At 39.2% G+C, this 115,343-nt stretch carries 107 protein-coding genes, 1 tRNA gene and 2 pseudogenes (1 of these 110 cut by a window edge); 38 read left to right on the top strand and 72 right to left on the bottom strand.

All coding sequences use genetic code 11. The annotated features are described in order from the left end of the window. The 3 genes from BMY50_RS02590 to BMY50_RS02600 form a co-directional block, all read left to right on the top strand. On the top strand, positions 1 to 911 hold the 3' portion of the coding sequence (locus tag BMY50_RS02590) for an outer membrane beta-barrel protein (RefSeq protein ID WP_139202169.1). Its footprint begins 1,768 nt before the window's first position; only the last 911 of its 2,679 coding nucleotides appear in the window; its start codon lies beyond the left edge, outside the window; its stop codon occupies positions 909 to 911. Between the two features lie 121 nt (positions 912 to 1,032). Then, positions 1,033 to 2,286, top strand: a complete 1,254-nt coding sequence (locus tag BMY50_RS02595; protein ID WP_093317922.1) for a serine hydrolase — start codon at positions 1,033 to 1,035, stop codon at positions 2,284 to 2,286. A gap of 36 nt (positions 2,287 to 2,322) precedes the next feature. Further along, on the top strand, positions 2,323 to 2,532 hold the full coding sequence (locus BMY50_RS02600) for a hypothetical protein (protein ID WP_093317924.1): 210 nt from the start codon (positions 2,323 to 2,325) through the stop codon (positions 2,530 to 2,532). A 56-nt stretch (positions 2,533 to 2,588) separates the two neighbouring features. On the opposite strand, the gene BMY50_RS02605 is transcribed toward BMY50_RS02600, so the two are convergent. Next, a complete protein-coding gene (locus tag BMY50_RS02605; protein WP_162276512.1) occupies positions 2,589 to 3,359 on the bottom strand; it encodes a glycoside hydrolase family 25 protein in 771 nt (256 codons plus the stop codon). 3 nt (positions 3,360 to 3,362) lie between these two features. Beyond that, complete coding sequence (prmC, locus tag BMY50_RS02610; protein WP_093317929.1) at positions 3,363 to 4,223, bottom strand: peptide chain release factor N(5)-glutamine methyltransferase; 861 nt, start codon at positions 4,221 to 4,223, stop codon at positions 3,363 to 3,365. Between the two features lie 418 nt (positions 4,224 to 4,641). Between prmC and ribD the strand changes: the two genes are divergently transcribed. The 4 genes from ribD to BMY50_RS02630 are packed head-to-tail and all read left to right on the top strand — an operon-like array spanning position 4,642 to position 8,080. Next, positions 4,642 to 5,688: a bifunctional diaminohydroxyphosphoribosylaminopyrimidine deaminase/5-amino-6-(5-phosphoribosylamino)uracil reductase RibD gene (ribD, locus tag BMY50_RS02615; RefSeq protein WP_093317932.1), complete on the top strand. Its 1,047-nt coding sequence runs from the start codon at positions 4,642 to 4,644 to the stop codon at positions 5,686 to 5,688. Further along, a complete protein-coding gene (locus BMY50_RS02620) occupies positions 5,688 to 6,560 on the top strand; it encodes a transporter (RefSeq protein ID WP_093317935.1) in 873 nt (290 codons plus the stop codon). Before ribD ends, BMY50_RS02620 begins: the two co-directional genes overlap by 1 nt. Positions 6,561 to 6,579: 19 nt before the next feature. Continuing rightward, positions 6,580 to 7,197 carry a YigZ family protein gene (locus BMY50_RS02625; RefSeq protein ID WP_093317938.1) on the top strand — a complete coding sequence of 206 codons (618 nt, stop codon included), beginning with the start codon at positions 6,580 to 6,582 and terminating at the stop codon, positions 7,195 to 7,197. A 4-nt stretch (positions 7,198 to 7,201) separates the two neighbouring features. Beyond that, positions 7,202 to 8,080 (top strand): nucleoside phosphorylase, encoded by an 879-nt coding sequence (locus BMY50_RS02630; RefSeq protein ID WP_093317939.1) that lies wholly within the window; start codon positions 7,202 to 7,204, stop codon positions 8,078 to 8,080. A gap of 119 nt (positions 8,081 to 8,199) precedes the next feature. Here the strand turns inward: BMY50_RS02630 and BMY50_RS02635 are convergent, their stop codons facing one another. Beyond that, positions 8,200 to 8,889, bottom strand: a complete 690-nt coding sequence (locus BMY50_RS02635; protein ID WP_093317940.1) for a helix-turn-helix transcriptional regulator — start codon at positions 8,887 to 8,889, stop codon at positions 8,200 to 8,202. A 167-nt stretch (positions 8,890 to 9,056) separates the two neighbouring features. Here BMY50_RS02635 and BMY50_RS02640 point away from each other — a divergent pair, with 167 nt between their 5' ends. Further along, complete coding sequence (locus BMY50_RS02640; protein ID WP_093317941.1) at positions 9,057 to 9,488, top strand: GNAT family N-acetyltransferase; 432 nt, start codon at positions 9,057 to 9,059, stop codon at positions 9,486 to 9,488. Positions 9,489 to 9,589: 101 nt separating this feature from the next. Here BMY50_RS02640 and BMY50_RS02645 read toward each other — a convergent pair whose 3' ends face one another. After that, positions 9,590 to 10,126 carry a YceI family protein gene (locus BMY50_RS02645; RefSeq protein WP_093317943.1) on the bottom strand — a complete coding sequence of 179 codons (537 nt, stop codon included), beginning with the start codon at positions 10,124 to 10,126 and terminating at the stop codon, positions 9,590 to 9,592. Between the two features lie 452 nt (positions 10,127 to 10,578). Here BMY50_RS02645 and BMY50_RS02650 point away from each other — a divergent pair, with 452 nt between their 5' ends. Both BMY50_RS02650 and BMY50_RS02655 read left to right on the top strand, forming a co-directional pair. Then, positions 10,579 to 12,984 (top strand): TonB-dependent receptor, encoded by a 2,406-nt coding sequence (locus BMY50_RS02650; RefSeq protein ID WP_093317944.1) that lies wholly within the window; start codon positions 10,579 to 10,581, stop codon positions 12,982 to 12,984. A gap of 5 nt (positions 12,985 to 12,989) precedes the next feature. Further along, on the top strand, positions 12,990 to 14,213 hold the full coding sequence (locus tag BMY50_RS02655; protein ID WP_093317945.1) for a PepSY-associated TM helix domain-containing protein: 1,224 nt from the start codon (positions 12,990 to 12,992) through the stop codon (positions 14,211 to 14,213). On the opposite strand, the gene BMY50_RS02660 is transcribed toward BMY50_RS02655, so the two are convergent. The 5 genes from BMY50_RS02660 to BMY50_RS02680 all read right to left on the bottom strand — a co-directional run bounded on the left by BMY50_RS02660 (position 14,185) and on the right by BMY50_RS02680 (position 19,679). Continuing rightward, entirely contained in the window at positions 14,185 to 15,270 is a 1,086-nt protein-coding gene (locus tag BMY50_RS02660; RefSeq protein WP_139202170.1) for a hypothetical protein, read from the bottom strand. The genes BMY50_RS02655 and BMY50_RS02660 overlap by 29 nt on opposite strands. A 68-nt stretch (positions 15,271 to 15,338) precedes the next feature. Further along, the gene (locus BMY50_RS02665) at positions 15,339 to 17,084 is read right to left on the bottom strand and encodes a carboxypeptidase-like regulatory domain-containing protein (protein WP_139202171.1); all 1,746 of its coding nucleotides are present in this window, start codon (positions 17,082 to 17,084) and stop codon (positions 15,339 to 15,341) included. Positions 17,085 to 17,091: 7 nt separating this feature from the next. After that, a complete protein-coding gene (locus BMY50_RS02670; RefSeq protein WP_093317949.1) occupies positions 17,092 to 18,111 on the bottom strand; it encodes a FecR family protein in 1,020 nt (339 codons plus the stop codon). Next, positions 18,108 to 18,689, bottom strand: a complete 582-nt coding sequence (locus BMY50_RS02675) for an RNA polymerase sigma-70 factor (protein WP_093323506.1) — start codon at positions 18,687 to 18,689, stop codon at positions 18,108 to 18,110. Before BMY50_RS02675 ends, BMY50_RS02670 begins: the two co-directional genes overlap by 4 nt. 153 nt (positions 18,690 to 18,842) lie before the next feature. Then, positions 18,843 to 19,679 carry a universal stress protein gene (locus BMY50_RS02680; RefSeq protein ID WP_093317952.1) on the bottom strand — a complete coding sequence of 279 codons (837 nt, stop codon included), beginning with the start codon at positions 19,677 to 19,679 and terminating at the stop codon, positions 18,843 to 18,845. Positions 19,680 to 19,787: 108 nt separating this feature from the next. Here BMY50_RS02680 and BMY50_RS02685 point away from each other — a divergent pair, with 108 nt between their 5' ends. The 3 genes from BMY50_RS02685 (at position 19,788) to BMY50_RS02695 (ending at position 23,503) form a co-directional block, all read left to right on the top strand. Next, positions 19,788 to 20,711 (top strand): UbiA prenyltransferase family protein, encoded by a 924-nt coding sequence (locus BMY50_RS02685; RefSeq protein WP_093317956.1) that lies wholly within the window; start codon positions 19,788 to 19,790, stop codon positions 20,709 to 20,711. Further along, on the top strand, positions 20,708 to 21,340 hold the full coding sequence (locus BMY50_RS02690; RefSeq protein WP_093317962.1) for a class I SAM-dependent methyltransferase: 633 nt from the start codon (positions 20,708 to 20,710) through the stop codon (positions 21,338 to 21,340). The genes BMY50_RS02685 and BMY50_RS02690 overlap by 4 nt, the downstream gene beginning before the upstream one ends. Before the next feature lie 192 nt (positions 21,341 to 21,532). Further along, the gene (locus BMY50_RS02695; protein ID WP_093317963.1) at positions 21,533 to 23,503 is read left to right on the top strand and encodes a BamA/TamA family outer membrane protein; all 1,971 of its coding nucleotides are present in this window, start codon (positions 21,533 to 21,535) and stop codon (positions 23,501 to 23,503) included. A gap of 251 nt (positions 23,504 to 23,754) precedes the next feature. Here BMY50_RS02695 and BMY50_RS02700 read toward each other — a convergent pair whose 3' ends face one another. Continuing rightward, positions 23,755 to 24,300, bottom strand: coding sequence for a 5' nucleotidase, NT5C type (locus BMY50_RS02700; RefSeq protein WP_093317964.1), 546 nt, complete (start codon positions 24,298 to 24,300; stop codon positions 23,755 to 23,757). A gap of 94 nt (positions 24,301 to 24,394) precedes the next feature. Here BMY50_RS02700 and BMY50_RS02705 point away from each other — a divergent pair, with 94 nt between their 5' ends. Both BMY50_RS02705 and BMY50_RS02710 read left to right on the top strand, forming a co-directional pair. Continuing rightward, positions 24,395 to 25,144, top strand: a complete 750-nt coding sequence (locus tag BMY50_RS02705; protein WP_093323509.1) for a DeoR/GlpR family DNA-binding transcription regulator — start codon at positions 24,395 to 24,397, stop codon at positions 25,142 to 25,144. A 295-nt stretch (positions 25,145 to 25,439) separates the two neighbouring features. Then, positions 25,440 to 25,613: a histone H1 gene (locus BMY50_RS02710; RefSeq protein WP_093317974.1), complete on the top strand. Its 174-nt coding sequence runs from the start codon at positions 25,440 to 25,442 to the stop codon at positions 25,611 to 25,613. 430 nt (positions 25,614 to 26,043) lie between these two features. On the opposite strand, the gene BMY50_RS02715 is transcribed toward BMY50_RS02710, so the two are convergent. From BMY50_RS02715 to BMY50_RS02735, 6 genes and pseudogenes are all read right to left on the bottom strand, one after another. Continuing rightward, complete coding sequence (locus tag BMY50_RS02715; protein WP_093317990.1) at positions 26,044 to 27,054, bottom strand: IS110 family RNA-guided transposase; 1,011 nt, start codon at positions 27,052 to 27,054, stop codon at positions 26,044 to 26,046. A gap of 310 nt (positions 27,055 to 27,364) precedes the next feature. Further along, entirely contained in the window at positions 27,365 to 27,868 is a 504-nt protein-coding gene (locus BMY50_RS28665; RefSeq protein WP_317040828.1) for an ABC transporter permease, read from the bottom strand. Further along, positions 27,863 to 28,591 (bottom strand): annotated as a pseudogene (locus BMY50_RS28400) (ABC transporter permease); the annotation flags it as partial. The pseudogene BMY50_RS28400 and the gene BMY50_RS28665, both read right to left, overlap by 6 nt. 64 nt (positions 28,592 to 28,655) lie before the next feature. After that, a complete protein-coding gene (locus BMY50_RS02725) occupies positions 28,656 to 29,402 on the bottom strand; it encodes an ABC transporter ATP-binding protein (protein ID WP_093317993.1) in 747 nt (248 codons plus the stop codon). Continuing rightward, on the bottom strand, positions 29,402 to 30,574 hold the full coding sequence (locus BMY50_RS02730; RefSeq protein ID WP_093317995.1) for an efflux RND transporter periplasmic adaptor subunit: 1,173 nt from the start codon (positions 30,572 to 30,574) through the stop codon (positions 29,402 to 29,404). Before BMY50_RS02730 ends, BMY50_RS02725 begins: the two co-directional genes overlap by 1 nt. 43 nt (positions 30,575 to 30,617) lie before the next feature. After that, positions 30,618 to 31,952: a TolC family protein gene (locus BMY50_RS02735; RefSeq protein ID WP_093317997.1), complete on the bottom strand. Its 1,335-nt coding sequence runs from the start codon at positions 31,950 to 31,952 to the stop codon at positions 30,618 to 30,620. Positions 31,953 to 32,203: 251 nt separating this feature from the next. On the opposite strand from BMY50_RS02735, the gene BMY50_RS02740 reads away from it, so the two are divergent. Together BMY50_RS02740 and BMY50_RS02745 are read left to right on the top strand one after the other, a co-directional pair. Next, positions 32,204 to 33,256, top strand: a complete 1,053-nt coding sequence (locus BMY50_RS02740; protein ID WP_093318000.1) for a sensor histidine kinase — start codon at positions 32,204 to 32,206, stop codon at positions 33,254 to 33,256. Then, positions 33,253 to 33,987, top strand: coding sequence for a LytR/AlgR family response regulator transcription factor (locus BMY50_RS02745; RefSeq protein ID WP_093318023.1), 735 nt, complete (start codon positions 33,253 to 33,255; stop codon positions 33,985 to 33,987). Before BMY50_RS02740 ends, BMY50_RS02745 begins: the two co-directional genes overlap by 4 nt. A gap of 10 nt (positions 33,988 to 33,997) precedes the next feature. Here BMY50_RS02745 and BMY50_RS02750 read toward each other — a convergent pair whose 3' ends face one another. Both BMY50_RS02750 and BMY50_RS02755 read right to left on the bottom strand, forming a co-directional pair. Beyond that, complete coding sequence (locus BMY50_RS02750) at positions 33,998 to 34,669, bottom strand: response regulator transcription factor (RefSeq protein WP_093318024.1); 672 nt, start codon at positions 34,667 to 34,669, stop codon at positions 33,998 to 34,000. Further along, a complete protein-coding gene (locus BMY50_RS02755; protein ID WP_093318025.1) occupies positions 34,666 to 36,204 on the bottom strand; it encodes a sensor histidine kinase in 1,539 nt (512 codons plus the stop codon). The genes BMY50_RS02750 and BMY50_RS02755 overlap by 4 nt, the downstream gene beginning before the upstream one ends. Positions 36,205 to 36,384: 180 nt before the next feature. On the opposite strand from BMY50_RS02755, the gene BMY50_RS02760 reads away from it, so the two are divergent. The 3 genes from BMY50_RS02760 (at position 36,385) to BMY50_RS02770 (ending at position 39,240) form a co-directional block, all read left to right on the top strand. After that, positions 36,385 to 37,773 (top strand): DUF4270 family protein, encoded by a 1,389-nt coding sequence (locus tag BMY50_RS02760; protein WP_093318026.1) that lies wholly within the window; start codon positions 36,385 to 36,387, stop codon positions 37,771 to 37,773. 10 nt (positions 37,774 to 37,783) lie between these two features. Further along, entirely contained in the window at positions 37,784 to 38,764 is a 981-nt protein-coding gene (locus BMY50_RS02765; RefSeq protein WP_093318027.1) for a Kelch repeat-containing protein, read from the top strand. 149 nt (positions 38,765 to 38,913) lie between these two features. Next, positions 38,914 to 39,240: a hypothetical protein gene (locus tag BMY50_RS02770; RefSeq protein ID WP_093318037.1), complete on the top strand. Its 327-nt coding sequence runs from the start codon at positions 38,914 to 38,916 to the stop codon at positions 39,238 to 39,240. A gap of 75 nt (positions 39,241 to 39,315) precedes the next feature. Here BMY50_RS02770 and mgrA read toward each other — a convergent pair whose 3' ends face one another. Further along, complete coding sequence (gene mgrA / locus BMY50_RS02775) at positions 39,316 to 40,347, bottom strand: L-glyceraldehyde 3-phosphate reductase (protein WP_093318040.1); 1,032 nt, start codon at positions 40,345 to 40,347, stop codon at positions 39,316 to 39,318. Between the two features lie 658 nt (positions 40,348 to 41,005). Further along, positions 41,006 to 41,911, bottom strand: a complete 906-nt coding sequence (locus BMY50_RS02780; protein WP_093323512.1) for a L,D-transpeptidase — start codon at positions 41,909 to 41,911, stop codon at positions 41,006 to 41,008. 32 nt (positions 41,912 to 41,943) lie between these two features. Between BMY50_RS02780 and BMY50_RS02785 the strand changes: the two genes are divergently transcribed. Beyond that, a complete protein-coding gene (locus tag BMY50_RS02785) occupies positions 41,944 to 43,158 on the top strand; it encodes a putative sensor domain DACNV-containing protein (RefSeq protein ID WP_238383650.1) in 1,215 nt (404 codons plus the stop codon). Between the two features lie 91 nt (positions 43,159 to 43,249). On the opposite strand, the gene ku is transcribed toward BMY50_RS02785, so the two are convergent. Further along, complete coding sequence (ku, locus tag BMY50_RS02790; RefSeq protein WP_093318043.1) at positions 43,250 to 44,005, bottom strand: non-homologous end joining protein Ku; 756 nt, start codon at positions 44,003 to 44,005, stop codon at positions 43,250 to 43,252. Positions 44,006 to 44,218: 213 nt separating this feature from the next. On the opposite strand from ku, the gene BMY50_RS02795 reads away from it, so the two are divergent. Further along, positions 44,219 to 44,440, top strand: a complete 222-nt coding sequence (locus BMY50_RS02795; protein ID WP_013666684.1) for a DUF2795 domain-containing protein — start codon at positions 44,219 to 44,221, stop codon at positions 44,438 to 44,440. A gap of 84 nt (positions 44,441 to 44,524) precedes the next feature. On the opposite strand, the gene gdhA is transcribed toward BMY50_RS02795, so the two are convergent. Further along, on the bottom strand, positions 44,525 to 45,865 hold the full coding sequence (gene gdhA / locus BMY50_RS02800) for an NADP-specific glutamate dehydrogenase (protein ID WP_093318046.1): 1,341 nt from the start codon (positions 45,863 to 45,865) through the stop codon (positions 44,525 to 44,527). 257 nt (positions 45,866 to 46,122) lie between these two features. Between gdhA and dinB the strand changes: the two genes are divergently transcribed. Further along, the gene (dinB, locus tag BMY50_RS02805; protein ID WP_093318047.1) at positions 46,123 to 47,265 is read left to right on the top strand and encodes a DNA polymerase IV; all 1,143 of its coding nucleotides are present in this window, start codon (positions 46,123 to 46,125) and stop codon (positions 47,263 to 47,265) included. 11 nt (positions 47,266 to 47,276) lie between these two features. Next, positions 47,277 to 50,228, top strand: a complete 2,952-nt coding sequence (dnaE, locus tag BMY50_RS02810) for a DNA polymerase III subunit alpha (protein ID WP_093318048.1) — start codon at positions 47,277 to 47,279, stop codon at positions 50,226 to 50,228. A 102-nt stretch (positions 50,229 to 50,330) separates the two neighbouring features. Here dnaE and BMY50_RS02815 read toward each other — a convergent pair whose 3' ends face one another. Further along, a complete protein-coding gene (locus BMY50_RS02815; RefSeq protein ID WP_093318057.1) occupies positions 50,331 to 51,725 on the bottom strand; it encodes an exonuclease domain-containing protein in 1,395 nt (464 codons plus the stop codon). A gap of 151 nt (positions 51,726 to 51,876) precedes the next feature. Then, a complete protein-coding gene (locus BMY50_RS02820; protein ID WP_093318059.1) occupies positions 51,877 to 52,098 on the bottom strand; it encodes a helix-turn-helix domain-containing protein in 222 nt (73 codons plus the stop codon). A 179-nt stretch (positions 52,099 to 52,277) separates the two neighbouring features. Here BMY50_RS02820 and BMY50_RS02825 point away from each other — a divergent pair, with 179 nt between their 5' ends. Continuing rightward, on the top strand, positions 52,278 to 52,628 hold the full coding sequence (locus tag BMY50_RS02825; RefSeq protein ID WP_093318064.1) for a helix-turn-helix transcriptional regulator: 351 nt from the start codon (positions 52,278 to 52,280) through the stop codon (positions 52,626 to 52,628). Positions 52,629 to 52,647: 19 nt separating this feature from the next. Here BMY50_RS02825 and BMY50_RS02830 read toward each other — a convergent pair whose 3' ends face one another. Continuing rightward, positions 52,648 to 53,913 carry an alkaline phosphatase family protein gene (locus BMY50_RS02830; RefSeq protein ID WP_093318068.1) on the bottom strand — a complete coding sequence of 422 codons (1,266 nt, stop codon included), beginning with the start codon at positions 53,911 to 53,913 and terminating at the stop codon, positions 52,648 to 52,650. A gap of 769 nt (positions 53,914 to 54,682) precedes the next feature. Between BMY50_RS02830 and BMY50_RS02835 the strand changes: the two genes are divergently transcribed. Continuing rightward, the gene (locus tag BMY50_RS02835) at positions 54,683 to 55,300 is read left to right on the top strand and encodes a hypothetical protein (protein WP_139202172.1); all 618 of its coding nucleotides are present in this window, start codon (positions 54,683 to 54,685) and stop codon (positions 55,298 to 55,300) included. Positions 55,301 to 55,417: 117 nt separating this feature from the next. On the opposite strand, the gene BMY50_RS02840 is transcribed toward BMY50_RS02835, so the two are convergent. Next, on the bottom strand, positions 55,418 to 58,033 hold the full coding sequence (locus BMY50_RS02840) for a TonB-dependent receptor (RefSeq protein ID WP_093323517.1): 2,616 nt from the start codon (positions 58,031 to 58,033) through the stop codon (positions 55,418 to 55,420). A gap of 966 nt (positions 58,034 to 58,999) precedes the next feature. On the opposite strand from BMY50_RS02840, the gene lpdA reads away from it, so the two are divergent. The 5 genes from lpdA (at position 59,000) to coaA (ending at position 64,664) form a co-directional block, all read left to right on the top strand. Beyond that, on the top strand, positions 59,000 to 60,388 hold the full coding sequence (gene lpdA, locus BMY50_RS02845; RefSeq protein ID WP_093318074.1) for a dihydrolipoyl dehydrogenase: 1,389 nt from the start codon (positions 59,000 to 59,002) through the stop codon (positions 60,386 to 60,388). 114 nt (positions 60,389 to 60,502) lie between these two features. Continuing rightward, entirely contained in the window at positions 60,503 to 61,564 is a 1,062-nt protein-coding gene (locus BMY50_RS02850; protein ID WP_093318076.1) for a patatin-like phospholipase family protein, read from the top strand. 128 nt (positions 61,565 to 61,692) lie between these two features. Next, positions 61,693 to 62,925, top strand: coding sequence for a nucleoside recognition domain-containing protein (locus BMY50_RS02855; RefSeq protein WP_093318087.1), 1,233 nt, complete (start codon positions 61,693 to 61,695; stop codon positions 62,923 to 62,925). Positions 62,926 to 63,154: 229 nt separating this feature from the next. Continuing rightward, positions 63,155 to 63,562 carry an OsmC family protein gene (locus tag BMY50_RS02860; RefSeq protein WP_093318088.1) on the top strand — a complete coding sequence of 136 codons (408 nt, stop codon included), beginning with the start codon at positions 63,155 to 63,157 and terminating at the stop codon, positions 63,560 to 63,562. A gap of 145 nt (positions 63,563 to 63,707) precedes the next feature. Further along, a complete protein-coding gene (coaA, locus tag BMY50_RS02865; protein WP_093318089.1) occupies positions 63,708 to 64,664 on the top strand; it encodes a type I pantothenate kinase in 957 nt (318 codons plus the stop codon). 26 nt (positions 64,665 to 64,690) lie between these two features. Here coaA and BMY50_RS02870 read toward each other — a convergent pair whose 3' ends face one another. Beyond that, positions 64,691 to 65,539 carry a mechanosensitive ion channel family protein gene (locus tag BMY50_RS02870; protein WP_162276513.1) on the bottom strand — a complete coding sequence of 283 codons (849 nt, stop codon included), beginning with the start codon at positions 65,537 to 65,539 and terminating at the stop codon, positions 64,691 to 64,693. Positions 65,540 to 65,574: 35 nt separating this feature from the next. Further along, positions 65,575 to 66,456 (bottom strand): helix-turn-helix domain-containing protein, encoded by an 882-nt coding sequence (locus BMY50_RS02875; RefSeq protein ID WP_093318098.1) that lies wholly within the window; start codon positions 66,454 to 66,456, stop codon positions 65,575 to 65,577. A gap of 174 nt (positions 66,457 to 66,630) precedes the next feature. Between BMY50_RS02875 and BMY50_RS02880 the strand changes: the two genes are divergently transcribed. Continuing rightward, complete coding sequence (locus tag BMY50_RS02880; RefSeq protein WP_093318100.1) at positions 66,631 to 68,733, top strand: heavy metal translocating P-type ATPase; 2,103 nt, start codon at positions 66,631 to 66,633, stop codon at positions 68,731 to 68,733. A 74-nt stretch (positions 68,734 to 68,807) separates the two neighbouring features. Here the strand turns inward: BMY50_RS02880 and BMY50_RS02885 are convergent, their stop codons facing one another. Together BMY50_RS02885 and BMY50_RS02890 are read right to left on the bottom strand one after the other, a co-directional pair. Continuing rightward, positions 68,808 to 69,035 (bottom strand): hypothetical protein, encoded by a 228-nt coding sequence (locus tag BMY50_RS02885; protein ID WP_093318102.1) that lies wholly within the window; start codon positions 69,033 to 69,035, stop codon positions 68,808 to 68,810. 65 nt (positions 69,036 to 69,100) lie between these two features. Further along, positions 69,101 to 69,991 carry a fructosamine kinase family protein gene (locus BMY50_RS02890; RefSeq protein ID WP_093318104.1) on the bottom strand — a complete coding sequence of 297 codons (891 nt, stop codon included), beginning with the start codon at positions 69,989 to 69,991 and terminating at the stop codon, positions 69,101 to 69,103. Positions 69,992 to 70,383: 392 nt separating this feature from the next. Here BMY50_RS02890 and lepA point away from each other — a divergent pair, with 392 nt between their 5' ends. The 3 genes from lepA to BMY50_RS02905 all read left to right on the top strand — a co-directional run bounded on the left by lepA (position 70,384) and on the right by BMY50_RS02905 (position 73,740). Then, positions 70,384 to 72,171, top strand: coding sequence for a translation elongation factor 4 (gene lepA / locus BMY50_RS02895; RefSeq protein ID WP_093318106.1), 1,788 nt, complete (start codon positions 70,384 to 70,386; stop codon positions 72,169 to 72,171). Between the two features lie 96 nt (positions 72,172 to 72,267). Continuing rightward, entirely contained in the window at positions 72,268 to 73,149 is an 882-nt protein-coding gene (locus BMY50_RS02900) for a bifunctional 5,10-methylenetetrahydrofolate dehydrogenase/5,10-methenyltetrahydrofolate cyclohydrolase (RefSeq protein ID WP_093318110.1), read from the top strand. 183 nt (positions 73,150 to 73,332) lie between these two features. After that, a complete protein-coding gene (locus tag BMY50_RS02905) occupies positions 73,333 to 73,740 on the top strand; it encodes a hypothetical protein (RefSeq protein ID WP_093318111.1) in 408 nt (135 codons plus the stop codon). Positions 73,741 to 73,798: 58 nt separating this feature from the next. Here the strand turns inward: BMY50_RS02905 and BMY50_RS02910 are convergent, their stop codons facing one another. The 4 genes from BMY50_RS02910 to BMY50_RS02925 all read right to left on the bottom strand — a co-directional run bounded on the left by BMY50_RS02910 (position 73,799) and on the right by BMY50_RS02925 (position 78,221). Continuing rightward, positions 73,799 to 74,728 carry a hydroxypyruvate isomerase family protein gene (locus tag BMY50_RS02910; protein WP_093318113.1) on the bottom strand — a complete coding sequence of 310 codons (930 nt, stop codon included), beginning with the start codon at positions 74,726 to 74,728 and terminating at the stop codon, positions 73,799 to 73,801. Positions 74,729 to 74,866: 138 nt separating this feature from the next. After that, entirely contained in the window at positions 74,867 to 75,904 is a 1,038-nt protein-coding gene (locus BMY50_RS02915; protein WP_093318114.1) for an FAD:protein FMN transferase, read from the bottom strand. 5 nt (positions 75,905 to 75,909) lie between these two features. Beyond that, positions 75,910 to 77,232 (bottom strand): Gfo/Idh/MocA family protein, encoded by a 1,323-nt coding sequence (locus tag BMY50_RS02920; protein WP_093318116.1) that lies wholly within the window; start codon positions 77,230 to 77,232, stop codon positions 75,910 to 75,912. Between the two features lie 32 nt (positions 77,233 to 77,264). Next, on the bottom strand, positions 77,265 to 78,221 hold the full coding sequence (locus BMY50_RS02925; protein WP_093318118.1) for a formylglycine-generating enzyme family protein: 957 nt from the start codon (positions 78,219 to 78,221) through the stop codon (positions 77,265 to 77,267). Positions 78,222 to 78,418: 197 nt separating this feature from the next. Between BMY50_RS02925 and BMY50_RS02930 the strand changes: the two genes are divergently transcribed. Both BMY50_RS02930 and BMY50_RS02935 read left to right on the top strand, forming a co-directional pair. Then, entirely contained in the window at positions 78,419 to 78,775 is a 357-nt protein-coding gene (locus BMY50_RS02930) for a DUF488 domain-containing protein (RefSeq protein WP_093318120.1), read from the top strand. A gap of 69 nt (positions 78,776 to 78,844) precedes the next feature. Beyond that, a tRNA-Arg gene (locus BMY50_RS02935) sits at positions 78,845 to 78,918 on the top strand. Positions 78,919 to 79,649: 731 nt separating this feature from the next. Here the strand turns inward: BMY50_RS02935 and BMY50_RS28700 are convergent. The 4 genes and pseudogenes from BMY50_RS28700 to BMY50_RS02950 all read right to left on the bottom strand — a co-directional run. Next, positions 79,650 to 80,438 (bottom strand): annotated as a pseudogene (locus BMY50_RS28700) (recombinase family protein); the annotation flags it as partial. Between the two features lie 49 nt (positions 80,439 to 80,487). After that, entirely contained in the window at positions 80,488 to 80,658 is a 171-nt protein-coding gene (locus BMY50_RS28075) for a hypothetical protein (RefSeq protein ID WP_162276514.1), read from the bottom strand. A gap of 68 nt (positions 80,659 to 80,726) precedes the next feature. Beyond that, on the bottom strand, positions 80,727 to 80,969 hold the full coding sequence (locus BMY50_RS28705) for a hypothetical protein (protein WP_093318121.1): 243 nt from the start codon (positions 80,967 to 80,969) through the stop codon (positions 80,727 to 80,729). Positions 80,970 to 81,171: 202 nt separating this feature from the next. Beyond that, positions 81,172 to 81,954, bottom strand: coding sequence for a metallophosphoesterase (locus tag BMY50_RS02950; protein ID WP_093318122.1), 783 nt, complete (start codon positions 81,952 to 81,954; stop codon positions 81,172 to 81,174). 96 nt (positions 81,955 to 82,050) lie between these two features. Here BMY50_RS02950 and BMY50_RS02955 point away from each other — a divergent pair, with 96 nt between their 5' ends. Next, entirely contained in the window at positions 82,051 to 82,281 is a 231-nt protein-coding gene (locus BMY50_RS02955) for a helix-turn-helix domain-containing protein (protein WP_093318124.1), read from the top strand. A gap of 191 nt (positions 82,282 to 82,472) precedes the next feature. On the opposite strand, the gene BMY50_RS02960 is transcribed toward BMY50_RS02955, so the two are convergent. From BMY50_RS02960 to BMY50_RS03125, 34 genes are all read right to left on the bottom strand, one after another. Continuing rightward, positions 82,473 to 82,676 carry a hypothetical protein gene (locus tag BMY50_RS02960; protein ID WP_139202174.1) on the bottom strand — a complete coding sequence of 68 codons (204 nt, stop codon included), beginning with the start codon at positions 82,674 to 82,676 and terminating at the stop codon, positions 82,473 to 82,475. 150 nt (positions 82,677 to 82,826) lie between these two features. After that, positions 82,827 to 83,303: a hypothetical protein gene (locus tag BMY50_RS02965; RefSeq protein WP_093318128.1), complete on the bottom strand. Its 477-nt coding sequence runs from the start codon at positions 83,301 to 83,303 to the stop codon at positions 82,827 to 82,829. Positions 83,304 to 84,079: 776 nt separating this feature from the next. Further along, positions 84,080 to 84,583 carry a hypothetical protein gene (locus tag BMY50_RS02970; RefSeq protein ID WP_093318131.1) on the bottom strand — a complete coding sequence of 168 codons (504 nt, stop codon included), beginning with the start codon at positions 84,581 to 84,583 and terminating at the stop codon, positions 84,080 to 84,082. A gap of 149 nt (positions 84,584 to 84,732) precedes the next feature. Continuing rightward, the gene (locus BMY50_RS02975) at positions 84,733 to 85,134 is read right to left on the bottom strand and encodes a recombinase family protein (protein WP_093318133.1); all 402 of its coding nucleotides are present in this window, start codon (positions 85,132 to 85,134) and stop codon (positions 84,733 to 84,735) included. 6 nt (positions 85,135 to 85,140) lie between these two features. Further along, a complete protein-coding gene (locus tag BMY50_RS02980; protein WP_093318135.1) occupies positions 85,141 to 85,377 on the bottom strand; it encodes a hypothetical protein in 237 nt (78 codons plus the stop codon). Between the two features lie 6 nt (positions 85,378 to 85,383). Next, positions 85,384 to 86,184, bottom strand: coding sequence for a DNA-methyltransferase (locus BMY50_RS02985; protein ID WP_093318142.1), 801 nt, complete (start codon positions 86,182 to 86,184; stop codon positions 85,384 to 85,386). A 77-nt stretch (positions 86,185 to 86,261) separates the two neighbouring features. After that, entirely contained in the window at positions 86,262 to 87,158 is an 897-nt protein-coding gene (locus tag BMY50_RS02990; RefSeq protein ID WP_093318143.1) for a zeta toxin family protein, read from the bottom strand. Positions 87,159 to 87,184: 26 nt separating this feature from the next. After that, positions 87,185 to 87,460 (bottom strand): hypothetical protein, encoded by a 276-nt coding sequence (locus BMY50_RS02995; RefSeq protein ID WP_139202176.1) that lies wholly within the window; start codon positions 87,458 to 87,460, stop codon positions 87,185 to 87,187. Between the two features lie 174 nt (positions 87,461 to 87,634). Next, on the bottom strand, positions 87,635 to 87,946 hold the full coding sequence (locus tag BMY50_RS03000) for a hypothetical protein (protein ID WP_093323521.1): 312 nt from the start codon (positions 87,944 to 87,946) through the stop codon (positions 87,635 to 87,637). A 22-nt stretch (positions 87,947 to 87,968) separates the two neighbouring features. Further along, a complete protein-coding gene (locus tag BMY50_RS03005) occupies positions 87,969 to 88,979 on the bottom strand; it encodes a hypothetical protein (RefSeq protein WP_093318145.1) in 1,011 nt (336 codons plus the stop codon). 112 nt (positions 88,980 to 89,091) lie between these two features. Beyond that, on the bottom strand, positions 89,092 to 89,862 hold the full coding sequence (locus BMY50_RS03010; RefSeq protein ID WP_093318146.1) for a hypothetical protein: 771 nt from the start codon (positions 89,860 to 89,862) through the stop codon (positions 89,092 to 89,094). Between the two features lie 17 nt (positions 89,863 to 89,879). Then, the gene (locus BMY50_RS03015) at positions 89,880 to 90,194 is read right to left on the bottom strand and encodes a hypothetical protein (RefSeq protein ID WP_093318147.1); all 315 of its coding nucleotides are present in this window, start codon (positions 90,192 to 90,194) and stop codon (positions 89,880 to 89,882) included. A gap of 8 nt (positions 90,195 to 90,202) precedes the next feature. Continuing rightward, on the bottom strand, positions 90,203 to 91,051 hold the full coding sequence (gene traN / locus BMY50_RS03020) for a conjugative transposon protein TraN (RefSeq protein ID WP_139202178.1): 849 nt from the start codon (positions 91,049 to 91,051) through the stop codon (positions 90,203 to 90,205). A 23-nt stretch (positions 91,052 to 91,074) separates the two neighbouring features. Next, positions 91,075 to 92,337, bottom strand: coding sequence for a conjugative transposon protein TraM (gene traM / locus BMY50_RS03025; protein WP_093318150.1), 1,263 nt, complete (start codon positions 92,335 to 92,337; stop codon positions 91,075 to 91,077). A 34-nt stretch (positions 92,338 to 92,371) separates the two neighbouring features. Next, complete coding sequence (locus tag BMY50_RS03030; protein ID WP_139202179.1) at positions 92,372 to 92,893, bottom strand: hypothetical protein; 522 nt, start codon at positions 92,891 to 92,893, stop codon at positions 92,372 to 92,374. A 2-nt stretch (positions 92,894 to 92,895) separates the two neighbouring features. After that, a complete protein-coding gene (gene traK, locus BMY50_RS03035) occupies positions 92,896 to 93,501 on the bottom strand; it encodes a conjugative transposon protein TraK (protein WP_317040805.1) in 606 nt (201 codons plus the stop codon). Positions 93,502 to 93,565: 64 nt separating this feature from the next. Further along, complete coding sequence (gene traJ, locus BMY50_RS03040) at positions 93,566 to 94,819, bottom strand: conjugative transposon protein TraJ (protein ID WP_093318156.1); 1,254 nt, start codon at positions 94,817 to 94,819, stop codon at positions 93,566 to 93,568. A 29-nt stretch (positions 94,820 to 94,848) separates the two neighbouring features. Then, positions 94,849 to 95,478, bottom strand: coding sequence for a hypothetical protein (locus BMY50_RS03045; protein ID WP_093318158.1), 630 nt, complete (start codon positions 95,476 to 95,478; stop codon positions 94,849 to 94,851). Positions 95,479 to 95,552: 74 nt separating this feature from the next. Then, positions 95,553 to 96,236, bottom strand: a complete 684-nt coding sequence (locus BMY50_RS03050) for a hypothetical protein (RefSeq protein WP_139202180.1) — start codon at positions 96,234 to 96,236, stop codon at positions 95,553 to 95,555. Further along, positions 96,236 to 96,916, bottom strand: a complete 681-nt coding sequence (locus BMY50_RS03055; protein WP_093318168.1) for a conjugal transfer protein TraI — start codon at positions 96,914 to 96,916, stop codon at positions 96,236 to 96,238. The genes BMY50_RS03050 and BMY50_RS03055 overlap by 1 nt, the downstream gene beginning before the upstream one ends. A 34-nt stretch (positions 96,917 to 96,950) precedes the next feature. Beyond that, positions 96,951 to 99,389, bottom strand: coding sequence for a TraG family conjugative transposon ATPase (locus BMY50_RS03060; RefSeq protein ID WP_093318169.1), 2,439 nt, complete (start codon positions 99,387 to 99,389; stop codon positions 96,951 to 96,953). Between the two features lie 73 nt (positions 99,390 to 99,462). Next, entirely contained in the window at positions 99,463 to 100,137 is a 675-nt protein-coding gene (locus BMY50_RS03065) for a hypothetical protein (RefSeq protein WP_093318170.1), read from the bottom strand. A 16-nt stretch (positions 100,138 to 100,153) separates the two neighbouring features. Continuing rightward, positions 100,154 to 100,891, bottom strand: coding sequence for a hypothetical protein (locus BMY50_RS03070; RefSeq protein ID WP_139202181.1), 738 nt, complete (start codon positions 100,889 to 100,891; stop codon positions 100,154 to 100,156). Positions 100,892 to 100,922: 31 nt separating this feature from the next. Further along, complete coding sequence (locus tag BMY50_RS03075; protein WP_093318179.1) at positions 100,923 to 101,699, bottom strand: hypothetical protein; 777 nt, start codon at positions 101,697 to 101,699, stop codon at positions 100,923 to 100,925. Between the two features lie 45 nt (positions 101,700 to 101,744). Continuing rightward, entirely contained in the window at positions 101,745 to 102,563 is an 819-nt protein-coding gene (locus BMY50_RS03080) for a hypothetical protein (protein ID WP_093318181.1), read from the bottom strand. A 29-nt stretch (positions 102,564 to 102,592) separates the two neighbouring features. Continuing rightward, positions 102,593 to 103,423: a hypothetical protein gene (locus BMY50_RS03085; RefSeq protein ID WP_139202182.1), complete on the bottom strand. Its 831-nt coding sequence runs from the start codon at positions 103,421 to 103,423 to the stop codon at positions 102,593 to 102,595. Between the two features lie 8 nt (positions 103,424 to 103,431). Continuing rightward, complete coding sequence (locus BMY50_RS03090) at positions 103,432 to 104,214, bottom strand: hypothetical protein (RefSeq protein WP_093318184.1); 783 nt, start codon at positions 104,212 to 104,214, stop codon at positions 103,432 to 103,434. 78 nt (positions 104,215 to 104,292) lie between these two features. Continuing rightward, positions 104,293 to 104,634 carry a DUF4133 domain-containing protein gene (locus BMY50_RS03095; RefSeq protein ID WP_093318185.1) on the bottom strand — a complete coding sequence of 114 codons (342 nt, stop codon included), beginning with the start codon at positions 104,632 to 104,634 and terminating at the stop codon, positions 104,293 to 104,295. A gap of 29 nt (positions 104,635 to 104,663) precedes the next feature. Beyond that, a complete protein-coding gene (locus BMY50_RS03100; RefSeq protein ID WP_093318186.1) occupies positions 104,664 to 110,195 on the bottom strand; it encodes a helicase-related protein in 5,532 nt (1,843 codons plus the stop codon). A 100-nt stretch (positions 110,196 to 110,295) separates the two neighbouring features. Further along, positions 110,296 to 110,739, bottom strand: coding sequence for a hypothetical protein (locus BMY50_RS03105; protein ID WP_093318187.1), 444 nt, complete (start codon positions 110,737 to 110,739; stop codon positions 110,296 to 110,298). Between the two features lie 4 nt (positions 110,740 to 110,743). Further along, positions 110,744 to 111,070 (bottom strand): DUF4134 domain-containing protein, encoded by a 327-nt coding sequence (locus tag BMY50_RS03110; RefSeq protein WP_093318188.1) that lies wholly within the window; start codon positions 111,068 to 111,070, stop codon positions 110,744 to 110,746. Between the two features lie 235 nt (positions 111,071 to 111,305). Continuing rightward, positions 111,306 to 111,797: a hypothetical protein gene (locus tag BMY50_RS03115; RefSeq protein WP_093318189.1), complete on the bottom strand. Its 492-nt coding sequence runs from the start codon at positions 111,795 to 111,797 to the stop codon at positions 111,306 to 111,308. A 484-nt stretch (positions 111,798 to 112,281) separates the two neighbouring features. Further along, on the bottom strand, positions 112,282 to 113,475 hold the full coding sequence (locus tag BMY50_RS03120) for a hypothetical protein (RefSeq protein WP_093318190.1): 1,194 nt from the start codon (positions 113,473 to 113,475) through the stop codon (positions 112,282 to 112,284). Between the two features lie 248 nt (positions 113,476 to 113,723). Continuing rightward, positions 113,724 to 115,025: a hypothetical protein gene (locus BMY50_RS03125; protein ID WP_093318191.1), complete on the bottom strand. Its 1,302-nt coding sequence runs from the start codon at positions 115,023 to 115,025 to the stop codon at positions 113,724 to 113,726. Positions 115,026 to 115,343: the final 318 nt, after the last annotated feature.

The following is a 115,343-nucleotide window of genomic DNA, read 5'->3' on the forward strand; positions in this document are numbered from 1 at the left end:
CAATTGCTCCTGATAAAAATTTTAGACTATCCTATACCAGAAGCCATACTATTCCAAATGTACAACAATTGCAGGAGATTATTTCTGTGGAAAATCCTTTAAATATATCCTTAGGTAATGCTACTTTAACCCCAGAAGTTAATGATAAATTGAGTATTAGCTATACATCTCTGAGTAAATCGTCTTCCTTGAGAATGAATTTTGTAAGTGAAATCGATGTTGTAAATAATAAGATAACAAGTTCTATTTTAAATCTTCAAGGTGATTCTGTTATTTCTGAGAGTTTAATACTCCCCAGTGGAAGCCAAATATTTAAATCTGTAAATCTTGGAAGCGGGAAGTCTATTCGTAATTCGATTTCCGCAAATTTTCCTTTTATAAAAAAGGGTTGGCTTTTAGATTTAGAGTTGTCAAATATAATTCGTGACTATCCTTTTTTAATCAATACAATCGAGATGAAAAACCAAATAAATTCAACTAATTTCAAAATTGAACTTGGAAATAGAACAATAAATAGCTCTTCGCTTTCTTATCAGGTAAATGTTGACAAATCTTCTTTTAACTTTGGTAATTCAGAAAATTCGCCTTTTATTATAAACCATCGTCTGTTACTTAATCTTAACTATGACTATGACTTGAACAATAGAATATCGTCAAATATTGAATACAGACAAATTAATGGCGGAACAGAAAACACCAAAACTAGTTTCTTGTTATGGAATATAGGGTTTGAAACTCAAATTGTGAAGAATTTAGCGTTATCGGTATTGGTTTATGATATTTTAAATAACTATCGAAATGAGCGAAGAATATTCAATGAGTTTTATAGTGAAACCCAAAGAACTAATTTTTTGGGTAAATATTTTATGGTAAACCTGAGGTATTCTTTTAGGAAATTTGGTGGTTCTTAGCTGTTTTCAAGAGCTATGTAATCATCGTATTCTACATCTTGTTAACTATTTTAAAGACTCCTCACAATGCTTCCTTATTTCTAAGAGATTTATTAAATTACCTGCACAAAACCGAAATATTATGAGGTCTTTTTTTCTCGTAGTCTTTGCTCTGTCTATGGCAAAATCTTCTGCCCAACAAACTGATACTGTTTTTCTGAAAAAACTTATTGAAAGTCATCCCGACCTATTTGATGCTGTTCTAAAAGACCCCGAGCATAAACAAGTACAATTAATTTATACGCAAATTGATCGCGATAAGCATAATATTCCGCATTTTACTACCTATAGTTATCGATTAAACCCTTCATGGTACTTCTATCCAGCCAGTACGGTAAAGCTTCCTGCAACGATCTTTGCTTTGGAGAAAATCAATGAACTGGATATAAAAGGGCTTAAAAAGGAAACTCCTCTGAAAATTGATAGCGCATGGGAAAAACAAACAAGCGTAATTGCAGATAGTTCCGCTCCCACTGGATTACCCAGCATTGCGCATTATATTAAGAAAATTCTCCTTACCAGTGATAACGATGCTTTTAACCGCTTATTTGAATTCCTCGGAAGAGCGGAAATCAATAAAAAACTTCAAAAAAATGGCGCTACACATAGCCGGATTGTCAATCGCTTAGCGATCGGTGATAAGGGAGAATGGGCAAAGCATACCAATCCCATCACCTTTTATCAGGATGATCAGATCGTCTATCAACAGGATGCACAATATGATCGGGAAGATTATAAAATGGATCTTCAAAATGTGATACGCGGCAGAGCCTATATGGATGCGAAAGATAGTCTTATTCTAAAGCCTTATAGCTTTGAAGGACTCAATGTATATCCGTTGGCTGACCAACAACTGATCATGAAAAAGCTGTTATTTCCGGAAGCGTTTCCAAAGAAGGAACGTTTCCATTTAACAAAGGCCGACTACCAGTTTATTTATTATTATATGTCGCGCTTTCCACACGAGGTTGATTATCCTAAATATGATCCCAATGAGTTTTGGCCTACTTATAGTAAGCTTCTATTCTTTGGTAGGGATAAAGATATCAAACCCAATGGTGCCATCAGGAGCTTTAATAAATATGGTGATTCTTATGGTTTTAATATTGATAATGCCTATATAGTTGATTTCGAGAATGGTGTGGAGTTCCTGTTGGCTGCTGTAGTTCAATCTAATAATAATGAGGTATATAATGATAGTGTTTATGAATACGAAGAAGTTACCTATCCTTTTTTAAAGAATATAGGAAGATTGATATATGAGCATGAATTGAAAAGGGAAAAGAAGGTAAAGCCTGATTTGAGTAAATTTGAGTTTAGTGGAATAGTTAAATAGTTAAGTCGTTGAATAGTTGTGGTGTTGAATCGTTAGATGGTTGATTGTTGGATAGTAGCGACAATCGGAAGAGCAGGAATGTTCCGACATACCATCATATTGAGCGGAATGAAATGGAGCCGAAATATCTCTATGCTTATGAGACCCCTCGACTACGCTCGGGGTGACGAGTCAGGAATGGCTGCTACTACGATGCCTACCAATAACTCGGAGCTCAAACCCAAACTAATAACGAATAACCAATAACTAATAACGAGTAACGAGTAACGAATAACGAATAACGAGTAACGAACAACGAATAACTATTCTTCACAGACTTCACAAGGCATAATCCCATTCTTACAGTTCAGTACATTAAAATCAACATATTCCGAGATGCCTGCAATCCTACCACGTTCGCTATGTTGCCAGATATCCCATGATCTAGAAAGATAGTCGGGTTTCTCGTCACGTTCATAATGGGCAATCCATAAGGGATACTTATCGAAATCGGTTCCTAAAAAATCACGATAAAAAGTTGTATAAGTATATATAATTGGACGTATACCATAGTAATTGTGCAATCTATTTAGACAAGCTTGCAGTCGCTCTCGCATTTTGTTACCATTGATATGTTGCGATTGTTCTATATCCACAACGGGTGCTAAACAACCATCAAGAGAGCCTACTCTTTTAATGAACAGATCGGCTTGTTTTACACCATCCTTGTTGGGATGAAAATAGAGATAAGCTCCCCTTTTCAATCCATATTTTTTAGCTTCCTGCCAATTGAATTTGAATTTTTTATCTGCTCGCATGCCCATGGTGGCGCGCATAAAAACAAAGGAAATATGAATATCGCTGTCCTGTGGCGAGCAAACTTTTTCCCAATCAATTTTTCCCTGGTATTGAGAGATATCGATGCCATGGGTATGAAAACCATTCGGTATTCGAATGCCAAAATGTGTTGTTTTATTTGATAGGTAATGATTGACAATCGCGATGGATATTAGCCCAGTAATACTGATAATCAATAGTATCCACTTCCATTGTGTGTTAGTCGACGTTTTCTTCTTTTTTCTTTTCTTAGTCACAATCTATAGGGAAGCCTTTATCATTCGATCCGCACCATGCATATCTTGTAATAGCAATACCTGTTGAAAGCCTTTCTTTCGCAATAAATCGGCTACTTTGTCGCCGTAGTTCCGATTGATTTCAAAATAGAGCGTTCCATTTTCCTTTAAATGTATTAGTGCGAAGGAAGCGATGGTTTCATAAAATAATAAAGGTGCTTTTTCTTCTACGAAAAGTGCTAAATGGGGTTCGTATTGAAGCACGTTGCTATGCATTGCTTCTTGTTCGCTGGGTGGTATATAAGGTGGATTACTAACGATGATATCAAATTTCATATCGTTCTGAAAGATAAGATCCCATTCTAATATATCTGCCAATAGAAAGTTTACATAAGTGTGCTGATCCTTTGCGTTTTGCTTGGCTATATCTAAAGCTTCTTTGGAAATATCGAGTGCATGTAGATGCGCTTGTTTAAGATGCTTTTTTAAGGTGATAGGTATGCATCCGCTGCCTGTTCCTATATCCATTATTTCTAAGGAGGCACTGGCGATGTTCTGATAATCATTAATAATGAGATCAACCAGTTCTTCTGTTTCGGGTCTTGGAATAAGTACTTTATCCGTCACCTTGAAAGGAATACCCATGAACCAGGCACGCTCAAGGATATACTGGAGAGGCTCCCCTTCTGTCAAACGCTTTAAGATGACATTTATTTGGTCTTCTTTATCTGTCGGAATATCAATATGTTTATGAAATATGTACGTTGCTTTATTATAATTGAGTACATGTTGTATGACCTCAAAAAATAGACTTTCTACTTCTGAAGCATCATATAGCGGTACAAGCTTATTTAAAAACTGATGGTGAATTTCGTGGAGCTGCATATCCTGTTAATGCTGCAAACTTACGAAAATAGTTATTAGTTATCCGTTGTTGGTTATTCGTTGTTGGTATCAAGATGTAAGACGCAAGTATCAAGATTATATAGGCCAAGTAAATTTCCTGTGGTCGCATAGAATAGTCACTTTTGGCTATGCTTGCAATAACTCTCCGTTCTACTTTAAATCCGCCTTAGTCAGCTGCGACTTGCAGGTATATGCACTACCATTATAGCAGCTGTCTACAGCGGGAGTCTTTGCTCCTTTCTTCGGAAGAAAGGAGATGAAAAACTTATGGAAATTTGATTTTATAAATAATGTTGTTGGTTCTGGTTAATCGTTGTTAGTTAACAGTTGCGAGTTTAACTATTGTCAAAAAAACAGGCGCTGTAGCAGAGATAAGATAAAATGTTTAGGTTTGTGGATGCCTAATCACGAAATCTATATGCAACGCGCCATCGAGCTCGCGGAATTGGGAAAAGGATCGGTAAGTCCCAACCCTATGGTTGGGGCAGTTGTGGTACATAATGAAAAAATTATCGGTGAAGGTTGGCATGCCAAATATGGCGAACCTCATGCCGAACCCCGTGCTATTTTAGATGTTTTGAACAGCTTTTCAAACGGGGAAGAGCTTCTCCGGCAATCAACTTTATACGTTACGCTTGAGCCTTGTTCACATCATGGAAAAACGCCTCCTTGTGCTGATTTGATTGTGAAGTACCAAATTCCAAAAGTGGTTATCGCTTGTAGAGACCCTTTTGAAAAGGTGGACGGACAAGGCATTGCTAAATTAAAAGGGGCTGGCATTGAAGTAATTGAAGGTATTCTTGCACAGGAAGCGGCTTTTATGAATAGACGTTTTTTAACCAGGGTAAAGCAGCACCGGCCCTATATTATACTTAAATGGGCACAAACCGCAAATGGTTATTTTGCACCGAAAGATCAGGCACAGCAATGGATATCGGGTATGGCTGCCAAAATGCTAAGTCATAGATGGCGAAGCGAAGAGGACGCCGTATTAGTAGGAACAAATACTGCCAGAATAGATAATCCGCAATTAAATGTGCGCGATTGGAAAGGTAGAAATCCGAAACGGATTGTCATAGATAAGAACCTATCCTTATCGCAAGAATTGCACCTGTTCGATAGACAAGCAGAAACCATTGTCTTTAATGCCAAGAAAACGGAGTGGAACAATTCTCTCAAATACATCGCCTTGGAGAATTTTGATTTATACCTGCCCCAAAACATTTTATTTCAATTACATTTGATGGATATCCAATCATTGATAATTGAAGGTGGCGTAAAAACACTTCAGTTGTTTATTGACGCCGGTTTATGGGACGAAGCACGCGTATTTAAAGCGCCTATTTACTGGGAGAATGGCATAAAAGCTCCCGAGTTGAAGAATATTCCTCAAAAAGAGGAACAAATTGGAAAGGACATACTTACTACTTATTTTAATAATTAATGCTTCTCGTACTGTTAAGTGTTTTATGTAGCGTAACGGTTTCCGTTATCATTAAATTGGCCAGACGTTATTCTGTAAATGTTGTGCAGATGATTGCTTGGAATTATCCTGTAGCAGTACTTTTAAGTTATCATTATCTAAAACCAGATTTAACTTTTTTTTCATTAGCCGAGGCGCCTATAGTGAGTTATATCGTGCTAGGTGTGTTGCTACCCACACTGTTTATTATCATAGCCGCTTCAATACGTTATACCGGAATCGTGCGTACGGAAATAGCGCAACGCTTATCTCTATTCATCCCCTTACTGGCAGCTTTTTTCATTTTTGATGAACATCCGCTGCCACTAAAACTTGTGGGTATCGGAGTAGGTTTTGTGGCGATTATCTGTTCGATTAAATGGCAACACCAAGCAGGCTCACCCATCAAAAATAAAGTTAGCATAAGCAACTGGCTTTATCCCTTATTGGTATTTGTTGGGATGGGAATCATTGATATTTTGTTTAAACACATTGCGCAATATCAAGAAGTTTCCTATAGAACGTCCATATTTATTGTGTTTGTTCTGTGCACGGTACTCTCCTTTTTATACATTGCCTATTTAGCATTTGTAAAGAAAATGCAGTTTTCACTTTCGGGTACTTTATGGGGATTGGTGTTGGGGCTCTTTAATTTTGGTAATATTATTTTTTATATGAAGGCTCATCAAGCTTTACCAGATAATCCTTCAATGGTGTTTTCTGCTATGAATATTGGCGTAATTATCGTAGGTGCTTTGGTGGGTTTGTTCTTATTTAGAGAGAAATTGTCTACCTTAAACAAAGTTGGATTACTCCTGGCGGTTGTTTCCGTGCTCATTATAGGTTTGCTATAATTGGAGTAGAGAAATTTTTATGAATTTATTTGAAGATACTTATAAGACGATCGAGCGACCTTCTGAAGGTCAATTTAAAGATAAAGGAAGCAAATTTATTGCCTATGCATACCCGTTTCGTGATGCTGAAGATTTAAAGCAGCTCATAGCTGATGTAAAGACGTTACACCCGAAGGCCAGACATCATTGCTGGGCATATCGTTTAACTACTGACAGGTCGATATACCGATTAAATGATGATGGTGAACCATCCGGTACGGCTGGCAGACCTATTTTAAATACGCTTTTATCGAATGATCTGACTAACATTTTAGTGGTAGTAGTACGTTATTTTGGCGGAACCTTATTGGGTGTACCTGGATTGATAAATGCCTATAAAACTGCCAGTCAGGAAGCGCTGGCTGAAGCATCTATTGTGGAGCGAACGGTTAATGATGTTTATCAGTTGCACTTCGACTATCCTCAAATGAATGATGTGATGCGTATAATGAAGGAGGATCAGCTAACTGTTTTAAAACAGGATTTTGAAGTAAGTTGTTCGCTAACATTCGAAATTAGGCAGACACAGGTAAATCACACAATAGCCAAGCTAACTAATTTGGAAGGTTTAAGAGTTACTTATTTACGCACTATATAGTCTTATGGCACATACGCTATCGGCAACTGATCTCATTTTGAATCAAGATGGGAGTATTTATCATCTCAACTTATTACCGCATGATATTGCTTCTACAATTATTACGGTAGGAGATCCGGATCGAGTTACGGAAGTAAGTAAATATTTTGATCGGATTGAGCTGAAAAAAGGAAAGCGTGAGTTTATTACCCACACAGGGTACATTGGTAAGAGCAGGATCAGTGTTGTTTCTACAGGAATTGGGACAGACAACATTGATATTGTTATGAATGAGTTGGATGCTTTGGTGAACATAGATCTTGATACCCGTTCAGAAAAAGAAAATGTGACAACATTAAATTTCATTAGGATTGGTACTTCGGGGGCCATACAACCTGATCTTCCCATGGGCTCTTTACTGGCTTCCTCTCATGGAATCGGATTAGACAACTTAATGCACTACTATCAATGTGGCGATAGGCAAGTAGATTCGGGATTAACCGCCTATGTGAACAATTATTTCAAGTCAGATAATTTAATCCCTTATATAGAAGCTTGTTCCAGCGACTTATATTCGAAGATCGCTTTTGACATCCCCACCGGGATTACACTTACTGCTCCCGGTTTTTACGCCCCGCAAGGACGGAATACACGCGCCAAACAAGTATACAATAATCTGTTAACGAAAATGCTCGATTTTCATTATAAGGGGCAGGTAATTACAAATTTAGAAATGGAAACAGCCGGTATTTACGGCCTGGCTAACGCTTTAGGACATCGTGCGCTTTCTATTAATGCTATACTAGCCAGCCGTGTAAACTTCGAGTTTAGTAAGCAGCCAAATAAAATTGTAGAACAGGCGATTCAGCAAGTTTTGGAACGCGTTGTGATGCTTGATGAATGATAAACTATGAATGATGAGTGAATAGCTTGATGCTCGTAACTCATGACTAATGCAATCTTGATACTTGATACTTATGTCTTGATACCAATAACGAATAACCAGCAACGAATAACCAACAGCTAATAATCCACAGGCAGCCGTTTCATAAATTCAGCAACTGGAACGTGATCCAATTTTCTGAAGGGGATTTGCATCTCCAAAAGCTTTTTTATTCGAGATACTTTAAAATCTCTATATTCTCTACGGAGGTGGCACCAAGCAATCATATGCCAGCTAAAAGCGTAAAAGACCAGGCCAATAGGTTCTACTTCCCTACAACTATGCTCACCATTTTCCTTCTCATAGTCGACCTTTAAAATCATTCTTTTTGCAATTGCATTTTGGATATCAGAGAGGTACTCAAAATCATTCGTAAGTCTTGCTGGTATTTGTAGTTTTATATTGTCGTTTAAAAACTCCAATTGCTCTTTTTGCTGGCTTCGCATTACATTTTTAACCTTATTCAATGCAGCAATATAGTGTTTTTGAATAGACCTATCTGCAAAACCATTTAAAAAACGTTCCATTAATATCAGGGCATTTGCCTCTTCATTATTGAAAGAAATAGGCGGTAGAAAGTACCCTTGAACGATAAAATAACCTTTACCTGCTTCAAAACAAATAGGCACCCCTTGTTCATTAATAGCTCTTATATCTCTATATACCGTTCTCGTACTGATTTCAAATTTTTCAGCGATCATTTCTACGCTCACATATTTGCGCGATTGTAGAAGGGTGACTATACCAAATAAGCGATCTATTCTGTTCATGATAAATTGGATGACTAATATAAAAAAATTATGCTTGTAAGTGCTAGATTGGGATATAGCTAGGACGGATGTAGTTATCGCGAGCAATTTATTCTTAGCAACAAATTATTGGCAGGGATCCTAGGAGTCATAAATAAAAATTATTTTTGACGGGTTGATTTGATATTATGATTAAAGCATTAGAAAAAAAACATTACGTGCAAATAATTCAAATATGGGAAAATGCTGTAAGAGCTACCCATGATTTTCTCAAAGAGGAGGATGTTCAGTTTTACAAGCAGAAAATTTTTGATGAGTATTTAGATGCTGTTGATCTTTATGGGTATATTAACCCGAGCGGGACCTTAGTTGGTTTTTTGGGATTATCTCAAGAGGCGATACAGATGCTCTTTATAAATTCCACTGCAAGAGGTTTGGGCGTTGGTAAAAAACTGCTTCATTTTGCAATACAAGAAAAAGGTATAAAATATGTTGATGTAAATGAGCAAAACGAACAAGCTTTGGGATTTTACCAACATATGGGATTTGTGGTAACGGACCGTTCCGCAACAGACGATGCAGGAAAGCCATATCCCGTTTTGAGTATGGTTTTAAAATAGTAAAAGGAGCTGTCTAAAAGGCGTTGTTCCGAACGGAATGACGCTTTTTAAGACAGCCCTTTTTATCAGAATAGAAATCATCAGCCTGAAGCTGATGATTTCTACTGAGCTTCTTTAGCCAACTGTATATTACTGACTAATTTGATTTCTTCTCCTAAGGCTAAGCCGCCTGTTTCTGTTAATGAGTTATATGTCAGGCCAAACTCTTTACGGTTTATTTTTCCAGTAATTTCAAATCCGGCTTTTGTATTTCCGTAAGCGTCTTTTTCAATGCCGCCAAACTCAGCTTTTAATTTAACCGGTTTTGTCACGCCCTTCATCGTTAGATTACCTACTAGTTCAAATTCGTCCTCTCCCACTCTATTCCATTCGGTCGACGAAAAGCTAATTTCAGGATGGCTATCTGCATCAAAAAAATCTCCCGTTTTAAGGTGACCATCGCGATCTGCATTTTTGGTATCAATACTTTTTACATCTATTTTGAAGGTAGCATCTACCTTATCAAAACTCTGGCCTGCTACCGTTGCACTTCCTTCAAATTGATTAAAAGCACCTGTTACAGTAGAGATTACTAGGTGTTTTATTTTAAATTGTACATCTGAATGTACGGGATCCACTATCCATTTTGTTGTTTCCATAAGTACTTGTTTTATTGATTATTGGCCAAATATAACTAGATAAAATTAAAATTAATGTTTAAACATATAAAATGAAATTGTGCTGACTTTTGGTTAGTTCGATAGTTGAGTGGTTAATAGTTGAGTAGTTAAATAGTAGAATTGTTAAATAGTTGGGTGGTTGCGGCGACAACTGCAAGAGCAGAGATGTTCCGACACCTCGTCACACGAGCGGAATAAAATGGAATCGAAATCTCCAATCGCATCAATTGGATGAGACCCCTCGACTACACTCGGGGTGACGAGCTGTTATACAATGATCAACAATTTAGGCAAAACGAACCAATAACCAATAACGAATAACGAATACCCAACACCTAACTTCTTATTTAGAATAATTTTTATTAAGAATTGTATTTTAAAGATTTACTTCTTTTCTTTGCAGAAATTTAGAAGAAGTCCAAATAAAGAAAATGAAACGCATCATCCTCTCCCTTATCCTATCTATTCCATTTTTTTCTTATGCCCAAGAAATATCTCAATTAAAAGGGACAGTGTTAACTTCCGACGGGAAAGCCGCCGAAGGAGTATCCGTTACACTTAAAGGATTAAAAAACGGTGCTTCCACTAACGAAGAAGGAGCATATGAAATTAAAGATGTTCCTTATGGCACCTATATCTTGCGGGCAGCGGCAATTGGCTTAAATACGCAAGAAATATCTGTTACGGTAAATGCGACGACGATATCAGTTCCAGTTGTTACCTTAACAGAGAACGCTGCAACATTGGAGGAAGTAATTGTAAACGGTGTAGGCTCCAATCCATATACACGAAAACGTAGTACATTTGTTTCAAAACTTCCCTTAAACAATCTCGAGAATCCGCAAGTCTATACAACTATTACGAAAGAAATTTTGAAAGATCAGATTGTTACAAATTTTAGTGATGCATTAAAAAACAGTTCTGGTTTAGATAAATTATGGACCGCTACTGGACGAAGTGGCGATGGTGCTGCTTACTATACATTACGTGGCTTTAGTACACAACCCTCTTTAATTAATGGCATAGCTGCTTTAACCAATGGAGATCTAGATCCAGCTAATATTGAGCAGATTGAAGTGGTAAAAGGGCCATCAGGAACGCTCTTTGGTGGAGCATTGGTGAATTTCGGCGGACTGATCAATGTTGTTACAAAACGTCCGATTGATTCCCTTGGCGGTGAAGTAAGCTATACCGTGGGAAGCTTTGACCAACATCGTGTTACAGCTGATATATATGGTCCGCTTACGAAAGACCGGAAACTGTTGGGTAGAGTAAATGCTGCCCATCATAGTCAAAACAGCTTTCAGGATGTTGGATTTCACAAGTCATTTTTCGTTGCTCCTTCTTTAGAATATAGGGCAAACGACCGTTTAACTATTAATTTGGATGCAGAAATTTATCAACATAAAAGTACTAACCCGCTTAGCATTTTCCTGAACCGTTCAAGACCGCTTTTTGCTACCAATCCTAACGAATTACAATTTGATTATAATCGCTCGTATACCAGTAATGATGTAACTGTTAAGACCCCCACCACTAATTTTAGAGGGCAGGTACAATACAAAATTTCTGATAAGTGGACTTCCAGAACAAGTATTAATTATAATAGACGCAAAACAGATGGTTATTATCAATATGTCATGTACTTGGCTGCGGACAATGATAATATACTTAGTCGATATATCACGAATCAGGATGCCTTAAGTCAGGTTATTAATGTGCAGCAGAACTTCAATGGAGATTTCAAGATCGGTGGATTGAGAAATCGTGTTGTGGTTGGCTTAGACTTTTTAAGACAGGTAAATGACAATAATAATTCACCTTATGTGGTGTTCGATCAATTAAATACCGCCATCGATGACCCCAATTACTATAATTTTAATAGACAGGCGGTGGATCAGAAAATTGGTGCCAGTGCGCAGCCTTATTCTTATAACCGTGCTTCTAATAATGTTTACAGCGCTTATGCATCTGATGTTATTAATATCACACAACGATTGATTGCTATGCTAAGTCTGAGAGTTGATCGCTTTCAAAGTCAAGGCACAAAGAATTTAAATACAAATATTACAACAGGTGATTATAGCCAAACAGCTGTTTCACCTAAATTTGGTTTGGTATACCAAGTGGTACCGAACCAGGTATCGTTTTTTGCGAATTACATGAATGGTTTCCGAAATGTAGCACCGGTTACTCAACCGTTGCCCGATATCCCAAATACATTTAAACCACAGCAAGCAAATCAGTTTGAAGGAGGGGTAAAACTAGATGTGTTAGCTAATAGATTAAGCTTAACAGCGAGTTACTATGATATCTCGGTTAAGAATATAACACGTACGGAAGCTATTACACGTGACGATACTACCTATAATATCACCGTGCAAAATGGCACACAATTAAGTCGGGGTTTTGAATTTGATCTAACGGCGCGTCCTGTAGATGGTTTAAATATTGTTTTAGGCTATAGTAATAATTTCAGCAAGCTTACCAATGCAGATGTCAATGTAAATGACAGAAGACCTACAGGTGCCGGACCAAGAGAGCTTTTGAACTACTGGGTAAGCTATAAATTCAATCAAGGTTATTTAAGCGGATTTGGACTTGGCTTTGGTGGAAATTCTGCCAGCAAAAATATTGTTACCAATGATCTTAGAACAGGAACGTTTACGCTTCCCTCCTATACGGTGCTGAATGCTTCTTTATTTTATGACCATAAAAAATTCAGAATTGGCCTAAAAGCAGATAACATAACGGATAAATTATATTTTAAAGGTTGGTCGACATTGGAACCACAAACACCTCGTAGTTTCCTGGCAAACCTAACGTATAAATTTTAATCGGCATGAAGAAGGACAAGCCATCACATAAAAAGAAAACACCCATAAAAAAGGTTATTGGCTTTTTACATCTGTGGCTTGGCCTAATTTCGGGAATTATTGTTTTTATTGTAGCAGTTACCGGATGTCTTTTTGTATTCCAACAAGAGATCAGTAACGTCGTACACCGCGCTAAATTTTCTGTAGCGGTACCTAATAGACCAGCAGTATTGCCAATAAGTGTTCTAAAGGAAAAGGCCGATAAAGCCTTAGGGGCCAATGCAACGTTCATTACCACCTATAAAGATCCAACTAAAGCGTGGGAGTTTATGTGCTATAAAGAAGGGAATCAGGATGCATTAACTTTTTTTGGTACCATCGAAAAGTACGAATCGGCATTTGTAAACCCCTACTCTGGCGAGATAACGGGGCATATTGATTACACCAAGGATTTTTTTGTTATTGTAAAGTATATACACTGGAGCTTATTGTTAAATACGGTTTATGGACAGCCCATAGTAGGCTATGCCACGCTCATATTTGTGATACTGCTCATTACCGGGTTAGTATTGTGGTGGCCTAAAAATCTAAAGAAATCAAATTTCAATAAGAGCTTCAAAATTAAATGGAAAGCAAGCTTTAAGCGAGTGAACTATGATCTCCATAATGTGCCTGGATTTTATGCGCTGTTTATTACCTTGATTTTAGCATTAACCGGCATGGTTTGGGCAATGAAATGGTTTCAAGATACCGTTTATGTCGTTGCGTCACAATCTCTTACACCACCTACATTTGTGGCAAAAACGTCTGATACTACAATGCACGCTGTCCAATCTCCCTTAGATATTGCTTTTTTAAATGCTTCGAAAGCTTTCAATACGCATGAACGTATTGGGATGTCTCCTGCGATAGGTAAAGAAGGTGTTGTTTATGCTTATGGCTACCATGGTAAGGAAACCTACTATGATACGGATGAACTTCAATTAGATCAGTATACTGGAAAACAACTTTATAGAAGTAATTTTGTGGATAAGAACAATGGTGAAAAGATCATCGGAATGAACTATGATATCCATGTAGGAGCCATTCTAGGTTTGCCGGGGAAGATTCTCGCATTTATTGCTAGCTTAATTGCTGCCAGCTTACCTGTAACAGGTTTTATAATTTGGTATGGTCGGAAAAAGAAAACTATTAAAGACCATACCAAACTTGAAAAGTTGCCTAAAGTACCAATTGCAGTCCACCCGTAAAACCGACATTGATTGCCTCGTAGTCGGTAGTGTTCTGCTTGTCCCAGACTTTTAATTTTATTATATCTTTCCCATCGGTGTGATCGGTGTTGATATAATTTATACTTGGACCACCATACAAATAGATGTTTTTAGCAATTCGGATAGAAGGTAAAATTCTCAAGCCAGATTTATCAAAATCGCTTCCATCAAAATCAGTAAGCTTCATAGAGCTTGCTTCCACATCTAAACGAAAATTATTTGTAGACCATAATTTTGCACCAATACCCCCTTCAATTCCGAAGCGTAAACTTTCATACTGCGGGTTCATACCAACTCCTAAAATTCCATAAAGCACCCGTCCACCTGATCTAAAAGTAACAAAAGAAGATAGGTTTTCATCGGTGCTAATGCCAATTCGCTTTTCTCCATTTTTTATGATATTGATCAAACCAATGGTATAATCACTGCTATCGGCAATATTGATGACCGCCATTTGTACACCTTTGACCTTTTTTGCTTTATTAAAGACACCAGCAAACTGCGAGCCATTGACTTCATTAGCTGTATTAAATACGCCGGCCAATTGTACACCCTTTACGTCTTTCGCTACATTACTAACACCTGCAGCCTGCATGCCATTTACGCGGTCTGCGAGGTTAACGACTCCCGCCATCTGCCCTTGCACGGCTCCTTTGGTTTGATTAAAAACACCTGCAAACTGGAAACCTCTGCTAGCATTTGTTGTAAGGTTTGCTACCCCCGCCATTTGAACCCCTTGAAGCGTTCCGCTTACCTTATTTAATACACCCGACGCCTGGAAACCAGTAGCATCGCCTTTAATAATCCCTGCGACGCCATATAAAGCGAAACCATTTTCTCCACCCGACAAACCAGCCAGTGCATGTAAACTGATATTGTTTTTATAATCAGCAGCCTTGCTGCCATGCGTACTGAGTGGATAAACAATTCCAACGTGTGCGGGACTGTTTTCTTGTGCAATTATAGTCGAAGTAGCTAATAGAAATAAAGTAAAACTCGATATGACACTTTTGTTTTTTAAAAATTTTCTCATCATGAATGTTGTGTTAAAATGTTCTATAATTAAAAGACAACATCAGAGAGGTTCACCCCCATGAAAAATACTTAAAAAAAAGAAATACCCAATTCGAGTCCTACCCACAACTTAGACGATTTATTATCTACTAAAAAGGGGTAGCTATTGGAAGGGATGGCGATGGGCACTTTACTATTTTCTGTAAAGGAGAGGTTCCTGAAATTTATGCTGGGACCTATATAAAGTTTTGTTTTTTTACTGATAGCGTAATTATAAAGGACATTTGCCTTTATCCAGTTATTGTTCTCGTCGAAATCTGATGATAAAATCTCCTGCGATAGCAGCTCAGCAGCAAAATAGTTTTTCCTTTTTGCAGCGTTAAATTCATGGCCGAGACCAAAGCCACAGCCAAAAACATTTTCTCCATGCCAGGTACCAAAGTTTGCTGTGAGGATACTATAAAATTTAGGTGTGCCACTTCTGAAGCTTAAGTTTGCATAGAAAACTTCGTTTGTAGAAATACTGAAACGTTTAATACCATTCCCGATCAGGTTTATTATTCCCAAGCTCAATCCAGTTGAGCTATCGGCCATATTTATTAAAGCAAACTGAAAACCACTATTGACTTTTGTTTTATTCATTAAGCCTGACATTTGTGCACCACGAACCTCTTGTGCATAATTGGCTATTCCAGCCAGCTGCATTCCTTTCACTACTCCTTTGTTGTGATTATAAATGCCCGCTGTTTGCATTCCATTCAGACTGTCGGATGCATTCGCTATGCCCGCAAGTTGCAGGCCATCTACCTGCTTTCTCACTAAATTAAAGATTCCTGCTGCTTGAATGCCTCGTAAGCTATCTAATACCGTATTATGAATACCCGCCAGCTGAATGCCAGACATCGTTCCGCCTACCATATTTATAAGACCTGCCAGCTGTATATACCGCACATCATACCGGTCGATATTAAATAAACCGGCAAACTCCACGCCATCTACACCTGCGGAGTAACCGCCTAAAAGATTGTACGAAAACTTATTGACGACCTGTCCACTCATCATACCATGCGAACTCAAGCCAGGTGTAAGCGAAACCTGTACAGGGGTATAGGCAAAAAAATTACCTAGATTCAAGGCATTTAATTTCTGTTTGGAGCTTAAAAAGAGTCGCGCAAAAGCAGTGCCTGACACATTTTCCCCTTCCCCTCCCATGTAGCCATAATTTCTACTTTTACCTTCATTTTTCCCTAACTCTACAGTCGGTAGGAAAACAGTAGTCGTATCTTTATAAAGTTCCTTGCTTACCGTAATGGTAACAGGATGACTGTCTTTACTCTTTAGCTTCAATTTAAAATGCCCCTTTCTATCGGTCATAGTCCCTACAAGCAGTCGCTTTTCATATACGCTAGCATTTTGAATTCCCTTGCCGGTTTTTTCATCTATTACAAAACCACGGATGGTATAGACCTTTCTACCCTCTCCAATTTCTTCTGGCATCAGGGTAAGCTTAAAAGGTGCAGGTCTGATGATTAAGTGATTCGGACTCTGCTGGTATTCATAACCATCACCCAGCAAGATTTGAAGCGCACCTTTTACATCGCCGTTATAAGATTGAAGTGTGATTAAACTATCTGACGGAATAATGCCACTACTATAGGAAAAGTAAAACCCGCCCTGTTCGCCAATATCTTTTAACACCTCACCCAGTTTCACCCCTTTTGCCTGCAATTTTACGGGTTTTTGAAGGTAATTTTGACCGAAAACAGTGAAACCTGCTATTACCAATAAAGTGGTTAATAGCAGGTTCTTACGAAAGTGCGCGCCTGATATGTTCAATGTGCTTTTATCTTTTTATCGTTATTGTATTTCCATTTCTCTCTGTTCGCAAATGCAAGGTCTTATTGAGCGTGTTTAATATACCGGGTAGCGAATCATTGTCAAAGGTAGTAGTTAATGGTAAACTAGCAATAGCCGAATTTTCAATAACTATTTTCGCTTTATAAACATCGTTAAGTACTTCCACAAATCTCCATAGCGGGGTTCCGTCTAATTTAAACACCTTGCTTCTATAGTAGTCGTAAAGTTTATCGGTCTGTTCTTTTTGCTCAAAACCACTGGCGTCAACTCTAGCGATGGCTTTTTCGTCCGGCGCCAGCTTAATCAGCACATCATTACGACTTAATTGTACTAATCCGGTTTCAACAATCACTTCTGTCGTTTTATCATTACTTTTTACGTTAAAGGATGTACCAAGAACTCTTACTGTCACATCATTGGCCGTAACCTCAAAATGTTTGTTGGGGTCTTTTTGTACATCAAAAAACACCTCGCCACTCATTTTTACCGTTCTTTTTTGAGCAAATAGTGGTTCGCTGTAGCGCACCTTTGAATGTTTATTTAATGTTATAGTACTTCCGTCGGGTAAGGTATAATTAGACGCCTCCTCACCTGAGGCAAATTCGATGCTACTGAAATAAGGGTGCGATGGGGCGATCCAATATAAATATATACCTGTTAATAGTGACAATCCGATTACGATAGAAGCCGCTATATTCATCCATCTAAACGGTTTTCTGATATATTGCGGATCAAGTTTTTCAACTTTTGCTATAGGCTCCTCTTCGGAATATGGAGAGGGAGCTTGACCTGTTTCTTTATCCCGTAGAAGCTTGAAACGCTGCCATGCGACGTTTTCATCAATGGAGTTTTCTAACGCTATCTGCTCGCTGGTATCCCATATAAGTTTAAACGCTTCAAATTTTTTCTTGTTATTGCTATCTACAGCAATCCATTCTTTTACGTATGCCTCTTCCTCAGAAGATGTTTCCTTGAGAAGGAATTTTATTAATAGTTCATCTTTCATTGCCCGAGAAATAATTTAAGTAAACAATAAACCAATAGCGGTAAATAATCAGCCAGTGCGTGTCTTAATATTTTAAGGGCTTTTCCCATTTGATTTTCCACTGTTTTTATAGAAATATCCAGTTGATCTGCTATCTCCTGATATTTCAATTCTTCAAATCGACTCATCTGAAAAATAGTTCTACATTTTTCGGGAAGTAAATTGATTGCCTTTTGTAACTCGTTTTTTAACTCGTTTTCTTGTAATCTGCTACTGGCATTTTCAGAGGTTCGATCATGAAAATAAGATACATGATCTTGATGCCGCTGTCTTACCTGTAAATGCTTAAGAATATTCATACAATCATTATAAGTAGCTCGATATAAATAGGACTTCAAAGACGTTTGGATAGTTAATACATCTTTTTTTTCCCATAGTTTTAAAAAGAGCGACTGTACTACTTCTTCTGCACTTACAGCATCTTTTAAGATGGTAAAAGCATAGGCATGTAAGTTGTTGAAGTGCTGCTTAAAGACAGATTCAAACACCTCTTCATTTCCTTGCTGTAACATACTGAGCGTTGCCGTATCGCTTTGCATAATATTTAATTGCATGTAAGCCGTATGAAGTCAAAAATAAATTAATTTAAGGAGTATCTCTTCCCGTTATTCAATATTTATGACAAGCAATAACTTCTTCACCCCTATGTGTAGGAATAATTTTTAATGATGAGCGGAAATAAGAATGGATAATTAATGGGGTTGTTTAACAAGTAATAGCGGGATATGGGAGATATAGGCTATTTTTTCTGTTACATCCGTCATAAAAAGATTTTCAAAAAAATTTCTTTTTTTCTCTATGTGCACCAAAAGCGATATACGGTGTTCTTTAGTGAAACTTAAGACTTCAAAAACAAAATCTATCCCGCTGATGGTATAGTATGATGGCTTGTAGATAGAAAGTTTTTCTTTTACAGCCTGAAAATTATGGTTGTGGAGACTATCAGGCGGAATATTATCATGCTCCTGGCTCATCACATGCAGTTCGATATCTTTTTCGTCAAGTAGGGTTTTTAATACATTGTTAACGACATTTGCTTGTTTTAGATCTAATAGATCAAGCACGGTGGCTATTTTAGAGATGGGTGTTAATTTAGATAATTCGGGTACTATTAAGAGTGGTTTTGAAACAGTTTTAGCCACCTGTAAGGTGTTGCTACCGATTAACGTTTGTTCCAATTTACTTTTACCTGTCAAGCCCATCACCACAAAATCTACTTGATATTTACCGATAAGTTCATTTGTTAAATCATCAAGATGTCCTTCTTTAGCCATATACATAAGCTCTGTGTTGGTGGCTTTCAGAAATTTTAGTTCATTGGCAAGTTGTTTCAAGTTATTTAGTGCTTCATCTTTTGCCGTAAGTGTTTTAGTTAATACTAAAGGAGAACTTGGAATAGTTGTAATAACTTGTAACTTGTTGAATAAAAGAATTCTCTCTGCGTTCAATTGTTTAGCAAACAAAGCCGCATATTTGGCAGCATGGGTTGCGGCTTGCGAAAAATCTGTAAGTACTAAGAGTGTTTTCATTTTTTTCTAGATGAAAAGATAAAAATAATAAATAAAAGTTAGAAGAATACCTCGCGTACTTCATTATAAAATCTGTATTTTCACTGGAATTATTTGTTCAAAGCAGCAATGATCGATAACTTTATTAAGTTTATTTTTTTTGGAAATATCTTCGTCGGCATCTTAGCTGTTGCGCTTTCTTTCGAAACGGCAGTGCAACTGAGTGCGCCTTTTAATAGTACAGCTTACTACCTTCTTTTGTTTTTTGCCACGATGGCTTACTATACCTACGCCTATATAAATGTGGCAGTAAGCAATAAACAGCACAATCCTCGAACATTGTGGTATGCACAACACTATAAATTTGTACGACTAAATTTAACGTTTTCAGTTGGTATCAGTTTTATTTTAATTGCATACCTCACTTTTAGAAATATCCACCACCTTTTGCGTTTACCGCTGCTGTATTGGGGCGTTATAGTTATTGTTGTGCTGGCAGGAATTTTATATTACGGTTTACTTCCTAAATCATTTCTTCCATTAAATATTCGTAATACAGGTCTGCTTAAGGCCTTTGTTATTGGTTTTGTTTGGGCGAGCTGTGTCAACCTATTTCCACTTATAATGCTCAGAATTGAACATAATGTTGCATTTGCTGATCCTTTTTTGATTTCGTGGCTATTCATTAAAACTTTTATGTTTTGCACGGTAAATGCTATTATGTTTGATATTAAAGATTATGCAGAAGACGCTAACAAACAGTTGAAAACCTTTGTGGTTAGATTTGGTTTACGGAATACAATTTTTCAAATACTGATACCATTACTACTAATTGGCATATTTTCGATGATTGTTTTTGTTAACTATCGCCATTTTGGTGTTGTCCCTTTACTCATAAATATCTTACCTTTCGCCCTATCATTGCTGGTTGCCTACTCTATGCATAAACGGCAAAATATTTTGTATTATCTCATCGTTATTGATGGACTGCTATTGGTGAAAGCTATTTGTGGTATTACAGCAATGTATTTTGTTAATAACGGTTTAGTGTGAAGAATAATTACGACAATATTGCGAACTTGTACGATTTCTTGAGTAGACTGTTTTTTTTAAAAACACAAGTAAAAGCACAGGTTGAGATCTTAAAATATATTAAGGCCAATAGCACTATACTAATCGTTGGCGGTGGTTCTGGTTGGATACTGGAAGAACTAGCTAAGCTACACCATGAAGGTTTGGTTATCGATTATGTAGAGATCTCCGAAAAAATGCTAAATAGATCAAAAAAAAGAGATTATAAAAAAAATAACGTGTTTTTTTTTCGAACGGCGATAGAAGATTTCCGGTCGATAAATTCATTTGATGTCATTATAACCGCTTTTCTTTTTGATAATTTTCTTGAAGAAAAAGCGGATAAAGTGTTTAACCTGTTAAATAAGCAGCTTCGCTCTGCCGGTAATTGGCTATACACCGATTTTTATGTGGATCCCCGTAAAGATAGTAGTTGGAAAAGGTGGTTACTAGCAATCATGTATAAATTCTTTCGTTATATCTGCGATGTGGAAGCAGATAAATTGGTGAATATGGAAAAGTATTTTAAAAATTCAGGATATACAGAAATAAAACATTCAAGCCACTATCTCGGTTTTATTAAAGGTATTGTTTATAGAAAAAATCGGTAAATAAAATGGCTGTTGGTGTAATGGATTTCTTTCTATATAAATCATCTCTTATTTTAGCAGCATTATTGGAGACTGTTCTTTTATTATATCTCTGCGATGTGTATTGCATAAAATTTTTTGATTTTTAATTTTTTTGTAAATACAGGTTTAAACAGCGTTTCCATTTTGAACGGAGTTTTTTAAATATTTTATATGCTAAAACGGCTTTTTTATTTGTTTCTTTTCTTTTTTAATATTTTAGTGGTAAATGGGCAGCAATCAGCAGCGCTTCAAGAAGTTATCAATCCAATATTCCCTATCTCTGTAAATGAATTACCTGATCGTTTACTTTTCCAGAACACACATAACAAGGTCATCATAAGCGAATTCACATTACCCAAGAGAGGGTTAGGCGGTTTACTTTTATTCTCCCCTGATGGGAAATTTTGCATTAGTTCAGGTAATGATAGTCGGACAACGGTTTATTCGGTAGACCAAGCAAGTATAAAACAAATTGTAGATCTCCCCTTTAGATCCGTTTTTGCGGTGTTTAATCCATCAGCGGAAGAGGTTCTTTTAGTACATTCTCCCAGTGTTTTTAAGCAAAAATTAAGTAGGTATAGTATACATACATGGGAACCTATTCACACAAGAAACATTGCTTCCGATATCAATTCAGTAGGCATAAGCAGTGATGGCCAGACAATAGGTTTTAGCAATAATCGGCTTATTCAGCTTTTGGATTATCATTCATTTGAAAAGAAAGAAGTTAATTGGCAGAAAGAAAAGCAACGACTGTTGGTTTTTAATCCTCGTAAACAAGAACTCGCTAGCGTAACAGATGGAAATATTATACAGATAAGAAATCTTTCAGATGAAGTATTGGAAGAAGTAAAAGCGGATCAGGCAAAAGTTGTTTGGCTGAGCTATGATAGGTTTGGTGATCACCTGTTGAGTTTAGATGAAATTGGAAATTTATATGTTTGGAATGTAGATCAGAAAAAGCTTACAAGCAAGTTTGATCAGATTTATTTACGGCCATCTTTTAACGAGAAAAATGAACTATTGCTAAAACAAGACAATGAATGGCATTCGCTTTCGCTTCTCCAAGAAGAGGCATCGTTGGTCGAGGCTCCTTATTTTGAAAAGAATAAAGAAAGTAGATTTAAAATTTTGCCGAAGCCTATTCTGGGTTACACCAGAGAAACTGGATTAATCTTAGGCGCTGCCACGACAATGATTTGGTATCCAAAAAGTAACGATTCTTCTAAGTTTTCACAACCAACTGTTTTTGTACCTGCAGTTTCTTATGGGTTTAATGGTAAACAATTATCTATTGGTGGTTCCATGGAAGCATACTATAAGCATAAATGGTATTTTGCAAACACACTATCTTTTACAAATAATAATAAGAATTACTTTTTCGGGGTTGGCAAAGAAAGTGAAAGGGAACATAAAACGGCATATGTTTCAGATAATATTGTGTTAGATGGCTCTGTCAGTAGAATATTGTCGGACCGTTTTTTTATAGGTTTAGGATATAAACTTAGGAAAGACAGTAAGCTTAGCTTCGAACGAGACCCTATGTTAGCTTTTAACGGTGGCGCTGGCGGGTGGTTGTTTGGTATTGGGCCTGTGCTACGCATGGATAAAAGAGATAATATTATTTTTCCCAGCAAAGGAAGTTGGCTGGAGATTAACTATTACCGATTTAATAAAGACCTTATAAGCGACTATCAATACCATGAAATAAAATTCGATTACCGTAAATATTTCCCGGTGAACTGGCTAATAAAAGGAGATGTATTAGCTGTTCAGGCAATGTTTAATGGAACTTGGGGTGGTGATGTCCCTTTTTACCAATTACCTTACATGACAGCTGACAAAGCCTTTCGGGGTGTTTGGAGAAACCTATATATAGCCGATCAGGTTTATAGCGTGCAGGCGGAATATAGATCCTACTTTTCGGAAGTAGACCCACGTTTCGGTTATGCCGTATTCGCTGGTTTGGGAGATGATGCTAAGAACTTTTTTAAGGATTATGCTGCTTCGATAAAAGCTTTTTATGGAGTTGGTTTTAGACAACAACTTGTTCCGAAATTCAGGTTAGATAGTCGGGTTGACTTTGGCTTAACAAGTAAAGGTGATTTTGGCATATTTGTGGGTACAGGAGTAGCGTTTTAGTTATTCGTTATTCGTTATTGGTTATTGGTTATTCGTTGTTCGTTATTGGTTGTTCGTTATTAGTTATTCGTTATTAGTTATTCGTTATTCGTTATTAGTTAGACGCCTGTTTGATTATAGAATGGTTACATTAGAAGGAAGCTTATTGCAACCATTAATGGCGATCAGATCAAACTGCAATATTTTCCATAAGGGAATATATGCATTGAAGATGTCATAAATGTCCTTTTCAGCATTTGATCGATAAGAACTTATTGTCTCGCTAAAGAGCGTTCTTCAGCGAACAACGTTTCTACCTCTTTCCAATTGTTAACTCGAACATGATGCGTAATACTCGCATTGTGACCTGCAGAAAACAGAATCGGTTTACCTTTACAAAAATCTAAATTCTTACAATAATCATCAATCATATAATCAGTGTCTATAATACTTTTGTTGCCGCAAAAGATGATATTATTCCACTGAATAAAAGGAAAATGCTCTTCCAACCACTCCTTCTTCTCAAATAACGATAAAGGGAATTCCATAGCGGCAGATACAATATATATATCATAGTCTTGCTGTAAGGTTTTTACAGCGTCTACTGCGCCGTCCATAACTGGGATTGTTCTAAAAAAACCTGGCGTAAATAAAAATTTATATATAGACCCGTCAGGTAAAGCCTCTGCTTCGGCAACATTGTGAAATATTTCTTTTGTTAAACGCGTCCCAAACTGCTGCTCGTAGTAATTTAAATATTGTACTTCGGTATCTGCAAGTACACCATCCATATCTATGGCTATTGATTTTTTCTTCATATTTAATATTAATGCTATATGTTGCAACAAAAATACTATATTTTGCTATTTATTGCAATTTATTTTCATTATTTTTGCATTAAATTGCAAGTATATGATTAAGGCCGAGCGACAACAACTACTAACAAAGCATATTGCGAATAAGCAATCTGCCCAATTAAAGGAACTAAGTGAATTGTTAAACGTTTCTGAGGATACGGTTAGAAGGGATATTAAAGAACTTGCGGATTTAGGAATCATTAAAGCAGTGAGAGGGGGCGCTATCGCGCATTCACCTGTCCCCCATCATTACAGGGAGCGAGAAAATTTACAAGTGACTCAAAAAGAAATTATTGCTCAGAAGGCTGTCCGTTTTGTGGAAGATGGGCAAGTAGTTTTTTTTGATGGTGGTACCTCCACTTTAGCAGTGGCAGCTGCATTGCGAAAAGATATACAAATTACAGTAGTGACAAATAGCTTTCCTGTGGTAAATATATTAGAAGACTACCCCTCTGCCGAAGTTATCTTTATTGGTGGACGTTTGAATAAAAAGGCGTTTACAACTTTCGGTTCAGAAACAATAGATGCCATTCGAACTATTAAAGCAGATATTTCTTTTCTCGGTATATGCAGTATTGACCTTGAATATGGTATTACCACAAGAGATTATGAAGATTGCATTATTAAGAAAAACATTGTGGCAAATGCGAAGAGGGTAATTGCATTATCAACTATTAATAAAGTGGGCACAGCGGAACCGTTTGTTGTCTGCTCTGTCAATGCAATTGACGTGATTTTAACTGATGATGCAATTGATGAAAAAACAGCAGCTCTTTTCGAGGAGCAAGGTGTTTTAATTCAATAATGTTCTTTTACTTATAAGCCTCCTGTAAGTGGTAAAACGTCTTTAAAAAGCTACAATGTGATGAATTTGATAATATACTAAAACAGACACGTTAAGCAGGCAAAGCCCGTGTTCTTAACATTTAGGGCACAAATCAGCATAATTTTATTCAGATTGCCCCTTGTTTTCCACATTTATCCAATATTTGTGCGTTTTTTACAGGCTTTGGTACGAAAAATGTAGTTTAAATGGCCATAAAGATAGGGCAAGGTTTTCTTGTCTTTAGATTATCACTTAAATTAAAATTTTAATTACAATGGACAAATTTGGAAAATTAAAAGAGCTGATTGCTTCTGTAGAGGGCGATGCTGACAAATTCTACAACAAAGGAAATGCTGCTGCTGGTACTCGTGTACGTAAGGCTATGCAGGATCTAAAGAATCTTGCCCAAGAGATTCGTAATGACGTTACTGCTATTAAAAACAAGTAATATCATTACTAAAAGCTACCTATGAAATTAACTACATATAAGCCTGAAGAAATTCAGGCTTTTTTGTATTAGTTGTTAGTTGTTAGTTGTTAGTTGTTAGTTATTCGTTATTTGTTATTAGTTGTTGGTTATTCGTTATTAGTTATTCGTTATCAGTATCAAGATCATTTGGTTGTGGGTTGTGAGTTCGTTGAGTCCATGAATACCCTTTATAGCTCGTCACCCCGAGCGTAGCCGAGGGGTCTCATCCTTATGATGCGATTGGAGATATTTCGACTCCATTTCATTTCGCTCAATATGACGAGGTATTGGAACATCTCTACTCTTGCAGTTGTTGCTGCAATCATTTACATTAGTTGTGAGTTGCCAGTTACGAGTTGTGAGCATCAAGCTATTCATTCATTCATATACTCTATTAAATTGCAAGTTTTCAGGCCACATTTTTTTCGGAGCTGTTTACATTTTCTCTCTCCCTGGGATCCAGACATATATAATCTCTTGAGTATGGCGTCTTATTTTTTACCACACTGTAAATCGTCCTTAATAGTTTATTCATAACATTGTTCATTATCAGAAAATGGGGTTTTCCTTCCTGCTGCTTTTTCCGGTAATACAACTGGTATTCCTTGTTGTGTTTAACCGCTGCTTTTGCCCCCATATACAGCAGCGTTTTGAGTGTTCTGTCAGCAAAAGGACTTGTCCTGGACTTTCCCACCATATTGCCCGAGCTATTGGGAAACGGACATACCCCTGCATAGGAGGCCGCCTTTCTGGCCGTATCGATCACTTTAAAGTTCCCCGTCCTGATGATCATATCAGTTGCGATGACAGGACCAACGCCCAATACAGATACCGATAGCGAGTAATTCTCGACAAGCTCACTCTCGTTCATAATGATCTTCGACATCTCCTTTTCAACCTGGTCCACCTGATCATCAAGAGCTTCCAGAGCTGTTTTTAGGATTAGGTTGACCGATACACTCTGCATCGGCAGCTGATCCCTTGCATGGGCCCCTGTCCGGAGCTCCTTGCGCGCTTTGACCAGCTGCGAACGAAGTGAATAAAGCTGCCTCAGTTCCGACATATGCTCACCTTGATATTCCCTGAACGACAGCTTATCGTTAAACCGTTCCCCATATTCCCGTAACCGTGCCGCATCGATCGGATCTGATTTCCCCTTTACCACACCAAGACTGTGCCTGACCGTATAGCCCGGAACAAGGGCTATGGAAACCCCATATTGATTACACAGGAACACCAATAGATCCCCATATGTCCCCGTATGCTCTGCACAAAGAATCGATCCCAACGGTATCTCACTGAGAAATCTCCATATCGCTGACAGCTCATTCTTCACTGTTCTGTGCTTTTCTTTTCCGGTTGCATCAAGAAAGTTTACATCGAACTTTTCCTTTGATAAATCTATTCCATATACTTGCATAAACTTTTTGTTTTATGCTCCGTATTGAGTGGCTAACATCGTGATAATGGGTTCTACCCTAAATACTCTCTGGCTTTAACTCAATAGATCTGCTGTCCTTAATATGAATGTTAGGTTCTACCTATAATTCATCTAAAGTTAGGGCAGCAGATGGAGCTTTTTATCCAAAGATATATCGCACGATTTATTCCCATTTCTTCTCTTTATTCTTTAAAGTACAAACTAACGATAGTTCATCATTCATAGTTCATCATTCATCACTACATGAACGCTTAACCATTCAACAACTCGACTATTCACCTAAATTTCATCACTCATATCTAAGTGCTTCAATAGGATCTAAAGCTGCTGCTTTAACCGCAGGATAGTAGCCAAAAAAGACGCCTGTGATAACACAAACTATAAACGAGATGATAATAGATGATTCTGATATCACAATAGGCCAATGAACGAGGCTCGATATGGTCAGCGAAGCGATAATCCCGAGTATGGCTCCTAAAATACCACCTGTCATACTGATTACCACTGCCTCAGTTAGAAACTGCCATAAAATATCTTTACCACGCGCACCAATTGACAAACGTAATCCGATTTCTCGGGTGCGTTCTGTGACAGATACATACATAATATTCATGATTCCTATACCGCCAATAAGGAGCGAAATGCCGGCTACTGCCGTTAATAGAGACGTCATCATGCCGCTGGTAGAGCTAAGCATTTGAATCAATTCTGCCATTGTACGTACCTCAAAATCGTTCTCCGTACCTTCCCGGATACGATGATTTGCTCGTAGCACGGAGGTAATATGTTCCATCGCCTGATTCGATAAGGCCTCTGTCGGGGTGGCGGCATAGATGTTATGTAAATAAGTGGTTGCCAGTATCCGCTTCATAACGGTTGTATAAGGTGCGATGATAATATCATCCTGATCTTGTCCAAAGGTATTTTGACCTTTAGCGTTTAATACGCCGATAATTTGAAAGGGTATTTTTCCGAAACGGATAATTTGGCCAATTGGATCTTCATGCTCTTTAAATAAATTGTCGACCACCGTTTGGCCTACCAAGCACACCTTTGCAGAAGCTTTTACCTGTTCGTCGGTAAAATTTGATCCTTCTTTAATGCTTAACTGACGAATTTGGAGGTAATCAGCGGAAACGCCTTGTAGAGATGTGGGCCAGTTATTGGCTCCCCGGATAGCCTATCCGCTACTGGATACTCCAGGAGAGAGCATATTGATCTCGGTAACTTCCTGCCTGATTTTGTTGACATCATTGAGCGTAAGCGACTGTACGCTAGATGCCCCTAAGCGCACCCCTCCAGGCATCGGGCTATTGTTGTACGGCATTACAGTAATCATATTGGAACCCATACTTGAAAACGTACTTTGAATACTCTGTTTAGAGCCTTCGCCGATAGACATCATGGTAATTACCGCAGCCACACCTATGATAATGCCCAGCATGGTAAGAAATGCTCTTAACTTATTTCTTTGAATGGCTCGAAGCGCAATGCGTAATAAATTGACGTAGTTCATGAAGTATATGTATTGTTAGGCAAACCTATTGGAGAAGCCTATGTGTGCTTTTATCGTTTAGCGGTCAATAATCATCATTTTTTGGTAAGGCAGCCAACGCATCTTTAGCAGAACGCACATCCGCATTTGGTGTATCCCGTTGAATTTTTCCATCTCTCAGCATGATGGTTCTACTGCTAAAAGATGCGATATCCGGCTCGTGGGTAACAAACACAATGGTTTTCTTTTGTTCTTGATTTAGTTCCTGCATGAGGGTCATGATTTCATAAGAAGTTCTTGTGTCTAGATTTCCCGTTGCTTCATCTGCGAGAATCATTACCGGTTCGTTTACCAAGGCTCTTGCAATGGCTACACGTTGCTGTTGGCCACCCGAAAGCTGACTTGGGGTATGGTCATGGCGATCTTCTAACTTAACCATTTCCAACGCATGCATAGCGCGTTCCTGCCGCTCCTTATGCGAAATACCCGGTTGATAAAGCAAAGGCAATTCCACATTTTCCAAAGCTGAAGTTCGGGGCAGTAAATTGTATGCCTGAAAAACAAAACCTATTTTTTTGTTTCTCAATTTAGCTAATTCATCCTTACTCAGGCTTCTAACATTAACCCCATCTAAAAGATAATCACCCGCTGTAGCTTTATCTAAACAGCCTAAAATATTTAACATGGTAGACTTACCCGAACCGCTACTTCCCATGATGGTTAAGAATTCGCCGGTGTTGACAGTGAAGTCTACTCCTTTTAAGGCGCGCACTACCTGAGATCCAACAAGAAACTCGCGTTTTAAATCTGTAATATTTAGTATTTCTGCCATTATCTTCGTCTCCTTGGTGTCGGTAAGAATGGATTTGACCCCATATTTTGGGTTGTCGTCTCCTTTGTACTTAGGATAGCAGTAATAACGCTATCCCCCACTCCTACACCGCCTATTATCTGTACCTTTGTATTGTCGTTTATCCCAATCTTCACCGGTCGCTTAATAACCTGATTTCCTTTCAACACCCATACTTCGTTTTGCACAGTGTCATCCACTCTATTCTGAACCAGTTGATAAGGTGGTTTGAGCTGACCTGGTTCGATGGAGAGCTTTAAAGCACTGACAGGGACGGTTAACGCATCATCAGCCTCTTTCGTATAAATAGTAACGGTAGCGGTCATACCAGGTTTTAATTTCATATCTGCGTTGCTCGTCTCAATAATAGTGGTGTAGGTTACTACATTGTTAGAAGTGCTAGGCTGCAAGCGTATTTCAGCCACTTTGCCTTCGAATGTTTGATCAATATAAGCGTCCACAGTGAAAGTTACTCGATCACCTTTCTGCACGTCACCAATATCTGCTTCATCTACCTTAGCCTGTACTTGCATTTTCGTAATATCTTTTGCTAGGCTAAATAAGGTAGGCGTATTGAAACTAGCTGCTACCGTTTGTCCTACGCTGACACTTCTGTTTAATACCACTCCATCCATGGGTGAGTATATTTTCGTGAAGGATAAATTTTGTTGTGCCGATCTTAGTTGGGCTTTAATACTATTTACACTCGCTTGGGCAGTTTCGTATGAATTTGTTGCCAGATCATAAGCAGCCTTGCTTATTGCACCTACCTGAAATAATTCTTTTTGTCGGCCGTAATTAATCTGTTGATAATTTAAATTGCTTTGCGATTGGGTGAGCTGACCTTTAATCTGATCGACAGTGGCCTGCATCAATGTAGGGTCCAATTCGGCCAATAGTTGGCCTTTTTTTACCTGTGCATTGTAATCGGTGTAAATACTTGCAATAATGCCAGAGACTTGTGTACCTACTGCAACGGTATCCACTGGTTGAATCGTTCCGGTAGAAGTAATGATGGCAGCGATGTGGCCCTTTTCGGGTATGGTAGTTTCGAAGGCTACCGCTTCTTCTTTTTTTCTACCGAAGAAGAAATAAAGTAGAGCAAGAACGACCAACGCTGATAGGCCAATGATAATTATTTTTTTGCGGTTCATAAGTAATATTCAAGAGATTAAATGTTTATGCTTTATATAGCTTCTAAGGCTGGTTTTCCAGAAAATCACCTTTATAAAAATTAAATACGTTCAACGAGAGCATGGCGCTATATTTCGCCTGTGTATAAGCCTGTAGTGCTTGTATGTATAGATTTTTTTGTTGTATATATTCGACTGTATTGGCCGATCCTACCCGTAATTCTTCACCGGCAATGCGGTAAGCCTCTTTGTTGTAATTAAGTTGCTCGGAGGAGGCATCGTATTGGCTATAAGTGTTTTGTGTATTGATGTAAGCTTGTTCCACGGTTTGTGAAAGCAACGTCTTTGTATTTAATAGATCAAGTTCAGCCTGTTTAATGGCTATATTGGATTTTGCTACGTTTGTTTGGTTAACTTTTCTGCTGAACAGTGGAATCGTTGCAGTGATACCTATCTGCTGATAGAAATTATTGTCGAGTTGCCTAAAAGTGCCAATACCGGTATTGTTGCTATAGCTTGTACCTATACCACCGTTTAACGATATAACAGGCAGGTATCCGGCTTTTGCCTTCTTTAGATCGAGCTTGCTACTTTCGATACTCAGTATACTGTTCTTTACCTCCGGACGTTTTGCTATTGCTTCCTGAACCACTTCATGGAGAGATGGGATGGCTGTCAGGGTAAAAGAGGTGTCCGCTTTAGCGATATCGAAGCTATTATCAATGGGAAGCTGTAAAAGTTGCTTCAAGGTTATTTTGTCTTGCCTCTCGGCATTTTCCGCGCTGGTTAGCGTATACTGATCAGAGGCTAGTTGCGCCTGCAGTTGGATCAGGTCTTTTTGTGCTACTGCCCCAACTTTATACTGTTGCCTCATTTGATCGGTTTGTGCTTGCGAAGTCTGCACCAAATCCTGTGCATAACGAATAGTTTCCTTGTCTAGTAAGATATTGGTATAGGCTTGGATAATCTGTAAATACAGGTTATTCCCGGCTTCAGCAATGTCCAAATTGGCTATTTCTGTGCCCAATTGGGATTGAAGGATACCGGCTTTTAGCGTCCCACCATTAAAAAGGGTTACAGATGAATTTAGTCCAGCGCTCCCGTTCAGGTTAATTGCCTTGCTGGTTTCGCCTTGCGCAAGACCATAGTGAGTAGCATTTTGGGAGGCCGAGGCATTTAAATCGGGTAATACAGCGGCTTTGGCACTAATAAGGTTCTGATCGGCACTTTGTTTTGCCAAGCGTAAGTTATTAAGGGTGATATTATTTTGCTGTGCATAGACCAAACATTCCTTTAACGACCACCATTTTGCGCTTGTTTGCGTATCTTGTGCATTTGAAGAAAGAGCGTAGAACCAGAGGCCTAAGAAGCTAACATATTTTAACAAGTTAATAGACATATTCGTATGTGTTGTAAACGACACAAAAAGACATGCTTTGCGGGATATAAAAAAGCTTTCTAGATTGATAGGAATGGAAGCTCGATAGAAAGTACTATTTTACAGACGAAATTAGCTAAATACATTTTATTTCTTAAAAAGGTGATTCGAAGTATATTTTACTCATTTCATCGAGGAAAGCGAACTTTCTATCGGTTAATCTTTACAGCGTTTGGAATATCCCTTAACATTGTAAATCAAAACACGGCGTAATGGGTAAGATAAACAGAAGAACATTAGGAATTATTTTTACACATATATTGCTATGGGGCCTGTTTGGCTTTGTTTTACTGTTTTACCCACCACTTAGCTGGGGTATTAAATTGCCTACAGCATTTTGGATAAAACATAGTTGTATCATCCTGTTATTGGTGCTGATTTTTTACAGTAACTCCCTTTTTTTTACGCCTAAGCTTCTTTTTAAAAATAAACGAATACTTTTTCTTTTATGGTTATTTATTGCCCTTTTATTTGGCCAGTTTCTTGCTTTTTGGCTAGACAAATGGCTGGATTTTCAGCTAGTAATGGCCAAGTTGAGGCAACGCCCCCCGCGGCATGATGAGCTCCTTGATGGGTTTACATTCATGTTCAGCTTATTAGTATTGGGTATTAGCACAACGATAGCTGCCGTACGGCAATGGCAGCTGGATGCCCGCTTAAAAGATGAATTGCAGAAGCAGCAGATAGCATCGGAACTTTCCTTTTTAAAAGCACAGATCAATCCACATTTTTTCTTCAATACGCTTAACAACATTTATGCTTTATCCTTTTCTGATGTTGAGCTTTCTCGGGAAGCTTTGCATAAATTGTCGAGGATGATGCGTTACCTGCTTTATGAAACGGCACAAAATGAAACGAGCTTAATACAGGAATTGAAATTTCTTAAGGACCATATTGAGTTAATGAAACTTAGATTGCGGGCGAATAATAAGGTAATCTACAATGAACCTGTGCTATCGCACGACTTAAAAATAGCACCCATGCTCCTTTTGCCATTTGTGGAAAACGCTTTTAAACACGGTATCAGTGTAACAAAACCCAGTGAAATAATAATTGACGTCCAGATAGAACAACAGACATTACATCTCACGGTAAGCAATACTTTTCAGGAAACGACTAATAGTTCTTTAGAAGGGAGTGGTATCGGCTTGCAAAACACAAAAAGAAGGCTTAATTTGTTGTACCCGGATAGACATCGTTTACTAATTACTAAAGTAGCAAATGATACGATTTACCAAGTAGATTTAACCCTTAAGTTATCATGATCCTGAATTGCATTGCTGTTGATGATGAGCCTTTGGCGCTGGGGTTAATTACCAGCTTTATCGAGAAGACACCATTTTTGAACCTGTTAGGTTCTTATGGAAGCGCTGTGGAAGCTTTGGCCGCTTTGGACAAGCTTCCTGTTCAATTGATATTTTTAGATATCTATATGCCTGAGTTAACGGGTATGGAATTTTCAAAACTGCTTACCTCATCACCTAAGAAAAATAAATGCCGGATTATTTTTACTACTGCGTTTAATCAATTTGCTATTGAAGGCTACCAGGTTGATGCGCTCTATTATTTATTGAAACCATTTAATTACAGTGAATTTTTACAAGCAGCTAATAAAGGAAAAAGCTATTTTGAGTCGCAAGAGGACCCCACTTCCAATCAGGAAAAAAATGATAAAGAACGTTATTTAGTTGTAAAATCAGATTACAAATTGGTTCGAATCGATTTAGATGAAATTGCTTATATAGAATCTATTAAAGATTATGTAAAGATTCATCTATATGGAAAAGAGCAGGCCACTATCTCTTTAACAACCTTGAAAAGTATTGAAGAACGCCTTCCTGAGATTGATTTTTTACGTATCCATCGTTCCTTTATCGTAGCTATTAACAAAATCGATGCCTTAGGACGAAATAGTGTGCATATTGGGCAGGTTGAAATTCCGGTTGGTGATCTGTACAAAGAATCCTTTAAAAAATTGTTGGATCAATGGAATTAGTGAGTGCTTGTTAAATAATCATTTTATATCCGACTGCGCGAATGTTTATGATGGAGATCGATTTATCGTGCTGGAGGTAGGTTCTGATTCTGCTAATGAATACATCCAGGCTTCTACCGGTAAAAAACCGATCATGTGGCCACACGGCTTGTATAATATCCTGTCGGCTCATTACCTTATTTTTATTTTCATATAGCATCTTAATGAGCTCACACTCTCTAAAGGATAAATTAATCTCATCTTCTTTATGCTTCAAGTGCTGACGCATACTGTCTAATACATATTCACCAATATATAAGAATCTTTTATTGCTTTGCCATTGACTGCGATGAACGAGCGCGTTTATCCGAACTTTTAATTCTTCTAAACTAAATGGTTTGCGTAGATAATCATTTGCACCTAACTCGAAAGCATTTACGACGTCTTCCGTATGTGTTCTGGCAGTTAAAAACAATATAGGGGTTTCCAGATCACTCTCTCTGATCTTTTGAGCAACCTTAAAGCCGTCTAAGCCTGGTAGCATCACATCTAAGATGACAATAGCTGGTTTTTTTTTAAAGAAAGCTATCAATCCTTCATGACCGTCAAGATAGTGACTTACCTCATACTCAGCAGAGCGGAGGTTATCGGCAATTATCAGGCCTAGATCTTTCTCATCTTCAATTAATAAGAGTGGTATCATATGTTTATAGGTAAATAAATAGTAAAGGTGCTTCCTTTACCCGGTGAACTTTCAACTTCAATTCGGCCTTTATGTCCGGCTATCACTTGCTTTACATAATGTAAACCTAAACCAAAACCTTTTACTCGATGCGTATTACCAGTCGGAACCCTGTAAAAAGGCTGAAAAATATGTTTTACATCAGAAGAAGCGATCCCAATACCGTTATCAGCAATACTGAGCATCCATTGATTGTCTACCATTTTACTAACTACTTGGATATTGATCGAACCGATGGTATACTTAATGGCATTATCCAATAGATTATTGACGGCATTGGCAATATGCATTTTATCAATATTTATAAAGGGCGTCCCACCCTCTCTTGAAAAGCTTATCTGGTGTTGGTTAATAAGTTGATGCGTTTCCACTAATTGCTGTAGCAACTCATTGATACTTACCGGCTCTGCTTGTAAATGCATCCCCTTTTTTTCTCCAACCGCTAGGTGTAAAATTTGATCGATGAGATTGGTAAGGTGGGTAGCCGATCTATGTGTCATTTGAAGGTATAAATCAACCTTTTGCCTATTGTCTTTCAATTTAAATTGCTGCAAGGTCTCAGTTGCCGCTAGTACTGTAGCTAAGGGTGTTTTCAGCTCATGTGTCATGTTATTTACAAAATCATTTTTAATGTCGGCCAGCTTCTTTTGTTTAAAAATGGTGTAAAGCAAATACACCAGACAACCAATCGTTAGGCTTGTAAGTAAGAACGACGAAAGTAAGGCCCATGCTAAGTGCTTAAAGATCCACCAGGTAGGCGTTTTAAGATACAGGGATAAAAAGAGGTCTTTAGACGGATCGAGCATCATGGTGGTTGCCTGTATTGGAAAATTGATCATCACTTTTTGGTTTGGTTTACCAAAAGGTAAACCAAAGCGATGGCCACGTACTGGCAGCGGTTCTGCTGGTTCACTGCGTATGGTAGCACCTAATATAGGACGCATTGATGTGCTGCCGCCTACTGGCTCAACCGGTGTTACTGATTTTATATTCAGGCCAGACACAATTGTTTTAGAGAACCGCTCACCACCCATGTGAAGGGTATCTAGAAAGAATACGCCCTGTAAACCGGGATCTAGTTTTTCTTTATATCTCTTTTGCAAAGCGTGGAAGTCTATAGGCATGAAAGCTGCCGGAAAGGCCTGAATATGTACAGAATCGTTGTCGCCTATATTTTTTGATCCAATTTGACGGCTTGGCATTTTTCTTACATCGACAGTTGCAAGTTGACCTTTTTCCTTAGCACGGTGATAAAATAGCTGCCGAGCGACCGGAAAGTTTCCTTCTTTAAAGGTATCGTAAGCTTCTGGATAGGTTGCTCGAAACTGTAATTCGCGTACTTCCTGCATACTTTCGAAGAGCAATCTTTCGGCATAAGCAACGAAGTTGGCTTTCTCATTTCTATAGCTTCCATACAACCAAAAACACTGGAACACAATTGTTACCACACCCGCTAACGTAATTAACCCTAGTAAATATCGATGCTGTTTTGACATTTTTAATTAATGAACACCGCAAAATTAAGTGTAACAAAAGGGAGAATTAGCATGCTTAACTATTTTTAACAATATGTAACAGTAATTAACACTATTCCTCTACACCTTTGCCTCAGTTAATAGACGAACAAATACCTTAACCATGCTGAAGAAGCATAACATAGTATAAATCAAAGAAATATGGATAATTTTTTTCCTCTTCAAAAATTCATAGCATGCATCGGAATAAATTGGATTTTTTTTCTGCTTATTTCTTTTGTTTCCTGTAAAAAAGATGGAAACATCAGTTTATATAATAGTAATGATACTATAGGAGCTGAGATTACGGATAGTATTACCGTTCGTACAGCTACGTATCAACTAGATCCGCTCCCTTCAAATGGAAAAGGTATTATGCTAGTGGGTGAAATAGACGATGTTGCCACTGGAAAAATGGCGGTATCCAGCTATTTCAGGATAGGTAATTCAGGTATAAGCAGTGTAACGCTACCGGAAGATGCTGTTTTTGATTCCTTATCATTAGCCCTGCCCTACCAAGGATATTATTATGGCGATACAACCCTTAATCAACAGTTGTCGGTACACAGGGTAACAGAAGACATCGAATTAATTGACGAGTCAAATGCCTGGGAAGAAGATGAAAAACCGGTTTTTGCAAGCGGTTCAACCTTGTTTACCAATAGTACATTTGCTTATGAGCCCAACGCACTGGGAAGTGTTTCCTTTCACCCAAAACCAAATACAAAAGAAGATACTGTTTTTATTAGCATGAACCAATCTTTTGGTCAGGATTTATGGCAGAAGATAAAGGATGCTAACAGTCAGGTTACAAATGCCGATGAATTTTTGGAATATATTAAAGGATTTTCACTTGTTTCAGCGAATAAAAGTGGCGTGGTGACTGCCTTTCCAACGGACTCCATTACGATGGACCTGCATTATTCTTATACCCGATCAAGTGATGGTAAAGTAGTGCAAGGAAAATTGCAATTAAAAGTTGATGACATTAATTATCAATTTAATAGTATCAAGATAGATAGAAGTGCTAGTTTATTAAAAGCACTTCCTGCAACGGTAGAAGGAGAAATTTCCTCTGCGGAAACCGATCATCAGGTTATGCTGCAAGGAATTTCTGGCTTGGTTACGAAAATACAGTTTCCCTATTTACATGAATTTGTAAACAGAAATGATGTAGTAATTAATAAAGCTGAACTTATAATAGAAACACCTCCTACTACACATGAACCGTATACGCCACCGCCTTCTTTAAATATTATGCTAGCCAACCAATACGGTGTTCCCACTTCATTGCTTACCGCTAGCTACGAGACGACCACACAAACGGCCTATCTACAAGACGATCAAAGTGGAGGTACGGGGAATGGAAAATACGTCTTTAATTTACTCGAGTATGTAAGCAATTACAGAAAGGCCGTTGAAGACACCAAAAGTTCACTTTATCTCAGCATTCCGGTATCCGATCTATTAACAAAAGTAGATCGATTGATTATCGGAAGTAATGGAGAAACCCCTTTAATTAAATTACGCATCTTATATACTAAATATTAATACTCATAAAATGAAAACTAGACTGATTAATTTAACAATGATGTTCCTTATACTTCTTACTGCAGCGGCATGTAGTAAAGACCAGGAAGATGAAGACAGCGAATGGGCCCGTGGGGTTGATTTTGATGGATTACCTAGAAGTGGGGCGGCCAGCTTTACGATTGGTGATGATGTATATATTACAACAGGTTATGGCACCAGTAGTACACGGTTTACAGATACCTGGGTCTATGATATCAACACTTCAACATGGTCTGATAAAGCTAACTTTCCGGGCGAAGCGCGCAACAACGCAGTAGCTTTCTCTATTAATGGAAAAGGCTACGTAGGCTTAGGCACGAATGGCACGAAAATGTTTAACGATTTTTACGAATATGATCCGCAGACAGATAGCTGGCAGCCAATTGCAGCGTTTCCAGGTACCGCTAGGTATGGTGCGATAAGTTATGTTATAAGTAACGTGCCTTATGTGGGCTGCGGGCAGGATATTGATTCACAAGATTATAATGATTTTTACACGTACAATCCTTCCAGTAATAGCTGGACAAAAGTAAGCAGTACTCCTGAGAAAAGAAGCTTCGCTTTTAGCTTTGTCATTAACAACGTTGCCTACCTAGGTGGCGGTACAAATAACGGCTCTTATGTATCGAGCTTTTATGCTTTTGATGGGCAGACGTGGACCGCTAAAGAACCGCTAAGCGGTAGAACAGACGATTACACCTACGATCTACGCCGAAATTTTCCAGCGGTATTTGTGCTGGGAAGCTATGGGTTCATTACCGGAGGAACCTATAGCTCAGTTTTAAGCTCTACCTGGCGGTATGATCCTTCGGTTGATTATTGGACAGAGCATGATGATTTTACTATTGAGGGTGCCGCCGCAAGGCAACAAGCAATAGGATTTTCTTCAAATGGCGTAGGCTATGTAGTTGGAGGTAGAAGTGGTAGTACACCATTTGATGATACTTGGAAATTTGTCCCTCAATACTAGAGGCAACGAGTAGGGTTGTCTCTTGTATTAGCGCAGTCCGCCCCTCCCAATGGCACTATTGGGAGGTAGGCGGTATTTTTTTATTATACGAAATTTGCAATCATTTTACCTATAATGTTTGTTATCCTAAATACACGTAATATTTAGTTATGGACAAACAGGATGAATTATTTAATGAAGCGCATAGACCTCTTCATGTACCAGCGAATTATGACCCGCATGATACGTTACAAAATCAGCTAATATTCGCTTTGGCAGAGATTTTCAAAGGATCGGTACGGGCTATTGGGGCGAAGTTAGCTGAACTTAAAAATACTACACAGCAGGAAGCCGATCTTTTCGCTTATGAAAAAATTCTTAAAGACTTGTTTGATAGAGGCTTGATAAAAGGGTCTGAGCATGATGGTGAGATGGTTTATAATTTATCAAAAGAAACCCACTCCCATAGAGGCAATATTAATCCAAGATTACTGTAAATATTTTCCCAGTTGCCCTGCAAAAGGAGTTACCCACAATATCTCCACTGTGGGCAACTTAAAACGATAAAGTAACTATCCTAATTCGGCTGATTTAGCCCATATATTAATGGCAGCATCTGTGGCATAATGATCAATCTGCTGAAGTTCTGCATCTGTAAAAAGGAGGTTATCTACCGCTTTCGCACAGTCGATAACCTGTTCGGGCCTGCTTGCGCCAATCAGTGCGGAGGTGATGCGTCCCTTCCGTAACACCCATGCAATCGCCATTTGCGCAAGCGTCTGCCCCCGTTGTAACGCAATCTCATTCAATGCTTTTATATTCGCTATATTTTTTTCGCTTAAAAAATCGGGGTTGAGTGATTTGTGCTGGCTCGCCCTGCTATCATCGGGAATATCATTCAGGTATTTTGTGCTCAGCATTCCCTGTGCTAAAGGAGAAAAGACGATAGAACCGATACCTAATTCTTCCAATGTATCAACTAGTCCGTCTTCTTCCACCCAACGGTTTAACATAGAGTAACTCGGTTGATGAATAAGGCATGGAGTTCCCAATTCCTTCAGTATAGCTGCTGCTTCGCGTGTCCTTTTGCTATTGTAAGAGGAGATACCAACGTACAGGGCCCTTCCAGAGCGTACAATATGATCCAATGCCATCATTGTTTCCTCTAGCGGCGTATTTGGATCAAACCTGTGTGAATAGAAAATATCAACATAAGCTAGCCCCATACGTTTTAAACTCTGATCACAACTCGCAATTAGATACTTTCTACTTCCCCACTCACCATAAGGACCTGGCCACATATCGTAGCCTGCTTTAGAAGAAATGATTAATTCATCTCGCAGTCCCGCGAAATCTTCCTTTAATATCCTGCCAAAGGCTAATTCAGCGCTGCCAGGAGGCGGGCCATAGTTATTTGCCAGATCAAAATGAGTAATACCTCTATCGAAGGCAGTGCGACAAATTGCCTGTTTTGTTTGATGAGGTTTATCATCTCCGAAATTGTGCCATAAGCCCAAGGATATAGCAGGTAATTTTAATCCGCTTTTTCCACAGGTATTATAAACCATTTGGCTATAGCGTTCAGGGTTGGGTGTCCAGTTCATTTAAATGCTTGTTTCTATGCCTACGCTGTAGGCGGGATTTTCAATTAAAGAGCTAAATATATGATTTTATAAATTTCGAAAGAGTTTTTTTTGAGGTCAAGTGAATTTCTTTTTGGGCGTCCCATAGAATAATCTGCCTTATCTATTTCTTGTTGACAACTAAAAAGAAACGTTTAACTTCATCAATATTCTTACCGCTAGCGCGATAGGCTTTTACTTTTTTTCCTTGATGAAAAAAAGGTAACAAAAAAAATCAAGGCTCTGAATGCTACGTTGCATCTGTTTGCAAAGCATCTATAGTGCGTATTGCAGCCGCTCCGCTTCCTCAATCCGCTTGGATATAGCAAAGTGGACGATACTGCATATGCTTTGCCGCCCGCTGCTTCCGTATCCTCCAAGGCCATCCAATCCTACGCTCTATAGCCCCGTTTTGTCTGCCTAGTCCGATTTTTTGCTCGCAAAAGCTCTCCGTTCTAGATTAAATCCGCCCTAACCAACTGCCAGTTGCGGTTAGATGCACTACTATTGTGGCCGCTGTCTACAGCGGGAGTCTTTGCTACCTTTGTTCAGACGAAAGTAGATGAAGTTAAACGTTCTTTTATAACCGACAAGCTTATGTATCACCTAAGTTTACAATTAATTTTTTTCTTCATGCTCCTTAAAGGGAATCCCTCTTAGATGCTTCTAGCTCCTTTCTTTTTTGTTGCGCTTGCAATATCTTTTCCAGGTTAGGGTTAAGCTCTTTAGCAATATCCGCTTCCGCTATGTCGTTCGCATTTGGTTCTTGCAACAATGCGAACCAAGGCTTTGCTGCTGTATAATCATATGCCCCATAAACGATCACAGGTGTTCCCTCGGCCAGCACATGCTGGTCCTTTTCTACAATCCATTGATCTGCCCAATCATAAAGCCATCTAGCATCATTTTCAAGTAATCTCAGACAAGAATGAGACGCAGGATATCCCGGCATCGTATATTGGTGCCATCCTATTCCTTCTTTATTTCTAATATTAAAATTCCATTTAAGAAGCCACTCATCATCTGCTGTACTCACGTGTTCCTCGGCTTTCCAATTAGTGAAAGAAAGACCCGTTTGTGTGGGATGCACTTTGCTTCCCATACTGCTAGGCCCCCAGCGAACAAGATTTCCATTTTCGTACGCTGCAAATGCTTGGATTGGATAAGAGAAAAAAACCATTTTATGTACATCAGCTAGCGCTTTTACTTTCAACGGAAAAGGGGTATAACTGTTAATATCAGACCATATTGAATCGGGAATTACAAGGGAATCGACTTTGTTAAAATTATTAAAGTCTATTCTATTCAAGGCAAGAATGACATGTTGCTGTTGAGCGGTATACCTTTTTTTAAAAACCCGGAGCGCTGTATCATTTCCTTTTATAGGCATAGACTGGAACTTACCTTCATAAAGATCAATTTTTGGTATAGTAGGTTTTTCTCCAACCGGTTTTTCATTTTCTTGTGTTTGTTGATTTCTATTACAGGATGCTCCGAAAAACGCACATAGCGCAATAAAAAACCATAGGTTACTTTTTTTAATCATATATAAATTGTTCATGTTTACTTTAACATAACATGAAATCTTGCAATTTGTTGACAAATGGAGGAATTTACGCTTATTGCATAATAAAAGCAATTTATCTAAGTTTGGATATGATTTCAGAAACGACTTACCTGGCTGCAAAAATGATCTCGGGCACCTTAGAAGAATATTTTACAGAACAGGCAGCGCTTTCAGACTTGGCAAATGGGGATAAGTATCTTCCGCAATCCATTATTATTGAAGCTGTTGTTGATGCGGCATTTTGGGCAAGTTTGCGTAAAGAAGAAGGCTATTCTCCGAAAATATCGATCGCCTTAGTGGCGCCGGAAAAGACATCCTATCCGTTAGTTTTTGGACAAGCGGTTAGGTTTACTCCTAATAATTTAGTTAAGTTATCTCCAGCCGTTATACAACCAAGTATCCATTTAGGAGTTTGGAATGTAGGAAGCGACTTGTTTATCTGGGGCACCACGCATCATATACCTGATTCATGTTTAGTGCTAGAAGTAGTAGAACCTGGTTTGTTGGTCATCAAACATAAACGCCATGAAGGTTATGGTAAGTTTGTAAATATTGCTGTGCTTAAGGGGGATCAAATAAAGTTAGTAGACGAGAAAAATCTGGGTTTAACCAACTGTCCAGATTTATTAGCTTCTCTCTTAGGTGTACCGCTTCCCGCTCCTGTTGACGAATCTATTAATGTTTTAGTTGAGCTAGCAGTAGCCATGCGGAAGCATAAAAGAGGAGGATTATTACTAGTGGTGCCTACCGATAGTGAAGAATGGCAAGAGTCTATCGTTCATCCAATTGGGTATTCCATAGATCCCGTTTACTGTACCCTGTCGGACTTAGTTCAGCAGCAGCACAATGGTGAATATGAGGTTGACTGGAAAGAGAATATATTGAAAATTGTAGACATTATTGGTGGTTTCACAGCGATTGATGGCGCAACAGTCATTACTAAAAATTATGAGTTGCTCGCTTTTGGAGCAAAGGTTGCAAGAGCCGCTAAGAATTCTCCTGTGCCGAAGGTATTTATTACAGAACCAATCGTAGGGCAAGAACCCGAAATTCTAGATCCAGTAAAGATTGGCGGTACACGCCATCTGGCTGCGGCTCAATTTGTACATGATCAAAGAGACTCAATGGCCCTAGTGGCGTCTCAAGATGGAATCTTTACGGTATTTATCTGGTCAGCATCCTTAAATATGGTACATGCTCATCGGATTGATACACTTTTGTTGTAAGTGGTTATTAGTTGTGAGTTGCCAGTTGTGAGTTGTGCGTACCAAGCTATTCGATCATTCATCGCTCATCGTTCATCACTTATCGTCCTTTTCATCCTAAGCTTGCTTTCAGTTGTTCCAACAGATCATTTGTGCGGGTAGCTTTCACCTTTAGCTTCCGGACTTTAGGACGTTTGCCTTTTGCTCTTGCTTTGATTATCTTAACAAGTTCGTCTTTATATTCATCTTTATAGGCGCTTACATCAAAGGATGTACTATGGTGTTTAACGAGTTCAAGCGCCATATCTAATTCTGCTTTTGTAAGCTTAATATTGGCAGGTATATTCAGTTCTTCGGGTGAACGTATCTCTTCTTCAAATCGTAATTTATTTAAAACAAGCATATTCTCTCGGGCTCTTATCATACAGAGATTTTCTCCTGCTCGCATTACAAAGGTTGCCAATCCGGCCATACCCGCTTTTTCAAGTGCTTTTACCAGTAAATGATAGGCTTTCTGCCCTCCCTTCTGCGGTTCTATATAATAAGGTGTTTCAAAATACATGCTGTCGACCTCTTTCTCCTTTACAAAGGATTGGATATTGATCATTTTATTCTTTTCAGGGCTCGCTTCTTCAAAATCTGTATCCTCCAAAACAATGTAGTTGTCATTAAGCATATAACCCTTAACGATATTCTCCCAAGGCACCTCCTTGCCGGTATTTTCGTTCACGCGTTGATAACGTATTTTTGCATGATCTTTTCGGTCGAGCATGTCAAAATCCAAACGACTCTCTTCTGTAGCGCTAAATAATTTAATAGGTATGTTTACTAATCCAAAGCCTATTGCTCCTGTCCATATTGCTCTCATAATTACATTTTTTCACCAACAATGTAACAGTTAAGTGTACGTTAAGTTTGTTTGAAATAAATGCTTTTAAAATTGTTTACAATGTCTTATATTCGAGCCAATCTTGAAAGATTAAGAAGAAAAACGACAACATATGCCGGTTTGGTTCAGTTTTTGTATGTTGCGTTTTGATTTTTGTTACAAAAATTAGTATAAAAGTATTAAAGGATAATTATGTATTGGACATTAGAATTGGCTTCGCATCTAGAAGATGCTCCTTGGCCAGCAACGAAGGATGAATTAATTGATTATGCTATTCGTTCTGGTGCACCAGAAGGCGTACTAGAGAATTTAAACGAAATGGAAGATGATGGTGAGGCGTATGAAAGTATTGAAGAAGTATGGCCTGACTATCCAACTAAAGATGATTTCCTTTTCAATGAAGATGAATATTGATTTATAATGGCGCCGTGCATAAAAAATACAAATCACGGCGCTTATTTTTAATCAGTCATTTTGGCAGTTTTTTTCGTCAGCTTTTTAAACCAGACCTTGTGCCAGCATAGCCTCTGCAATTTTTACGAAACCACCTATATTAGCACCTTTCTCATAATTTATAAATCCATTTTCCTCTTTTCCGTATTTCACGCAGACCTTATGAATATCTTTCATGATGCCTTTTAGTTTTTTGTCAACTTTTTCGCGGCTCCAAGTGTATCGCAATGAGTTTTGCGACATTTCAAGTCCAGATACAGCTACCCCTCCTGCATTAGCTGCTTTGCCTGGTGCATAAAAAACTTTGTTTTGATTGAATACAGCTATTGCCTCTGGCGTACAAGGCATATTAGCTCCTTCTGCTATGCAATAGCAACCGTTTTTTACAAGTACTTTTGCATCGGCCTCATTCAACTCGTTTTGTGTTGCGTTAGGCAATGCTATGTCACAGGCTATTTCCCAAGGTTTTTTCCCTTCAACAAATGCGCAGTTGTACTCGTTCGCATATTCTTGTATACGTCCACGGTTTTGATTCTTTAATTTCTTGATAAAATTCAATTTCTCTATCGTAATCCCTTCCGCATCGTATATATACCCATCCGAGTCGGACATGGTAAGAACCTGCGCGCCCAATTCGATACATTTTTCGGCCGCAAATTGCGCAACATTTCCAGCACCTGAAATAACAATCTTTTTATGCTTTAAAGATTCCTTTTTAAGTTTTAATATTTCCTCAACGAAATAAATAAGACCATAACCCGTTGCTTCCGGACGGATCTGGCTCCCACCCCATTCAGAGCCTTTGCCTGTAAGTACTCCTGTAAATTCGCCTTTAATTCGTTTATATTGGCCAAATAGATATCCAATTTCTCTATTTCCAACCCCAATATCGCCCGCAGGAATATCTATATCCGCTCCCACGTGCCGATAAAGCTCTGTCATGAAACTTTGGCAAAATTTCATGACCTCGTTATCCGATTTACCTTTAGGATCAAAGTCAGATCCGCCTTTTCCCGCTCCCATCGGTAGCCCTGTTAAACTGTTTTTAAAAATCTGCTCGAATGCAAGAAACTTGAGAACACTTAAATTAACAGATTTATGAAATCGGAGTCCTCCCTTATAAGGACCTATCGAACTGTTCATTTGTACTCTAAACCCCCTATTTACTTCTACTTCACCTTTATCATTTAACCAGGGTACTCTAAATATTATGACACGCTCTGGCTCGGCTATTCTTTCTAATATTTTGGTGTTTCGGTATTTTGGATTTTCTTTTACATATGGAATAATCGTTTCTGCCACTTCAGATACTGCTTGTAAAAATTCTGTTTCTCCAATATTTCTATTCTTAATGCTTTCTATAAATTCTTTTTTTGATAAATCCATATAATAAAAATCGGTTTCTAAATTTTAATAGGGCATTAAAATAGAAAAAATTTTTCATTTAATCGGTTTTACCGGATTAGTATATAAGACCACCCCGAAACCGTGACATCTTTAAAGGGGATGTATCATGAATGGAAGCCCCAAAAATTGCGTAACCTGTTTTTTCTACCAATAAATACTAATATAAATAGCATAAAATGGTTGTGTATTTTATTTACTAAAATAATTAGTATATATTTGTCTTATTATATTTTTTTATGGACAAACAAATCATCCATATGGATCAAGATGCTTTTTTTGTTTCTGTAGAGATAAGAAAAAACAGTAGTTTAAAAAATAAGCCTGTTATTATAGGAGGTACGTCAGATCGCGGTGTAGTTACATCATGCAGCTATGAGGCCCGTAAATTCGGTGTTCATTCGGCAATGCCTTCGCGTATGGCAAAAATGCTATGCCCGCATGCCATCTTTGTTAAAGGAAACATGGATGATTATACCAAAGCGTCTCAAGAAATAACGTCCATTGTAGCGGAAAAAGCTCCGCTGTTTGAAAAAGCAAGTATAGATGAGCATTACATCGACCTAACGGGCATGGAGCGATATTTCGGTAGTATGAAGTTCGCCCAAGGGCTACGGCATTATATCATGAAGGAGACAGGCTTACCAATTTCGTTCGGCCTATCGGTGAACAAAACAGTTTCCAAAATGGCAACAAACGAAAGCAAACCCGGTGGAGAGCGGGAAGTTTGCCCAGCATCCGTCCAATCTTTTCTGAATCCGCTTTCGATTAAAAAAATACCTGGTTTGGGCAGTGCCACCTATGTGAAGCTGAGTGAAATGGGGGTACGCTACATTCATAAGCTAATAAAAATACCACCAGAGATGATGTTGAAAGTTATGGGGCAACCCGGCCTTACACTCTGGCAGAAAGCCAATGGCGTAGATCTTTCACCTATAGTGCCATACAGGGAGCAGAAATCAATTGGTACACAAAGTACTTTCGCCGCTGATAGTATGGATATAACGGCTATTAAAGAATTGCTTGCGGCCATGGTTACCAATTTAGCTTATGAATTAAGGCAGAGTTGTAAATTAAGTGCATGCATAACGGTCACCATACGCTATGCCAATTTTGAAACAGTTACCAAACAAGCAAGCATACCTTACACTTCACTTGATCATGTTTTGATAAATAAAGCCAAAGAGTTATTTGATACAGTCTATAATCGGAGGATGCTACTTCGCTTGGTTGGTGTAAAGCTTTCACATTTGGTGGGTGGCTGTGAACAAATAGACCTCTATAGTACCTCAGAAAAAAGATATAATTTATATCAGGTGATGGATAAAATTCGTAATCGATACGGGGGGGATGCGGTAAAGCTGGCTTCCTCATTAATTTAGATTGGTAGCTTATGTTTCTCAATGTCCACTCCTATTTTAGTTTACGCTATGGAACGATGAGTATAGCATCACTTATCGCGGAAGCCAAATCATTGGGCATTAAGGAAATAGTTCTTACAGATATCAATAATTCATCGGGCTGCATGCCTTTTATTATGAAATGCAGAGAAGAAGGTATACGACCGCTGATTGGTATTGAATTCAGGAGAGGCGGCCTTTTTTTATATCTCGGTATTGCCAAGAACAAGGAGGGTATGAAAGAATTGAATGACTTTCTTTCCTATTATAATCTAACAGAGCAGGAATTACCAGATACTCCCCCTCTATTTGAGCATGCATATGTGGTTTATCCTTTTGTAAGGTTTGGAAAAACATTGCAGGAAAACGAATACATCGGCGTTAGACCTACTGAGCAAAATCAGCTTTTCGGTAAAGACACCATCGCTATACAAAATAAACTACTTGCTTTAAATGCTGTTACCTTCAGTGGCAAATTGCAGTATCGATTTCATGAATACCTAAGAGGTATAGATTTAAGTACGCTGTTAGGCAAGGTGACTGTCGCTGATAAGTGCGAAAAAACGGAGTACTTTTTACCCGCAGAAGAAATTGAAAACTTATATGCAAATTATCTTTACCTCCTTGAAAACACATCCATTTTATTAAGTTCCTGTTGTATGGATGAATATAAATTTGGCGATCGCAACAACAAAACGATAAAAACCTTCACCGGAAGCGTTTCTGGCGATGAAGACCTTCTGGAGAAAATAGCGCTAGCAGGTATGGTACGCCGTTATGGAAATGAAAATGAACAGGCACTTGTAAAAATAAAGGCTGAACTTAAAATAGTTAAAGAGATGTCTTTTTGCGCTTATTTTTTGATTACTTGGGATGTTATAAGTTACTCCAGAAGTGTAGGATTTCATCATGTAGGAAGAGGTTCTGGTGCTAATAGTACCATTGCATATTGTTTGGGTATAACTGATGTCAACCCTATTGAACTTGACTTATACTTTGAAAGGTTCTTGAATTCCAAACGTAGCAGTCCACCTGATTTTGATATTGATTACAGTTGGGACGAACGTGAGCAAGTACAGCAATATCTTTTAAGACGTTATGGTGCCGCTAATACGGCGCTTTTAGGTACAATAAGTACCTTTCAAGGAAGATCGGTTGTGCGGGAGATTGGAAAAGTTTTGGGTTTACCAAAAACTGAAATAGACAGCTTTACCGACCCGAAAAAAGATAAATATAATCAAGATAATCCCACATTTAAGAAGATCAATGCTCTTTATAAGCTAATGGAAGGAATGCCTAATCAGCGTTCTATTCATGCTGGAGGGATATTGATAAGCGAAGAACCCATTACGTATTACACCGCACTCGATTTACCTCCCAAGGGTATGGCTACCGTGCAGTGGGACATGTATGTGGCAGAAGCTATTGGTTTAGACAAATTTGACATATTGAGTCAGCGAGGAATAGGTCATATCAAAGAGGCTACTGAATTAATTGCCAGCAATAAGAAAAGGTATATTGATATACATCAGGTTGAGGCTTTTCTTAAAGATGAGCAACTAAATGAACGGTTACGGTCAGGAGATAGTATTGGCTGTTTTTATATTGAATCACCCGCGATGCGTCAATTGTTAAAAAAATTGCAATGCAGTGATTATCGTACTTTGATTGCCGCGAGCTCTATTATCCGGCCAGGAGTTGCTTCCTCCGGTATGATGCGAAATTATATCTATTATTTCCATCACCCGGAGGAAGTAGCATATTTGCATCCCGTAATGAAAGAACAACTAGCAGAAACCTATGGGGTAATGGTTTACCAGGAAGATGTGATAAAAGTTTGCTACCATTATGCTGGGTTGGATTTGGCTGATGCAGATGTATTGCGGAGGGCAATGAGTGGAAAATATCGTAGCAGTGATGCATTTGCCAAGCTTGTTAACAAATTCTTTGAGAAAGCTAAAGAAACGGGCCGCAACGAAAAAACAACCGAAGAAGTTTGGCGGCAAATTTCAAGTTTTGCCGGTTATAGCTTTTCTAAAGCGCATTCTGCGAGCTTCGCCATTGAAAGCTACCAGAGCCTGTTTTTAAAAACCTATTATCCGATGGAATTTATGGTGGCAGTATTGAACAATTATGGTGGCTTCTACCAACGGTGGGTGTATGTACATGAACTCAAAAAAACAGGTGCTAAAGTACATTTACCCTGTGTAAACCATAGTGAGGCTAAAGTGACAATTGAACAGGAAGATGTGTATTTGGGTCTGGTAGGTATACAAGGTTTGGAAGACTATTATATTGATCGGATTCCATATGAACGGAAGCTGAATGGTCCCTTTTTAAATTTAACCGATTTTATAAAACGGATGGATATAAATCTTGAACAAGGTATTATTCTTATAAAAATTGGTGCTTTACGCTTTACCGGTTTCTCTAAAAAAGAATTATTGTGGGACATTCACAATCAATTAGGGATAAAGGCTCTTAAGAAACCGATTACTGAACTTTTCAAACTGCCGCCAAAGCAATATCAAATGCCGGAGCTTTTAGATGAACCATTGGAAGATGCTTATCAAGAGCTCGAGCTGTTGGGTTACCCTTTAACGATGAGTATGTTTGATTTATTAAAAACGCAGTATAGAGGAGATATACTTGCAAAGGATTTGATAAATCATATTGGAAAAACGGTTAAAATGGTAGGATTATATGTCTGCGAAAAAACGGTGCGCACTAAACGCAATAGTAAAATGTGGTTTGGCACTTTTTTAGATGTTCAGCGTGATTTTTTTGATACTACTCATTTTCCCAACAACACGCCTATCTATCCGTTCAGCGGGAAGGGTTGTTATTTAATATTGGGTAAGGTAGTGGAAGATTTTGGCTTTCCGAGTATCGAAATAGAAAGATTTACTAAGTTGCCTATTCGAGATAACCCCTTTCTTGTTTAGTTATTCGTTACTGGTTATTAGTTATTAGTATCAAGACGTAAGTATCAAGACTCTATTAGTACTAAGACTATATAGTTGTGAGTATTAAGAGCGCTTTAAGCTCTATGCTTTCTGCTTTTCGCTAAAGCCATTCAGTGGTTTAACCATTTGTGGATGGTTAGCGGCATAATTCATAATCAAATGCATCATATAATCATTGGAAGGATAAGTTGTTAGTTGTTCTTTTATATCTTCTGGATAGATGAGATCACTATGGTTGTTTATATACCCCATACCATATAGTTTACCCCCTTCCACCCAAATGCAACTTTGCTCCTCTTCTGTTCGGCCCTTATCTACCAATATAAAAGAAGGTAACAGCGTTTCCATATCGGTCATTGCCTTGTCCATTCGTTTATTATAACTGGCTACATTTTCTTCTCCTAAGCAAGCACCTTTGCAAGTATTGTTACCATAGTGCAGACAGGCCCCTTTAACTTTTTGAATGGAACATAACTTTGGACATAATTGATAGTTGGTAACTAATTTATTTACCAAGCTATAGGCCTCATTTATATTTCCGAACGAACAAAGAGCCTGTTGAAATTTTTTATGCTTATCAATAGCCAACCTTAAATAACCTCGCTGATCTTCATACAGGTAAAGGCTATATTTTGCTTCAAAGCGCTTTAAAGCACGGTTGTTTTCCGGCCATAATCTTTTAATTTCGGATGCTTCTAGTAAAAAGGCCATAAGCTCCGTTCCGCAACTATTGAAATCAATTGCATGAATACTACGAAGAAAATTTTGACGCTGAGAATTAGGGTTTTGACCAGAAAAATGAGCCGCGACCCTGTTTTTAATATTTTTTGCTTTGCCCACATATACTACCTTTCCTTTTTGATCTTTAAAATAATAAACACCAGGAGTATTAGGCAATAATTCAAAATGTTCCTTTGGAAGATGAGGTGGTAATACCTGTTCTTTCGAAGCTCTTTTTAACATAGCTTCAATAGCGCCACTATCTTTCTGCAACAAAAGCGAAAAAAGAATAGTTGTGGCTGCAGCATCCCCTCCTGCACGATGTCTGTTATGAATGGAAATATCCAGCTGCTGGCATAGCTTGCCTAAGCTATAAGAGGGGAAACCCGGCAGCAGTTTACGGCTTAATCTTACCGTACATAATTTGAGTGCACTCCATACATAACCGCTGGCAGTTAGGTGATGTTTGATAAAAGAGTAATCGAAATTGACATTATGCGCAACAAATATTTTTCCCTGAAGAAGATTGAATACGTCGTCTGCTATTTCTGCGAAAGTGGGTGCTTCACTCACCATATCGTCATCAATGCCCGTTAGGGCCGTGATATGCAATGGGATGTGAGTTAGTGGATTTACTAAAGTCTCATAAGTGTTCCGTACACGGACACCATCATGGATACAAATTGCGATTTCAGTAATACCATTACCAGCCGCGTAGCCACCCGTAGTTTCGATATCGACAATTGCGTATTCCATATAAAACAAAAGTACTAAAATAATTAGTATGCAGAAGAAATTTGTTATGAAAACAAGTCGTTTAGCTTTTAGCGTTCTTTAGATTTTCTCCAGATCCTCTTTAGCCGTGAATCTGACTAAAAAGGGATAAAGCATATGTCAACCAGAAGGTTTAAGATTTTTCTTGGAGTTTTAGGTCACGGCAGAGAAAATTGAACATCTCTCCTGGATTTACACCTATTGCCAGCGCTATGAGGTAAAGTTCATCAACCCTCAAATGAGATTTCGGATTGATAGACAGCTGACTGAGGCGATAAGTACTTAACCCGGTTTTTCGCGATACTTCCGCCTTATTTATTGATCTCTTTGCCAAGTATAAGCCTAGTTCTGTCAAAATCTGTTGCCTCCTTTTAATTGCTATAAAATTACGCTGTGAATAATTAGCTAGTCAATATATTTGCAAATGAGTGTGTTTTACTTATATTTGTAGAGAAAAAACAAATTATTCATGCACAACTTTTAACTGGCAACTCACAACTCACAACTAACATTAACCAATAACCAAAACCTATTATGGAATTATCTGAAAAACTAAGATTGTTACGTTATGCACATGATTATACACGTGAGTATGTTGCTTATAAGCTTAGCATTAGCTTTAAACATTATATTCAACTGGAATCTGGTGAGGAAATACTCACATTAGAACAAGCAAAGATGATTGGTGAACTTTATCAAATCAATACCGTTGATCTGTTACAAAAAGGAGACGAAGGATTAAATATTGAATGGGAAGATATGTTGGAACAAGAGGAACATTCACCAAAAGAAAATTCGCATGAAGCTGCTATGTCTTACATCAGAGCAGAACTTGCTAGTATTAAAGGTATGCTTCAAGTATTAGTAGAGAAACAGGATATTTAGTTGCTAGCTGAGGCAGCTTTTATTTCATTATCTCTTTGACTATTTTATTCTTACCGTCGATCGTATGATCGTACGGTAACCCGAGTAGCTTTGTAAGAATAGGATAAACATGTACATTCTCAAAAGCAGGAATTGTTAATCCTTGTTTGAATGCAGGCCCCCATGCAATAAAGGTTGCTTGCATGTCTGGTGTTTGATAGGGGTCATAACCGTGAGCACCAATATAAGGTTTGTTATTAGAAAAATAATAAGGGGCATCCGCTATCAAGATAATATCTCCTATCCTATTGTAGTGATCATCCTTTTTGCTATAATGGTATTTAGACGGCACTTTATCTGTTAAGTAAACCTGATAATGTTGAGCGTTCGAACGAATGGTACTATATATTGTTTTCAACTTCTTCTTATCTTTTACATGGATATTTAGGATCGTGCCGTTACTGGCGACTGTTATCTCCGACGTATCTACTTTAATGGGTAATTTAAGCGGTACTTCCCTATTGATGGCGGTCATACCATGATCAGATACAAATATAAAATTTACGGGGAGGCCCGTCTTATTTACGGCTTGGTTTAGTGCATTAACAGCAGAATCGACCCATTGAACAGCTTTTTCTGTCTCCTGTGCATCCGGACCGAAAAGATGTCCCATATGATCTACTTCAGGAAAATAGAAACTTATTAGATGGGGCCGTTCTGTTTCCGGCAAAGAAAGCCACTTGACAACTGTTTGTATTCTATTAGCAATAGGTATTTTTTCATTATAAGGGTAGTAATAGGTCGGGAATTTTCCGCCGATAGCTGCTTCTGAGCCAGGCCAGTAAAAGCAAGCACTTACCATTCCCTGCTGCTCTGCAAGCGTCCAAATGGGTACGCCGCCATACCAAGCTGGATCTTTTACGGCTTTGGCATTTCCCATACTATACCTGCTGGCCGTTTTCGGATCATACATATTATTGCCTACTAAACCATGATGAGAAGGATACATACCCGTAACAAGGGTATAATGATTAGGAAAAGTAATGGAAGGAAAAGAAGGAATAAGTGCTTCAGCCTTTACACCACTTCGAGCAAGCTGGTTAAGGAAAGGCGTTTTATATTTTTTTATATAATCATAACGAAATCCATCGGCAGAGATGAGAATTACATATGGCTTTTCTTGTTGTTCGGGCGTATTTTTCCGGTTTGGAACGATTTTTTGACTGGTATCTTGTTGCGCAGAAGCGGAAAAGTTTAAAATAGCGAGAAAAACAAATGCGATAACAGAAAACAATATCCTATTCATACTGCGATATTAGAAAATTTAGCTGACTTAAATGTTAGGATAAGGTTATTTTAGTATCATTCTTATTGATCAGAATGCCAAAAATCGGTCGTATTTCCAGCAAAACCCAGCGGTTCCCCCTCGGAGTCCTTCAGGCTGGTGATATAACTGACTTCTTTTATAAGGCGCCCGTGGTTGATGCGGCTCGCGGAGATGTTTATGATGTTAGGGATATTTAATTATTATGGTATTGTTAAATTTAAAAACACCTATCACACGACGCAGAATAAAATCATTTGGAAACTTATTAAGAAACAGAAAAATAGACCAATAAGCCTATGATTTTTTCTTAGTGCTAAAGAAGGCTTAAGGTAGTGCTTAAGTAGGCTCAAAGCAGGCTAAGCCGTTTTGGCCAAAGATGCCGAAAAATAGACCAGAAATTTTGGGTTTTGGACAAGCAGATACTGAACAAAATTTTTATAGATACAAGCTATGAACGTAGGCGTCTAGGTCTTGTCGGACACTTGACAACAACTTTAAAAAATCTCTGAAAAACTCATAATCCAATGCTTATTGATATAGGAAGACTTGATTTGTATGGAACACGCCCGATACCATGCATTGAACTGATCTAACCGATATGACAACAAAACATTAATACCAAATGAGTCCACTTTTCGTCATTATAGCAAATTCTTCCAGTTATTATCTTTTTTATTAAACATGTAGCTTTTAATAATAGTACTCCGTTATGAACAAACAAAGATAACTTCACAATTATAACTAAATCATGAATAAGAAGATTTACATTTTCGCATTAACACTAATGGTGCTCTTTGTTGGGTGCGACAAAGATGACATTGAATACGAAACTGACTATGAAAGGAGCTACAAAGCCTGGCAGAGTTTTAAGGAATCCAATAATAATTCCTATCGTTATGTAGTGACCGGAAGTTCCTGGACGGGCTTTGCTTGGGAAACAACTTTTACGGTACAGGCAGGCGAAGTGATGGGGAGAGCTTTTCGGTATACTGTTTTCAACGATATCCGAATGCCAGATGCGGGTTGGAGTTTAGAGGCCGTCCAGCTGATGATTGATAGCCTAGAAAGAAAACATCCTGGGAATACTGAACGGTTGCCAAGTACAGATAGTCTGCTGAAAGTACTGTCATGGAACGAACAGCATCCCAATTTGAATAATCCTGACCACAGTAGCGGTGCTCCTATTTGGACGCTCGACCAAGTTTATGAGCAGGCTAAGAACGATTGGCTACGTAAAAGGGATAATGCACAAACTTCTTTTGAAGCAAAAAATGATGGACTGATATCTTCTTGCGGTTATTGGGAAGATGGTTGTATGGATGATTGTTTTAGAGGGATAAGTATATCTAGTGTTGAAGGGATTTAATAATAAAGATTACGTAATGTTTCTATTGGAGGTTATAAAAAGTTAAAGGGCGGTCAAAAGTTTTGACCGCCCTTTAACTTTTTGATATATATTTGGAGATTAATCTATTCTATAATGCTAAAACTCAAATCTAGCACCTACGTTCCATGTAGTTCCGTTACCGAAAAATACTGAATTGGCAGTGTTGAGACCACGATAAGTCGCATCACCAGCCTCGACAGGTATGGCGCTCATCAATTCAGAAAAATATACCCGGTCGAATACATTGTTAACGTTTAAACGCAGGTTGAGCGCTGTTTTGTCAAATTTAACTCGATAGTTTATGCCAGCATCTACTAAGTCGTAACTTGGTGCCTTTATGTTCTCTTTTTCGACTGCTGTAGAATATAAATTCGAATAGTTTCTATAGTCTACGTCAGCAGACAAGCTGTTAGTGATACGATAAGCTATACCTAAACCAAACATGGTTTGCGCAGCACCACCTACTTTACCATCTTGAACATCTCTAACTTCTTCCGAAATAAGGTTTAAATTTTGATCATACACCCTCGTAAGTGCGTTATCATTATATTTCCAATCACCTATGGAAGCGAAACCTCTCAAATCAAGTTTATAAGTTGGTTTGGCTGTAAAGCTAAGTTCTACCCCTCTATGTAACTGACTTAAGCCTGCGTTATTTTCAAAAAATTCCACATCATCCGTAAATATTGTGCGGGTAGTAACCCTGTCCTTCCACGAAGTATTGTACAAATTTAGATCGGCACTGAAAACACGACTAGTATATTTATATCCTAATTCCAATCCCAATATCTTTTCGTTACTTGTTAACGGATTAATAGTATTTCCGAAGTTCAGATAGATATTGTCATGGTAGGGTTGTCGCGAATAGTAACCAGAATTAGCGAAAAACGTATGTTGTTCTGCAACGGTATAGCTTAGACCACCTTTAATATTATAGCCGAAATTATTAACTTTCTCCGACTTCTCTTCCTCTTTTACATATTGAAATCTATCCCAGCGAACATGTGATTGATTGGATAAAGCTCCTTGTAAATAAGCCGAGAATTCATCTGTAGCGTATTCAATTTGTCCGAATAATCCGCCATAAGTAATTCGCTCGTCATAATCATAATTCACCTTTTGATCATTATCAACGCTTGTAAATAACGATTTCCATGGATCAATACTATAGGTTTCAGTTACATTATAGCCATTGGGATACTGAGCATTATCTGTGACCTGAAATGAATTTAAACCAAAAAGGTTAGTTAACATGCGATAATGAGACCCTTTGTAAGTACGTACATCGACTCCCAAATTATAATTTAAATTCTCATTTATTTCATGATTAAAATTGGAAATCAATCCATACCAAGCATGATTATTAACTGAAGCACGTATCGCATATGCGTTACGAGTGGTTCCTATACCGTCCTCTAATTCACTGTTATTTTTTCTAATGGCATCAAAATTTATATGTCGGGTGGTATCGGTAACTTTTCCTGAACCCCAATTACCAGTACCTCCACCACGACCCCAAGACGCATATAAAACAGTTGATAAAGTAGATTTTTCGTCGATATTAAAATCCCAGTTCAAATTGGCAACTGGTTTATGGTAGTAATTTGTCCGCTCACTTAGATAGTCACCTTGATAGTATCCGTAATTTGGGTTATAGTCTTTTCCATATTGCAAATAATCACTAATTGGTTTGGTATAATTCTGATCGTGTTGTTGCGGAGCACCAAAAATCATAAAGTTGAACGAATGCTTATCATTAGGTTTATAGCCTAAAGAGAAAAAATAGTTTTGTCCGTAACCTCTTGTTCCTTTATTATAACCGTCAGCTGCCCAGTTGGTCAATAAGACACTTGCAGCCCACCCGTTGTCGGACAGACCAGTACTATATGCAATCGTGTTTTTCTGGTAATTATTATTGCCAATAGTAGATTGAACAAAACCTTTACGCGTCATATCAGTAGATTTTGTTACCACGTTAACGGTACCACCGACTGATGAAACAGCTAATTTAGAAGAACCAAGGCCTCTTTGAACTTGTAAAGCATTGGCAACATCTTGTAAACCAGACCAGTTAGACCAATAGAGCTTGCCATCCTCCATACTGTTAACCGGTTGACCATTAATTAGATATGCAGTATTATCAGCATCAAAGCCCCTCACAATCATCCTGGAGTCTCCGTATCCCCCCGCTTGACCAGCTATATAGATTGATGGTGTATTTTTAAGGAGCTCTGGAAATTCCTGATTGCCTCCTTTTTGTTGAATCTCTGTTGCGCTAACTGTTGAAACAGCGATAGGTGTTTTCCGGTCGGCCGCCATATCAATTATACCAGAACCAACCTGTACAACTACTTCATCTAATGATTCCGAGCTAGGTTGCATCTCAATAATACCTAAATCTGGTGATCCAGCGGTAAATGTGAGGCGTTTTGCTTCATAGCCAATGTATCTCACAATAATTTCTCCAGATTCTTTTGGGTTAGATAGAGAAAATTGTCCATTAGCATCTGTTGAGGTCGAACGCGATGTTCCAACTATTGAAACAGTAACTCCCCCCAAAGGGTTTTTGCCATCTGTAACAGTACCAGTAATTGATTGTTGACTGTAGGCAAAGGCAGTCGACAAAATTAAAAGTAGTGCTGAAAGCACTATTTTTTTTCCGAAAAGATCCGGTGTGATTGATCGATTAAAAGAAAGTAAAAACTTCTTCATGTGTGCTAATTTGAATGATTGATTTTGTTTGTTTTTCAGCAGCAAAATTAAATAGCGCACAGCTAAAATCAGCACGTTTCATGTTAAGTTAATATTAATTTAATGTTTCTTTACCAGCCATTTATAGCAAATAGGTGAGCTTTTTTACTGGTCTCAATGGTTTATGTTATTTGTAGGAAAAAATTATTGTACTATATTATGGGTATATCGTATTAGTAAAATTTATAAAATAATATGAATGTGAATTGTGAATAACTTTTTTTGTTGAAAAAAGGAAGAAATTGAGTTTATCTCCCAAAATCGAAATTTTGTAACAATTAATGAATGGTGTTTTAGTTTTTTTTAAGAAATAAGGATGTTTTGCCAGTTTGATATTCTAATTTTCTCATTAATTAGCTATAAGTAATTCGCGCTAAGAAAAAAAACATATAGTATTTTTGTGATATATAGGTTATCAAGACAATATTTTTAGAAAAAGCCCACTTTTGCCTAAAAACCTATATTTACTTCATCTGAATAGATGATATACCTGCTTTTGTAAGTTTAAAACAGAAAATATTTACCTTTCTAAGGAGATGGTTCTCTATAATCTAAAGAAACAGGCGATAAATCGTTGTTCAGGTATTTTTTATTCACGCTGATCCGTTTACCCCTATTACTATCTACATTTCCTTCCCAATCTCTGGCATTTATTTCATGTATATAGCGTGCGACATAGTCGCTTACTATAATAGATATGCCGTAGTCAAAAAATAGCTAAGTGATTATTATGAGCTAAAAGTCCCTTGCACACTGAGACAAATTATAGGTACAAGGTAAAAATAACATCTGGCTTCCCGATAATATCCTATTTCTAAGAATTTTTATTAGGTTTGCGGATGTAATATTCATGTTTAAGGGTATAAAAGGATTAAGGATGAATTTACAATTCTAATTGTAATATCGAAACGAATAATATTTATAGGAATGAATTACGACATCATTGTAATTGGAAGTGGCCCAGGAGGCTATGTTGCAGCCATCAGAGCTTCACAGTTAGGGTTCAAAACTGCTATTATTGAACGCGAATCTCTTGGCGGTATTTGCCTTAATTGGGGCTGTATCCCTACAAAAGCATTACTTAAAAGTGCTCAAGTATTTGAATATTTGAATCATGCGGCTGATTACGGTATCAAAGTAGACGGTGGAGAGGTAGATTTCAACGCGGTTATTAAGCGAAGTAGAGGTGTTGCAGATGGCATGAGTAAAGGTATTCAATTCTTGATGAAGAAGAATAAGATAGACGTGATTATGGGTACTGCCAAAATAAAAAAAGGCGGTAAAATAGAAGTAAAGGGTGGTGATGGTTCTACTAAAGAATATACTGCGAAACACACTATTCTCGCAACTGGAGCTCGTTCACGTGAATTACCTAACTTGAAACAGGATGGAAAAAAAATTATTGGTTATCGCCAAGCGATGAATTTGGACAAACAACCAAAATCATTAGTAGTGGTTGGTTCTGGAGCAATAGGTGTTGAATTTGCTTACTTTTACAATGCTATCGGTACACAGGTTACTATTGTTGAATATTTAGATCGTATTGTTCCGGTAGAAGATGAGGAGATTTCTAAGCAATTAGAACGCAGCCTTAAGAAAACGGGCATCAATATTTTGACTGGTGCAGAGGTTACTGCCGTTGATACTTCTTCTTCGCCTTGTAAAGTGAAAATTAAAACAGCTAAAGGGGAAGAAACCATTGAGGCTGAAGTAGTGCTTTCTGCTGTGGGCATTTCTCCTAATATCGAAAACATCGGTTTGGAGGAAGTTGGTGTTAAAACAGAAAAGGGCCGTGTATTGGTTGACGATTTCTATAAAACAAACGTTGACGGTGTATATGCTATAGGTGATATTGTGAAAGGGCAAGCTTTAGCACATGTGGCTTCTGCTGAAGGTATTACTTGTGTAGAGAAAATCAAAGGTTTACATGTAGAGCCAATTGATTACAACAATATTCCAGGATGTACCTATTGTTCGCCTGAAATTGCATCCGTTGGTTATACGGAGAAAGCTGCAAAAGACGCTGGCTACGAAGTTAAAGTAGGGAAATTCCCATTCTCAGCCTCAGGGAAAGCAAGTGCCGCTGGTGCTAAAGATGGTTTTGTAAAAGTCATTTTTGATGCGAAATATGGTGAGTTTCTCGGTGCCCATATGATAGGTGCAAATGTTACGGAGATGATCGCTGAGGTTGTTGCTGCTCGTAAGCTGGAAACTACCGGTCATGAAATTATAAAAACAATACATCCTCACCCTACCATGAGCGAAGCTATTATGGAAGCTGCCGCTGATGCCTATGGAGAGGTTATTCACCTGTAGGGAAGTTGAATAGAAAAACGTGAAATAGTTAAGTAGGTACTATATACCTTAATACCTACTTAACTACTCTACAAATTGACCATTCTACGAATCAACTACTCAACTATCCTAACTATGAAAAAAATCTTATCTATTGATGGTGGAGGGATAAGGGGGATTATCCCCGGCATGATATTGGTTGCTTTGGAAGAAAAGTTAAAGCATAAAACAAACGACCAAGAAGTAGCCATTGTAGATTTTTTTGATTTTTTTGCTGGGACAAGTACCGGAGGAATTTTAATCTGCTTATTATTATGTCCTAACAAAGAAAACCCTAAACGGCCCAGATTTACGGCCAAAGAAGCACTTGATTTATACTTGAAGTATGGCCGCGATATATTTAAGATGGGATTCTTCAAACGAATTGCTTCTGGCCTAGGTTTAACAAGCGAACGATATAACAGTACAACATTAGAGAATGTTCTGCAGAAGTATTTCGGAAATACGAAGCTGAGTGAGCTTATTAAGCCTTGTATCATATCTGCCTACAATATTGAGCTGCGTAAAACACATTTTTTTAGACAACAAACGGCAATTGAACGGGGCGACGTACGTGATTTCTTTTTGAAAGACGTATGTAGGGCTACTTCTGCCGCTCCTACTTATTTTAGCGTCGCAGAAATATATTCGATTGCGGGCACTCGTTACCCGTTATTAGATGGTGGTGTGTTTGCCACGAACCCTGCTCTGAGTGGTTTAGTGGAAGTTACAAGAGCTTTTAATCAGACGAAGATTAACGATATTCACATTTTTTCCTTAGGTACAGGTAGGTCCCGGAAATCCTATAATCTTGAGCATTTCAAAAAAAGTAGGGCAATATCTATGGTGCCAGCACTAATAGATATTATGATGAGTGGAGTGGCGGAAAGCAGTGATTTCTTCTTACATCAACTATTTAGATCATCGAGTAAAGAAAATGATTATCTCCGCATTGAACCGGGCAGCTTAAATAGCATTCAGGAAAGCCTAGATGCCGCCGATGAATCAAACATGAAGAGACTAATAGCATTGGGAGATCGGACTGTAAGTGAGAATGATGCTGTTTTGGATAAAATTGCCGATTTTTTAATTGAAGAAAGGAAGAAAAATGGCTCGAGCAGTAAACCCTGGAGCTTTTTGAATCGCAGTTGGATATAATGCCGTCACGGTTGTTTTAGCAAAAGACATAAGGCTTAAGCTTTTTACTAAGTGATGAATGTTGAATGATGAACGATGAATATCTTGATACTTGCTACTTATGTCTCGCTACTAAATAACTAATAATAATGGCTTTAAATTACGTTTGGATTGCCTTTTTCTTAATTGCCTTTGTGGTAGCATTGTTTAAGCTCATTTTTTTAGGCGATCAACAAATTTTTCAAGTCATTGTAAATGGGACCTTCGATACGGCTAAAACGGGCGCAGAGATCTCGCTGGGATTAATCGGTTTGATGTCTTTTTGGCTAGGTATCATGAAAATCGGTGAAAAAGGCGGCATGATAAATATTTTTGCTCGCTTGGTTGGACCCTTTTTTAATAAACTTTTCCCTGAAATTCCAAAGAACCATCCTGCTTTAGGATCCGTATTAATGAATTTTTCGGCCAATATGCTGGGCTTGGATAATGCGGCCACTCCGGTAGGATTAAAAGCGATGAAGGAATTGCAGGAATTAAATCCTAATAAGGATACTGCTAGTAATGCCCAAATTATGTTTTTGGTGTTAAATGCATCTAGTTTGACCTTATTGCCTATCACCATTATGGCTTATAGAAAAGAGGCGGGTGCTGTAGATCCTTCTGATGTATTTATTCCTATTTTGCTGGCTACCTTTTTCTCTACATTAGTTGGGCTGATAGTAACCGCTATTTATCAACGCATTAATCTTTTAAATAAAGTCATTTTAGCTTATATCGGTGGTTTAACCATTTTCATCGGCAGTCTTTTATATTATTTTTCGACACTAGCGCAAGAAGAGATAAATGCAATTTCGCAAGTGGCTAGCAACGTTATCTTGTTCACCGTTATTATATCTTTTATTGCTTTGGCTTTCTATCGTAAAGTGAATGTGTTTGAGTCGTTTATAGAAGGTGCCAAAGAGGGTTTTGAAGTAGCTATTAAAATCATTCCTTATTTGGTGGGGATTTTAGTTGCCGTGGGTGTTTTTAGAGCTTCGGGAGCAATGGACTATCTTGTGCAGGGGGTTAGTGCGGTTGTTAGCTGGATGGGATTTGATACACGTTTTGTGGAAGCATTACCAGTAGCCTTTATGAAGCCTATGAGCGGAAGTGGGGCTAGAGGTTTGATGATTGATTTAATGCATGCAAAAGGTGCCGACGATTTTGCGTCGCGCGTTGCCTGTGTTATTCAAGGGAGCACCGAGACCACCTTTTATGTATTGGCCGTTTATTTTGGGTCCGTTGCGATTAAGAAAACGCGTCATGCATTACCAGCTGCACTTTTAGCAGAACTTGCAGGTGTTATTGCTGCTATTATTATAGCTTATATATTCTTTGGGTGATGATGAATTATAAATGATAAATATCTTGATACTGGTAGGTAGTTAAATGGTTAAATAGTTGATTAGTTAAGTAGTGATCAGCAATTTAGGTAAAATCAAAACTAAAAATTTAATGCTCGTAACTAATAACTGATAACGCGCAACTAATATAATCTTGATACCTGCTACTTATGTCTTGATACTATTAACCAATAACGAATAACAAATAACTAACAACAAATAAAACGAAATGTCCGAATTAAATGTTACCGTTACTATAGGAAAAGAAAAGTATAAAACGGAAGTGAGTAATGGGCGAAATCTCCTTATTGCTGATGAACCGGAAACAATGGGGGGTACTGATCAGGGTTTGGGGCCAAAAGAGCTTCTATTAGCGAGTTTAGGGTCTTGTACTGCTATTACTTTACGGATGTACGCAGACAGGAAGCAGTGGGATCTTCAGGAGGTAGTTATTTCGGTAAACATGGAGGTCGTGCCTAGTAGTCATCAACAAACAACTTATATAAAAAACCATATTAAGTTGATTGGAAATTTGGATGATGCTCAACGAAAGCGTTTACTCCAGATAGCGGAGCTATGCCCGGTACATAAAGTTCTTTCTAACCCAGTGGTAGTAGATAGCAATTTATTGCCTTAAATAACTTGGTGATTTAGTGGGGTTTTAAGTGATGAATGTTGAGTAATAAGTGATGAATATGAAAGGCAATAATCTTATAGCTTTTTACTTTTGAATTTTCACTTTTGAATTATTAGGTTTGCGTGTGCAAATTAAACGGCAGGATATGACCGATATAGAAAAGAAAGAACAATATTCCCCTTATGTTAGTCTTAATAGGGACGAATGGAAAGCACTGAATGGTGTACTTAATTTTTCTTTATCTAATGAGGATATCGGGAAGCTTCATGCATTAAATGAACCATTGAATTTAGAGGAAATACAGGAAGTCTATTTCCCCCTCTCCCATCTGCTGAATATCCATATAGATTATGCCAATAAGCTTTACGAAGCTGAAAATAAATACCTGAATAGCGGGAGGAAGCGATCCCCTTTTATTATAGGTATTGCTGGAAGTGTTGCAGCGGGGAAAAGTACAACTGCCCGGGTTTTGCAAAAAGTTTTGTCTCTCTTACCAAATAAACCTAATGTAGCTTTGGTAACAACGGACGGCTTTCTTTATCCTAATCGAATTCTGGAAGAGCGCGGCATCATGAACAGAAAGGGGTTTCCAGAGAGTTATAATACAAAAAGACTCATTAATTTTTTAGCTGACGTTAAAGCAGGTAAAGAGGATTTAACTGTTCCAATTTACTCGCACTTGGAATATGATATTACGCAAGGCGAGGTTCAGGAGATATCAAATCCGGATATTGTGCTAGTGGAGGGTATAAATGTATTACAGGTAAATTTAAGTGAGAAACATATAGGTCCACAGGTGTTCGTTTCTGATTTTTTTGATTACTCTATATACGTGCATGCAAATGAGAAGAATTTACTTGAATGGTATGTTTCGCGTTTTAGACAATTACAACGTACTGCTTTTCAGAGTCCTAACTCTTACTTCCATCGCTATGCTAGCTTATCTGAAAAGGAGACACTAGCTTTAGCAAATAATATTTGGGACTTGATAAATAAACCGAACTTGATTAAAAACATTCTACCTACACGCTTTAGGGCAAATCTTATCCTTGAAAAGGGAAGTCATCATTTTGTTAAAGGAGTGAAATTAAGAAAGGTATAATTTTCTTTTTTTTCCGCAAAAAAACACTAGGTTTCGTTTCCAATTTTCAATACTTCGTTCAGTACAATATTTTTAATAAACTGAGATTGTGTTTTACCATGGTTCGTTAGGGTAAATTGGATTTTATATTTAGCAACATCTTTTTGTACGGAAAGTACTTTTAGTTTCATGCTGTTTTCGAGTACTTCATTGCTATGCTTGTCAAGCAGCTGCCCTAATCGTCTCTTTAGTTCTTCGCGATCCATTGTATGATTAAGGGTAAGGTCGAACTCAACGCTGACTTTTCTCGAATTCTGAAATGACTGATTAACGATATTAGTGGTAAATACAAAATTATTAGGTATCATAACGATGTCGTCATCGTCATTGTTTATGACAATGTTAACCAATGTAATATCGATTATCTGCCCCTCATACTCTCCTATTTTAATGTAGTCTCCTAACGTTAATTGATCCGAAAACATAATAATCAATCCACTGATCATATTCGTAATATAATCTTTGAATATTAAGGCAATAGCTGCCGCGACAATGGTTATGCTAGTTAAAAAATCTTTCGGATTAATTTTAAAGACCATCATTAAGCTGAAAAATATAACAATCGCGTTAAGCACAGAGGCAATTCTATTTATACCTAATACAAAACTTCCTCTTGTGCTTGTATGAGAAAATGTAGATCGCCGTTTGTACCAAGAGATTAGTATAATCCGCAAACTCGAAATAAATATATTGGCCGATAAGAAAACGTTTAATGAATAAGCCAGCCTTCCCAATAAAGGTGCTTGATCGTAGTAGGATTTATACTCTACAAGTGTGTAAGTTAAAGGTACAAATAAAAGAATTTTAACAAAAAGTATCAGGAGATCTCTTTTCATATGGTTTGTTTTTGCTATATATTCTAATTGCGCGTTCATAGATCTTGAGGATGAATATTTTTTTGTATATCTCTTTGAAATGCAGCGGGTAATTTGCCCGTGTGTTTTTTAAAGAAGCGGGTAAAATATGCTGGGTCTTCAAAACCAATTTTCCATCCTACCTCCCGTATCGGTAGTTGTGTCCAAAACAACAATCTCTTAGCTTCCAGAACCCTCCTCTCGTCAATTAGCGTTTTTGCATTGGTTCCTGCCATTTCTTTTACTACATCATTTAAATGTCCTGCCGAAATATATAGCTTAGACGCATAATCTATTACCTTTGTTTCTTTAAGGAAATTTTCCTCTACTAGTAAAATGAAATTCCGCATCAATAAGCTGTACCGTTTTCTACCAGTTAGCCTCGCATGTGATGCTATGAAAGTCTCAGTCTTTTCAAGCGTTGCCAGTAATATATGCGCTACGATAGATTTGTTTTGTTGAAGAACACGATGCTCTTCCTCTATTAGTCGCAAAAATGGTAACAGGCTTTGTAGCTCAGATTGTTTTAAAGAGAATAGGTTGGTATTGAATTGCTGATCCCAATGATTATCTGCTGCATAGGAAAACAGAAATTCTCCCGTAAAAGTAATAAGATACATGGTAGCATTGCCGGGATTAACTTCATAGTGCACCTGACCCGGCCGTATAAATAATAAAGCAGCATCTTTTGCCTCATATTCTTTGAAATCTATGAATTGTTTAGTTGTACCTTCACATAAAACCAGCAACGTATAATGGTCATGCCTATGGGGATGTGTAGTTTTTTCATATCGCTCATGTCCATATGTTAGTTTGACGATACTAAAATCGTCTGAATGACCTTCAGAAATAGAAGATACATTATAAATAGGGATATGTTCCTTAGATACGACGTTCATATTTTATAATTAATGGAACAAAATTACGAAAATCCTTAATAAGTACCATTAATACCTTGTTTTGTTATTGGGTATTATTATCATGAGATTTATTTTTGTAAAGGAAAACAAAAACCAATAGACGTAATCTATTAGCAATTAGTTAATTGCCGATTTGATGTAAAAAAAAGAGCTATGCAGGAACAAGATAAATTAGTTGAACTTCATGTGACCGGAATGCACTGTAACAATTGTGCGCTCTCGGTGCATAAATTGCTAGAAAAAAAAGGTTACCAAAATGTTTTTGTTAGTTTCGCTAACGAGGAAGTGAAATTTTCTTCTCAAGAGCTTGTGAATGTACCTCAAGTTATCGCCGATATAGAGGGTTTAGGTTTTAGAGTACAGCAAGAAGAGCTGCCTGATATAAAAAAGGGTTTTCTTGCTAAGATAGAGCATAAATTTCTGTTTAGCCTATTTTTTACCCTACCGCTCTTTTCTCATATGTTTTTACCTCTTCCTTGGTTACATAATCCATATGTACAGTTGATTTTATGCTTACCAGTCTTTATCCTTGGTTGTGCATATTTCGGGAAAAGTGCTATCAATTCTGTTCGGGGAGGCGTACCGAATATGGATGTGCTTATTTTTGTAGGCTCCAGCTCTGCATTTATATATAGTCTAATCGGAACCATATTAAATCTCGGTCCTCAGTATATGTTTTATGAAACGTCAGCCACTATTATTACCCTTGTATTGTTAGGAAATGTATTTGAGAAAAGGTCGGTAGCTCAAACAACGTCTGCTGTTAAAGACCTCATGAAAATTCAGGTGAGTACAGCAAGAAGGGTTGTAAACGGTGAAATTGAAACAATAGATGCCAAAGATATTTCTGTTGGCGATACTTTATTGGTGAATGAAGGAGACAAAGTACCAACAGATGGTGATATTTTATGGGGTGAAGCGTCTGTAAATGAGTCCATGCTTACAGGGGAAAGTGTACCTATTGAAAAAACTAAATATGACAGTGTTATTGGTGGAACAATTGTAGCACGGGGCAGTATAAGAATAACAGCCACCAAGGTGGGGAATAAAACGGTGCTTGCGCAGATTATAGATTTAATGAAGCGGGCACAGGCTTCTAAGCCTCCTATACAGCGCTTGGGAGATAAAGTTGCAGGCATTTTTGTGCCTATTGTAATCGGAGTAGCCGTTATTACTTTTTTACTTGCCTATTTTGCATTTGATGTAAGTTTTAGGCAGTCGCTCATGAACGCTATTGCTGTTATGGTGATTTCATGCCCTTGTGCAATGGGTTTGGCTACGCCAACTGCTGTGATGGTGGGTTTGGGCAGAAGTGCTAAAAACGGTGTGTTAATTAAAGGTGGTGAAACGGTAGAAGAAATGAATGATTTAGCTTATATGGTTTTTGATAAAACAGGCACACTAACTTCTGGTAACTTTAGCATACGAGCCATGCATAGTGAGCTAAGGGAAGCCGAAATTGCCGCTATCATACTTGGCTTAGAGAACCATTCCAATCATCCTATAGCCAAATCACTGGTAAATGCCTTCCAGGAAAAGGCCAAGGAGAAAGTAATATTTACAGAGGTGAAGGAAGAAAAAGGTGTTGGCATGAAAGGGATTGACAGTGAAGGGAACAGCTATCAAATAGGATCCAAACACCTTGTTGACGTCGAATATGCTCAAGGATACGATATTTTCCTGTTAAAGAATGACTTACCTGTAGCCAAAATTGCTATTGAAGATGAATTGAAACCAGGTGCGGCTGATTTGATACAAACACTAAAAGAAAACCGTATCACAGCGGTATTATTGAGTGGAGATAGAAAGGAAAAATGTGAGGCACTGGCCAAAAAAATAGGTATTGGAGAAGTTTATGCTGAAAAGTTGCCACATGAAAAATTATCCATTATTGAAGATTTGAAGCGAAAGGGTAAAACAGCTATGGTGGGTGACGGAATAAACGATGGCCCAGCTCTCACTACCGCTAATGTGGGGATATCATTAGGAAATGCCAGTCAAGTTGCTATCCAATCGGCTAAAGTGGTCTTGTTAAATAACGATTTAAAATCTATTATTACCTTACTCCGAGTAGGGAAACACACATTACTCACTATTAAGCAAAACTTATTTTGGGCATTTTTTTATAATATATTTGCTATTCCGTTAGCAGCTTTCGGCTTTTTAAGTCCGATGCTAGCGGCTTTGGCGATGGCCTGCTCCGATGTAGTCGTTATTGGAAATTCGATACGCTTAAAATATAAAAAATTGAATTAACAAGCTGGATAGCTCATAAAACTAGGTGGCACTAATAAAATAAGCAGCATGAAAATACCATGCTGCTTATTTTATTAACTAAACATTCCTTTCACTTTGTCAATTAGTCCGTCTCCTCCTTCTGCATTATCGCCTAAAAGCGACTTAACGTCAAAATTACCACTCAACAAGCTTTCGCCTTTTCCCTTCAGTGAGTCAGGTAAATTGTTATTCACATACTCTAATACAACTGAAGTAGCTTTTTGAGCCATCTCTGGAGAAAGGCCTGCCTTCTGAATTAATTCATTAATTAAATTTTCCATTTGTTCAAATTTAGTGACTGTGCTTATTGCAACAAATGAAGATAAGGTTTGTTTGGAGGAGAAGCTTATTTGGTTATATACTTTTCCACAATTTGCTCTACCTGATGTATATAACTTCCCCCAAAGACATTGGCATGAAAAAGAAGCACATATAGATTACATAAATCTACACGTTTTTGCCAATCCTTCTCAAGCGGGAAAACTTCTTGATAGGCATCATAAAAACGTTGGCTAAAGCCACCAAAGAGTTTCGTCAAGGCAATATCCATTTCTCTATGACCATAATAAACCGCCGGATCTATCAAATAAGGTGTACCTTTATTGTCAATCATATAATTTCCATTCCACAGATCACCGTGTAAGAGCGCGGGAAATTCGTTGGGAAATAACTGGGGAATCTTCGCAAATAACTTGTCAAACTTGTTAAGCAAATCAGTGGAGGCGATACCATTTGTTTTTGATCTTATCAGTTGATTTTGAAGCCGCTCTTCTATAAAGAAATCCGACCATTTCCGATGACCTGTATTACTTTGAGGTAAAGAACCTAAGTAATTGTTATAGTCCAAACCAAAAAAATCATGTGTGTTTTTATGAAGAAGGGCAAGCATTCTTCCTAGTTTTTCTTGCGCTGTTTGACTGTCTTCCCCTCGGTTAATCCAGGTCATTAATAGAAAGATATCATCTTTATATTGTCCGGCTACTAACAATTCCGGAACAACAGCCCCTCCTATTTTCTTTATCATTTTTAATCCTTCTCTTTCTAGTATAAAAAGATTAGGAAATGATTTAGCATTATTAACTTTCAAAAAGAACGATTGATTTTTTCCTTGAACTTGATAGCAATGATTGATATCACCCCCCGCTACGGGTAAAATATTTTCAAGATGAAAATCAGTTCCAATTAATTGGTTTACGCTTAATTCTACATTATTTACAAAATCAGCAGAGAGAAACATATTGTTAAAATTATAATAGATTCTAACATAAGTAAAAAGCTTTTATAATCCAATTTATGCAGACGATTTCTTCGCTTATAATGGGTAAACATCCTAAAATCTGATTCGGATGAGTGCTATATTTTTTACGTTGTTAATCTAAGAGCTTATTTAAAATTCACCTAATAATTTGTTTATGCTTCTTTTTGGCTGCAACTTCGTTATGTTTTCTTGAGATAGAAGCCCTGCTAGCTCTTCAAAAACATGCCTCGTTTCGCTTAAAATAAGCTATAGACATTTTTACAATATAAATTTAAACAGACTCTAAATAGTTTTATAGACGAAGTATAGTGAAATATTAAGACTAAAAAATTATCTTTGCCGTTTAATACGCACGCATTTTTTTTGCCTACATGAAGCACATCCGCAATTTTTGTATTATTGCCCATATAGACCATGGTAAGAGTACCTTGGCCGACCGTTTATTAGAATTTACCAACACTATTACCCAGCGTGAAGCACAAGCGCAGTTATTGGATAATATGGACTTAGAGCGTGAGCGTGGTATTACGATTAAAAGCCACGCGATACAGATGAATTATAACTACGACGGACAGGAATATATTCTGAACTTAATTGATACTCCCGGCCACGTTGATTTTTCATATGAAGTATCCCGTTCAATTGCAGCCTGTGAAGGTGCATTGTTAATTGTAGATGCTTCGCAGGGTATTCAAGCGCAAACGATATCAAATTTATATTTAGCGTTAGAGCACGACTTAGAAATTATACCTATCTTAAATAAAATGGACTTGCCTGGCGCTATGCCAGAAGAGGTGAAAGATCAGATAATAGATCTTATTGGAGGTAAAAGGGAAGATATTATTCCAGCATCCGGAAAAACAGGTTTGGGAGTACCAGATATTTTAAGAGCAATTGTTGAGCGAGTTCCTGCTCCCGTAGGTGACCCGGAAGCACCTTTGCAAGCCTTAATATTTGATTCAGTATTCAATTCGTTTCGTGGTATCATGGCCTACTTTAAAGTGGAGAATGGTGAAATACGAAAGAATGATAAGGTGAAATTTATTGCTACAGGTAAAGAATATATAGCTGATGAAATAGGTACCTTAAAGCTTAATCAAGTACCAAAAGATGTAATACGGACAGGTGATGTAGGGTACATTATTTCTGGGATTAAGGAAGCAAGAGAGGTAAAAGTTGGAGATACTATTACGCATCTTGCAAGACCCAGTAATGATGCCATAAAAGGATTTGAAGAAGTTAAGCCCATGGTGTTTGCCGGAATTTATCCGGTAGATACGGAAGATTACGAAGAACTTCGTGAGAGTATGCACCGTTTGCAGCTCAATGACGCATCTTTAGTGTTCGAACCTGAATCTTCTGCTGCTTTGGGCTTTGGTTTCCGTTGTGGATTTTTAGGGATGTTGCATATGGAAATTATTCAGGAGCGTCTGGAACGAGAATTTGATATGACGGTTATTACAACTGTACCAAACGTTTCTTATATTGCACATACAACCAAAGATGGTGAGGTTAAGGTAAATAATCCCTCAGATCTTCCCGACCCAAGTAAAATGGAATTTGTTGAAGAACCTTACATAAAGGCTAATATCATTACAAAAGCCGAATTTGTTGGGCCTGTGATGTCTTTATGTATTCAAAAGCGAGGTGTGATCATTAATCAAAGTTATCTTACAGCGGATCGTGTGGAGCTTGTTTTTGAAATGCCGATGGGTGAAATTGTATTTGATTTTTATGATAAATTAAAAACGATCTCTAAAGGATACGCGTCTTTTGATTATCATCAGATTGGATACAGACAATCTGATTTAGTTAGATTAGACATCCGTCTGAATGGGGAGCCCGTTGATGCGCTCTCTTCTTTGATCCATAGAAGTAATTCCTATGATTTTGGCAAGAAAATCTGTGAAAAGCTTAGAGAACTTTTACCACGTCAACAATTTGAAATCGCTATTCAGGCCTCTATTGGTGCAAAAGTAATCGCCCGTGAAAATGTAAGAGCCTTACGTAAAGATGTAACCGCTAAATGTTATGGTGGTGACATCTCTAGAAAGCGTAAGCTATTAGAAAAACAGAAAAAAGGAAAGAAAAGAATGCGCCAAGTTGGAAATGTTGAAATACCACAATCAGCATTTATGGCAGTGTTGAAATTAGATTAATCTTGGTTACTTGTTGCTCGTTATTTGTTATTGGCCATATAGCCAACACTAATCGACAAATAACTAATAACTAATAACTAACAACTAATAAGAAAAATGCAATTATTAGACGGTAAACTTGTATCAGAAAAAATAAAGCAGGACATCGCGAGAGAAGCGGAGGCATTTCTAAGAGCAAATGGTCGAAAACCTCATTTGGTTGCTATTTTAGTAGGACATGATGGTGGTAGTGAAACTTACGTTGCAAGTAAAATGCGGAATTGCCAGCAGGTAGGTTTTGATTCAACAAATATCCATTATGAGGACGATATAACACAAGAAGCGCTTATCAACAAAATAAAAGAGTTAAACCAAGATGAGACAGTTGATGGTTTGATCGTTCAATTACCTTTACCAAAACATATTAATCCTGAAGAAATTACAGAAGCCATCGATTATAGAAAAGATGTAGACGGTTTCCATCCAGTCAATTTAGGCCGGATGCAACGAAATCTTCCGTGTTTCATACCCGCCACTCCTTATGGAATAATGCTTATGTTAGATTACTATAAGATCAATACAGCAGGAATGAATGCCGTTGTGGTAGGTCGGAGTAATATTGTAGGTAGCCCAATGAGCATTTTATTAGCAAGAAATGCACAACCGGGCAATTGCACGGTGACATTAACGCATAGTAAGACTAAAAATTTAAAAGAAGAAGTGCTTCGTGCCGATTTAATTATTGCTGCCATTGGAAGGAAAAACTTTATAACCGCTGATATGGTAAAGGAAGGCGCGGTGATTATAGATGTTGGAATAAATAGGGAAATAAGCACACTTACTAAGTCGGGCTACAAACTTTTTGGAGATGTCGATTTTGATTCAGTAGCGTCCAAATCATCATTTATTACGCCGGTACCTGGTGGCGTAGGGTTAATGACCATTGTAGGTTTATTAAAAAATACCCTTGCTGCGGCAAAAAAAGAAATCTATTCTTAGTGATTAATAGTCAAATAGCTAAGAGTGACCTATTTTTTGAGTATTGAGCTTCTTTGCATAGATACAAGAATTGTATGTAATTGATTTATATTTAATGTGTTAGGCATGACTGGTTGCAAGAAAGAGGCTCTATTCAAACATTTTGGCACTTAAATTGTTCAAGTTGAGAAAAATAAATTGACTATGAAAAAATTTACTTTAGTAGCTGCTGTTGCAGCAGCGTTAGCCTTTTCGGCCTGTAATAATTCATCAAATACTGAAACGACTTCTTCTTCAGACACTATTGTGGAAGGTGTAACAGATTCAGAAACGGTAGGTCAGAAAATAGACAGCGGAATAAACAGTATTGATTCTGCTGGACAAGAGGCAAAAAAAGATATCGACGCAGCCACAGAAGAAGCCAAAGCTGATGCTAAATCAGCAGGTGAAAACATTAAAGAAGATTTAAATGCTGCTGCAAAAGACGTAGGTAGTGCTGCAAAATCGGCAGGAACCGATGTGAAAAATGCAGCAAGTAAAGTAGCTGACAAAACCAAAGAAGGTTATCAAAATGTTAAGGAGAGTTTAAAGAGAGATACGACAAAGAAATAAATTTTTTTAAATTTATAATCAATCGAAAGGGACGCATTGTGTGCGTCCCTTTTTTATTTTACATAAAAGCATCTACTTCTCGATAAGCTGCAATTAAACGTTCCTCCCCTTCTTTGCCTTTTCCAGATATACCATGCTCCATACCCACTACTCCTTTATATCCCTTTTCGTGTAGGTACTTAAAGAGATTTTTATAATTTATTTCACCTGTTGTTGGTTCTTTACGACCTGGATTGTCACCTGTTTGGATATAAGCTATTTCAGACCAAGTTCTTTCCATATTAGCAATTAAATCACCTTCATTGCGCTGCATATGATATACATCGTATAATATTTTACATGATGGGCTATTTACCCCTCTACAAATTAAATAGGTTTGATTAGAGGTTCTTAAAAACAAATCAGGCGTATCGCTAAGTGGTTCTAAAACCATTACAATATTATGCGGTTCCAATATTTCAGCGCCCTTTCGCAAAGCATCAATCACATTTGCCGTTTGTAGATCGAGTGAGAGATTTCTATGAAAATCACCTGGCACAACAGTAGTTAACTTACCTCCACAACGTTTAGATATCTCTACGGCATCTTTACAACCCTTAAGAAATACATCAAGATATTCTTGTTTTCCAGCTGCTAAAGTATTCGCTCCATTCCCGCCTTTGTTCAAGACGAAAACGCCCATTGACATACCCAATTTAGCTAATAGGTTTCCGATTTTTTCTTGTTCTTGAGGCGAACGCCCTGACATCCCATTATCTTCTATCCCCCTAAAGCCTTGATCATGCATATATTGTATCTGATCTAAGAAATTATCCCCGGCCGTATTCTTAAACATGCCATCATGCGGTCCATAATTCAAATTGAATGTTTTGCCTTCTGCTATTGCTGTAGGATTTACAGGTGTTGACGCATTGGTCGCGATCGCATTCCCTGTAACCAGTGCTCCAGTAGCTATCAAACCTTTTTGTAAAAATTCGCTTCTTTTCATATTAGTGTCTGGTGTTATTCGTTGTTAGTTCTTTGTTATTCGTGTAAACATCAGTTCGAACCGATGGATATGACTTCGTGTTTGTGTGAATCAATTTTTTTTTAATAAATGGTAAGACATTATCTTACAGCTGATATCTTATTCGTCTATCAGTAATTTTTTAAATCCGGTTGTCATAGTATCTACCACTTTGCCCTCCTCGTTATGGTAAATAATATAAGCTTCCAATTCGTTATGAGTTTCTACAAATTTGAGTGCTTTTTTAATATCCATTGCCATTATCGCATTATCATATCCATCCGCAGTGATCGCTTTGTTTGCATATAATGTTACGCTGATGAGGTTGTTTTCTATTGGGTATCCAGTTCTTGGATCAATGAGATGCGTTATTTTTTTTGATCCATTCTGTTTGAATTTACGATAATTGCCTGAGGTAGTAATTGCGCCGTTTTCGAGCCCTATTATATGCCTAATTTCAGGAGTTTGATCATGCTCGCCAGGACCTTCTATACCTATCCGCATCAACGTTCCATCGGGTTTTACACCACTGATACGTAATTCTCCTCCAATTTCCACAACAAATTGACTTATTCCTAGTTTTAACAGATAGTCCGCCACTAGATCGACACTATAACCCTGTGCTATACCATTCATGTCGATCTTAACACAAGGTTTGACCTTTGCAAGATAAGATCCGTTAAGTTTTAATAAGTTTGATCCTACACAATTTTTTATGGTTTTAATAGTGCTTGGGGTTGGATAGTTATCTATTTCGTTCACTCCAAAACCCCATGCTTGCACTAAGGGAGCGACTGTGATATCGAATACGCCTTGTGTGTCATCATAAACTTGGAGGGATTTTTTTAAAACAGTTCGAAAATTCTCATCTATCTCTATTCCCTCTTTACTATTGTTAAATTTATTAATGACAGAATAGGGTTTATAAAGTGACATGGAAGAGTCGATTACAGCTAAAATGCTATCAACAGTTTCTTTTTTTATCTTTTCATTGTTTGAATAATAAGATATATTATAAGATGTGCCTTGAGCCAAACCCGTTAAACTGTATTTTTGCTCTTCATGTACATTAAAAGAACAAAACAAGCATACAAAAAGAACGATAACAAATCCTTTTGTGAAAGAAAACCTGCTTGTTTTGTTGTATAACGAAAACATAAATTTTACGCCTTATCCCAGTGAAATAAACCAGGTTGTGCTACAGGATATAAACCACTTTCATCTGGAAGGATTTTAGGTTTCGCATCCCATGATAAGGTTTCTGGCATTAATGAGTTGTTTGCGTTAAGAGCATCGTCCCATTTTATCACCTGTCCGGAATATGTTGCATACCGGCCTATAATACCTGTCAATGTGCTCTTTGCGCCATATTCAGCATCCCAGTGTTTGTATTCCCCTTTACTGATAGTATCAAAGAGCTCATCATGTTCGGTTTGATAAGGGTTTGCTTGCCCCTTTGTGGGATGGCTAAATAGTAAGTTACCCTTATGGTCCCACAATTTTCCAGCGTTACTTGCAGATAAGAAGGTACGCCCCTTTGTGCCCTGAAACGTTTCATCTACCTTATTGCTTGTGCCCTCAAAATGACGACATTGACTATAAATTACTGAACCATCGGCATAGGTGAGTTCTACCGCATGGTTATCATAAATCTCACCATAGTCTTTGCCTTTGCGCCAAGCTTGGCTTCCGGTTCCCTGTACGGACACAGGATAAGAACCTTTTACCCAATTGGCAATATCTATATTATGTACATGTTGCTCTACAATATGGTCTCCACAAAGCCAATTGAAATAATACCAATTACGCATTTGATACTCCATTTCAGTTTGTTCGGGTTTGCGTGGCCTAACCCACACACCGCCACTATTCCAATATACCTGACCGCTTACAATATCGCCGATAGCACCATCTTGAATGCGTTTTATGGTTTCACGATAATTTAACTGATATCTACGTTGGAGTCCGACTACGACGTTAAGTTTTTTTCGTTTTGCTTCTTCAGCTGTGGCTAATACCTTTCGTATTCCAGGTGCATCAACGGCAACTGGTTTTTCCATAAACACATGTTTCCCTTGTTTAATAGCCTCTTCGAAATGAATCGGTCTAAATCCTGGCGTTGTTGCTAGAATCACTACATCTGCCAAGGCAATCGCTTTAGCGTAGGCGTCAAAACCAACAAATTTATGCTCTTCCGGGATATTAACTTTGTCTTTAAATTTTTCGCTAAGGTCTTTATAACTTTCATCCAGCCTATCCTTAAAAGCGTCGGCCATAGCCACTAATTGGAGGTTGAATTTAGTGGAGAGCGCTTGTGTTGCAGCCCCTGTACCTCTACCGCCACACCCTACAAGAGCAATTTTGATAGTGTCATTTACAGACGAATGTCCCATCAATGGGATGCTACTTAGCATAGTTCCTCCTGCAATCATGGCAGAAGTCTTTAGAAAGTCGCGTCTTTGTTGTTGGAGTTTGAACTTATTCATTTTTTTGGTTTATTGTTTGTTTTATATCTGATTTATTTGTCGGCAATTGGAGGCTGATCGTAATAGGCATCTATCTCTGCTTTTGACGGTGGCGTTAGGGGTCTTACAACGCGAAATCCTACAAAAGGAGCTTCGGGAAACCACCAATTGCTTTTTGGAATTTGCGGATCCAATTGTTTCCAAGTAGGATCTGATGCTAACCTTGATGCGGAACGGACAGCCATTGCTTCGTCATCATAGGCTCCCCCTCTAACACTATGTGGATATAATTTTGTTGGTTTATTGACAGGGTTTTCTTGAGGACTGGAAGCATAAAACTTTTCGTCATACTGATCATAAGTCCATTCGGAAACATTGCCATGCATATCAAATAAGCCCCATGCATTAGGTTTCTTCTCTCCTACTTTATGTGTTACACCATCACTATTTGCTACATACCAAGCGTAATCACCTAAATTCTTCTCATCGTCACCAAAAGTATATTTGCTTGTACTTCCTGCTCTGCATGCATATTCCCATTCTGCCTCTGTTGGTAAGCGATAAAAAACACCTGTTCGTTCGTATAACCATTTACAAAATTGGATAGCATTATAATGTGTCATAGCAATAGCAGGATGACCTTCTTTGCCCATACCAAAGGTCATATCAAGGTAGGGTTTTGTAGGCCTTGTTACTGCGTCGACATTCGGTGGAACTTTACCACCTGTACTTTGCGTGACCTCATAATCTTTATATAAAAACGGTTCAAACAGATCCCATGTAACTTCATAGGTTCCTATCCAAAAACCATCAAGTGTTATTTTATGAATAGGCTTTTCATCTGGATTACCCTGATCATCGCCCATATCAAATGTTCCCTTCGGAATGGCTTTCATCTCAAAGCTGAGTTTAGTACCGTCGATATTTTGAGTATAAGAAGAGTTGTTTTGAGCGTAAGAATATAAGTTGTACGTAGCTAGAAATAATAAAATGGCAAGTTTTCTTTTCATTTGTTGTTTAAATTGGCCTCTTTAAATAGATTGTTAATGATTAGCGCACTAAAATAAAGCATATTTGGTAAGATATACAAATGTATTTAAAATAATTGTGTAACAAAGACACCCACCAGCCAATGCAATCGATTGTTTAATAATGCACACAATAGCCAATCATAATTGTTATATTAGGCATCCTAAAGGTAAGAAATATGCCTATTTATAAAGTCAAACGAATTTATGATCCGATAGATAAGCACGATGGCTTTAGGATTTTAGTAGACCGCTTGTGGCCAAGAGGATTTAAAAAGGATGACACTCGGTTGGATTTTTGGTTTAAGGAGGTAGCTCCCTCTCCTACTCTGCGAAAATGGTTTGATCATGAAGATGAAAAATGGGAGGTTTTTAAGAAGCGATATTTGGAAGAGTTAAGAGAAAATAAAAAGAAAGTAGATGAATTTGTCGACTTACTGCGGTCGTATAAAATAGTAACGTTACTTTATGCCGCTCATAATAAAGAACATAACCATGTGGAGGTGCTTAAAATCTATTTGGAGACAGAAAATTGAAAAATATTTTTGATAAAAGTATGTTGAAATAAAAGAATTTGTTAGTTTTGCATCGCTTTTAGGAAGCAGGCCTCGGTAGCTCAGTTGGATAGAGCAACGGTTTTCTAAACCGTGGGTCAGGGGTTCGAATCCCTTCCGGGGTACAGCACGGGAGTTCCTCCCAAATTTTACTGGGTTGCTCGTAAATGAGCAACCCTTTTTCATTGATTTTCAGTGCGTTATCTTCAAACATCGGGACGATCACAGGTGTTCTAAATACCCCTTCACAATAGCTCAATTTTCCTTTGAACACCGCTCTAATAAGTTCATGTTGATCTTCCAGCCCAGCAATGTTGTACAATCCTCTTAAATTCTTTATCTCTGGTAGAAGAGCGTCTATTTTCGTTAAGGGGTTGTTGCGATTTATTTCCTCACCTCGGTCAATTTCATGCTGAAGTGCTGCTATCTGGCCTCTATATTTTTTTAGCCATTTGCGGTAGCTTTCATTATCGATATCCCCATCCAGGAACTTTTCTTCTAATAAATCAATTTTTTTATTCAGCTCTGAAAGAGATTTCTTCCTAGAAGTCAAAATCTCAGTATAATCCCCGACTTCTTTTTTTACCATTGCACGTGCTTGATCAACGATAATTTTCTGTTGATGATCAGATAAAGACAATTGCATCAATAGCTTTTGGAAATGTTCATGTACCTGATCTCCGGAATAGTTCTTGTTATTATGAACAATACACCTATAGTATAAATAATATTTACTTTTCCCTTTAGAGTAACCCGCTGTCATTGAGCGCCCGCAGGTACACCGTAATACTCCTCTCAGCGGAAAAAGGTGTTTAGGCTGTGTTTTTTCCACTCTTTTATTTCCAAGAGCCTCTTGAGCAGTCCAGAAATCAAACTCACTAACCAATGGTTGATGGATTCCCCGAACGTATTTATCGGGATTATATTTATCAGCCCTTATAAAAATCAATCCAGCGTACAAGCAATTTCCCAATATCCTAACAATTGCACTGTTTCCGCTATTTTTGAAGCCCAAGGATTTTAACCTTCTGTGGATCACGGCAACTGGATGCCCTGCTAAATACATCTTGAAAATCATCTGAACATGAGCGGCCTTTTCAGCGTCAACCTTCAACATTACCTTATCGCCAATTGATTTCTCAATTTCCTTTATATATCCATAAGGTGGGGTATTCACATACCTTCCCTTCAAATGCGCCTGCAGAGTTCCATCCATGGTACGCTTTCTAATCCGTAACAACTCTGTATTGGCAATTAAATAATCAAATGCCCTTTGTAGAAAAACATTAGGGTCATTCGTGTCTAAATCAATGGCCTCTTTACATGACAAAACTTTGAGATTATATTTGTTCTCTAACTCATCGATTTTATTCAGGGCTTCCACTAAACTTCTACTGAAGCGATCATGATCCATTACTATCAGATACCTGACTTCCCTTTTGTGTTTTTTTATAAAGCTTTCCAATGCCTTATAGTCAGGACGATCAAAGGTCATACTGCTATGTCCATTATCTGTATACATAGCTACCAAGTCAAGATGATATCTTTCACAATAAAAACGGATATTTCTCTCCTGGTTGGATAAAGACTCTTTTGATTGATCACGACCTGAAAGCCTTAAATATGCAATTGCCTTTATACTCATAAATTTATAATTTTAACATACAAGAAATCAATATAAAACTTATTATTACCTAATGCAGAAGTTCATCTTTATCCGCTGCTTTTCTATCTATATCTTTTAAAACGTATCGAGCTAGAATTTTAGATAATAACGTTAAAATTTTCTCTTCACTCTTACCTTCATTAATTTCCAATTCTTCCTCAGAAATTCCTTTATCAACAACCTCAGCCAAATTTTCCAACCCCAACCCTTTTAATCACAACAATAAATTTCTCTCACACTTAAAAATCCATAAAGGCTAAACCAAAATTAAACTGACCTGTTCTGAATCTCTAACTGTCTTTTCGCACATATGTTTTTTGCAAGATTCAGAGTTTCACGATTGTGTGTTTTTTCAACCTTCAATTTTGGACTCTGATAAATATACAATCTCAAATAGTGAAACCTTATAAACTTTTTCTTGTTCAGATTTGGGACTGGAGGATAAATATCTAAATACAAAGTCATCCTGCCCTTACTAATTGGTTTTTTTCTCAACTTCACTTTTCCCATCACACACAATTTTAATCGTTGACAATAAACAAAAATACAATGTACGTAATTGCGATGTTAATTGAAATCCTAAGCAATCTTTACATAGGAAATTCTGGGACTAGCAAAGAACATTTGAGGAACAAATGAGGAACAAATCACGAAGCTCACTTCATTAATTTTTCTGCCACAGCAGGCATTAGCACTCTATATCGAAAAGTAATCAGTCCCTATAATTTTCTGGGTATAATTCTCTTACTGGATCGGATTGCCAATATTTTTTGCTGTCGATATCCATAATAGTCAATCTCCCAGAATGGGCCGCGCCAGTATCGAGATTCATAATATTAAATACTGTTAATGGCTTATCCGAGTCCCAATGAGTTGTAGGTGAATGACCGATATAGATTTCTGCGAACTTTGTTGACATTTCAAATTCTTCGCTCGTCAGTCCAGAAAATTTATAGCTCATAGCATCCGTCCACAAATCTCTATTCCAATAATATTCTTTCTTCTCCTGTTCCAAAAACGGTATATTTCGTTTAAATCCAGCATGAACGAAGCAGCGGTTTTCGGAATCGATGTGATATAATTGTTGATTTTGAAAAAATTGTCTGTGTGACAAAGGAATATCTGAACCATTGAGGGAAGTTTTAAATCCACTTCGGGTTGGAAGGCATATCCCTTTCCCATCCATATGTCTGAGATAAGATAATATTGTACCTTGACCTCCATAATTCCAAAACATAGGATGGAAGTCTGTCCTTACAAATTCGTCAAACCATACATCATGATTGCCTGCTACAGAAATCAGATTTTTTATTTTTAACAGTTCCTCCAGACACTCGAAAACTTCATCATAACCATCTACAATATCTCCAAGGAGAATTAGAATATCATTATGGTAATCGAAATTAGACCTTTCCAAACACTGTTTTAAAGCTTTATACGCGCCATGAATATCAGTTATTACAAACTTCTTTTTTCTTTTTTTTCTGGTTATCATACTCTACATAATCTTATGCTAAGTTACAAAATAAATACCAGATTGATGTATGATCATACATCGTTTTTTTTAATAAATTATTAGAGATTGGCACAGATGGAAAGTAAAGAGGAAATCCTACAGAATTTTGGTAGAATATTGTTGGAAGCAATAGAAAGTAAGGGTATTAGTATTCGCAAGCTTGCCCTTGCGTCGGGTCTTGAATATACCCAGGTTCAAAGAATTACCAAAGGAAAAGTAAATCTCGAGCTTTCAACTGTCATCGCATTATGCAATGGTTTAGAAATAACTCCTGCGGAACTTTTTCGTCATTGGAATGACCATTAGAGTAGCGGCTTCGGAATTTGTACTATATCACAAACAACCCAAAGTCACAGAGTACTGTTAAGCGATACATATTTCATTAACGAATGGTAAATTTGTTCATAGGCGCGCTAATAGTAGATCAAAAAAACTAGCTTAGTATCGAAAAACCTACGTTTCTTGTTATTGGCTGGATACAGAGTGATCAGCAGCAATTACAATTTCTCACCAATCTGCAGCACTTCTTCTGCTTCCTTTTTTCTATTCTCGTCACGGGCTTTAGATATTCCTATCGCTATGCAAATAAGCCCCAAAACGAATGTTGACCAGGTTAGGAAGCCAGCTCCCATAAATACAATCTTGAAAGTTATTAGTATAACCAGAACTACTGGCAATACTACAGGATGGACGTTTTTCAAAATGAAGTTTTTAGTCAATATTACTCTCTTTTTTAAAATTTTCCCAAAAAAATAGGAATACCATTGGAGACGTTACGAACGTCTGAAGTTCTAATTTGTAATAGCCAATATCTGATCTGACTGGAGATGATCTTATACACTTATTAATTTTCAGTTTCGGGCAGCGTTATCTTCTTGAATTAAATTTTGAACGGTTTGAAGTTTCAGTTTTAGCATCTTGAGTGCAGCATCTCTGAATTTTTTTTCCGGTATCTCGTGAGGAATTAATGGGTCGGTGGCAACATCAGCAAGATATTCGACAAGCTGATCCGGCTCGGTTTCTTCAATCAATTTGATAAGGAAAATAATGGTTTGCAAAAGTATTATGGGAATTCCCACTTCAATAGCGTCGTGAAACATTAAGAATTCATAATATTTATTCCTATGTTCCATAATAACCGATAATCGACTGCCATGTTCAGGAGGTTCAGAATCGTCGTTAATCTCCTCAAATTCATCAATCGTAAAGTATTCTATAAATACATTATTGGCTAACATCTTGCTGGTGAATGCATACTTGCGCTCTACATGACTACTATCGACAAACCCAACCGTTTTTATATTATATAAGGTTAAGAGCTTTTCCAACTTAAAGAATTTAGAAGTAAATATAATTGAAAATTCCGGTTCTCGACGGTATTTCCATTTGCCGCCGAAAGGCTGGTATTAAATATTTTCGATATGATCTAAAAAATGTAGCATTACGAAAGGTTACAAGATCAATTACTTTCCTAGTTATTCTATCTGTAAAGGTAAATCCAGTCTTTTACAACTTAATGTGGTTTCCATGTTGCTAATTTGGTATGCTTTGCTATCTGATCAAAGTCTGCGTCCAAATGAACCAACGTGAGTTTAAACTCTATGGCATAATGAGCTATAAGACAGTCATTACTTTTGGTCTTGCTGGATCAAAAGCACTTTATCCAATTCACTACTATCCATCATCCTAAACCCACTGGTACTGTCTACAACCTTATAACGAAAGCCCTCTTTTTCTCTCTACTTTTTCATTCGCAAGCCTGTCTGAAAACACCTTCATAAATTCAGTGGGACTTGTCCCTTCCGTTGAATATAAATTCACTTGTCCTTTGCAATAAGTTTCCATTGCGCATCAGTTCACTAAACTTCAGGAAATTTCTGGGATTCCCGTTTTGAGTTAACCCTTTGACGATCATAATCAATATCAAGGAGCAAACCTCCTTTGGTAATTATCTGCGACACATTAACTCCATTTCCAACTCTTTAACAAAATAAGCCCTACACTTAAAATCTACTCCACTTTCATGACATTGAATAATAATCCAATTATCAGCTCTGTATAACTTTCTTCAGGGAAAGCACAAACAGAAAAACTACTTCACCAGCTACTTATCTGAGAAAACTACCTTAAAAGCTTTTTCAATATCTTTTACCATTTTCACCTTTTCGTCAATTGATATATCAACATCTTCCAATAATTTACCTATTGCTCGTAAACTAGTACTTACATGCAAAATCGATTGTTCCTTATCTATCCTGTAAAGTGCACCTCCAATTTTCTCCTTTGCTATATCTAATTCGGTGAGCATTAAAAAAAAGATCTCAAAGGCTGAATTACCTTCAAACTCTTCCCTGCTGAGAAAAAGGAGTAGTGCTGGAAAATCGTTATATAGGTTAGCATAAAATTCCCTTATCTCCGGAATTTCATATACAGCTCTGATATCATTATCATAACCACCAAACCCAATCATAATCGATCCTACATATTCTTCAGGTTGAGATCCAATAAAGGTAAAATATTTAAGCAATGGCTCTGTGTCCAGCATTTTAACGCTCGTTTTATCTATAGCCACTATAATTTTTTCACCAGCAAAGTAAATGTTATACATAAATAAGAATGATGGGATGTAGGCTATTGAATTTTATAATTGTCTGATAAAAAACAAGTTAAATAAACATGGAAAGCACCGAAAATACCAAATTTGGCCTAAATCGTTGGACAAAATTTTCAAATTTGAGTTTAGAGAACGTTTTGCGTTCAGGCCTTCAATCTTTTTTGCTTTTTGTCAGGCAGCAATTCCGAGTTAATAACGTTCGCTTTCTCCCCTTGTCCATCTACCGAAAGCACTCTAATGCTCTTTAACCGTAATTGCTCAACTTTATGATTAAACTCATAGAAGTCCCTGGATATCCTGCATAAATCACACACAACTAAAAATTTTGCCTTGTTGCTTTCATTCGATAAATATTCCATCATAGCATCCCAGCCCCAGCGGTTAGTACGATTACCTGGAACGCCATTATCAACGAATAGTTTTACTAAATCCAGGTTGTATCGTTCAGCATAATGCCTGATTTTTTCCTCCTGCCCGCGAATCACTTCTCCATTGCCATCAAATACAGCTGAGCGTATATATCCAACAACCCCACACTTCTCCATAAATCTTCAATGCAAATTAGGTCCCCTTCTACGAGTTCTCCTATTCTTAACAGAACCGTCCTCCCTATTTAATATCTTTCTAATTTCCTTTTGTAACAACGGATCTTCTAGGTCAATCAGCGCAATTTTAGGTTTTGGAACAGATTCATTCTGGAGCAGTGCAGTAAGACCTCGATGTGTAAACATCGATCCGTTTATTATTTTCAACTGCTCGGAAGATATTACCCATATCGTTTTGCTCATTATTTTTTATATGTGCTGCTGAGCTGCTTCCTCAATTCGTTGTCGACAAATGGCTACATAATCAACCTTTTTACCAAAATGATAAGATTGATCATTGAGCTCAATACCTATAAAATTCCTGCCCTCCAGAACAGCGGCAACAAGAAAACTACCCCCTCCACAAGCATTGTCCAACAGCAGATACCCCGGATGAGTGTAGGTACGGATTAGCCATCTTGCAAGGTCGACAGGCTTCTGCGTGGGATGAAAATTTCCTTCGCGTTCGGCGGTAACAAAATATAACCAATCAATTGGATGTTCTACTTCAACGAGCACATCACATGGAAATCTCATCCCTGAAAGATTAATACTCCGAGAAGTCCCGAAATCATTATAGGTTCCTGTCTTTTGATCGCGTCTCACGCCTTTATCATAAGGAGCCCCGGCGATTTTCTGCGGATTATAAACGGGCTGGTTTTTATAAAAAACACAGATATCTTCATGTCTTCGCAGGAGCTGCCTATTGGCGTTTAGAAAATTGGTCGCTTTCGACTTCAACCAAACTATCTTGTATTTAAACCATTGGGGGTTGCTTTCAATGAGTTGCCCGGTAAACCTTCCTGCGCTTGTTAAAATGATTACCCCATTCGGCTTAATTATCCTTTTGTACTCTTTCCATAACTTCACCAAATCGATTATTTGGTCCCAGGGGTTGTTCGTAATACCATATGGAAGATCACACAGCACCATATCAATACTTTGATCAGCCAAACGCTTCATCACCCTTAAACAATCACCCTCTATCACGCTGTTTACATAATCTTCCATTGCCTCTCCTCTCGTTCACCCCTATCATCTTATACACTTAGCGCCTCCTGCACCACTGATTTCAACTGTGTTTGCAATTATATATGGAAACTTTTTCTTTTACTCTTAATCCCGGATAATTCTGAAATACCCAAAGAATTTTTAACCACTTCCTTTTCCTCCTCTGGAGCGTTTCTTTTATCCATTAGGGATAAAACCTTTCTGCAGGTAGCTGCAAAATGCCTTTCTAATTTTGGGGGCCAACATCTATCGATTTCAGCTTGATAAGCGGCGCGTGGATTATGGGGATTGTGTGCAACAAGCGTTACGCCGTTTTTCAGATGTGTACCTTCCAATACCACTGAGCGGGCATAAATACTAAAGTTATTATAAAGTTCTGCTTCCTTGACTTTTTGAATTGAATGGGGTATGGCCTGAAACATCGTGTCGTGGACATCTATCGGAACAGTTCTGCCCCTTCCATAGAGTTCCATCATGCTCTCAAAACGCAGGTAAATTCCCAATTTGCTTAATTTTGGGTTAACAGCCAGCAATTTGATATCCACCTGGAATCCTGCATCTTTTGTGGCCTGGATGGTATCATTTAGGCCCTGCCCCCCTTTGAAAGTGGTTTCGATAATATAATTGAGATTTTCCCGTCTGCAATATTTACACAATTCCTTATTCCAATGGTGGGCTATATCATTCGTGATAGCACCATATTCCTGCGGATGGTATTGCTGAATCTCTGCGGCCAGGGGGTGGAAATCTCGCATGTGATCTACATTGCAGATGACGGCGTTATTCAATAACTCTATTTTGGCGAGCTTTTCAAGTTCTGTTTTTCCAGATCCCGGCTGACCTCCGATCATAATAGCCTTCGGTGAAGCGGCGGCAGATTTTTTATAGGTAAACTTGCGCAATATCTGCTCAAGAATAGCATTTGATCTTGCTTCTGATATAGCATATACATTTTTCAACCCCTCCAAATCCATCACCACAAAATGTCTTATATCCTTACTCAGTGTTTCAATAGTCCGCCATATCTGGCAATAATCTCTTTCATCCGATCTTGGCTCTGGAAGTTTTCAGGATCGTCATTTACTGCATGCACCTCTACAAAAAGTGCCTGTAATCCTTTAACGCGCTCCGTATCTGGGCATTCCTTTTCCAGCTCCTTGATCTCTTCGTGACAGGTGTAAGCAATTAATCCATTCAAAATACTATTAGCGGTCTCTGTTAGGCTATACCATTCCAATGGATTTTCATCTTCCTCATTTTTAATAATTGTATCCATGATCTTTAATTTTAATAGCGTCTCATACATCGCCTGCAAAAACGAGGTAAGGCCACAAAAGAGACGCATCTGTTTAGGGGAAATGTTACCTTAAAGATACTAATTTTCGCGCTAAAAATCCAATTTACCTCCCAACACGGCCATCACATGAACGATGAGTAGCCTATCCGCCATTCACTCCACTACCGCATGTTCCTTATCTGGACACACAAAAAATATCATACTTCCTTGGTTCCTTTTAAAAGACGGCTCATACCGTAAGTAACCATATGCACTTAAATCACGTATACATTTATGATACGTATTCGTTGACGATATTTTTGCATGGTTCATGATCTCATAGCTGAAGGCCTGTACACTTCCATCACTTCCCCGTATTTGTCCGAAATGAACCAAAGCAGCAAATATGCCAATATGGGTACTGCTAATCCGTCTATCTTCCGCAATGGCATCAAAAAATGCCGTTAACACTAAACTTACATTCATATCATCCTCCCGTTTAACCATGTTATACCGTAAGTTTTCTGACGTTTTTATGTTCCAATACCTTTTCAACGGCTGCAGACAATTTAGCATCATCGATGGTCTTATCTTTCGTTAGGGTTGACATAGGTGTTTTTTTGCCTGTATAGTCCATAAGCTGCAAGCCCTTATCCGCATCTACAGAGAGTGAATAATTTTTCACTACTCCTTCCTCAATTTTAAAAAATGGATAATTTATACCTTGCCTCAAAAACTTACTCGCTTTTTCTACATCAATTTTTACTGGAAATTTCTCTAAAGCATCCTTCAGACTAAACCCTTGTTCCAGGGGTACTACCTTTAATTTACAGTTGCCATCTGCATCTTTATCATTTAGATCAAGCTTCATCCATGAGCCACCGTAACGTTCGATAGATTTACCGGCCATAATAGTCTGAATCTCCATAGTATTTAAAGCCGCTTCAGGACCAAAGAAAGCCCTTACAGGCAATTCGTCCCGATCCTTCCTAAAGTACTCAGCTCTAACCCCGGACTTCACATATTTTTCCTGCTCATCCTTTTCATAAACAGTATATAAGTTAATCGTTTCCTGATCCAGGGTATGATAGGTATCACTCACCTCTATTTTTCTGGGCGTTTCCTTCGCTGTTTCCTTTTGGGCCCGCCTTGGCATCCGCTTTACAGGACTACTTATATCCATCTTACTTTGAATCTCTTGTTGATGTTCAGCCAAAAGCTCTTTTCTGATTTCTTTTCTTTGATCCTCACGGCGCATCAATCCTTCTAATCCCTTTGAAAGCCACCCCCATACCGTGCTAGGATATATCAGTTTTTTAAGTTCGTCAATCTTGTCGCTTACCATATTCAAGGTCATGATCTCCGCCAGATTTTCCGTTCTTGAATACTTCTGTTTAACCTTTTCTAAATAGTATAATTTCTGATAGTAAAAGTTCGGTCCCTTCTTAAAAAGCGATTCTCTCTCTTTTTCACTCGTCTCCCAACGAAGCACATCCTTATACACCCTGTCCTTTTCCATATCCTTAAAATATCATGGCAGGAATTTGTCACAGAAGCACTGTGCAGGCAAATTCCTGCCATTTCTTCCTCCAGAGAATGTAATTGCTATCTACACCATCCCTTGTCCATTTTCAGGACACGTGCATACCTCTTTTCTGTTTATTTTCTTTTGACGTATCACCATTCAAATCTTCGCCCTGTTTATTCTCAGGCTTCACTTTCATAAGGTCTTCCTTCTCTGCTTTTTTTAGTTTTACCATATTGCTAAAAAAAATATCTACATCATTATAACGTACCTGCGGTCCAACGTAATAGAGATTTCCATCCTCTCCGGTCATTGGAGCAAATCCACCCTTTTTGACAATATTTACGGCATCGATCATTGCCGCCTGGTTTTCATTTTCTTTGAATAGATAGTTATTTACTGCCTTTTCGAAAGAATAACCGTAGGTGAAAAACCTGATTCTTGGCATACCAAATTTATCCTCTTCCTTCGGATCAATTTGCGCCCATCCCATCTTAGCATTTTTATCCTTGTCGAGCATTTCCCTTTCAACAGCACCACCACGCAGCATTGATTTTACCTCATCAAGGGTATAGTTATACAACGAAGGATTGACATATACATTCGTCTGTTTGATCCGTTGTTTGGCATTATCGTCAACCAGCGTTGCACGCCAAAATTTGAAATAATACCTATCAAGTTTCTCTTCGTAAGCATAACGGGAATCCGTTAGCATCACCCCTTTCTCATCCCTTTTTTCAGAATCAACATCAAATTTAAGCAGTTTGCCTTCTTCTATGAACTTTTTCACCTTATTTAGCACAGAAGCTGAAAAGCCGATGCCCTCTCCTTGTTTCATTGAGAAATCAATGTTGTCTACTTTCATATCCTTTTCCATTTTATTACATTTATCACTTAAATCGTTGTAATATTTTCAATACTTCCTGCCAGGTCTATAATCTCTCCAGACCTTATCAGGATCGATGCATCTTCCTTTGCATGCGATAGGACCGTGCAGGCATTTCTTAAATAAATCAGACTATATGCTACATCCTGATTATTTTGGCAAAACTGTTCGGCCTGGTCTATATCGCTAAAAAAGGTAAATGCCCATTTATCCCCTTTCCATAAATAATCCTTTTCTATAACAAGAGCCTCAGCGCCCTGCTGCCACCTTTCTTTTCTTAGCAGCATAAGTAGCCGCTCCGTATAGGATGCACGAAAATTCATCGACTGCCCTATTTAACTTCCAGCACTTTTTCCAACGTATTGTATTTGGCCTGGAATTCCAGATTCCTACCCCCATTCTTTTCAAGGAGCTGCACCACCAGCACTTTTTTGTCCGGTATGGTGAATTTTGGAAAGGCCGCCACGATGTTCTGCTTGGAGTAGGCTCTGATAACCTGATCATTCCCATGAACATACAGCGGGTTCAATTCCGTTTCCTGAAAAGCGGTTCTCTTTGACTGCTTCTTATCCCTGATAAATAGACGTAGCTGATCGACATCGTAATTCAGCTGGGAGTTATTCGATAAAAAGAATTGAAAATATAAAAGATCATTATCAACAAAAATCCCTATTAACTTGATCTCCATATCAAAGCGTCCTTTCCCCTTACCCTTAATACTGGCCTTACGGGTGGAAACCCATTCAGCAATCCCGTTAATGCGCCGCTCATTGTCCGAATAATCGGAAAACTTCACCATGGGAAGCAGGGCATCATCTTTGCCCAGCTTAAGATTTAAAACTGGGGGATTCTCGGCATAAACCAGTAAAAAAGAATAAAGTGTACCGTCTGCCGTTATGACTGTTAGGTTGCTTTCCTTGAAAGCTCTATCTATTGCTTTAACCTGCAATACATTTTCTACGTTCTTGGCTTTCTGAACCAACACACTTTTACTGCCGCGATCTACACTCTTTATCGCGTAGGGGAATATTAAATTAGTGGTTTTATCATTTGCAATACTCAAACTGAGCGCGGGTAATGTACCACTGCCACTCCCCCCGCCCTGAGCGAAAACATCCACCCCTGCTACAAACATGATCACCATACTGATCCACAATCTCTTCATTCTACACATGTCCATTCTCTTCAATGTTACTAAATCATTCAATCTTCCTTCCGGTTCTCATCCTTCAGCAAAATTTTATAACCTGCCTTGACGGTAACCTTAATTAGCTTTACTTTTTTTGTCAAAAGATTTTTTGTTGCCTCTATGCCTGCTGTCATTGCTTGAGCCCCTACACTTGGATCAAGGGAGGCCATCCCCAAACTTTGCAAAGACCGATCGGCGGTTTCCTTGGAAACATCCCTGGAAATAGAGCCGGGGATGTAAATACCCCCAACCCCATCCATATCATATACAGCCAGATTCACCGCATACAGCGACTGTTTGTATAAAACACTTTCTATACTGATTTCTAATCGCTCGCCACTTACTTTGGCCGTACCAAAGACAAAGTGATCCTTCGGTATCAGTTGCCCATTGATAAAAATATCATCCGTCAGGCGCAATTTGACTGTAGCACCATCTACCACGGTCTGCGTTTCATGCACTACTGCTGCAATGGCATTCTGCTCATCAGATGCTCCAACTCCCTGATCAATGGTGAAGAATCCCTCCCCAATATCACCTGAACTGCCTTTACCATTGCTATCTAAAGTAGATACCACACTTTCCGGTGAAATGCCCGTAACCGCAAAGACCTGCCCCTTATTGGTAGTAGATGTTTTACGCAGACTTTCTTTCACCCGCTCGGGATGTTGTATATCTAAAATGCGGTCTAACATCCCACTCAATTGCCTTAATTCAGGGTCTTCTGCATTACCTTCATCCATACCACTCATCAACTTCTCCAAGCGTTCTACCTCCTTTCCACTGACCGAAGCAGGTGTGGATTCCTTCACGACATGCTTCGCCTCTGAAGTTTCCCCGGTGCCAGTATTGGCATTTAAAGATTTATCCAGCGCACTTAGCCGCTCCAGCACCTTTGCCTCACTGGCATCTACCCCACCAGCCCCATTACTGCCTTGAATATGATCCTGCAGTGAACCCGGTACCCTGCCAGTATCTGTGGGCTCCCCTCCCACATAATAAGGATCATTTTCCTTCATCCTCAACTGTTCAATGGAATCCCGTTCGGCCTGCCAATAAAAGGCCATCTTATTTAAAGCGGAATCACTTGGATTTACCGCAGTCGGCAATTGAACATTTAAAGCATTATCCGTCTGCGCTTCCTCTACCTGCTCTCCCCCTTGCCCACCTCCCAGGGCCCAAAAAAATAATGTTAGAAATGGTAACACCAATATTGGAATCACCGTATAAAACTTTCTGTCCTTCAAAAACTTCTCTGAATAATTACCACTTTCCATCGCCCACGCTTTTCATTTTCCAAACTATTCTTCCCTATTTTGTCCGCTCCTTGATCTTCAACTGTTCTCTGAGCGCCTTTTCAGCCATATTGATACTGTCGATCATGCCCGGTCTCCGCAGACTGATTTCCCGTAGCTGCTCCCTACCTGCAGGGGTCAGCTTTAAGCTATCCAGAAATTTCTGTGAAGCTAGTAGATGCCGGTAGATCCCTTTAAGCACCAGCTCCCTTTCATCCTGTCGGGCGATAATGATGCCTGTATGTCGATCACCAAAAGCAACTGAATATACCTGCCCCGAGCCTAACACCCCTAATTGGATGCGTTTTCCCAATACCATACATAGGCAAAAGGATAGCCCCACGAATAAAAAGGCAACTAATAAAGCAATCCTGCCTTCTTTGCTTATTTTCTGTGTCCACCGCTGCATCCAATTAGCCCACCCCTGTTGAATCCAAAGAACCCGTGATCCGATAGAACGCGCCATCACCTCCTGGCGCGATAGTTCGCTCGTCGGCCTGCGCTCAGGCAGTAGCCTGCCAAAAATATTTCTCCTCATCTTCATCGATTTTCAACACTTATATCCTTGTTCTCTAAAATTTTCCATCGCTCAATCAAAAAACCATGGGGATTGTTATCACTTCTTGACACCTCACGTAAATAACCCTCCGTTACCAAACTCCGATGGACAATGGTCGATGACCTGGTGATCACCTGGGTAGCTTTACACAGGAAATAAATAGGATAATGATCGATATCAAGGCTAATGCTATCAATAGTAATTTCTTGCCGGATATTGCCACTGATGATATTGCTGTAATAATTTCCCTCCTTCAGATTATCATATTGTCTTTTAGCTGATTCATCTGCCAGATAAAGTGCCTTGGTAATGTTTTCATTGATTACCTTTTCATCCGGGGAAAGATTAAAGAAAAAACCATGAAACGTCTTTATATGATCCCTGACCTCAACGGGAACGTTATCTTTTCGTTCTGATGCATAAGCCTCTAGCGCTTTCCCGTTGGCCAGCACAAATACTTTATCCTGCGCCGTCATAGCTACGGAGAAACATTTGTATATTACATAGCAGCATAGCACGACAGAGCCGACAACTACAACCAGGGAGACCATACGCATCTGCTTAAATGCCGTATCTATATTTTTCATCTTTCTAAACATCACATCCTCCTTTTCCTTCTATCACTTGTGTTTGCTGACTACTATTATAGATCTAGCTGGTCCCGCCCTGATTGCCCGATGGGGAATCACTCAGCTTACCAGCCATCGCATTTACCCCTTGACCACCAGCTGCATTGTTTTTAGCTTCTCCCGCCATTTTAAATGCCGCTGCATCACCACCGCCACCACCAGTATAATTATCGAGATTCGCCACTGCACCAGCGCCCTTAGCCACTAATGAAGCCCCACCCGAAGCCAATCCACCAGCCATACTGCCCATCGTCATGACCGTACTGGTAACCTTCTGCATCATGCCTCCCCCCATCGTGCTCACCACAAAGCTGGCAACGGTTGGAACGGTAAAATATCCTACGATACCAATGATCATGAAAACCAGATACCCTGTATCCAGGGCACTGAAGAATGTGTCTCCGGTGTTATCGATCTGATCCAGGTCCAGCGCAAGCATTTTTACCTGAATTTTACCGATGATCGCCCCAAAGATGTTGCACACCGGCAGCCACAGGTAGATATTTATATACTTGGAAAGCCAGGTAGACAAAGTTTGCTGCAACCCATCAAATATGGCCAGAGCGAAAACAATAGGCCCAAGGATTGCCAGTACCACTAATTGAAATATCCGTATCGTGTTGATCGTGAGGGAAGCCGCTTGAAACAGGATCTGCAGAATTTCACTGAGCCACTCTTTGACAGTATTACGAAAATTATAGGAAGCCTTGGCGAAAGAGAACTTCACATCGTTCTTAAAAACATCAAAAATATTTTCCTTGGGCAACGGATCAGTATTCTTAATACCTTTTGTATAGCGCAACCACCGATCCCGATCACCCAAATCATTTTCACCCACATACATCAACCAGGCATCCGATTTCAGGATGGCCTCTTCCTTTTCCTTCAATAACATTTTAATAGCTTGGTTTGAGTTATCCACCATTGCTGCCGTCCCCGTTACCGTAGGCTTTAAAATTGCGTCAATCGTCCCAATGACGAGTGGAAAAAAAGCAATACAAAATCCCAAACAGAACGGACGGAATAAAGGGTAGAAATCTACGGGTTCTGCGTTCGCTATATGTTTCCACACCCGCGCACCGATATAAAATAACGCACCCAAACCACCGATTGCCCGCCCAATATCAGTAAGCTCAGCACACATGGGAACCATTTCATCCTTTAGGGTGTCCAGTACCCCATGCAAACTGTGAATCTTATCGGCCACATCGGCCAAAACAATCATTGGCAGCAATATTCCACTGATTCCCACTATCAACACTTTCCATTTACACATTACCAATCTCTTTTTATGCCAACATTTGCTTACTCCACAACATCATGCATCTGTTGCATAACATCTATACCAACCCGTTCCTTCTGCCGCTGCATTGCAAGCAACGCGGTACTGCTATTAAAATCCCAAAGGAAGTGGAGCTTATCCTGCATATCGAGGTAGATCCTATCTATCGCCTTCAGGCGTTCATCGTCACTCATGCGCAACTTACCGGCAGTGGTAACAAGAATCAGCTCATCCAGGTTGCCTAACGAAAGCTTTAACAGGTTTTCATATACCCCTGATACGTAGCCTAATTCCTCGGCGTTGAAGTTCCCATTTGCCCTGAAAACCTTATTTGCCTTTTTATACTCCTGCACCATCCGCAACTGGTCCTCCACAATCCATCCGATTTTCCGATACTTCTTTACCGTAGGACTGACGGCCATCAATCCATCCAGAAATTGCTTATGTAGCGTAAAATTCCCTTCACTGATATCTTTAATAGCCGTATACCCCGTGCTCAGTATCTTATAACTTGTCTTCAGGTCCTTAAGAATCTGATTAAACTGCGATAATTTCTCTACGTTTAGCAACAGCTGCGCTATTTCATTCGCCTGCCCATAGCTATATAAATTCAGGCTCAGCACCATCACCACAACCAACACTCCCTTTTTCATCTCCACATTATTTATTCCCAACAACCACCCTCATTCTTTAACCCGACATTCATCATTTGGGATACTCCCATACCTTAAGGATCGATTCCCTGCCATGTCCCCAAGAATCTCACATCATCCCTTTCCTTCGTCCTGTGCATTGCCAATATCAACGCTTCCTTCCCGAATTCATGCGCAAAAGTATACTGCCCCATTGCCTCCTCATATAATTGATCAATTCGACTGATCCGTTCATCATCATTCAGTTCAAAATGCCCTGCCGTTGTTAATTCCGTCAGCTCATCAATCAATGCAGAACAGTCCATCATTAACTTATCATAGGCACCGTCAACAAAAGACAATTCCTCACTATCCAGCATACCACTGCTTTGCAGGTCCCGCATATTTCTGTTGTGCACATCGATGATCCTTACCTGCAACAAAATAATTTCCCCTATTTTTGGATAACTCTTGATAGCCGGGTTGATTTTTTTCAGGGAAGTAAAAAATAGCTCATGTAGCCCCCACTCACCACCATTAAATTTCCGGATGGCTGTAAGGCCTGTTTGTGCGATATCCCAACCATCCCGTAAATATCGTTTGTAGACTTCCAGGGCTGCAATCTGCTGTGCCAGATACTTCTTTTGAGTTTTCTTCTGCTTAAACCACTCCGAAAAGGTTTGTGCCTGTAACGTTTGTCCACCTAGCGCGCCTAATAAAAAAAACATCAATACCACCACTTTCATCACCCACCTCCTGCAAATTTTTTCCAATCCCATTATTCAATTCCATACAATGCTTTCATCAGGCTGATATCTCCCTGAGACCTGGCACGTTGAATAGAAAGCATCGCATTCTCTCTATTAAAAATTCTGATGTCCCGCAGATTCTCCTCTACACGGTCTCCAACTGCATTGATCATTTCCAACCGTTTAGCGTCACTCATCTGTGTCTGGAAAGAATTAACAACTAAACTTAACTCATCAATATGCTGGATGGTCTCATTTAAAATGCCACTGTATACCGTCCCCATATATTCAATTTCAGACCGATTAAAATGACGGTCACCTTGAAGCACCTTCCAGGTATTCTGAAATTCAAGTACAATCTGGGCCTGATTACTGGTTATGTCTTTAATTCTGGAATAAAAAGTGATCATCAACTTTACCTTTTGCAACTCTTCAAAGTATTTGGCATACTGCTCCCGCTGCCTTTCTGACCACTTTGAAATTTCCTCCAGCTTCAGTTTAGCCATGGCATTTTCGAGCGCCTTTTCCGCATTCTGCAACCAGATAATCTTATTCTGCTGGCGCTGAATTGCTAAATCCACTGCCTTGATCACTTTTACAACCGCTGCCTTAATGATTTCCAATATCGGAAAGGCGCTAACCTCCTGGGATGGCAACAACAGGAAACTGCACATCATAACTACTACCACTTTCCGCACCCAACACTTCATAATCACCCCCTTTAAATTCCGACTACGCGGTCTATTATGCCCGCTCTTTCACTAGCTCATCAATGCCTGCTTCCATACTGCCATACCGCTCGGCATATTCAAGAACCTTTACCCTTTCCTTACCATCGGTGGTAAAAGCAAAATATTCGTGCGGGGAAAGCTCATTCTTAAACACCTTGCAATGTTGTCCACCCAGGTCAATGAATACTTCCCGCTCATCCTGGTTAACCGAAAGGAGAATGGATTTTGCTTTATCTGACATTCCGAGTGTCGTCTGCAGCTTATCAAATTTGTTCATGAATTTTTTCATGCTCAATAAAATCTTGATATCCGCATTATTGATAATAGCATCCTTGATGATTTCTGAACTTACCAGGTCGTCCAGCTCTTGGGTAATCACACCCGGAATTCCATTATATTTCCTGATGGTCTTAAACGCATACTTTAAAAATTCAGCCATGCCGCTCTTAGTAATAGCTTTCCAGGCTTCATCAATAATCAGTACTTTCCGTATTCCTTTTAATTTCCGCATCTTGGAAACGAAGCTCTCTACGAGAATCAGTGTTACAACACTGAACAAAATATTGTGGTCCTTCAAATTGTCTAACTCATATACCGTAAACTGCTGATTTAACAGGTCCAGGTTTTCCGTGGCATTAAGCAGAAAATCAAATTCATTGCCCTTGTAATAGGGACGTAGCACATAGAGAAAATTATCGACATCAAAGTCTTTATCCTTTACCCGGTGGGTGATAAGGATATCCCGGTATTCCCCTTCCAGGTACTCATAAAAAGTATTAAAGCAGGGAAAAATATCTTCATTTTTAGCGAGCTTGCTATAATATCCCTGCAAAGCATTCGACAGGGCCACATATTCGGCCCGGTAAAAACTTTCATTCTCCTGCTTCCAAAGGGCCACTAACAATGATTTTAGGCTTTCCTTTTTTTCAGTATCCAAGGTCATACCATCAGCCAGATAAAAAGGATTGAAACTGATAGGGCTTTTTTCATCATAAGTGAAATAATAGCCATTAAACAGCTCGCACAACGCCCGGTAGGAACCTCCGATATCGACAATCAGGCAATGGGCACCCTGATCATAAAGACTCCGGAGGATGTGGTTTACAGTCATACTTTTACCTCCGCCACTGCTTCCCGCACAGAGCAGGCCCATATTGCTTGTCCACCCGATTTTCCTGGGCTCATCAAACATATCTATGTACACGGGCTTCCCACTGATACGATCACAAAAACGTATACCGGACTCAGGTGGGGCACTACGATAATTTGTTTCTGCATTGAGAAAGCAGGAGGCCTGTTCTGCGAACGTATCGAAACTATCATTCATCGGAAAGTCCGCTGAATTGCCGGGGATACCCGCCCAATATATCTGGGGAGCTCCAACTGTTTCTTCTTTTGCTGCAGCATCCATTTGTGCAAAGGATGCACTGGCAAGATTCTTCAACTCCTTTAATTCCTTGTCATCCCTGGACCATAACATCACATTAAAGTGCGCCTTCACCGGTAAGCGCTGCTCGCCGATAGCTTCATTCAGGAAGTCATTAGTGGCGTCTCTGGCAATGGCATTTTCCCTGCTGTAGGCCGAAAGCGACTGCAGCCGTAGGCGCTTCTTCTCCATTTGGTTAATGGTCTGCTGCCCGTCATCTATAAAAATAAACTGGTTATATAGATGATTGCAGGGTAAGAGCAAGCCAAGTGGAGTGGCAAAACCAATCGAAAATTTGGTGCGGTCTGTACTATATTTATCGTAGGTTAAACGACTACCGCAAAGATGTGGCAGGTCAATGGCATCTCCCAAACTGAATAACATGCATTGTTTATCTCCAATATGTAGTCCCCCCTCCGTACTGATATCTTTCATGAGGAATTCATCGGCCTTTTCCGAAAGGCTGCAATATTGTTCCACGACGCCCAGGGAACGCCGCTGACTCATTAATTCCTCCCCTTTAAGACGGTTCAAACGTACAAGACCGGTAGCCTCGATAATCTGCTTAAACTGCCCACAGATATCCTGAAAGTCGGTTAAGAACTCTTCCTTTAGGGTCAGCTCAGGAACAATGCTCTTACGTATAATATTGGAAAACAGACTCGTACTAATTTTTCTTCCGTCGGCCTTTTTCGTTAAAAACAAATAGCAAGAATGATCTAAAAATAAACGCCCTGCGAAATGTTTGGCGCTTGCCTTATTCAAGTAACTGGGGGTATTTCCTGTAAGCGGAGGAACATACTTTTTTTGCAAAAACCAATCCTGCTTATGAAACACTGTATGTTTCGGCAATGTCTTTAATCCTCTTATCCAGGCATGATGAAGATTATCATAGTCTTCTGTACTTAAGGTAAAAATCTCAGGCAAGTTAACCTTGTAGGCAATCGTCACATCGCCCTGCTTGCTAAGAATACAATCATGCTCTACACCGAATATCGGCAACCACTCATCCAACCACTTTTCCATCTCAACCCTTTTAAAAAATTCCCTTCTTAATTCACGATATGCTTTCTGTTAACGGTGACGTTGCATGCGACCCCTATAACCCCATTTTCTTATTCCTTTTTGCTTCAGAAGTGCCCGATATTGCTTGCTTCTCTGCCACCCATTCTGCCATGACTTTCTTACAAACAATATTAAATTCATCCTTCGGTACCTTTACACGAACGATATGCCCAGGAAGAGGAGTAGGTGGATTATTTATATCAATATCTAAAGAGACATTCCTGCACTTGGTATCATAGTAAATTTCATGCTGCCCTCCTTTATTTGGAACCATATCGGTAAATCGAATGACATTCCACTTATTATCCACATCCCTTAATCCCTTCCGCAGGGGGTCAATGTAAAATTCCGCATCGTGAATCTTCACTTTGGGTAGGGAAAGACCATCCAGCTCTATCCATACAACTTTATTCTGCTTTAACAGGATATCCATCCCTTCGGGATCTAGCTCCTGCAAGGTTCTCAACCGCACATACTCCAGATCCTTATCCCTTTCCGCCTCATCCCAACGGCCCTCATATGGCTGATTCGTCCGTTTATCAAATAGCATTTCATAATGGGTGTCGAAAATCATCATTTCATAAATACTGATGGTGTTTTTCGGATTTGACGCCTCTATAAATTCACCACTAATGGCATCTGCCAGAAACTTTACTCCGGCGATTTCTACTTCCGGTAGTTTTCTTCCTTCCACATCTTTCACTTCCATAACCTATCTCCTCATTTTATCTCACGGGGGATTGTCTTTTATTATCCTTACACACTACCTCCATTACCTCTTCCATAATAGGGTAATGGTGAAGCAGCGAAACCTCTGAAAGGCCTAATTCCCGGGCCACACCGATAGGATCAAGTTTAAATCCACTTGGAATCCTGATAAAAACCGTTTCAGGTAGAAATATGATGGACCGCTTAACATCCCTGCCAAGAACTTTTCCTGATGGTTTGTGCAAATATCCCTCATAGGAAGCCCCACCATCAACAGTCGTTAGCAAACCTAAATCAACGACCCTTTTCGGGTGTCCAACCTGTATTAATTTTTTCTTCTTCCAATCGACCATATATGGAAGGCCGTCAATAGCAACGCTAGGGAGTTTTTCGGCTAAACGATCAGCAATGGCTTTATCGAAAAATAACACGCCCCAATTATGCGCATAACTTTTCCGGTTCATCTCTTTTGCATATTCCTCATTACCCTTGAAATGAGGCGCCAGAAACTCACTCGGCAACGCTACCTGCTCATACTGTTTGCTGTTTGCCGTTGCCATACAATCAGGAAATAACCGGCCATTATCGCGGTCAAACCTGGCAAAGGCGAGTTCATTTTGCGTTTTCCATAGGCTAATAGAAAACGTATATTTCTTAGCACCTACCGATTTAAACACCCCGGCCTGCCTGTCTACCTTAAAAATATTGCCCAGTATAATAATTCGCTCATCCACCATCTCAAACCTCCTAAACACACAACTTTTATTCTTATTACCTGTTGTTTTTTTAAATATGGAATCCTTTTTTAGGCACTCGAGCTGTTGACATCCGTTTATTTTCCTCTATTAACGCTGGAATAATGGTTTCCGACAAGGGAAATACCCTGGTTGGGTAATAGGTCTGCGGAGTAGCTGATCCTTGATCCCTGAGCACGTTCTGCGGGAACTCACGATCCATAAAGAAGATATTGGGCAAAACAACTAACACCACATTCTTAGGTTCTTCCATGATGTCCGGAGGAATAATGACACGCTTCCTTTCTTCATAATCATAATAGAAAAAGCTTTTATCGACATTTCCGTCCCAACTGAACTCCCTCATGTTTATAGTAGGTCCCGCCTTATCCAGTGGTTTTAAAATTCCCGAGGGTATGTCCATTAAGTAATGGTTATCTAATATTTTCACAATAGGCACTTCATTCTCCCGCCTTGCTAAAATGGAAGCATCGAAGCGGCAATCCACGTCTCGTTCCGGAAGATCAGCAAGCGCTATCCCATATTTTGAAGACATTCCTAAAGGATCATTCTTCACCATTTCATCGAGATGTACAGCCACTACCTGGCTATCATCGGAATAAATATCTGCCGCCTGCTTCCTCTTTTTATCGTACCAGAGAAAATATCCCCCACTCGGCACATTATCAAGTTCGTGGAAGGAGATACAGTTATCTGCCTTCCCCTTCTCACGTAACTCTGAGAAAGCAACATCAACGATAAAGGCCGTTCCATGTATATCGATCTCCGGCAACCTTCTTTCTGCTTCCTCACTTTTCATCTCTTCCATAACCCCTCCTATTTACCATTCCTCTTAGCCGCCTATAAGAAGCCATTAAATATGTAAACCCCTTTTATTGATTCTATTATGGTCTTCCTCTGCAGGTATCTTCTGTTGCTGTTGCTCACGGATAAGCTGACCTATCGGTGATTGCGACAAGGGATAAATCCGACTCTCAAAATTTAGCTGTACGGGAAACCTTGAAAAAAAATCTCTATTTATACCTGGATTTCGGGAGACGAAACTGCCAATAGAATTGCTAAAAAGATCATATGGAAGGACTACCATAACTGCATTCTTAGGCGGCTCCAAGCTGTTTTCAGGAATTTTGATAGTTTGCTTATTTTCAGTATCAAAATAAAAGAAAAATTTTTCCATGTCTGGGGACCAATCTAAATCATGCTTAGCGATCATACCTCCATGCCCATCAATGGGCCTTAAGTTCTCTACGACAGTATCCACTTGATATATTTGGTCAATTATTTTAATAGCAATTCCTGTCCCATCCAGTAGCTGATCCACCAACACCCTGTCACACTTGCAATCCATATCCCGCGCAGGTAAGTCGGTAACCTTCACTCCATATTTTAACGCCATCCCTTCCGGATCAAATTTCACCATTTCCGGAACGTTAACTTCCACCTGGTGCAAGCTTCCTGAGCCCATTGCATAACTTGGAAGCAAGCAATCGCCATCCAACACAAAGCTATACCCGCCATTTGGCCGTTTATCCATATCTTCGAGAGATATGCAATTTTCAGGATGCCCTTTTTCCCTTATCTCCGAGAAGAGTACATCCACCACCAAATCCATCCTTCCGATTCTGAACGCAGGTAATTCCCTGCTTGAACCCTCTCTTATAATCTCTTCCATACACGATTCAGCTAAAACCTACTAAACCATTATAGGTGTTTTCCAGTTCTGACTCTTTGCGGTGGCATATGCTCAAATTCCGTATAGGGATCGTAAACCGTGTAAAAATTGTTGGATCTACGCTCCATTTCCTTGTAAAAATCAACCATGCTGATCTGCTGGGCGGGGAACACCCGCGCCTCATGATTGCTGTTATACGGAATCTTAATCCCCCCGTTATCCTGATCCTGTTGGGCTGAAATGACCACTGCCACAACCTGTCTCTTATCATTTGCTGACTCCCCCGGAAAATCTACCACTTCCCTTTTCCCTAAATCAAAATAGAAATGGGCCTTGGCGTCAAAATCCCAAAAATGCAACTTATCAAAAGGGATAGTCCTTTCAGGATCGGCCTTGCACCTGAATGCGTAAAATTGGTGATCGGCCAGGTAGTGCTCACCCAGTATACTGACCGTCATTGGCTCTTTTCCCAATGTGTGACTTTTATATAGCGCGGGGTGGGCTACGATCTCCTCATCATGTAGGGGAATATTCTTAACATCAACGCCCATAACCTGGGCAACACCCACGGGATCAAGTTTGACGGCTTCATCCAGCTCTACTCTTAATACCTGCTCGCTATCCCCCTCGCTAAATGAGTCCACCAACCGTCCGTCACGCCTGTCTATCCAGAATGAATATCCTTGACCATAAGGTTTTTCCATTTGACTAAAGCGAATACAATTTAGCGGATTGTCCTTCTTTCTTAGCTCTCCATAAGCAACATCCACAATAAATGTAAACTGCTCACCGATCACCATTTCTGGAAGCTGCCGCTGCCCTGCCAATTGACCTCCCAATGCTGTTTCCTCTTCCATCATCCCAATCCTTATACCCGTAATTTTTTCCTTTCCCCTGTACTCTTCTGATAGGTTGGCTCCCCGACGTTATCTTGCATTTTCTTAGCCAGTAAGGACTGGTCAATCGGATAAACCCTGGCAGCAAGGCCATGTTGCAGTGGATAATCACGCAGGGTATCAAGTTCATCCGCAAGACTTTTTCCCGGTGCTATACACGGATCTAACCATTTCCTGCTAGGCAGTACCACCATTTCTACATCTGCTGGCAGCTCGCCAGCATCCGCCGTCACCTTGATTGGCTCATTCGTTACACTATTAAGGAAGAATACCAATTTTTCTTTACCGGCAACTTCCTCACATGCTAACAGCTTAATGCTTTCCAACGCCCCACTTTGAGGTCGTAGCTCCTCATTTCTAATGTCCACACAAAATTCAATGCCTTTGATTTTAATACTTGGAAGTGTACCACCGATCCTTGCCCTTATAAGTTCCATATCACAGCGGCAATCACTATCCCTGATGGGCAAATCTTCCTTCATTATCCCATACTTGATAGCCATTCCCTCCGGGTCTAAGACCACCATCTGTTCCAGACGCACCGGTATAGTGTCCAAACTGTCCATGAAGGGTATGGTCTTTAATTGTTGATCATAATTGAAGGAGTAATGAGTACCGTGGTCCTCCATGTCCTTGAATAATATAATATTCAAAGGGTTATTTTTCTCCCGCAGTTCGGCAAAAGCAACGTCTATCACAAAAAACGTCTCACCCAACTTTATTTCCGGCAATTGCCTGCTTTCATTCTTTTCCATCCTTACTCCTTCCCTATTAAACCAAACCTCTTAGATTTTAGAACAGGACTGCCAGTGGCAGGCTCTTCATGTGCAACATTATTTCTGTCGCTTTAATATTACCTTTTTGCTGAACTCGATAAAGACCTTGCGGCTATTGCATTTTATGAGTTTGGGAACGCTTTTTTTCGCTATCGCTTTCATCATCCCGTGCTCTCCATATTTATTGCTTAGCTCATAAACCTTCACGACAAGCCCTGTACCCAATGCCCCGATCAATACCAGACAGAGGTATTGATTGACAGCCATAAAATATAAGCCTGCATAAATGATCAATAGCACCATCACCCCTCCACCCAGGTACCAGATGTATTGTGCCTTCAAACCCTTAAACTCCACTGGACGATTTACTCCTTTATTTATGCGATAAATACACGCCATCGTTTCCCCCCTTAATTGTTGAAATAAATCTATACACGCCTACTGATACGCCGGCCAACATGCTCGTCCTCGCCATTTATCGGAATGATTTTTCCGATATCGATCTCCATATCGGCAACCATCGGTACAACCGGCTTCTCTACTGGAGCCACTTCTACAGGTTCTTCTGTTGACTTCCTTTCCTGAATGCCATCCATGATTTTTGCGGAAAGTATCTGCAGCTCTTTTTTCATTTCATTCAACTCTTCCTGCTGTGGGAATGTCTTTTTAAGTAAATTTTTCAACACACCCATCCGATCCTCAAACCTCTCAACCTCCCGACTATACTTTTCAGCTAAATCAGTGGTTTTATCAATGGCATTTAAGAAAATCTTTGCAGTAAGCGTTGCACTATCTTCAAATGGTTGCCCATTATGGGTAGTATACTTTACCTCACTTCCCTCCCGTTTGGCATAGAAATAATTGAAAGGCAGCGCATTGTTAAAAAATCTGTCTCGCTCTGAAGGAATCTTACAGCCAATAAAAAGCTCAAACCCATATAAAGTTCCTAATGAACGGTCACCTTTACCATCCGGCACATATTCCTTATGCACCTGGTTCAAATACAGAGCGATGTGTTCCACATCGGTACCCTGGTACCCATAAAGGGATAAAGGATTCAGCTTCACATTATCTTTACCTCTTTGCAGGTGCTGTAGATAAACTTCTTTATCAGCGCTCACCCATTCCAGAATGTTCTTTTGCTGTTCATACTTACCTTCTATTCCTGTCAACTCCCGCATATGTTGTAGCATCTCCCGCTGATAGGCTCCGTGCAGACCTTCCAAAGACATGATCATTTTTTCCAGCCTACTTTTCTCCAACAGCGAAGTATCACCTGAAAGAATAGCGATGTATTCATTGAAGCTAACGCCTGTCTGCTCATCCATCGCACCCTCATCGATTGTCCGTCCCAACATCTTACCACTTCTCATCTGAGATATAAACAGTTGTTTGGTCTTAAGCAGGTTAAACTTATAGTTGTCCAAAGACCGCTCGGTAGCATATATAAAATTCAACACCTTATTTTCATAGTAGGCCTTGGCAATCTGGTTTCCCTGCCGGGCTCCACGGCCGTTGCGCTGGTCCAGCTCAGAAGGTTTCCATGGTATATCCAGGTGGTGCATGGCAACAATACGTTCCTGCACATTTAATCCTGTACCCGCCTTATCTGTGCTGCCAAAGAGAAAACAAATCTTCCCGGCATTCATCTGCGCAAAAAGTTCCTTCCGCTTATGACGGGGCCAGCTATGGGCAAACGTGATTTCATTAATTGGTACCCCTCGCTCCACCAGCTTTTCCAGAAGTGCATTATACAGGTTAAAACCCTTTGTACCAGGAGTACCGATATCACAGAATACAATCTGGGTACCCCTATGTTCACGTGTGCGCTGGTATATATCAAACACATTATCTGCACAGCTATTCACCTTATTGTTCGGATCGTCCCCATAGCGATAGGGATCAATCAATCGCATATCAATAGCCATTTTCTTAGCCGCATTGGTTGCTAGCAACATCCGGCTTTTATCCTCTTCTTTACTTAACGGACCACGCCCAATTAAGGTGCCATCGCCGGTTTTAGCAAACTGCATCAAGCGGTCTGTAAATTCTATCTGGGCATCGCTCGGTTTAAGATTGACCAGCTTTTCTTCTAACTGCGGTTTATCCAGATTGATGTGTGCTGCCGTTTGATAATCGGCTATCTGATTATAAAACACCTGTAATTCGGGCACCTTTATGAAAAGCCGGAACCGCTCCTTAGCGATAATTTCATTGGTGACAGAAAACTCATAATCGACTGACTTCTTTGCATAGACAGCCGCCCAGGCATCAAAATTTTCGATGTGCTGCTTCCGCATTTCGTTGGGTCGCAAGTACTTAAAAATCAAGTACATCTCTGTAAGGGAATTGGAAATAGGTGTTCCCGACAGGAAGGTGGCACATAGATCCGTACCCCTTTCCAGCTGCAGCGTGCGGATGGCAAACAATAGATTCAAGGCCTTTTGAGAGCCTTCAGGATTACCCAGTCCGGACACACGGTTATGCCGTGTAGAATAAGTGAGATTCTTGAATTTGTGCGACTCATCCACAATAAGATGATCAATGCCCATATCAGAAAAGGTGATCAGCTTATCCTTCTTTTCCTGCATGGCATGTTGAATATCCTTCAAACGGGCTGTAAGGTTATTCTTTCTTACCTCTAAACCCTTTAACACCGTCTTGGATACCCGTTCTTCTCCCAGTTGTTCAGCCGTTTCCAAATTCAGCTCCACATGATCCAGTTCATCCTGAAAAATTTGCTGTTGAACTTCAAACGATTGCTGAATTTTCATGAACTGGTCATGCGTAATGATGATACAATCGAAATTGTTGTTCTTAATTTCATGAAATAGCCGTTGCCTATTCTTTGGCGTAAAATCCTTTTCACTCGGCGCTAGTACCCGCGCATGTGGGTAGGCTTGCCGATAGGTTAAGGCAATTTCACCCACATTGGCATTGAGCGCCAGAATCATAGGCTTTTTAGCGATCCCAAAACGCCGCATTTCCTGCGCCGTTAAAATCATAGTCAACGTTTTTCCCAGCCCTACCTCATGGTCCGCTAGGCCTCCATTATTCTGCAGGAAACGCCATGTAGCATTTTTCTGTGAACTGTAGGGCGTTTCAATATTCAGTGCTTTCGTGTCGAGCCCTGGAAATGTCAGGTGACTTCCATCATATTCCCGCAGTACATAACAGTTAAAAATGCGGTTATAAAGATTCTCCAACTTCTCCTTTTCCTCTTTATTAAGCGCCGAAAGCCACTCCACAAATCCTTTACGGATCTGCTCGATTTTTTGGTGTGCCAACTGGGTGGCATCATTATCAGGCTTACGAACAGTTCCGCCATGTTCCTCAACGGCATAAGTAAAAAAAGGAGTCGTATTTTCCAGTGCATGCTCCACCAGCGTGTGTGCGTTCATCGTTTTCCCACTCTTGGGATTGATACGGAACTCCGTTTCACATTTGGAGTTGGGACGATTTATATCGACAATAAAGTTGTCAATAGAATTAAAATAATTAATCCTCACATCCGTGTCCAACAGTTCCTTTAGATATCGTTCGTAATACTCAGTGGGAATCCACCGTTCGCCAAGATTGAAGTCCAGCAATTCAAAGGGCACCTTTTCAGGCTGCGATCCCTTTATAGCTTCATAGCTTCTCCGTAATTGAATGTCTTCGGGATGTTGCTTTAACACGCTCTCAGCAAGCGATAACTTTTCCACTACATTTCCCGATAGGTACTCGTCATTCGTTTCCCAACGGTTAGTGGCTGGATTTACGTATACCTTATCCCCCAGATGCTCAATCGTGTCCTCTTCCGTTTGATTGCAGGTGCTTGCAATAAAAGGTATATCCACTCGCCCAAAACGGTTTAAGCAAACGGCCAATGCCTCTAAGGGTGAATCCAGTTGTAACGCTTCTTGAACTTCCAGAATAGGGGTCGTGACAATATCTGCTGTCACGTATTTTTCTTCTTCCCGTCTTTCAAGGGAGGAGAGCATCAACCAGCCCCAGGCTTCATCACGCTCAATTAACCGCCTGTTCTCCTTTTGGTTCATCTGACCATACCTGCTCACAAACGCCTCATATTCCTCCTGAAGTTTTTCCCTTAACTTTTCGGGCTCCTGACCACCATTAGATTGTTCACCGACCAGTGCTAGGTAGCAGCTACGTACTGATACATATTTTGCATATACGCCATAGGATTTGCCGGACACGCTGATAGGATCATAGGTTGCCTCCCCGGCGGCCGTATCGATCTGCCTTATGATGCCCACGTTACGATCGTCCACCACCAAGGTCCCTTCCTTGTAATAAGCCCTCAGCTCCTTCAGCACATTTGGGCGTTCTTTAGCCAAAGCCAGGTATTGCTCTAAGCTCCGATCTCCTTCAAACTGGTAGCTATAGGAATACTCCCGCAGCTGACCGGAAAGTGACTGCAGTTCTTCACTGAAGTTTGAAGCATGCATCCAGTTAACGGTATGGATAGGCCCGGAAACATTGGAAATCACCCTGTATAGGTAGTGGGCATTCCTTTTATTTCTAGCGGTCATCAGGATGACGGACTCATGATCTGGTCGCTCTGTAGTACGTATAATTCCTACAACCTTGGCCGAATTTTTTAAAATGATATCTTCATCTGCACGACCGATATAGTCCAAGGCCCTATTTATATTTTCGGGTTGGATGGCATCAAACAGGCCTAACTGCACATTGGCACCTAAATCCTTTTTGGCGGGCATCTCCCTAAATTCAAATAGCTTAGTCCCCTGTACAGGTACTGGTAACTGCACCGGCGCAACGAGAGGTGATTCGGTTATTTTAAACGCCTCTTTATCCAGACGCTTCATGAAGTCTCTGGCAAGAATTTCGCGTAAGGGTGCGCTGAGCTGCTCAATATTGCCGGTTTGCCAGAGCCGAACATGCGCCTGCCCATATTGGTTCTTTCCATCCTCTACCACATCTCCTAGCAGCAGTTGCGGATGATCGGCCCTATACTTATTCAGTGTAAACTCACCAAATTCATTTTCGAGCATGGTGGTCTGTAATAGCAGTTCTTCATCTTTAGAAAGCCCGGATTTACTGCTATCCTTTTGCACGATAAGCAACTCAGTCGGAGCCTCCGTGTTACCGGTCTCTTTCATCAGGTTGTCCGGAAGAACTGTCAGGCTTACAAAATTGGTTCGCTCAAAAAGATAACGGCGCACCTTTTCATTGCCCGGACTATTCAAAAATCCATCCGTAGTTAAATAAATCAGCAGCCCCCCATCACGCACTTTATCTATCCCTTTTACAAAGAAATAATTATGAATGCGCTCACTAAGGGACTTGTCTTTAATAGCTGGATCGAATACCCTGATGTTGCCGAAAGGAATGTTGCTGGTGATGATATCAAATTTGCCATTCTCCTCATTGGACGTTTCCTCGAATCCCCCAAACTTGATGTTGCAGGCTATTTCAGGAGGATAGGACGATGTAATGCAATGGAGGATCATTGCCGTCAGGTAATCTTTTTCTACACCGGTAACTTTTTCTATAGATGGAAAAGCCTTAATGGCTTCATCCATAAAAATCCCCACTCCGGCACTGGGCTCATAAATAGCTGTTGGATGAATATGCGCTTCCTTGAGGCTGCTAAATACAGCGGCTGGTAAAAATGCAGGCGTATAAAAGGAAGTGAGCACGCTTTGCTGCATGGATTCCACCACCGCCTTCGGGAATTCTACATGTTGGTTGATCAACTGGAACAATCGCTGCACATCATCATATAGCTGCATGTCTGCTGCTATGGCTCCCTTAGATGACCAGGCCTCCCTACTGCCTTCACCAAATAAAACTGCCTTGATCCCGCCGAAACCTGCATAACGACGGAGAGCTTCCAACTGTTCTGCTGTAAATACCTGTCCCTGCTGCTGATTAAACGCTATCTCCAGGGCGGTAATATTGTCTTTTAGTTTTGACGAGGCACTGTATCCCATAACCCACCTTTCACATCCTTACTCCTGCCAAAAATCCCGGCACACGGGCAGCACACATCACCTACCCCCCAATTCTCACCCGTGGCCGGGATAACCTCTTTTATTCCGTTGATTGCCCTTCCAGGTATGCGGCTAACTGCCCTGTAATGGCATACCTGATCATGCGATCATCCTCATTCTCTTCTGAAAATAACAACTGCTCGAATATCGGCTCACAAGCTTCCATCATGTTCAACACCTCATAAGTCAATACCCCGGATTCTCGCATTGACTCAGCCCGCCCTCCAAAATCGTCTTCCAAAATATTCCGTATATAATGGAACCGTGAGGGTCGAAGCTCTCTTGTTAGCTCCTGAAGGCATATACGCCGAATTTCACTTTCTTGCATCCCCTGCTGCGCATACGATGCCACCATTGGCATAATGCCTTCTACCTTATCGTCCAGGTATTTTCGTACACTGTAATTTTCCTGAAGGTTGAACATAACCTCTGGATTATATTCTACTATATAATCCCAGAATAGCTCGATAATCTGTTTTTTCATATCTTTATGTTATTCCAAAAAACGACTTGATGACGGTAGCCACGATGACCAGGAAAACACAGCTTCCGAACCACGCCGCTGCCACTTTGGACGTATCCGGGTCGCCGCTGTTCCATTTTTGAAAGACCTTGATCGCACCGATCAACCCCAAAATTCCACCGACAGCATACATCAGATTTGTTCCATCCGAAAAATAACCCCTTACCTCTGTATTAGCTTTCTGGATGCCCTGCTTACCGTCACCATACGCTAACAATGTCAGTCCTAAAAGTAACAGAGTATATGCCACCTTCAGGCAACTCTGCATTAAATTCCCACCACACTTTTCCATATCTCACTCTTATTATCTGCACCTTTAGGGCTATCCTTACTCCCTTCCCCTGGATGGGGAAGGAAGCGGATAGCTTGCCGCCATCACCGATTTCAACCATCATACCCTACTTATCAGCTCCAAAGCGGGAAATGGGACGGGGGCTAATCTCTCTATCAAACAAAAACATTTGGATCTTTCGGTCCCAGGACCCCGCCCCTTGGAGGGGCAGGGCTGGAAACCGGGGCACTACTCATCACCACAGCTCATCTACCTCTTCCTCCTTCAACACCACAGTGCCCTTTCCTTTACATTCAGTCGCTACAAATTCATTGATGGCCTCGCGGAAAGCAAGCTGATTGACCGAGGGATATTTTGCAAAGACTTCCTTTATCAACTTAAGCAGGACATCTTTACCCATCTTATTCCTTTGTGTATGTCCAATGACAACCTTTAAATCTGCAATAACCATTTCTACATCCTTAAAGGAATCCTCCGGTACCTCTTCCTGCGTGAAAGGTTCTTCCTCCTGCTCACTGGTCGCCTGTGGAATAACGGTGCGCTCCGCGTCCTCACTATAAGCAGGTGCGCTGGCGGCGCTTACATCGCTTGTGTTGTTCCTGCCTCCGAGCATCAAAGCCTTTGCTTCCCGCCTATAAAATCTCACTCCCACTACCAAGTAGTAAACTACCAACCCGATTCCTATAGCAAGGAAATAATCTGACCATGAATAATGCGCTAATACCATAATGATTCTTTTTCTTTCAATTCATTCGGACTCCTTTTCCCGGAACCACAATGCAAAGAAACGGCAATAGGCAACGCTCGTAAAGATCAAAAAGAGGCCTAAAATAGGGCCTTAGAAAAGGCACAGCTTTTTGGGGCCTTTGTCAGTGCCAACCCCTTTTTTGTAAACAACTGTAGTAGATGAGCGCAGGATAACTGCCTTTTTCACGCCCAAGACCTAAGCAAGCGCTCTATTAGGACGGCAAAGGCACAACTTTCTGGGGCCCCTTTGGTGCCCCTACCTGTTTTCCTTCCGCAAAACCATTCATGTAATGGTAAGTACCTTTATACACGGCTGTTTTAGCGTGGGGCATTTTCTATCAAACCCGGTTTTTCGCTATTATAGGCTGGTACAAGGAAAAAGAAAGGGCATAAAAGAAGGCACAATAATTATTGTGCCTTCTTTTATGCCTCACGCTAAGTGATAGGGAATACCATCTTAGTGCCTAATATGATCTTACCTTTTTAATCATATGTTCCAGCATTTCTACCACCACCTCCTTATCGCCCTCCTCTGCAACATAGGCCTTGGTGCGCATGTTGTCCCAGGATGGATTGTCCTTATGAAGAGTTGCGATAAAGGGAACAATCGCTTTGAATACGGACCGCATGGACCGCCCTACCAGTACGCGTAACTCATCAGCTGCTCGAAGCAATAAACCTATCTGGTCGGAGGACAGGGCAACGGTCACCTTGAATTTTCGCGCATCATAGTGCTCAATAGACTTGGCATCCGGTAGAGGCGCAAATTCCACTAACCTGTTTTCCCGATAGGTGATTTCGTTGGTCACATACTGGTTGCAGTATTCGCGTATACTGGGATAAGAGGGATTGTAGGTTGATCCAGGTTTTGCAGGTATCTGTAATAAGCGTTTTTGCTCAAACTTCAGAAACTCCAACTGATCCGATTCTGTTTTATACTGTTTCACCAACATATCCAGTGTGGTAGTGAAATACTCAATGGTGGCCTTACTGTTCAGGTCCCAATAAATGAGCAGTTCATTCAATACAGGGCATTTTGTCATGCCAACCCCCTTCTCCATATCAACCTCTTCAATATCCTTGATCATCTCCAAGGTGAAATTTAGATCATAGGCCGTAATGGCAACACGCCGATCAATACGGCTGATAAAATCGTCCAGGTATTCACGAACAATATAAACAGGAGCCTCCCCGTGTATACCACCCGAGAGCTTGCGCATAACAAAATCCAGCTTCCCGGCGATCTCTTCACGCACCTGCGCCAGCCGTGTGATGGGTACCCATATTTCGCCGGTGAGAAAAAAGGAAAACTCTTCCTGAAAATAGTGCAGGATCTCCTGTAGCTGGCTCGCTAGAAATTCTTTCAACCGGTGTATAAGACTGGCTCCGGTCTGGTACTGATAATCGTGATTCTTTCCGATAAGCACAACCAGGGCATTGTGGTATTTTTTTACGAGCAACTGACTCTCCTGTTCGGTATTCAATGCGAACACCTGGTCCTTCACCTCATATAGTATCCTGCGCTTCTCTTCCATCACCCGGTGTTTTACCCGTTCAATATATTCATTGCTTAAGATCATAGGGGCCACCGCTTCCGGGTGCATTTCATTGGAAATAATTTCATCCAATCCTCGGTAAACATAATTTGATTTTTTCATAACCGTTTTCGTAGTAATCACTACGCATATGAAGCAGGGAAAAGAGTGGGGAAATGGGGTAACGTTACTGCTCTTGTTCCTACTCTGCTCCTATGCCTGATTAAATAAATAGACATATTCATGGAAACTTGTAGTCCAGAACAACGGTTATGACAAATATAATCATTACTCTTGCAGATTCGCAAGTATTAAAATCAAATTAACGTGGATGCCTACACGGATTGTTTTTCATTTGCATGTGGCGTTATTTAATATCCTTCCACCGTTTTAATGGCCTCTTTGAAAAGGTCCCTAACATACGTAAGATCCTGATGTTCCGGTGAAGAGGCCTTTGAACCCTTCAGAAATTTTTCAATGGAGGCAATTGCCCGCTGGAAAACATCAACAACAACCACGATGTCCCGATGCTCCGGTGAAGAGGCTTTGGAACGCATATTGTCCCAGGAAGGATGCTCCCGTTGTAAACTTGATATTAAAGAACCGTACTTACGGAATACAGCGCGTCGTGAGCGGGCGCGGAAAATACCCAGCTCATGGGCTACCCTAAAAATAATCCCAATCTGATCTGATGAAAGCGCTACCTCCACCTTTTGATCGGAAGGTTGGAATGGTTCTTTTTCTAGCTCCACCTCTCCCACTTCCTCCCTGCTAAGAGGAGCAAAACCCCTGATCTTCCTTTCAAGATTCTCAATTTCAAAACAGGTGTAATCCAGAAAATACGCGCGTAAACTTGGATAAGCAGGATTAAATATATAGTCTGACTTTTCACTTATCTGTTGCAGCTTGACGAGCTCCACTTTATAAAACTCTAATTGCTCCTGGTCCGTCTTAAGGCTGGCTAAGAGCTGGTCTTTACCGCTCAGGAAATAGTCTATCGTTTCCTGTATATTCAAATTCCAATGAATCAGTAACTCATTTAATTGGGGACAACCGTTAATGCTCATCGCGCTGCTGAGACCATCTAGGTCCTGCAACATTTCTAAGGTGTATTGCACCTGATGGGCGGTAATCACTTCTCGATTGCTGATCTGCCCTGCAAAACCGCGCAGAAACCGCACAATAACTTTAATCGCCCCTACCTCATGGCCTTGACTTATCAGCCGCTCTTCCATCGTCTCCACCTTATCCAATATTTTCTCCCGAATAGGCAACAGACTCCTTAAAGGTAATCGCTGCCTGTTCTTTAAAAATAGCCCGTATTCCTTATCAAAATTCGTTCTGATCTCATCCAGTTGCTTCTCCAGCACCTCCACAAGCAGCCTGCCATCACCGGGTATTTCTCTCCACTGATCTTTATAATCGTGAAGGGTATCCATCAGGTGAACCAGTGAGTTGTAATAATTCAGCAGCAGCATCCTGGCTTGCTTTTCTTTCTTTGCCATCATCATCTGGTCTTTGATCAGCAGCACTGCCTTTCGTTTCTGCTGCTGAACAGCGTCATGCAATTCCTGCATCCTGCCCATAGATAGCGTCAGCGGATCAAGGTGCCTTGGGTGAAAATCATTCAAAATAAGATTATTAAACCACCCCAATGCGTTAATAGGCTTCATGTAACAACATTTTTGACGTGATGAGGATGGGCTAAATGGGACGAGCAGTGATTAGCTGATCATTTCTGAAAAAATGGTGGATTGTTGGGTTCTATGATAGGTCGCTATTCCGTGCTTAATGACTTTATTTTGAGCTGGGTTATAATTTAATAATACAAATGTATTAAAAAGGACAATATCATCCTTTGCTGGTGTTAATTTTATTTAAGAATTCCTTTCCATAACTGGCATGGTTTTCTCAGCCTTGCGCCCATGATCAAGTAGTAAACAATTGACAAACAACAGTTTGTTGTATATGTCTGCCTTGCTTTAAAAGCC

The organism is Olivibacter domesticus (assembly GCF_900109575.1).
Taxonomy (GTDB): domain Bacteria; phylum Bacteroidota; class Bacteroidia; order Sphingobacteriales; family Sphingobacteriaceae; genus Olivibacter; species Olivibacter domesticus.

What these genes read in the sequence shown, in the direction of transcription:
- BMY50_RS02595 (WP_093317922.1), top strand. Translation starts at nt 1,033, where the DNA reads ATGAGGTCTTTTTTTCTCGTAGTCTTTGCTCTGTCTATGGCAAAATCT.
- BMY50_RS02600 (WP_093317924.1), top strand. Translation starts at nt 2,323, where the DNA reads ATGGTTGATTGTTGGATAGTAGCGACAATCGGAAGAGCAGGAATGTTC.
- prmC (WP_093317929.1), bottom strand. Translation starts at nt 4,223, where the DNA reads ATGCAGCTCCACGAAATTCACCATCAGTTTTTAAATAAGCTTGTACCG.
- ribD (WP_093317932.1), top strand. Translation starts at nt 4,642, where the DNA reads ATGCCTAATCACGAAATCTATATGCAACGCGCCATCGAGCTCGCGGAA.
- BMY50_RS02620 (WP_093317935.1), top strand. Translation starts at nt 5,688, where the DNA reads ATGCTTCTCGTACTGTTAAGTGTTTTATGTAGCGTAACGGTTTCCGTT.
- BMY50_RS02625 (WP_093317938.1), top strand. Translation starts at nt 6,580, where the DNA reads ATGAATTTATTTGAAGATACTTATAAGACGATCGAGCGACCTTCTGAA.
- BMY50_RS02630 (WP_093317939.1), top strand. Translation starts at nt 7,202, where the DNA reads ATGGCACATACGCTATCGGCAACTGATCTCATTTTGAATCAAGATGGG.
- BMY50_RS02635 (WP_093317940.1), bottom strand. Translation starts at nt 8,889, where the DNA reads ATGAACAGAATAGATCGCTTATTTGGTATAGTCACCCTTCTACAATCG.
- BMY50_RS02640 (WP_093317941.1), top strand. Translation starts at nt 9,057, where the DNA reads ATGATTAAAGCATTAGAAAAAAAACATTACGTGCAAATAATTCAAATA.
- BMY50_RS02645 (WP_093317943.1), bottom strand. Translation starts at nt 10,126, where the DNA reads ATGGAAACAACAAAATGGATAGTGGATCCCGTACATTCAGATGTACAA.
- BMY50_RS02650 (WP_093317944.1), top strand. Translation starts at nt 10,579, where the DNA reads ATGAAACGCATCATCCTCTCCCTTATCCTATCTATTCCATTTTTTTCT.
- BMY50_RS02655 (WP_093317945.1), top strand. Translation starts at nt 12,990, where the DNA reads ATGAAGAAGGACAAGCCATCACATAAAAAGAAAACACCCATAAAAAAG.
- BMY50_RS02660 (WP_139202170.1), bottom strand. Translation starts at nt 15,270, where the DNA reads ATGATGAGAAAATTTTTAAAAAACAAAAGTGTCATATCGAGTTTTACT.
- BMY50_RS02670 (WP_093317949.1), bottom strand. Translation starts at nt 18,111, where the DNA reads ATGAAAGATGAACTATTAATAAAATTCCTTCTCAAGGAAACATCTTCT.
- BMY50_RS02675 (WP_093323506.1), bottom strand. Translation starts at nt 18,689, where the DNA reads ATGCAAAGCGATACGGCAACGCTCAGTATGTTACAGCAAGGAAATGAA.
- BMY50_RS02680 (WP_093317952.1), bottom strand. Translation starts at nt 19,679, where the DNA reads ATGAAAACACTCTTAGTACTTACAGATTTTTCGCAAGCCGCAACCCAT.
- BMY50_RS02685 (WP_093317956.1), top strand. Translation starts at nt 19,788, where the DNA reads ATGATCGATAACTTTATTAAGTTTATTTTTTTTGGAAATATCTTCGTC.
- BMY50_RS02695 (WP_093317963.1), top strand. Translation starts at nt 21,533, where the DNA reads ATGCTAAAACGGCTTTTTTATTTGTTTCTTTTCTTTTTTAATATTTTA.
- BMY50_RS02700 (WP_093317964.1), bottom strand. Translation starts at nt 24,300, where the DNA reads ATGAAGAAAAAATCAATAGCCATAGATATGGATGGTGTACTTGCAGAT.
- BMY50_RS02705 (WP_093323509.1), top strand. Translation starts at nt 24,395, where the DNA reads ATGATTAAGGCCGAGCGACAACAACTACTAACAAAGCATATTGCGAAT.
- BMY50_RS02710 (WP_093317974.1), top strand. Translation starts at nt 25,440, where the DNA reads ATGGACAAATTTGGAAAATTAAAAGAGCTGATTGCTTCTGTAGAGGGC.
- BMY50_RS02715 (WP_093317990.1), bottom strand. Translation starts at nt 27,054, where the DNA reads ATGCAAGTATATGGAATAGATTTATCAAAGGAAAAGTTCGATGTAAAC.
- BMY50_RS28665 (WP_317040828.1), bottom strand. Translation starts at nt 27,868, where the DNA reads ATGGAACATATTACCTCCGTGCTACGAGCAAATCATCGTATCCGGGAA.
- BMY50_RS02725 (WP_093317993.1), bottom strand. Translation starts at nt 29,402, where the DNA reads ATGGCAGAAATACTAAATATTACAGATTTAAAACGCGAGTTTCTTGTT.
- BMY50_RS02730 (WP_093317995.1), bottom strand. Translation starts at nt 30,574, where the DNA reads ATGAACCGCAAAAAAATAATTATCATTGGCCTATCAGCGTTGGTCGTT.
- BMY50_RS02735 (WP_093317997.1), bottom strand. Translation starts at nt 31,952, where the DNA reads ATGTCTATTAACTTGTTAAAATATGTTAGCTTCTTAGGCCTCTGGTTC.
- BMY50_RS02740 (WP_093318000.1), top strand. Translation starts at nt 32,204, where the DNA reads ATGGGTAAGATAAACAGAAGAACATTAGGAATTATTTTTACACATATA.
- BMY50_RS02745 (WP_093318023.1), top strand. Translation starts at nt 33,253, where the DNA reads ATGATCCTGAATTGCATTGCTGTTGATGATGAGCCTTTGGCGCTGGGG.
- BMY50_RS02750 (WP_093318024.1), bottom strand. Translation starts at nt 34,669, where the DNA reads ATGATACCACTCTTATTAATTGAAGATGAGAAAGATCTAGGCCTGATA.
- BMY50_RS02755 (WP_093318025.1), bottom strand. Translation starts at nt 36,204, where the DNA reads ATGTCAAAACAGCATCGATATTTACTAGGGTTAATTACGTTAGCGGGT.
- BMY50_RS02760 (WP_093318026.1), top strand. Translation starts at nt 36,385, where the DNA reads ATGGATAATTTTTTTCCTCTTCAAAAATTCATAGCATGCATCGGAATA.
- BMY50_RS02765 (WP_093318027.1), top strand. Translation starts at nt 37,784, where the DNA reads ATGAAAACTAGACTGATTAATTTAACAATGATGTTCCTTATACTTCTT.
- BMY50_RS02770 (WP_093318037.1), top strand. Translation starts at nt 38,914, where the DNA reads ATGGACAAACAGGATGAATTATTTAATGAAGCGCATAGACCTCTTCAT.
- mgrA (WP_093318040.1), bottom strand. Translation starts at nt 40,347, where the DNA reads ATGAACTGGACACCCAACCCTGAACGCTATAGCCAAATGGTTTATAAT.
- BMY50_RS02780 (WP_093323512.1), bottom strand. Translation starts at nt 41,911, where the DNA reads ATGATTAAAAAAAGTAACCTATGGTTTTTTATTGCGCTATGTGCGTTT.
- BMY50_RS02785 (WP_238383650.1), top strand. Translation starts at nt 41,944, where the DNA reads ATGAAATCTTGCAATTTGTTGACAAATGGAGGAATTTACGCTTATTGC.
- ku (WP_093318043.1), bottom strand. Translation starts at nt 44,005, where the DNA reads ATGAGAGCAATATGGACAGGAGCAATAGGCTTTGGATTAGTAAACATA.
- BMY50_RS02795 (WP_013666684.1), top strand. Translation starts at nt 44,219, where the DNA reads ATGTATTGGACATTAGAATTGGCTTCGCATCTAGAAGATGCTCCTTGG.
- gdhA (WP_093318046.1), bottom strand. Translation starts at nt 45,865, where the DNA reads ATGGATTTATCAAAAAAAGAATTTATAGAAAGCATTAAGAATAGAAAT.
- dinB (WP_093318047.1), top strand. Translation starts at nt 46,123, where the DNA reads ATGGACAAACAAATCATCCATATGGATCAAGATGCTTTTTTTGTTTCT.
- dnaE (WP_093318048.1), top strand. Translation starts at nt 47,277, where the DNA reads ATGTTTCTCAATGTCCACTCCTATTTTAGTTTACGCTATGGAACGATG.
- BMY50_RS02815 (WP_093318057.1), bottom strand. Translation starts at nt 51,725, where the DNA reads ATGGAATACGCAATTGTCGATATCGAAACTACGGGTGGCTACGCGGCT.
- BMY50_RS02825 (WP_093318064.1), top strand. Translation starts at nt 52,278, where the DNA reads ATGGAATTATCTGAAAAACTAAGATTGTTACGTTATGCACATGATTAT.
- BMY50_RS02830 (WP_093318068.1), bottom strand. Translation starts at nt 53,913, where the DNA reads ATGAATAGGATATTGTTTTCTGTTATCGCATTTGTTTTTCTCGCTATT.
- BMY50_RS02835 (WP_139202172.1), top strand. Translation starts at nt 54,683, where the DNA reads ATGAATAAGAAGATTTACATTTTCGCATTAACACTAATGGTGCTCTTT.
- BMY50_RS02840 (WP_093323517.1), bottom strand. Translation starts at nt 58,033, where the DNA reads ATGAAGAAGTTTTTACTTTCTTTTAATCGATCAATCACACCGGATCTT.
- lpdA (WP_093318074.1), top strand. Translation starts at nt 59,000, where the DNA reads ATGAATTACGACATCATTGTAATTGGAAGTGGCCCAGGAGGCTATGTT.
- BMY50_RS02850 (WP_093318076.1), top strand. Translation starts at nt 60,503, where the DNA reads ATGAAAAAAATCTTATCTATTGATGGTGGAGGGATAAGGGGGATTATC.
- BMY50_RS02855 (WP_093318087.1), top strand. Translation starts at nt 61,693, where the DNA reads ATGGCTTTAAATTACGTTTGGATTGCCTTTTTCTTAATTGCCTTTGTG.
- BMY50_RS02860 (WP_093318088.1), top strand. Translation starts at nt 63,155, where the DNA reads ATGTCCGAATTAAATGTTACCGTTACTATAGGAAAAGAAAAGTATAAA.
- coaA (WP_093318089.1), top strand. Translation starts at nt 63,708, where the DNA reads ATGACCGATATAGAAAAGAAAGAACAATATTCCCCTTATGTTAGTCTT.
- BMY50_RS02870 (WP_162276513.1), bottom strand. Translation starts at nt 65,539, where the DNA reads ATGAAAAGAGATCTCCTGATACTTTTTGTTAAAATTCTTTTATTTGTA.
- BMY50_RS02875 (WP_093318098.1), bottom strand. Translation starts at nt 66,456, where the DNA reads ATGAACGTCGTATCTAAGGAACATATCCCTATTTATAATGTATCTTCT.
- BMY50_RS02880 (WP_093318100.1), top strand. Translation starts at nt 66,631, where the DNA reads ATGCAGGAACAAGATAAATTAGTTGAACTTCATGTGACCGGAATGCAC.
- BMY50_RS02885 (WP_093318102.1), bottom strand. Translation starts at nt 69,035, where the DNA reads ATGGAAAATTTAATTAATGAATTAATTCAGAAGGCAGGCCTTTCTCCA.
- BMY50_RS02890 (WP_093318104.1), bottom strand. Translation starts at nt 69,991, where the DNA reads ATGTTTCTCTCTGCTGATTTTGTAAATAATGTAGAATTAAGCGTAAAC.
- lepA (WP_093318106.1), top strand. Translation starts at nt 70,384, where the DNA reads ATGAAGCACATCCGCAATTTTTGTATTATTGCCCATATAGACCATGGT.
- BMY50_RS02900 (WP_093318110.1), top strand. Translation starts at nt 72,268, where the DNA reads ATGCAATTATTAGACGGTAAACTTGTATCAGAAAAAATAAAGCAGGAC.
- BMY50_RS02905 (WP_093318111.1), top strand. Translation starts at nt 73,333, where the DNA reads ATGAAAAAATTTACTTTAGTAGCTGCTGTTGCAGCAGCGTTAGCCTTT.
- BMY50_RS02910 (WP_093318113.1), bottom strand. Translation starts at nt 74,728, where the DNA reads ATGAAAAGAAGCGAATTTTTACAAAAAGGTTTGATAGCTACTGGAGCA.
- BMY50_RS02915 (WP_093318114.1), bottom strand. Translation starts at nt 75,904, where the DNA reads ATGTTTTCGTTATACAACAAAACAAGCAGGTTTTCTTTCACAAAAGGA.
- BMY50_RS02920 (WP_093318116.1), bottom strand. Translation starts at nt 77,232, where the DNA reads ATGAATAAGTTCAAACTCCAACAACAAAGACGCGACTTTCTAAAGACT.
- BMY50_RS02925 (WP_093318118.1), bottom strand. Translation starts at nt 78,221, where the DNA reads ATGAAAAGAAAACTTGCCATTTTATTATTTCTAGCTACGTACAACTTA.
- BMY50_RS02930 (WP_093318120.1), top strand. Translation starts at nt 78,419, where the DNA reads ATGCCTATTTATAAAGTCAAACGAATTTATGATCCGATAGATAAGCAC.
- BMY50_RS28705 (WP_093318121.1), bottom strand. Translation starts at nt 80,969, where the DNA reads ATGGGAAAAGTGAAGTTGAGAAAAAAACCAATTAGTAAGGGCAGGATG.
- BMY50_RS02950 (WP_093318122.1), bottom strand. Translation starts at nt 81,954, where the DNA reads ATGATAACCAGAAAAAAAAGAAAAAAGAAGTTTGTAATAACTGATATT.
- BMY50_RS02955 (WP_093318124.1), top strand. Translation starts at nt 82,051, where the DNA reads ATGGAAAGTAAAGAGGAAATCCTACAGAATTTTGGTAGAATATTGTTG.
- BMY50_RS02970 (WP_093318131.1), bottom strand. Translation starts at nt 84,583, where the DNA reads ATGTATAACATTTACTTTGCTGGTGAAAAAATTATAGTGGCTATAGAT.
- BMY50_RS02975 (WP_093318133.1), bottom strand. Translation starts at nt 85,134, where the DNA reads ATGGAGAAGTGTGGGGTTGTTGGATATATACGCTCAGCTGTATTTGAT.
- BMY50_RS02980 (WP_093318135.1), bottom strand. Translation starts at nt 85,377, where the DNA reads ATGAGCAAAACGATATGGGTAATATCTTCCGAGCAGTTGAAAATAATA.
- BMY50_RS02985 (WP_093318142.1), bottom strand. Translation starts at nt 86,184, where the DNA reads ATGGAAGATTATGTAAACAGCGTGATAGAGGGTGATTGTTTAAGGGTG.
- BMY50_RS02990 (WP_093318143.1), bottom strand. Translation starts at nt 87,158, where the DNA reads ATGGATTTGGAGGGGTTGAAAAATGTATATGCTATATCAGAAGCAAGA.
- BMY50_RS02995 (WP_139202176.1), bottom strand. Translation starts at nt 87,460, where the DNA reads ATGGATACAATTATTAAAAATGAGGAAGATGAAAATCCATTGGAATGG.
- BMY50_RS03000 (WP_093323521.1), bottom strand. Translation starts at nt 87,946, where the DNA reads ATGAATGTAAGTTTAGTGTTAACGGCATTTTTTGATGCCATTGCGGAA.
- BMY50_RS03005 (WP_093318145.1), bottom strand. Translation starts at nt 88,979, where the DNA reads ATGGAAAAGGACAGGGTGTATAAGGATGTGCTTCGTTGGGAGACGAGT.
- BMY50_RS03010 (WP_093318146.1), bottom strand. Translation starts at nt 89,862, where the DNA reads ATGGAAAAGGATATGAAAGTAGACAACATTGATTTCTCAATGAAACAA.
- BMY50_RS03015 (WP_093318147.1), bottom strand. Translation starts at nt 90,194, where the DNA reads ATGAATTTTCGTGCATCCTATACGGAGCGGCTACTTATGCTGCTAAGA.
- traN (WP_139202178.1), bottom strand. Translation starts at nt 91,051, where the DNA reads ATGGACATGTGTAGAATGAAGAGATTGTGGATCAGTATGGTGATCATG.
- traM (WP_093318150.1), bottom strand. Translation starts at nt 92,337, where the DNA reads ATGGAAAGTGGTAATTATTCAGAGAAGTTTTTGAAGGACAGAAAGTTT.
- BMY50_RS03030 (WP_139202179.1), bottom strand. Translation starts at nt 92,893, where the DNA reads ATGAGGAGAAATATTTTTGGCAGGCTACTGCCTGAGCGCAGGCCGACG.
- traK (WP_317040805.1), bottom strand. Translation starts at nt 93,501, where the DNA reads ATGAAAAATATAGATACGGCATTTAAGCAGATGCGTATGGTCTCCCTG.
- traJ (WP_093318156.1), bottom strand. Translation starts at nt 94,819, where the DNA reads ATGTGTAAATGGAAAGTGTTGATAGTGGGAATCAGTGGAATATTGCTG.
- BMY50_RS03045 (WP_093318158.1), bottom strand. Translation starts at nt 95,478, where the DNA reads ATGAAAAAGGGAGTGTTGGTTGTGGTGATGGTGCTGAGCCTGAATTTA.
- BMY50_RS03050 (WP_139202180.1), bottom strand. Translation starts at nt 96,236, where the DNA reads ATGGGATTGGAAAAAATTTGCAGGAGGTGGGTGATGAAAGTGGTGGTA.
- BMY50_RS03055 (WP_093318168.1), bottom strand. Translation starts at nt 96,916, where the DNA reads ATGAAGTGTTGGGTGCGGAAAGTGGTAGTAGTTATGATGTGCAGTTTC.
- BMY50_RS03060 (WP_093318169.1), bottom strand. Translation starts at nt 99,389, where the DNA reads ATGGAAAAGTGGTTGGATGAGTGGTTGCCGATATTCGGTGTAGAGCAT.
- BMY50_RS03065 (WP_093318170.1), bottom strand. Translation starts at nt 100,137, where the DNA reads ATGGAAGTGAAAGATGTGGAAGGAAGAAAACTACCGGAAGTAGAAATC.
- BMY50_RS03075 (WP_093318179.1), bottom strand. Translation starts at nt 101,699, where the DNA reads ATGGAAGAGATGAAAAGTGAGGAAGCAGAAAGAAGGTTGCCGGAGATC.
- BMY50_RS03080 (WP_093318181.1), bottom strand. Translation starts at nt 102,563, where the DNA reads ATGGAAGAGATTATAAGAGAGGGTTCAAGCAGGGAATTACCTGCGTTC.
- BMY50_RS03085 (WP_139202182.1), bottom strand. Translation starts at nt 103,423, where the DNA reads ATGATGGAAGAGGAAACAGCATTGGGAGGTCAATTGGCAGGGCAGCGG.
- BMY50_RS03090 (WP_093318184.1), bottom strand. Translation starts at nt 104,214, where the DNA reads ATGGAAAAGAATGAAAGCAGGCAATTGCCGGAAATAAAGTTGGGTGAG.
- BMY50_RS03095 (WP_093318185.1), bottom strand. Translation starts at nt 104,634, where the DNA reads ATGGCGTGTATTTATCGCATAAATAAAGGAGTAAATCGTCCAGTGGAG.
- BMY50_RS03100 (WP_093318186.1), bottom strand. Translation starts at nt 110,195, where the DNA reads ATGGGATACAGTGCCTCGTCAAAACTAAAAGACAATATTACCGCCCTG.
- BMY50_RS03105 (WP_093318187.1), bottom strand. Translation starts at nt 110,739, where the DNA reads ATGAAAAAACAGATTATCGAGCTATTCTGGGATTATATAGTAGAATAT.
- BMY50_RS03110 (WP_093318188.1), bottom strand. Translation starts at nt 111,070, where the DNA reads ATGGAAAAGTGTGGTGGGAATTTAATGCAGAGTTGCCTGAAGGTGGCA.
- BMY50_RS03115 (WP_093318189.1), bottom strand. Translation starts at nt 111,797, where the DNA reads ATGGTATTAGCGCATTATTCATGGTCAGATTATTTCCTTGCTATAGGA.
- BMY50_RS03120 (WP_093318190.1), bottom strand. Translation starts at nt 113,475, where the DNA reads ATGAAAAAATCAAATTATGTTTACCGAGGATTGGATGAAATTATTTCC.
- BMY50_RS03125 (WP_093318191.1), bottom strand. Translation starts at nt 115,025, where the DNA reads ATGAAGCCTATTAACGCATTGGGGTGGTTTAATAATCTTATTTTGAAT.